Annotated in this window: 98 protein-coding genes and 1 pseudogene (1 of these 99 running past the window's edge); 21 read left to right on the forward strand and 78 right to left on the reverse strand. The window is 65.9% G+C overall.

Going from position 1 to position 115,343, the window contains the following annotated elements; translation table 11 throughout:
- Nucleotides 1–124: 124 nt before the first annotated feature.
- The 4 genes from ACVOMC_RS09660 to ACVOMC_RS09675 all read right to left on the reverse strand — a co-directional run bounded on the left by ACVOMC_RS09660 (nt 125) and on the right by ACVOMC_RS09675 (nt 5,240).
- The gene (locus ACVOMC_RS09660) at nt 125–895 is read right to left on the reverse strand and encodes an SDR family NAD(P)-dependent oxidoreductase (protein WP_481523768.1); all 771 of its coding nucleotides are present in this window, start codon (nt 893–895) and stop codon (nt 125–127) included.
- 63 nt (nt 896–958) lie between these two features.
- Nucleotides 959–3,511 (reverse strand): sensor domain-containing protein, encoded by a 2,553-nt coding sequence (locus ACVOMC_RS09665; protein ID WP_481523769.1) that lies wholly within the window; start codon nt 3,509–3,511, stop codon nt 959–961.
- The gene (locus tag ACVOMC_RS09670; protein WP_481523770.1) at nt 3,508–4,401 is read right to left on the reverse strand and encodes a hydroxymethylglutaryl-CoA lyase; all 894 of its coding nucleotides are present in this window, start codon (nt 4,399–4,401) and stop codon (nt 3,508–3,510) included. The genes ACVOMC_RS09665 and ACVOMC_RS09670 overlap by 4 nt, the downstream gene beginning before the upstream one ends.
- A 47-nt stretch (nt 4,402–4,448) precedes the next feature.
- Nucleotides 4,449–5,240 (reverse strand): enoyl-CoA hydratase-related protein, encoded by a 792-nt coding sequence (locus ACVOMC_RS09675; protein WP_057506509.1) that lies wholly within the window; start codon nt 5,238–5,240, stop codon nt 4,449–4,451.
- A 126-nt stretch (nt 5,241–5,366) separates the two neighbouring features.
- Between ACVOMC_RS09675 and ACVOMC_RS09680 the strand changes: the two genes are divergently transcribed.
- From ACVOMC_RS09680 to recJ, 9 genes are all read left to right on the forward strand, one after another.
- Nucleotides 5,367–5,639 (forward strand): FeoA family protein, encoded by a 273-nt coding sequence (locus ACVOMC_RS09680; protein WP_054656730.1) that lies wholly within the window; start codon nt 5,367–5,369, stop codon nt 5,637–5,639.
- The gene (gene feoB, locus ACVOMC_RS09685; RefSeq protein ID WP_481523771.1) at nt 5,636–7,498 is read left to right on the forward strand and encodes a ferrous iron transport protein B; all 1,863 of its coding nucleotides are present in this window, start codon (nt 5,636–5,638) and stop codon (nt 7,496–7,498) included. Before ACVOMC_RS09680 ends, feoB begins: the two co-directional genes overlap by 4 nt.
- A gap of 2 nt (nt 7,499–7,500) precedes the next feature.
- The gene (locus tag ACVOMC_RS09690) at nt 7,501–7,752 is read left to right on the forward strand and encodes a DUF6587 family protein (protein ID WP_481523772.1); all 252 of its coding nucleotides are present in this window, start codon (nt 7,501–7,503) and stop codon (nt 7,750–7,752) included.
- Between the two features lie 242 nt (nt 7,753–7,994).
- Complete coding sequence (dapB, locus tag ACVOMC_RS09695; protein ID WP_481523773.1) at nt 7,995–8,726, forward strand: 4-hydroxy-tetrahydrodipicolinate reductase; 732 nt, start codon at nt 7,995–7,997, stop codon at nt 8,724–8,726.
- A gap of 224 nt (nt 8,727–8,950) precedes the next feature.
- Nucleotides 8,951–10,075, forward strand: a complete 1,125-nt coding sequence (carA, locus tag ACVOMC_RS09700) for a glutamine-hydrolyzing carbamoyl-phosphate synthase small subunit (protein ID WP_481523774.1) — start codon at nt 8,951–8,953, stop codon at nt 10,073–10,075.
- A gap of 113 nt (nt 10,076–10,188) precedes the next feature.
- Nucleotides 10,189–13,431, forward strand: a complete 3,243-nt coding sequence (gene carB / locus ACVOMC_RS09705; RefSeq protein ID WP_481523775.1) for a carbamoyl-phosphate synthase large subunit — start codon at nt 10,189–10,191, stop codon at nt 13,429–13,431.
- Nucleotides 13,428–13,904: a transcription elongation factor GreA gene (greA, locus tag ACVOMC_RS09710; RefSeq protein ID WP_054656733.1), complete on the forward strand. Its 477-nt coding sequence runs from the start codon at nt 13,428–13,430 to the stop codon at nt 13,902–13,904. Before carB ends, greA begins: the two co-directional genes overlap by 4 nt.
- 2 nt (nt 13,905–13,906) lie before the next feature.
- Complete coding sequence (locus ACVOMC_RS09715; protein ID WP_481523776.1) at nt 13,907–14,830, forward strand: phosphoglycerate mutase; 924 nt, start codon at nt 13,907–13,909, stop codon at nt 14,828–14,830.
- Complete coding sequence (recJ, locus tag ACVOMC_RS09720; protein WP_481523777.1) at nt 14,823–16,550, forward strand: single-stranded-DNA-specific exonuclease RecJ; 1,728 nt, start codon at nt 14,823–14,825, stop codon at nt 16,548–16,550. Before ACVOMC_RS09715 ends, recJ begins: the two co-directional genes overlap by 8 nt.
- Nucleotides 16,551–16,623: 73 nt before the next feature.
- On the opposite strand, the gene ACVOMC_RS09725 is transcribed toward recJ, so the two are convergent.
- A complete protein-coding gene (locus tag ACVOMC_RS09725; protein WP_481523778.1) occupies nt 16,624–17,967 on the reverse strand; it encodes an ABC transporter substrate-binding protein in 1,344 nt (447 codons plus the stop codon).
- A 137-nt stretch (nt 17,968–18,104) separates the two neighbouring features.
- Nucleotides 18,105–19,286: an ABC transporter substrate-binding protein gene (locus ACVOMC_RS09730; protein WP_481523779.1), complete on the reverse strand. Its 1,182-nt coding sequence runs from the start codon at nt 19,284–19,286 to the stop codon at nt 18,105–18,107.
- A 164-nt stretch (nt 19,287–19,450) separates the two neighbouring features.
- Here ACVOMC_RS09730 and prfB point away from each other — a divergent pair.
- The 4 genes from prfB (at nt 19,451) to ACVOMC_RS09750 (ending at nt 25,698) form a co-directional block, all read left to right on the forward strand.
- Nucleotides 19,451–20,576 (forward strand): peptide chain release factor 2 gene (prfB, locus tag ACVOMC_RS09735; RefSeq protein WP_096144979.1). Its coding sequence is split into 2 segments (ribosomal slippage): nt 19,451–19,525 and nt 19,527–20,576, totalling 1,125 coding nucleotides; the frame shifts between segments, so codons are not numbered across the junction.
- 98 nt (nt 20,577–20,674) lie between these two features.
- Complete coding sequence (gene lysS, locus ACVOMC_RS09740) at nt 20,675–22,195, forward strand: lysine--tRNA ligase (protein ID WP_481523780.1); 1,521 nt, start codon at nt 20,675–20,677, stop codon at nt 22,193–22,195.
- 259 nt (nt 22,196–22,454) lie between these two features.
- On the forward strand, nt 22,455–23,516 hold the full coding sequence (gene rpfG / locus ACVOMC_RS09745) for a cyclic di-GMP phosphodiesterase response regulator RpfG (protein ID WP_425478280.1): 1,062 nt from the start codon (nt 22,455–22,457) through the stop codon (nt 23,514–23,516).
- Nucleotide 23,517: 1 nt separating this feature from the next.
- A complete protein-coding gene (locus ACVOMC_RS09750; protein WP_481523781.1) occupies nt 23,518–25,698 on the forward strand; it encodes a response regulator in 2,181 nt (726 codons plus the stop codon).
- Here the strand turns inward: ACVOMC_RS09750 and ACVOMC_RS09755 are convergent, their stop codons facing one another.
- Both ACVOMC_RS09755 and rpfB read right to left on the reverse strand, forming a co-directional pair.
- Entirely contained in the window at nt 25,699–26,565 is an 867-nt protein-coding gene (locus tag ACVOMC_RS09755; RefSeq protein ID WP_481523782.1) for a crotonase/enoyl-CoA hydratase family protein, read from the reverse strand.
- 154 nt (nt 26,566–26,719) lie between these two features.
- Entirely contained in the window at nt 26,720–28,402 is a 1,683-nt protein-coding gene (gene rpfB, locus ACVOMC_RS09760; protein ID WP_481523783.1) for a fatty acyl-CoA ligase RpfB, read from the reverse strand.
- A gap of 144 nt (nt 28,403–28,546) precedes the next feature.
- Here rpfB and ACVOMC_RS09765 point away from each other — a divergent pair, with 144 nt between their 5' ends.
- Nucleotides 28,547–28,966, forward strand: a complete 420-nt coding sequence (locus ACVOMC_RS09765) for a Cif family virulence factor (RefSeq protein ID WP_481523784.1) — start codon at nt 28,547–28,549, stop codon at nt 28,964–28,966.
- Nucleotides 28,967–29,045: 79 nt separating this feature from the next.
- Here ACVOMC_RS09765 and acnA read toward each other — a convergent pair whose 3' ends face one another.
- Entirely contained in the window at nt 29,046–31,811 is a 2,766-nt protein-coding gene (acnA, locus tag ACVOMC_RS09770; RefSeq protein ID WP_481523785.1) for an aconitate hydratase AcnA, read from the reverse strand.
- Between the two features lie 274 nt (nt 31,812–32,085).
- On the opposite strand from acnA, the gene ACVOMC_RS09775 reads away from it, so the two are divergent.
- Genes ACVOMC_RS09775 through acnB form a run of 3 tightly spaced genes read left to right on the forward strand, consistent with a single transcriptional unit; the run spans nt 32,086 to nt 35,343 of the window.
- On the forward strand, nt 32,086–32,319 hold the full coding sequence (locus ACVOMC_RS09775) for an AbrB/MazE/SpoVT family DNA-binding domain-containing protein (RefSeq protein WP_054656740.1): 234 nt from the start codon (nt 32,086–32,088) through the stop codon (nt 32,317–32,319).
- Nucleotides 32,316–32,714: a type II toxin-antitoxin system VapC family toxin gene (locus tag ACVOMC_RS09780; RefSeq protein WP_054656741.1), complete on the forward strand. Its 399-nt coding sequence runs from the start codon at nt 32,316–32,318 to the stop codon at nt 32,712–32,714. Before ACVOMC_RS09775 ends, ACVOMC_RS09780 begins: the two co-directional genes overlap by 4 nt.
- A gap of 37 nt (nt 32,715–32,751) precedes the next feature.
- A complete protein-coding gene (gene acnB, locus ACVOMC_RS09785) occupies nt 32,752–35,343 on the forward strand; it encodes a bifunctional aconitate hydratase 2/2-methylisocitrate dehydratase (RefSeq protein ID WP_481523786.1) in 2,592 nt (863 codons plus the stop codon).
- 78 nt (nt 35,344–35,421) lie between these two features.
- On the opposite strand, the gene ACVOMC_RS09790 is transcribed toward acnB, so the two are convergent.
- The 67 genes and pseudogenes from ACVOMC_RS09790 to ACVOMC_RS10120 all read right to left on the reverse strand — a co-directional run bounded on the left by ACVOMC_RS09790 (nt 35,422) and on the right by ACVOMC_RS10120 (nt 110,416).
- Entirely contained in the window at nt 35,422–37,647 is a 2,226-nt protein-coding gene (locus ACVOMC_RS09790; RefSeq protein WP_481523787.1) for a sensor domain-containing protein, read from the reverse strand.
- A 62-nt stretch (nt 37,648–37,709) separates the two neighbouring features.
- Nucleotides 37,710–38,771 (reverse strand): protein-glutamate methylesterase/protein-glutamine glutaminase, encoded by a 1,062-nt coding sequence (locus tag ACVOMC_RS09795; protein ID WP_481523788.1) that lies wholly within the window; start codon nt 38,769–38,771, stop codon nt 37,710–37,712.
- Entirely contained in the window at nt 38,768–39,373 is a 606-nt protein-coding gene (gene cheD, locus ACVOMC_RS09800; RefSeq protein ID WP_057506480.1) for a chemoreceptor glutamine deamidase CheD, read from the reverse strand. The genes ACVOMC_RS09795 and cheD overlap by 4 nt, the downstream gene beginning before the upstream one ends.
- A complete protein-coding gene (locus ACVOMC_RS09805; protein ID WP_481523789.1) occupies nt 39,370–40,221 on the reverse strand; it encodes a CheR family methyltransferase in 852 nt (283 codons plus the stop codon). The genes cheD and ACVOMC_RS09805 overlap by 4 nt, the downstream gene beginning before the upstream one ends.
- Before the next feature lie 9 nt (nt 40,222–40,230).
- Nucleotides 40,231–42,399: a methyl-accepting chemotaxis protein gene (locus tag ACVOMC_RS09810; RefSeq protein ID WP_481523790.1), complete on the reverse strand. Its 2,169-nt coding sequence runs from the start codon at nt 42,397–42,399 to the stop codon at nt 40,231–40,233.
- 116 nt (nt 42,400–42,515) lie between these two features.
- Nucleotides 42,516–44,894: a methyl-accepting chemotaxis protein gene (locus ACVOMC_RS09815; protein WP_481523791.1), complete on the reverse strand. Its 2,379-nt coding sequence runs from the start codon at nt 44,892–44,894 to the stop codon at nt 42,516–42,518.
- 88 nt (nt 44,895–44,982) lie between these two features.
- Nucleotides 44,983–45,369 (reverse strand): hypothetical protein, encoded by a 387-nt coding sequence (locus tag ACVOMC_RS09820; protein ID WP_481523792.1) that lies wholly within the window; start codon nt 45,367–45,369, stop codon nt 44,983–44,985.
- Nucleotides 45,370–45,485: 116 nt separating this feature from the next.
- On the reverse strand, nt 45,486–45,977 hold the full coding sequence (locus tag ACVOMC_RS09825) for a chemotaxis protein CheW (RefSeq protein ID WP_481523793.1): 492 nt from the start codon (nt 45,975–45,977) through the stop codon (nt 45,486–45,488).
- Nucleotides 45,978–46,066: 89 nt separating this feature from the next.
- Nucleotides 46,067–46,840 (reverse strand): flagellar brake protein, encoded by a 774-nt coding sequence (locus tag ACVOMC_RS09830; RefSeq protein WP_481523794.1) that lies wholly within the window; start codon nt 46,838–46,840, stop codon nt 46,067–46,069.
- 156 nt (nt 46,841–46,996) lie between these two features.
- Complete coding sequence (locus ACVOMC_RS09835; protein ID WP_481523795.1) at nt 46,997–49,501, reverse strand: methyl-accepting chemotaxis protein; 2,505 nt, start codon at nt 49,499–49,501, stop codon at nt 46,997–46,999.
- A 184-nt stretch (nt 49,502–49,685) separates the two neighbouring features.
- A complete protein-coding gene (locus ACVOMC_RS09840; protein ID WP_481523796.1) occupies nt 49,686–51,938 on the reverse strand; it encodes a methyl-accepting chemotaxis protein in 2,253 nt (750 codons plus the stop codon).
- Between the two features lie 255 nt (nt 51,939–52,193).
- On the reverse strand, nt 52,194–54,434 hold the full coding sequence (locus ACVOMC_RS09845; RefSeq protein ID WP_481523797.1) for a methyl-accepting chemotaxis protein: 2,241 nt from the start codon (nt 54,432–54,434) through the stop codon (nt 52,194–52,196).
- A 236-nt stretch (nt 54,435–54,670) separates the two neighbouring features.
- Complete coding sequence (locus ACVOMC_RS09850) at nt 54,671–55,843, reverse strand: OprO/OprP family phosphate-selective porin (RefSeq protein WP_481523798.1); 1,173 nt, start codon at nt 55,841–55,843, stop codon at nt 54,671–54,673.
- 91 nt (nt 55,844–55,934) lie between these two features.
- Nucleotides 55,935–57,902 carry a chemotaxis protein CheA gene (locus ACVOMC_RS09855; RefSeq protein WP_481523799.1) on the reverse strand — a complete coding sequence of 656 codons (1,968 nt, stop codon included), beginning with the start codon at nt 57,900–57,902 and terminating at the stop codon, nt 55,935–55,937.
- 33 nt (nt 57,903–57,935) lie between these two features.
- On the reverse strand, nt 57,936–58,301 hold the full coding sequence (locus ACVOMC_RS09860; protein ID WP_054656753.1) for a response regulator: 366 nt from the start codon (nt 58,299–58,301) through the stop codon (nt 57,936–57,938).
- On the reverse strand, nt 58,298–58,606 hold the full coding sequence (locus ACVOMC_RS09865) for an STAS domain-containing protein (protein WP_054656754.1): 309 nt from the start codon (nt 58,604–58,606) through the stop codon (nt 58,298–58,300). The genes ACVOMC_RS09860 and ACVOMC_RS09865 overlap by 4 nt, the downstream gene beginning before the upstream one ends.
- A gap of 102 nt (nt 58,607–58,708) precedes the next feature.
- Nucleotides 58,709–59,146: pseudogene (locus tag ACVOMC_RS09870) on the reverse strand (chemotaxis protein CheW); the annotation flags it as partial.
- Between the two features lie 329 nt (nt 59,147–59,475).
- Complete coding sequence (locus tag ACVOMC_RS09875; RefSeq protein ID WP_481523800.1) at nt 59,476–60,258, reverse strand: ParA family protein; 783 nt, start codon at nt 60,256–60,258, stop codon at nt 59,476–59,478.
- A complete protein-coding gene (gene motD, locus ACVOMC_RS09880; RefSeq protein ID WP_057506486.1) occupies nt 60,258–61,217 on the reverse strand; it encodes a flagellar motor protein MotD in 960 nt (319 codons plus the stop codon). Before motD ends, ACVOMC_RS09875 begins: the two co-directional genes overlap by 1 nt.
- Nucleotides 61,218–61,220: 3 nt before the next feature.
- A complete protein-coding gene (locus ACVOMC_RS09885; protein ID WP_057506487.1) occupies nt 61,221–61,961 on the reverse strand; it encodes a flagellar motor protein in 741 nt (246 codons plus the stop codon).
- A 44-nt stretch (nt 61,962–62,005) separates the two neighbouring features.
- Entirely contained in the window at nt 62,006–63,850 is a 1,845-nt protein-coding gene (locus ACVOMC_RS09890; RefSeq protein ID WP_481523801.1) for a chemotaxis protein CheA, read from the reverse strand.
- Between the two features lie 4 nt (nt 63,851–63,854).
- On the reverse strand, nt 63,855–64,475 hold the full coding sequence (locus ACVOMC_RS09895; protein ID WP_057506489.1) for a protein phosphatase CheZ: 621 nt from the start codon (nt 64,473–64,475) through the stop codon (nt 63,855–63,857).
- The gene (gene cheY, locus ACVOMC_RS09900) at nt 64,475–64,867 is read right to left on the reverse strand and encodes a chemotaxis response regulator CheY (RefSeq protein WP_054660041.1); all 393 of its coding nucleotides are present in this window, start codon (nt 64,865–64,867) and stop codon (nt 64,475–64,477) included. The genes ACVOMC_RS09895 and cheY overlap by 1 nt, the downstream gene beginning before the upstream one ends.
- A 13-nt stretch (nt 64,868–64,880) precedes the next feature.
- Nucleotides 64,881–65,627: an RNA polymerase sigma factor FliA gene (locus ACVOMC_RS09905; protein ID WP_054660043.1), complete on the reverse strand. Its 747-nt coding sequence runs from the start codon at nt 65,625–65,627 to the stop codon at nt 64,881–64,883.
- Nucleotides 65,624–66,508: a MinD/ParA family ATP-binding protein gene (locus ACVOMC_RS09910; RefSeq protein ID WP_054660045.1), complete on the reverse strand. Its 885-nt coding sequence runs from the start codon at nt 66,506–66,508 to the stop codon at nt 65,624–65,626. The genes ACVOMC_RS09905 and ACVOMC_RS09910 overlap by 4 nt, the downstream gene beginning before the upstream one ends.
- Nucleotides 66,495–68,165 (reverse strand): flagellar biosynthesis GTPase FlhF, encoded by a 1,671-nt coding sequence (gene flhF, locus ACVOMC_RS09915; RefSeq protein WP_481523802.1) that lies wholly within the window; start codon nt 68,163–68,165, stop codon nt 66,495–66,497. Before flhF ends, ACVOMC_RS09910 begins: the two co-directional genes overlap by 14 nt.
- A 150-nt stretch (nt 68,166–68,315) precedes the next feature.
- Entirely contained in the window at nt 68,316–70,418 is a 2,103-nt protein-coding gene (gene flhA, locus ACVOMC_RS09920) for a flagellar biosynthesis protein FlhA (RefSeq protein ID WP_481523803.1), read from the reverse strand.
- Nucleotides 70,415–71,545 (reverse strand): flagellar biosynthesis protein FlhB, encoded by a 1,131-nt coding sequence (flhB, locus tag ACVOMC_RS09925; protein ID WP_481523804.1) that lies wholly within the window; start codon nt 71,543–71,545, stop codon nt 70,415–70,417. The genes flhA and flhB overlap by 4 nt, the downstream gene beginning before the upstream one ends.
- A gap of 62 nt (nt 71,546–71,607) precedes the next feature.
- Nucleotides 71,608–73,716, reverse strand: coding sequence for a putative bifunctional diguanylate cyclase/phosphodiesterase (locus ACVOMC_RS09930; RefSeq protein ID WP_481523805.1), 2,109 nt, complete (start codon nt 73,714–73,716; stop codon nt 71,608–71,610).
- 166 nt (nt 73,717–73,882) lie between these two features.
- On the reverse strand, nt 73,883–74,674 hold the full coding sequence (gene fliR, locus ACVOMC_RS09935) for a flagellar biosynthetic protein FliR (RefSeq protein WP_057506492.1): 792 nt from the start codon (nt 74,672–74,674) through the stop codon (nt 73,883–73,885).
- Nucleotides 74,675–74,682: 8 nt separating this feature from the next.
- The gene (locus ACVOMC_RS09940) at nt 74,683–74,952 is read right to left on the reverse strand and encodes a flagellar biosynthetic protein FliQ (protein ID WP_054659996.1); all 270 of its coding nucleotides are present in this window, start codon (nt 74,950–74,952) and stop codon (nt 74,683–74,685) included.
- An 11-nt stretch (nt 74,953–74,963) separates the two neighbouring features.
- Nucleotides 74,964–75,746, reverse strand: coding sequence for a flagellar type III secretion system pore protein FliP (gene fliP / locus ACVOMC_RS09945; protein ID WP_481523806.1), 783 nt, complete (start codon nt 75,744–75,746; stop codon nt 74,964–74,966).
- Between the two features lie 3 nt (nt 75,747–75,749).
- Nucleotides 75,750–76,166 carry a flagellar biosynthetic protein FliO gene (gene fliO, locus ACVOMC_RS09950; protein WP_481523807.1) on the reverse strand — a complete coding sequence of 139 codons (417 nt, stop codon included), beginning with the start codon at nt 76,164–76,166 and terminating at the stop codon, nt 75,750–75,752.
- Nucleotides 76,163–76,507, reverse strand: coding sequence for a flagellar motor switch protein FliN (gene fliN / locus ACVOMC_RS09955; protein WP_057506493.1), 345 nt, complete (start codon nt 76,505–76,507; stop codon nt 76,163–76,165). The genes fliO and fliN overlap by 4 nt, the downstream gene beginning before the upstream one ends.
- Nucleotides 76,500–77,516 (reverse strand): flagellar motor switch protein FliM, encoded by a 1,017-nt coding sequence (fliM, locus tag ACVOMC_RS09960; protein ID WP_054659989.1) that lies wholly within the window; start codon nt 77,514–77,516, stop codon nt 76,500–76,502. Before fliM ends, fliN begins: the two co-directional genes overlap by 8 nt.
- Nucleotides 77,517–77,525: 9 nt before the next feature.
- A complete protein-coding gene (locus ACVOMC_RS09965) occupies nt 77,526–78,038 on the reverse strand; it encodes a flagellar basal body-associated FliL family protein (RefSeq protein ID WP_481523808.1) in 513 nt (170 codons plus the stop codon).
- 151 nt (nt 78,039–78,189) lie between these two features.
- On the reverse strand, nt 78,190–79,266 hold the full coding sequence (locus tag ACVOMC_RS09970) for a flagellar hook-length control protein FliK (protein WP_481523809.1): 1,077 nt from the start codon (nt 79,264–79,266) through the stop codon (nt 78,190–78,192).
- Nucleotides 79,263–79,715, reverse strand: coding sequence for a flagellar export protein FliJ (gene fliJ / locus ACVOMC_RS09975; protein ID WP_481523810.1), 453 nt, complete (start codon nt 79,713–79,715; stop codon nt 79,263–79,265). The genes ACVOMC_RS09970 and fliJ overlap by 4 nt, the downstream gene beginning before the upstream one ends.
- Nucleotides 79,712–81,091: a flagellar protein export ATPase FliI gene (fliI, locus tag ACVOMC_RS09980; RefSeq protein ID WP_481523811.1), complete on the reverse strand. Its 1,380-nt coding sequence runs from the start codon at nt 81,089–81,091 to the stop codon at nt 79,712–79,714. Before fliI ends, fliJ begins: the two co-directional genes overlap by 4 nt.
- On the reverse strand, nt 81,088–81,726 hold the full coding sequence (locus tag ACVOMC_RS09985) for a FliH/SctL family protein (RefSeq protein ID WP_481523812.1): 639 nt from the start codon (nt 81,724–81,726) through the stop codon (nt 81,088–81,090). The genes fliI and ACVOMC_RS09985 overlap by 4 nt, the downstream gene beginning before the upstream one ends.
- Nucleotides 81,723–82,709, reverse strand: a complete 987-nt coding sequence (gene fliG, locus ACVOMC_RS09990) for a flagellar motor switch protein FliG (protein WP_057506496.1) — start codon at nt 82,707–82,709, stop codon at nt 81,723–81,725. Before fliG ends, ACVOMC_RS09985 begins: the two co-directional genes overlap by 4 nt.
- Before the next feature lie 10 nt (nt 82,710–82,719).
- Nucleotides 82,720–84,363, reverse strand: coding sequence for a flagellar basal-body MS-ring/collar protein FliF (gene fliF, locus ACVOMC_RS09995; protein ID WP_481523813.1), 1,644 nt, complete (start codon nt 84,361–84,363; stop codon nt 82,720–82,722).
- Nucleotides 84,364–84,375: 12 nt separating this feature from the next.
- Entirely contained in the window at nt 84,376–84,732 is a 357-nt protein-coding gene (gene fliE, locus ACVOMC_RS10000; protein ID WP_054659227.1) for a flagellar hook-basal body complex protein FliE, read from the reverse strand.
- 213 nt (nt 84,733–84,945) lie between these two features.
- Nucleotides 84,946–86,418, reverse strand: a complete 1,473-nt coding sequence (locus ACVOMC_RS10005) for a sigma-54 dependent transcriptional regulator (protein ID WP_481523814.1) — start codon at nt 86,416–86,418, stop codon at nt 84,946–84,948.
- Nucleotides 86,411–86,794 carry a response regulator gene (locus ACVOMC_RS10010; RefSeq protein ID WP_481523815.1) on the reverse strand — a complete coding sequence of 128 codons (384 nt, stop codon included), beginning with the start codon at nt 86,792–86,794 and terminating at the stop codon, nt 86,411–86,413. Before ACVOMC_RS10010 ends, ACVOMC_RS10005 begins: the two co-directional genes overlap by 8 nt.
- Nucleotides 86,795–86,809: 15 nt before the next feature.
- Nucleotides 86,810–88,219 (reverse strand): RNA polymerase factor sigma-54, encoded by a 1,410-nt coding sequence (gene rpoN / locus ACVOMC_RS10015; protein ID WP_481523816.1) that lies wholly within the window; start codon nt 88,217–88,219, stop codon nt 86,810–86,812.
- A 256-nt stretch (nt 88,220–88,475) separates the two neighbouring features.
- The gene (locus tag ACVOMC_RS10020; protein WP_481523817.1) at nt 88,476–89,108 is read right to left on the reverse strand and encodes a response regulator; all 633 of its coding nucleotides are present in this window, start codon (nt 89,106–89,108) and stop codon (nt 88,476–88,478) included.
- A 68-nt stretch (nt 89,109–89,176) separates the two neighbouring features.
- Nucleotides 89,177–89,746 (reverse strand): PilZ domain-containing protein, encoded by a 570-nt coding sequence (locus ACVOMC_RS10025; protein ID WP_481523818.1) that lies wholly within the window; start codon nt 89,744–89,746, stop codon nt 89,177–89,179.
- Nucleotides 89,743–90,063 (reverse strand): hypothetical protein, encoded by a 321-nt coding sequence (locus tag ACVOMC_RS10030; RefSeq protein WP_481523819.1) that lies wholly within the window; start codon nt 90,061–90,063, stop codon nt 89,743–89,745. Before ACVOMC_RS10030 ends, ACVOMC_RS10025 begins: the two co-directional genes overlap by 4 nt.
- Nucleotides 90,056–90,475, reverse strand: a complete 420-nt coding sequence (gene fliS / locus ACVOMC_RS10035) for a flagellar export chaperone FliS (protein ID WP_054657808.1) — start codon at nt 90,473–90,475, stop codon at nt 90,056–90,058. The genes ACVOMC_RS10030 and fliS overlap by 8 nt, the downstream gene beginning before the upstream one ends.
- A 141-nt stretch (nt 90,476–90,616) precedes the next feature.
- Entirely contained in the window at nt 90,617–91,957 is a 1,341-nt protein-coding gene (gene fliD / locus ACVOMC_RS10040) for a flagellar filament capping protein FliD (protein WP_481523820.1), read from the reverse strand.
- Between the two features lie 287 nt (nt 91,958–92,244).
- A complete protein-coding gene (locus ACVOMC_RS10045; protein WP_481523821.1) occupies nt 92,245–93,459 on the reverse strand; it encodes a flagellin in 1,215 nt (404 codons plus the stop codon).
- A 372-nt stretch (nt 93,460–93,831) separates the two neighbouring features.
- Nucleotides 93,832–95,010 (reverse strand): flagellin, encoded by a 1,179-nt coding sequence (locus ACVOMC_RS10050; RefSeq protein WP_481523822.1) that lies wholly within the window; start codon nt 95,008–95,010, stop codon nt 93,832–93,834.
- Between the two features lie 352 nt (nt 95,011–95,362).
- Nucleotides 95,363–96,616, reverse strand: coding sequence for a flagellin (locus tag ACVOMC_RS10055; protein ID WP_481523823.1), 1,254 nt, complete (start codon nt 96,614–96,616; stop codon nt 95,363–95,365).
- 798 nt (nt 96,617–97,414) lie between these two features.
- Complete coding sequence (locus ACVOMC_RS10060; RefSeq protein ID WP_481523824.1) at nt 97,415–98,620, reverse strand: flagellin; 1,206 nt, start codon at nt 98,618–98,620, stop codon at nt 97,415–97,417.
- Between the two features lie 67 nt (nt 98,621–98,687).
- Nucleotides 98,688–99,890, reverse strand: a complete 1,203-nt coding sequence (flgL, locus tag ACVOMC_RS10065) for a flagellar hook-associated protein FlgL (protein ID WP_481523825.1) — start codon at nt 99,888–99,890, stop codon at nt 98,688–98,690.
- Nucleotides 99,887–101,767, reverse strand: a complete 1,881-nt coding sequence (gene flgK, locus ACVOMC_RS10070; protein WP_481523826.1) for a flagellar hook-associated protein FlgK — start codon at nt 101,765–101,767, stop codon at nt 99,887–99,889. The genes flgL and flgK overlap by 4 nt, the downstream gene beginning before the upstream one ends.
- A gap of 11 nt (nt 101,768–101,778) precedes the next feature.
- Nucleotides 101,779–102,966, reverse strand: a complete 1,188-nt coding sequence (gene flgJ / locus ACVOMC_RS10075) for a flagellar assembly peptidoglycan hydrolase FlgJ (protein ID WP_481523827.1) — start codon at nt 102,964–102,966, stop codon at nt 101,779–101,781.
- 1 nt (nt 102,967) lies between these two features.
- A complete protein-coding gene (locus ACVOMC_RS10080; protein WP_054656970.1) occupies nt 102,968–104,089 on the reverse strand; it encodes a flagellar basal body P-ring protein FlgI in 1,122 nt (373 codons plus the stop codon).
- A gap of 2 nt (nt 104,090–104,091) precedes the next feature.
- Nucleotides 104,092–104,784, reverse strand: coding sequence for a flagellar basal body L-ring protein FlgH (gene flgH, locus ACVOMC_RS10085; protein ID WP_481523828.1), 693 nt, complete (start codon nt 104,782–104,784; stop codon nt 104,092–104,094).
- 19 nt (nt 104,785–104,803) lie between these two features.
- Nucleotides 104,804–105,589: a flagellar basal-body rod protein FlgG gene (flgG, locus tag ACVOMC_RS10090; protein WP_054656975.1), complete on the reverse strand. Its 786-nt coding sequence runs from the start codon at nt 105,587–105,589 to the stop codon at nt 104,804–104,806.
- A gap of 252 nt (nt 105,590–105,841) precedes the next feature.
- Nucleotides 105,842–106,591, reverse strand: coding sequence for a flagellar basal body rod protein FlgF (locus tag ACVOMC_RS10095; protein WP_054656977.1), 750 nt, complete (start codon nt 106,589–106,591; stop codon nt 105,842–105,844).
- Nucleotides 106,592–106,625: 34 nt separating this feature from the next.
- Nucleotides 106,626–107,849, reverse strand: coding sequence for a flagellar hook protein FlgE (flgE, locus tag ACVOMC_RS10100; RefSeq protein ID WP_057506500.1), 1,224 nt, complete (start codon nt 107,847–107,849; stop codon nt 106,626–106,628).
- A 32-nt stretch (nt 107,850–107,881) separates the two neighbouring features.
- On the reverse strand, nt 107,882–108,550 hold the full coding sequence (locus tag ACVOMC_RS10105) for a flagellar hook capping FlgD N-terminal domain-containing protein (RefSeq protein WP_481523829.1): 669 nt from the start codon (nt 108,548–108,550) through the stop codon (nt 107,882–107,884).
- Between the two features lie 26 nt (nt 108,551–108,576).
- Nucleotides 108,577–108,984 carry a flagellar basal body rod protein FlgC gene (flgC, locus tag ACVOMC_RS10110; RefSeq protein ID WP_057506501.1) on the reverse strand — a complete coding sequence of 136 codons (408 nt, stop codon included), beginning with the start codon at nt 108,982–108,984 and terminating at the stop codon, nt 108,577–108,579.
- Nucleotides 108,985–108,995: 11 nt separating this feature from the next.
- Nucleotides 108,996–109,394, reverse strand: a complete 399-nt coding sequence (gene flgB / locus ACVOMC_RS10115) for a flagellar basal body rod protein FlgB (RefSeq protein WP_054656981.1) — start codon at nt 109,392–109,394, stop codon at nt 108,996–108,998.
- A gap of 77 nt (nt 109,395–109,471) precedes the next feature.
- Nucleotides 109,472–110,416: a chemotaxis protein gene (locus ACVOMC_RS10120; RefSeq protein ID WP_054656983.1), complete on the reverse strand. Its 945-nt coding sequence runs from the start codon at nt 110,414–110,416 to the stop codon at nt 109,472–109,474.
- 93 nt (nt 110,417–110,509) lie between these two features.
- Between ACVOMC_RS10120 and flgA the strand changes: the two genes are divergently transcribed.
- The 4 genes from flgA (at nt 110,510) to ACVOMC_RS10140 (ending at nt 113,170) form a co-directional block, all read left to right on the forward strand.
- Nucleotides 110,510–111,154 carry a flagellar basal body P-ring formation chaperone FlgA gene (gene flgA, locus ACVOMC_RS10125; RefSeq protein WP_481523830.1) on the forward strand — a complete coding sequence of 215 codons (645 nt, stop codon included), beginning with the start codon at nt 110,510–110,512 and terminating at the stop codon, nt 111,152–111,154.
- A gap of 64 nt (nt 111,155–111,218) precedes the next feature.
- Complete coding sequence (flgM, locus tag ACVOMC_RS10130; RefSeq protein ID WP_054656988.1) at nt 111,219–111,521, forward strand: flagellar biosynthesis anti-sigma factor FlgM; 303 nt, start codon at nt 111,219–111,221, stop codon at nt 111,519–111,521.
- Nucleotides 111,518–111,856, forward strand: coding sequence for a flagella protein (locus ACVOMC_RS10135; RefSeq protein ID WP_054656990.1), 339 nt, complete (start codon nt 111,518–111,520; stop codon nt 111,854–111,856). Before flgM ends, ACVOMC_RS10135 begins: the two co-directional genes overlap by 4 nt.
- A 162-nt stretch (nt 111,857–112,018) precedes the next feature.
- A complete protein-coding gene (locus tag ACVOMC_RS10140; RefSeq protein WP_083468360.1) occupies nt 112,019–113,170 on the forward strand; it encodes an ATP-binding protein in 1,152 nt (383 codons plus the stop codon).
- 9 nt (nt 113,171–113,179) lie between these two features.
- On the opposite strand, the gene ACVOMC_RS10145 is transcribed toward ACVOMC_RS10140, so the two are convergent.
- Together ACVOMC_RS10145 and ACVOMC_RS10150 are read right to left on the reverse strand one after the other, a co-directional pair.
- Nucleotides 113,180–114,907 (reverse strand): EAL domain-containing protein, encoded by a 1,728-nt coding sequence (locus ACVOMC_RS10145; protein ID WP_481523831.1) that lies wholly within the window; start codon nt 114,905–114,907, stop codon nt 113,180–113,182.
- 3 nt (nt 114,908–114,910) lie between these two features.
- A protein-coding gene (locus ACVOMC_RS10150; RefSeq protein WP_481523832.1) for a PAS domain-containing sensor histidine kinase crosses the window boundary here: on the reverse strand, nt 114,911–115,343 show its 3' end. 1,568 nt of this gene lie beyond the right edge of the window; 433 of the gene's 2,001 nt are visible here — the last part of the coding sequence; its start codon lies beyond the right edge, outside the window; it ends in the stop codon at nt 114,911–114,913.

Here is a 115,343-nt window from a genome sequence, read left to right on the forward strand (position 1 = left end):
CGGCGTTGTGTTCCCTCCCCGCGGGTGGCTTTTTTTTGGGGGGGGGGTCTCGTGGTGGGACGGGGGGGGGGGTGGGGGGCGGGGGCACCCGCCCGGGGGGGCGGTGTGGCCGCCCGCGGATGGATCATTTCGGTGCCAGACGCACGGCACCGTCAAGGCGGATGGTCTCACCGTTGAGGTAGGGATTGCCAATGATGTGGCCGACCAGGCCGGCGAAATCTTCCGGCTGGCCCAGGCGCGACGGGAACGGGATGGAGGCGGCCAGCGACTCCTGCACATTGGCCGGCATGCCATCGACCATCGGCGTCCAGAACACGCCCGGTGCGATGGTCATCACGCGGATGCCGAAGCGCGACAGTTCGCGGGCCATCGGCAGGGTCATGCCGACCACGCCGCCCTTGGAGGCGGAGTAGGCAGCCTGGCCGATCTGGCCTTCATAGGCGGCGACCGAGGCGGTATTGATGATCACCCCGCGCTCGCCGTCGGCGTTGGCCTCGTTGTGCTGCATCAGCTCGGCGGCGGCCTTGGCGACGTTGAAGCTGCCAACCAGGTTGACCATCACCGTGATCTGGAAGTTGGCCAGCGGCATGGCGGCCTCGCGGCCCAGCACGCGACCGGCACCGAGGATGCCGGCGCAGTTCATCACCACGTTCAGTCCGCCGAGGAACGCTTTGGCGGCACCCAGGTTGGCGGCCACACCGGCCTCGTCAGTGACATTGGTGGTGAAGTAGCGGGCATTGTCGGCGCCCAGCTCGGCGACGGCGGCAGCGCCTTTCTCGTCGTTGAGGTCGAACAGGGCGACCTTGCCGCCGTGGGCGACGAGGAAGCGGGCCACACCCAGGCCGAGGCCGGAGACACCACCGGTGATGACGGCACGAACGGAGGACAGCTGCATTGGAACGATCCTGCGGAAAAGAGCGCCGATTCTAGCCGATGGCCGACCGTGCGCCGAAACCGGTCAGCGCAGCCGGCGGGCGAACTCGCGTGGCGACAGGCCGGGGGCGAACAGGAAGCCCTGGCCGATCGGCACCCCCAGCTCGAGCAGGAACTGGCGCTGGGCTTCGGATTCCACCCCTTCGGCGACCAGGCCCAGGCCGAGGCTGCGGGCGATGCCGCAGACCGCCTCGCACACCGCAACATCCGAGCGGTTGCCGGGCACGCCATTGATGAACAGCTGGCTGAGCTTGAGGCCGTGGATGGGCAGATGGCGCAGGTAGTTCAGCGCGCTGTAGCCCTCGCCGAAATCGTCGATGGTCAGCATCACGCCCATCTCGCGCAGCTCGGCGAAGGTATGCAGCGTGGCCGGTGCGTCCTCGATCAGCACGCGTTCGGTGAATTCCAGCTCCAGCGCCGCACCGGGCAGCCGGTATTCGTCCAGTATCTCGCGCAGGCGACGGGCCAGGTTGTCGCCATTGAACTGGCGGTAGGAGACATTGATGGCGATGCGGACCAGCCCGAGCCCCTCGTCCATCCATTCGCGCACCTGCCGGCAGGCTTCGCGCAGCACCCAGTCGCCGATGCGCACGATGTCACCGGTGGTTTCGGCGTGGCTGATGAAGATGTCCGGGCGCAGCTCGCCCAGTTGACGGTTGCGCCAGCGGATCAGCGCCTCGGCACCGACGATGCGGCCGCCACGCAGATCCACCTGCGGCTGGTACACCAGTCGGAACTCGTTGCGCTCCAGTGCGCGGCGCAGGCGGCGCTCGATCTGCAGGCGGTCACGCTGCTCGCGCGCCAGTTCCGGCGTGAACACCTGCCAGCCATTGCGGCTGCGGCGCTTGCATTCGTACATGGCCCGGTCGGCGTTCTGGATCAGTTCCTGCGGGCTTTGCCCATCTTCCGGTGCGCGGGCGATGCCGATGCTGGTGGTGACCGCGAATTCGTCCTTGCCCAGCCGGAACAGCGGGGCGAAGGCATCGGTGATGGCCTGCGCCAGCAGTTGCGGATGCTCGGGCACCTCGCGGGCATCGCAGATCACCACGAATTCATCGCCGCCGAAACGCGCCAGCAATCCTTCGGTGCCGATGGCGTTGGCAATGCGGCGGGTCGCTTCGATCAGCAGTTCATCGCCGGCGTTGTGGCCGAGCACGTCGTTGACCGTCTTGAAGCGGTCCAGGTCGATGTACAGCACCGCGACCTGGGCGTGGGAAGGGTTGCCCAGCCGCGCCTTCAGGTCGGCCAGGGCCGCGTCGCGATTCATGATGCCGGTCAACGGATCGGTGCGGGCCTGGGTCTTGAGGGTTTCCTCGGCGTGTTTGCGCTCGGTGATGTCCTGCAGCGTGCCGGCGATGCGGCTGGAGGCCATGTCGCCGGCTTCGATCTCGCCGATCATGCGGATCCACACACTGTGGCCGTCGCCGCGCAGTCCCTGCAGATCCAGTTCGAAGCCGCGCTTGCGCTCGACCTCCCGGTCAAGGGTCTGTTGCAGGCGCAGCCGGTCATCGCTGCCCAGGCACTGCAGCAGCTGCTCCAGTGTGGCCGGCGGCGGCGTGTGGCCGAGAATGCGCTGCGCCTCGCCGGTCAGGTACAGCCGCTGCTGGCCGCGATCCCACTCCCAGCCGCCGATATGCGCCAGCGCCTGGGCGCGATCGAACAGCACATGGTCGCGTTTGAGCTCAGTGACGTCGCTGAACATCGAGAACACGTGGTCGGGCAGGTCGCGCCCGCAGGAAAATACCGGCACCGTGGTGATCGAGATCCAGATCATGCGCCCGCGCGGGCGGTGGTACAGGCCGACGATGGTGCTGGGGATCGTGTGACCATCGCGGAACGCGCGTGACACCGGCCATTGCTCCGTGCGCAGCCGGCGGCCGTGCTCGTCAACGGTGATCCACTCTTCGCCTTCCATCGGAATCTGCGTCGGCGGTTCGGCGCCGAGCCCGAGGATGCGATGGGCGGCCGGATTGGCCGAGATCACCTGGAAGTGCTGATCGAACAGCATCACGCCTTTGTCGATGGATTCGAGCAGCAGCCGGTAACGCGATTCGGCCTGCCAGCGGCGGCTCAGGTCGCGGGCCACGGCCACGATGCAGGGCTGGCCATCGTTCTGGAACGACGCCGAATGCACCTCCACCGGGAAACGGCTGCCATCGCCGCGCATGTTGGTGACTTCGATCACATAGGTCTGGCCGCGGTTGAGGGTGTCCCAGACCGGTTGCAGGTGATCCTCGGGCAGATCCGGATTCAGCAGTTCGATCGGTTGGCCGACGATCTCCCCGCGGCTGCGGCCGTAGGCCTGGACGCCGGCGGCGTTGACGTCCAGCACCGTGCCGCTGGCGCTGAGGATGCTGACCGGGTCCGGGAACGCATCGAACAGCGCCCGGTAGCGCTGCTGCGCAGACTGGCACTGGGCGGTGGCCTGCAGCAGGGCATCGCGCGCCGCCTCCAGTACCGGCTTCAGTCCGGCCGCCAGCGGCTGTTGCAGGGCGTGCTCCAGATCGGCCAGCGCATCGGCAGGGGCGGCGGGATGACCGCCGTCCTCGGGTGCGACGCGCTGGCCGGAGCTGCTCATGTGGCCGCCAATGCTTTTCCTGTCTTGCTGCCTGTATCCCGGCCCAGCCGTTCGCTGAGCCAGCGTCCCGTGGCGGCCAATGCCGGCAGGTCCACGCCGGTCACCATCCCCATTCCGTGCAACATATACACCACATCCTCGCTGGCGACATTGCCGCTGGCGCCCCTGGCGTAGGGACAGCCGCCGGTGCCGGCCACCGCCGCGTCGACCACACGCACGCCTTCTTCCAGGCAGCTGGCGATATTGGCCAGTGCCTGACCGTAGGTGTCGTGGAAGTGCACGGCCAGCGCGGCCATCGGTACCGCCGCGGCGACGGCGCGCAGCATCGCCGCGGCCTTGCGCGGGGTGCCGACGCCGATGGTGTCGCCCAGCGAGACCTCGTAACAGCCCATCGCGTGCAATTGGCGGGCGACACGGACCACTTCGGCTACTGGTACTTCGCCCTGGTAGGGGCAGCCCAGCACGGTGGAGACGTAGCCGCGGACCTTGATCCCATCGGCCTGGGCCCGGGTCAGGATCGGCGCGAAGCGGCGCAGGGACTCGTCGATGCCGGCATTGGTGTTCTTCAGGTTGAACCGCTCGGAGGCGGCGGTGAACACCGCCACTTCTTCCACGCCGACCGCCAGGGCGCGTTCGTAGCCCTGTTCATTGGGTACCAGCACCGGATAGCTGACCCCGGGGCGACGCTGGATACCGGTGAACACGTCGGCCGCGTCAGCCAGCTGCGGCACCCACTTGGGGCTGACGAAGCTGGTGGCCTCGATGCTGCGCAGGCCGGTGGCCGACAGGCGGTTGATCAACTCGATCTTGTCGGCGGTGGCGATGAGCTGTTTCTCGTTCTGCAGGCCATCGCGCGGGCCAACTTCGACAATGCGGACGAAATCGTTCACACGCACCCCGCAACGGTAGCGGGCAGGGAGATGCTGGAAAGCATGGTTCAGTCCTTCTGCGCCCAACGCGGCGCGCGTTTCTCGAGAAATGCCGATAGCCCTTCGCGACCCTCGTCGGAGGCGCGCAGGGCGGCGATCAGGCCGGCATTTGCGCGATCGAGTGCATCGCGGTCACCGCCGGCCGCGCAGACCTCGCGCACCAGTGACTTTGCCGACGCCGCGGCTGCCGGGCCGGCCTTGCGGAGCAGGTCCAGCTGCGCCTGCACGGCGGCATCAAGCCCGGCAGCGGGGACGACCTGGTGCACCAGGCCGATATCGCGGGCGGTGGTGGCATCGAAATGCTCGCCGGTGGCGAACCAGCGCCGCGCCTGGCGGGGGCCGATGGCGGCGATCACATACGGAGAAATGACGGCCGGCAGCAGTCCGAGACGGCTTTCAGTCAGGCCGAAGCGGACACCGTCCACGGCAATGGCGATATCGCAGCAGGCCACAAGGCCAACGCCGCCACCGAAGCTGGCGCCATGGACGCGGGCGATGGTGGGCTTGGGCAGCTCGTCGAGGGTGCGCATCAGGCGCGCCAGCGCCAGCGAGTCGGTCCGGTTTTCCTCCTGGCTGGCGCTGGCCATGGCGCGCATCCATTGCAGGTCGGCGCCGGCGGAAAACGACGCGCCACTGCCGGTGAGTACAACGGCGCGCACCTCCGGATCGGCGCCGACGCGCTCCAGCGCTGCGGTCAGGGTGGCGATTAGCCCGGCATCGAAGGCGTTGTGCAGTTCCGGGCGGTTCAGGCACAACGTCGCCACGCCGCGCTCATGCTGCACGAGCAGGGTATCGCTCATCGGGAAATCCATAGCTGACAGGTAATCCTGCGAATCATAGCGGTGTGCTGGCGGGACGCCATGACGCGCCGCGGCGATGCTAGAATTGATAACCATTCTTATCAACTCATTCATAGGCGCCCTTCAGTGACGTTGTCAGATTTGCCACTGCATGCCTCCGCGCAAGTGGAAAGCGTGCATGACCTGCATGCCAATGATGCGATTGCCCGCCGCCTGCGCGAACTGGGCTTCGTCAATGGAGAAGAAGTCCGCATGGTCGCCCGCGGCCCGGTGGGTGGCGAGCCGCTGCTGATCCAGGTGGGTTTCACTCGTTTCGCGCTGCGCCGTTCGGAGGCAAGCCGGGTCCAGCTCAGCGGCGTCGATGCGGCCTCGCAGACCTCTGAAGAGGTGCGCGCATGAGTTCCTCGGCAGCGGTGGCACGGCTGGCGCTGGTCGGCAACCCGAACAGCGGCAAGACCGCACTGTTCAACCAGCTCACCGGCAGTCGGCAGAAGGTGGCCAACTACACCGGCGTGACCGTGGAACGCAAGGAAGGCCGCATGCGCGGGCCGTCCGGACGTGAATACGCGGTGCTGGATCTGCCCGGCGCCTACAGCCTGCAACCGGCCAGCCTGGACGAGGCGATCACCCGGGACCTGTGCCGGGGGTTCTATCCGGGTGAGGCCGCGCCGGATGCGCTGGTATGCGTGATCGATGCGACCAATCTGCGCCTGCACCTGCGTTTTGCGCTGGAAGTGCGCGAGCTGGGCAAGCCGATGATCGTGGCGCTGAACATGGTCGATGCGGCGCGTCGGCGTGGTATCGGAATCGATGTGCCGGCGCTGGAAAAGGCGCTGGGCGTGCCCGTGGTGGAGACCGTGGCGGTCAAGCACAACGGCGCGCGCGCGCTGGTGGAGCGGATCGATACGCTGGTGCCGCAGCTGGCCTCGTTGCCGCCGCCACCTACGGAAGCCGGTATGGATTACCACGCGCAGGTGCGTTCCATCCTGGCTGCGGCGGTCAGCATGCCTGCGCGCACCGCCAAGGTGGACGACACCCTGGATCGCTGGCTGCTGCACCCGGTGTACGGGTTGCTGACCCTGGCCGCGGTGATGTTCCTGATCTTCCAGGCGGTCTATGCGTGGGCCACGCCGTTGATGGACGGGGTCGAGGCGTTTTTCGGCTGGCTCGGTCCGCTGGTGGCCGCCTCGCTGCCAGAGGGACCGCTGAGCAGCCTGCTGGTGGATGGCATCATCGCGGGTGTCGGTGGCGTGGTGGTGTTCCTGCCGCAGATCCTGATCCTGTTCGCTTTCATCCTGGCGCTGGAGGAATCCGGCTATCTGCCGCGCGCGGCCTTCCTGCTGGACCGCATGATGGCGGCGGCCGGGCTGTCGGGGCGTTCGTTCATCCCGTTGCTGTCCAGCTTCGCCTGTGCGGTACCGGGCATCATGTCCACCCGCTCGATCCAGGATCCGCGTGACCGCCTGGCGACGATTCTGGTCGCGCCACTGATGACCTGTTCGGCACGGCTGCCGGTGTACGCGCTGCTGATTGGTGCCTTCATCCCGGAAAAGACCGTGGGTGGCATCTTCAACCAGCAGGGGCTGGTGCTGTTCGCGCTGTATGTTGCCGGCATCCTCAGTGCGCTGGCGATGTCGTGGACGATGAAGAAGTTCCGCCGAGACAAGGGGGAACACCCGCTGCTGCTGGAACTGCCGTCCTACCGCGTGCCGCATCCGCGCGATCTGCTGGTCGGGCTGTATGAGCGCGGGATGATCTTCCTCAAGCGCGTCGGCGGCATCATCCTGGCGCTGACCATCCTGCTGTGGTTCCTGCTGTCGTTCCCGGGTGCGCCCGAGAACGCCACGATGCCGGCCATCGATTACAGCTTCGCCGGTCAGCTCGGCCACGCGATGGCGGTGATCTTCGCGCCACTGGGGTTCAACTGGCAGATATGCATCGCGCTGATTCCGGGCATGGGCGCCCGTGAAGTGGCGGTGTCCTCGCTGGCGACCATCTATGCGCTTTCCGCTGCGGACGATGACGCGGCGATCCAGGCGCTGACCCCGGTGATCAGCGATGGCTGGACCCTGGCTACCGGCCTGTCGCTGATGGTGTGGTTCATCTACGCGCCGATGTGCATTTCGACCCTGGCCACCATCAAGCGCGAGACCAATTCCTGGAAGCAGATGGCCTTCGCCACGGTGTACCTGTTTGCAGCGGCCTATCTGGCGGCGCTGGTGACCTACCAAGTGGCCAAGGCGCTCGGGGCCGGCTGAGCATGGACACCGGCCTGCTGTTGCAATACCTGGTCATCGCGCTGGCGGTGCTGGTCAGCGCGTGGGTGGTGCTGAAGAAGCAGTTTCCGGGGTTGTTGCGCAAGCTGCGCGGCGCGCTGGCGCTGTGGCTGGTCAAGCGGCACTCGCCCCGGTTGCAGGCGTGGGGCCGGCAATTGGCACCACCGCCCTCCAGTACGTCAGGTGCCTGCGGCGGTTGCGACGGTTGCGGTCCAGGAGAGCCCAAGCAGCATTGAAAAGAAACGCCGGGCCAGCCCGGCGTTTCTTTTGCTCCATCCGTTCCCAGCAGACCACCCTCCCTCCCGGACTGACGTGGAGGAAGGTTCGTTATCCGTGAGCGGACGGGTCGCGGTGGTGGTGGGCGTCTGCGAGCAGGGTGCTGGACACGCACAGTGCGGCGCTGGTGCACGCCGGGATGAATCACTGATGCACCGGCGGTGCTTGTCGGATCCGGCGCCAAGGCGTTAGTTTTCCTGCCATGAACAACACTCCGACTCGTTTGCTGATCCATGGTGCCTCCGGGCGGATGGGTCAGGCCCTGCTGCGTCTTGCGGCAGAAGATTCCCTGTTGCAGGTGGTGGCCGCCGTGGTGCGCAAGCCGCCGACGCAACGGGTGGTGGACGGCATTCCGCATTTTGCGGCCAGTGAGCTGGCCGGGGTGCCCGCGTTCGATGTGGCCATAGATTTCAGCCTGCCGGAGGGCTTTGATCCGGTTCTGGCGTTGTGTGCGGAGCGCGGCGCAGGCTTCGTATCCGGCACCACCGGCATCAGTGAGCGGCAGCAGGCCGCGCTGACCGCTGCTGCCACCCGCATTCCGCTGGTCTGGGCGACCAATTTCAGTCTGGGCGTGGCGGTGTTGGCCGAGCTGGTCGAGCGTGCGGCATTGGCATTGCCGGGATGGGATTGCGACATCGTCGAGTCCCATCATGTGCACAAGAAGGATGCGCCGTCCGGTACCGCGCTGACCCTGGGGGAGGCGGCACAGCATGGGGGCGCCGATCCGCGCTATGCCAGCCTGCGCGCTGGCGACATCATCGGCGAGCATTTCGTCCAGTTCACCGGGCTGGGCGAGCGGGTGGAGCTGGTGCATCGGGCAACCAATCGCGACATTTTTGCCCGGGGCGCGCTTCATGTGGCCGGGCAGCTGGTCCGGCGTGCGCCGGGGCAGTACCGGGTACGGGATCTGGTGGCGCCGCCGGCAAACGCCTGAATGGGGCGAGCGGCACGGGCGCCAGCGGTCCAGGGTCAGTCAAACATGACACGGCACCGGCGGGAGACTGGTGCTTGGGGCCCCTTGCCTTTACAATTCCCGCTCGCCGAAACACGTCAGCCGGACCGGTTCCAGACCGCCGTCCGCGCTTTTTTGCAACCGGTTTTTGCCGTGGACGCAGGCGTGGCTTCGGAGTCCCCCTCGGTAGCCAAAGTGAGATTCCCGTGACCCAAGCCGCAATTCTCGTGCTCGAAGACGGCACCGTATTCGAGGGCGAATCCGTAGGCGCGCCCGGCCTGTCCGTGGGTGAGGTGGTGTTCAATACCGCCATGACCGGTTATCAGGAAATGCTGACCGATCCGTCCTATGCGCGGCAGATGGTCACCCTGACATACCCGCATATCGGCAACACCGGCATGAACGACCAGGACGACGAGGCCAGCAAGGTCTGGGCCGCCGGTCTGATCGTGCGCGATGTGCCACGTCGTCCGAGCAGCTGGCGCAGCCAGGTGTCGCTGCAGGACTGGCTGCTCCAGCGCGGTGTGGTCGCCATCGCCGGGATTGATACCCGCAAGCTGACCCGCATCCTGCGTGAGCGGGGAGCACAGAATGGCGCGCTGATGGCCGGTGATATCGATGTGGAGAAGGCGCTGGAAGCCGCCCGCAAGTTCCCGGGCCTGAAGGGAATGGATCTGGCCAAGGTGGTGTCCACCGACACGCCGTACAGCTGGAGCGAAGGTCAGCTGGATCTGGACCGCAATGAATTCCAGCGCGCCACACCGAAGTTCAAGGTGGTGGCATACGACTTCGGCGTTAAGGCCAACATCCTGCGCATGCTGGCCGAGCGTGGTTGCGAGCTGACCGTGGTGCCGGCGCAGACGCCTGCGGCCGACGTGCTGGCGATGGAGCCGGACGGCGTTTTCCTGTCCAACGGCCCGGGTGATCCCGAACCGTGCGATTACGCCATCGCGGCGATCAAGGAGTTCGTGGCCAGAAAGGTTCCGACGTTCGGCATCTGCCTGGGCCACCAGCTGCTGGGTCTGGCCTGTGGTGCCAAGACCATGAAGATGGGCCACGGCCACCACGGCGTGAACCATCCGGTGCAGGATCTGGACAGCGGCAGGGTGATGATCACCTCGCAGAACCACGGCTTTGCCATCGATGAGAGCGTGCTGCCGGCCAATGTCCGTGTCACCCACCGCTCGCTGTTCGACCAGACCATCCAGGGCATCGCATTGACCGATGCGCCGGCGTTCTCCTTCCAGGGCCACCCGGAAGCCTCGCCAGGTCCGCAGGACGTCGCCCCGCTGTTCGACCGTTTCATCACCCTGATGGGTGAGGCCAAGTAATCGCATTGCCGGACCGGTCCGCCGTTCCGGCAATGCCGTAACGGCAGACGCGGCAATCCAGCGCACACGTTCACTCACTGCGGTCACACGCAGCCCCCAATTCGAGTACTGAAATGCCAAAGCGCACCGACCTAAAAACCATCCTGATCATCGGCGCCGGCCCGATCGTCATCGGCCAGGCCTGCGAGTTCGACTACTCCGGCGCGCAGGCGTGCAAGGCGCTGCGCGACGAGGGCTACCGCGTGGTGCTGGTCAACTCGAACCCGGCCACGATCATGACCGACCCGGAGATGGCTGACGCCGTCTACATCGAGCCGATCAACTGGCAGACCGTCGAGAAGATCATCGAGAAGGAGCGCCCCGATGCGCTGCTGCCGACCATGGGCGGACAGACCGCGCTGAACTGCGCGCTGGATTTGGCCGACCACGGCGTGCTGGAGAAGTACAACGTCGAGCTGATCGGCGCCAAGCGCGAAGCCATCCGCATGGCCGAGGACCGCGAACTGTTCCGCGTGGCGATGGGCGAGATCGGACTGGAATGCCCGAAGGCCGCGGTCGCCCACACGCTGGAGGAGGCGCTGGAGATCCAGGCCACGGTCGGCTATCCGACCATCATCCGCCCGTCCTTCACCCTGGGCGGCAGCGGTGGCGGTATCGCCTACAACCGCGAAGAGCTGATCGAGATCGTCGGCCGGGGTCTGGAGCTGTCGCCGACCAGTGAAGTGCTGGTGGAAGAGTCGGTGCTGGGCTGGAAGGAATTCGAGATGGAGGTGGTGCGCGACACCGCCGACAACTGCATCATCGTCTGCTCGATCGAGAACCTCGATCCGATGGGCGTGCACACCGGTGACTCGATCACCGTGGCCCCGGCACAGACCCTGACCGACAAGGAATACCAGCGCCTGCGCGATGCCTCCATCGCGGTGCTGCGCAAGATCGGCGTGGATACCGGCGGCTCCAACGTGCAGTTCGGCATCAGCCCGACTACCGGCCGCGTGGTGGTGATCGAGATGAACCCGCGCGTGTCGCGCTCCTCGGCACTGGCTTCCAAGGCCACCGGCTTCCCGATCGCCAAGGTCGCGGCCAAGCTGGCGGTGGGTTACACCCTGGATGAATTGAAGAACGAGATCACCGGCGGCCTGACCCCGGCCTCGTTCGAGCCATCCATCGACTATGTCGTCACCAAGATTCCGCGTTTTGCGTTTGAAAAGTTCCCGGCCGCCGACGCGCGCCTGACCACCCAGATGAAGTCGGTGGGCGAGGTGATGGCGATGGGCCGCACCTTCAAGGAATCGCTGCAGAAGGCCCTGCGCGGCCTGGAAACCGGCAAGATCGGCCTGGACCCGACCGGCCTGGATCTGGGCAACGCAGAGGACATCACCACGCTCAAGCGTGAGCTCAAGGCTCCGGGTCCGGAACGCCTGTTCTTTGTCGGCGACGCGTTCCGTGCCGGCTTCAGCGTCGAAGAAGTGTTCGCGTTGTCCTATATCGATCCCTGGTTCCTGGACCAGATCGAGGAGATCATCGCCGACGAAAAGCAGGTGCATGCCGAAGGTATCGATGCGCTCGACGCTGCGCGTCTGCGCAAGCTCAAGCGCGCCGGTTTCTCCGATGCGCGTCTGGCCGAGCTGACCGGTACCAACGAGGCGGCGATCCGTGCGCTGCGCCGTGCCCACAAGGTACGTCCGGTGTACAAGCGCGTGGACTCCTGTGCGGCCGAGTTCGCCACCAGCACCGCGTACCTGTATTCGACCTATGAGGACGAGTGCGAAGCGGCGCCGAGCAACCGCGACAAGATCATGATCCTGGGCGGTGGTCCGAACCGTATCGGCCAGGGCATCGAGTTCGACTACTGCTGCGTGCATGCCGCACTCGCCCTGCGCGAGGACGGTTATGAAACCATCATGGTCAACTGCAACCCGGAAACCGTCTCCACCGACTACGACACCTCCGACCGTCTGTACTTCGAGCCGCTGACGCTGGAAGACGTGCTGGAAATCGTCGAGCTGGAACAGCCCAAGGGCGTGATCGTGCAGTACGGCGGGCAGACCCCGCTGAAGCTGGCGCGTGCGCTGGAAGCCAATGGCGTGCCGGTGATCGGCACCTCGCCGGATTCCATCGATCTGGCCGAAGACCGTGAGCGTTTCCAGCAGCTGGTCGACAAGCTGGGGCTGAAGCAGCCGCCGAACCGCATTGCCCGCAATGCAGAAGATGCGCTGGTGCTGGCGCGCGAGATCGGCTACCCGCTGGTGGTGCGTCCCAGCTACGTGCTGGGCGGCCGGGCGATGGAAATCGTCTATGGCGAATCGGACCTGGCGCGCTATGTCCGCGACGCGGTGAAGGTCTCCAATGACTCGCCCGTGCTGCTGGACCACTTCCTTGATGCGGCGGTGGAAGCCGATGTGGACATCATCTGTGACAGGGACGGCAACGTCCTGATCGGTGGCGTGATGGAGCACATCGAAGAAGCGGGCGTGCACTCCGGTGACTCGTCCTGCTCGCTGCCGCCGTACTCGCTGTCGGCGCAAACCCAGGCCGAACTGCGTCGCCAGGTCACCGAGCTGGCCAAGGCGCTGAAGGTCGTGGGCCTGATGAACACCCAGTTCGCGATCCAGACCGACGCCGACGGCAACGATGTGATCTACCTGCTGGAGGTCAATCCGCGTGCCTCGCGCACCGTTCCGTTCGTGTCCAAGGCCACCGGCATGCCGCTGGCCAAGATCGCCGCCCGCTGCATGGCCGGCAAGACGCTGGCCGAGCAGGGCGCCATCAAGGAAATCGTGCCGGACTACTATTCGGTCAAGGAAGCCATTTTCCCGTTTGCCAAGTTCCAAGGCGTGGATCCGATCCTCGGGCCGGAAATGCGCTCGACCGGTGAAGTCATGGGTGTCGGTCGCAGCTTCAGCGCCGCCTTCGCGCGTGCGCAGGAAGCGGGCAGCATCAAGACCCCGCCGGTCGGCAAGGTGTTCATCTCGGTACGGGATGCCGACAAGCCGCGCGTGATGCCGGCGGTGCAGGGCCTGGTCGAGCGTGGCTACACGCTGGTTGCCACCCGCGGTACCGCGGCATGGCTGCAGCAGCAGGGCTATACCTGCGAGGTGGTCAACAAGGTGGTGGAAGGCCGTCCGCACATCGTGGACAGCATCAAGAACGGCGAGATCGTCTATATCGTCAACACCACCGAAGGCCGCGCGGCGATCACCGACTCGTTCTCGATCCGTCGCGAGGCGCTGCAGCATCGTGTCACGTATTCGACGACGGTTGCCGGTGCCAAGGCGCTGGTGCAATCACTGGAATTCCGCGGTACCGGCCCGGTCTGGTCGCTGCAGGAACTGCACAAGGAGTTGGAAGCATGAGAGCCCCGATCACCCTGAAAGGCGCGCAGCGTCTTCGCGATGAGCTCGATCATCTCAAGTCGGAGAAGCGCCCCAAGGTCATCGCCGCCATTGCCGAAGCCCGTGAGCACGGCGACCTGAAGGAAAATGCCGAGTATCACGCCGCGCGCGAGGAACAGAGCTTCATCGAAGGCCGCATCAAGCTGCTGGAAGGTGAGCTGTCGCACGCCGAAGTCATCGACATCACCAAGCTCAATGCTGGCTCCAAGGTGGTGTTCGGGGCGACGGTGACGCTGGCTGACGTGGAAACCGACGAGGAGAAGCGTTACCAGATCGTGGGCGACCTGGAGGCGGACATCAAACGGGGTCTGATCGCCATTTCCTCGCCGGTGGCGCGGGCAATGATAGGCAAGAACGAAGGCGATTCGATCGTCATCGACGCGCCGGCAGGCCAGCGCGAGTACGAAATCGTCAACGTCGAATACCTCGACTGACGATGGCCAAAGCCACGTTGCTGCTGCCTGCGCGCAGCCGTTTCCCGGCCGGTAAGCTGCCGGCACAGGTGGCTGCGGCATTGGGCCGTGCCGAGCGTTCGCCCGGCGCGGCCGGTGAGCTGGCGCAGCTGCGCCGGCATTTCAGTGCAATCCCGGTGGAGTGGTCGGCAGCGGCGCTGACCCGGGAGGTCGATGCGGGCGATGCTGCCGGTGGTTTCTGGTTGCGCGCCGATCCGGCCAATGTCGTGCCGGATATGCACGGCGCGCGGATGATGGCGGTGGCCGAGACGCTGCGACTGGAACAAGGCGACGTGGATGCTTTGCTGCCCGCGCTGCAGCCGTTGTTTGCCGGATTCGGTTTCCAGCTGGATGCGCCGTCGGCGTCACGCTGGTATCTGCGTCTGCCCGAGGACACGCCATTGCCCGCATTCGCCGCCCCCGAGGCGGTGCTGGGGGATGATCTGTTCGCGCACTTGCCCGACGGCGATCTTGGCCGGCGCTGGCGTGCCTTGCTGACCGAAGCGCAGGTGGTGCTGCACCAGCATCCGTGGAATGAAGCGCGGATCGCGCAGGGCAAACGGGCGGTCAACTCGCTGTGGTTCTGGGGCCCGGGGCGATTGCCCGATTCGGTGCGTACGTCGCACGCGCAGGTGCGCAGTCGCGACGCGTTGTTGCAGGGGCTGGCCAAGGCCGCCGGGGTGCGGCTTGGCGGCGAGCAGGCGGTGGATGCCTTGGTGGATCTGCGCCAGCTGCGCTCCCTGGAGCAGCTGGTCCGTGATGCGATCACTCCCTTGCTGGATGCGATGAAGCGCGGTGAACTGGGCGAGCTGCTGCTGGACTTTGAGGATGGCGTCCGCTATCGCCTGACACGAGGACAGCGCTGGCACTTCTGGAAGAAGCCGGTCGCGACGCTGGCCGATGAGTGATGTGTTGAAGATCGTCCGGCGTGATCCGGCCCAGGCCGGGCACTGGGGTGACGGCACTCTGCCGCTGTTGCAGCGGCTCTATTCCGCGCGTGGCGCACTGTCTGCCGAGCAGGCGCAGCCGCGTCTGGCCCAGCTGCACGCGCCGGACCTGCTGGGCGGCATGCACAAGGCGGTCGAGTTGCTGGCTGCCGCCATCAGTGGCGACAGGCGCATTCTGGTTGTCGGCGATTTTGATTGTGACGGCGCGACTGCCTGTGCGGTCGGTGTGCGCGGGTTGCGCATGCTCGGTGCGCGCGACGTGGTGCACGCCGTGCCCAATCGCATGCTGCACGGTTACGGGTTGTCGCCATCGCTGGTTGAGGAGCTCGTCGCGCTCAAGCCAGATCTGCTGGTGACCGTCGATCACGGTATCGCCTGTCATGCGGGTGTCCGTGCGGCCAAGGCGCTGGGCTGGCAGGTGCTGGTCACTGACCACCATCTGCCGGGCGAGCAGCTGCCGCCTGCCGATGCCATCGTCGATCCGAACGTGGACGGTGATGCATTCCCGAGCAAGGCATTGGCGGGGGTGGGCGTGATTTTCTATGTGTTGATGGCGCTGCGGCGGCATCTGCGCGAGGCCGGTGCGTTCAAGGCCCAGCCCGAACCGGATCTGTTGACCTTGCTGGATCTGGTCGCGGTGGGTACCGTCGCCGACCTGGTGGTGCTTGATGACAACAATCGTGCCCTGGTTGCCGCTGGCCTGCGTCGCCTGCGCGCCGGCAAGGGAAGTGTCGGCCTGCGTGCACTGATCGACGCCAGTGGCCGGGATCCGCAACGGCTGACCGCCAGCGACATCGGCTACGCCCTGGGGCCGCGCCTGAATGCGGCCGGCCGTCTGGAAGACATGGCACTTGGTATCGAGCTGTTGCTCACCGAAGACCCGGCGCAGGCCCGACAGATCGCCGCGATGCTGGAGGAGATCAACGCCGAGCGGCGCGCGGTGCAGCAGTTGATGACCGACGATGCCGAGCGTGCAGTGTCCAGGGCCCTGCTCGCGGACGATGGTCAGCGGCCGGTTGCGGCGTGCCTGTTCGATGCCGAGTGGCATCCGGGCGTGGTGGGGCTGGTCGCCTCGAAGATGAAAGACCGGCTGCACCGGCCGGTGGTCGCTTTTGCGCCTGCCGAGCCGGGGAGCGATGCCCTGCGGGGATCGGCGCGCTCGATCAGCGGCTTCCATATCCGGGATGCGCTGGCAGCGATCAATGCCCGTCATCCCGGCTTGATGGACAAGTTTGGCGGTCACGCCATGGCGGCAGGATTGAGTTTGCCGCTGGCCCATCTGGAGCCTTTCAAGCGCGCCTTCGCGCAGCAGGTGCAAACCACGCTGGACCCGGCCTTGCTGCAACAGCAGCTGCTCAGTGATGGCGAGCTGTCAACCGCGGAGCTGGATTTCGCCCATGCCGAAGCGCTGCGACTGGCCGGTCCCTGGGGGCAGGGCTTTCCTGAGCCCTTGTTTGATGGTGTGTTCGAGGTGCTGGAGTGGCGCGTGCTGAAGGAGCGCCATCTGAAGCTGGTACTGCGCCAGCCGGGTAGCCCGGTACGTCTGAACGCGATCCAGTTCGGCGGTTGGGCCGGCAATGCGCCAAGCCAGCATCTGCATGTCGCCTATCGCCTGGCAAGTGATGACTACCGTGGGGGTCAGGCCATCCAGTTGATGGTCGAGCATGCCCAGCCGGCATGAGTGCCGTGCGTCCCGGCAGGAGCGGAAAAGAAGCCGGCATTGCGCCGGCTTCTGTGTGAACCGCCCGGCCGCGTTACTTGCGCCGTACCAGCAGCCGGTATCCGCCGCTGGCGCGGGAGTCGAAGCTGTGGGCCAGCAGTACATAGCGGCCAGCATCCAGCTCGATCTCCAGTGACGGATCAAGACTGGTGTCGCTGTCATCCTGCTGCGCGACCTCCTCGCCGTCGCGCATCAGGGTGATCAGGCCATCCAGGCCTGAAGTGCCGGTCATGCTGATCACGTACGTGCCCTTGCGCGGAATTTCCAGTGTGTACAGGTCGCGGTTGCCCGGACGCAGCTGCCCCTGGGTTTCGCGGCCGATCGCCAGCTGCGGACGGATCGGACCGTCCGGTGCCGGCGCGGTGGAAGAGGCGAGCTGGAAAATGCCGCCGCGACCGTTCACCGAGCGGACCGAGACGGTGTACTCGCCCGGATCCAGTACCTGCGACAGGCGCGAGTTCACGCCGCCGCCGCCGTCATCGTCGCTCAGGGTGATATCGCCACCCTGCACTGTCAGCACGGTGTCCAGCTCGCGGCTGCTGGCATCGAATTGCACGCGGCGGCGATCGGCAAGGTTGAAAGTGAAGCTGCGGGTTTCGTCGGCGCTGACGAAACCGCTGGCCATGCCATCGACCGGCAACGCCGAGCCGTCGGCGAATACCAGACCTTCGGGGAAGTCGGCCCGTTCCACACCCAGATAGAGCGCGCCGGAGGCCTGCGAGAAGCCGCTGGCAGTCACCGTGTAGCGGCCCGGCTGCAGGGGGACCACCAGGCGGGAGTTGAGCTGGTTGCCGCCGTCGTCATCTTCCAGGTTGACGCCGTTGCCACTCAGTTCCATGCGGCTGTCGAACTCGCTGGATTCCAGGTCCAAGGTGTACAGCCCGGCCTGGTCGACTTCCAGGGTGTAGGTCTTGCTGCCGTTCTCCAGCCAGTCGGTGATGCGACGGCCGGCGGTCAACGGCTTGCCGTCATAGGCCACGATCGGTTCGGCCGAGAGCTGGAAGGGACCGAAAGCGCGCGAGTCGGCGCCACTGACGGCCACCAGATAGGGGCCGGCCTTGTCGGCGCGCACGCTCAGTGCTGCATTGCCGCGGTCGTCGGATTCGGAGCGCGCCACCAGCACATCGCGGTGGAACACCGACAGTGCACCGTTGAGAGCGCCCTGCAGCTTCAGCGAAACCGCCTGGCCGGCGCCCAGCTGCAGCGAAAACAGCTGGCTGCGGGTGCCATCGCTGTAGTTGATCGGACTGGTGGAAGTGATCTCGCCAGACACATCGCCCTTGCTGGCGAGCGGACGGGCGGAGGGGGCCGCGTGGACGGGGGAGCTCACGGCGGTGGCAATGGCCAGAGACAGCAATCCTGCTGCAAATCGCTTCACTTGGACTTCCTTATGGAGAACGTTGGGGAAACGGCGGTGTTCCAGCGGCATCGCACAGGAGCGCTGGCGGCGCCGGAAATTTTTGACGTGGAGCGGCGACAACCAGCCGGCAGCAGCGCCGGCGGGTCACTGAATCCTCAGTCCACTTCTACTGCGGCAGCCGCATCAGCGGCGGCTGCCGCAGCTTCGGTGGCGGCATCCTTGCGGTTGCTGTTGGCCGGAGTGGTCACATCAGACCCCAAGTCGGTGGTTTCCAGTTCGAAAACACCCTGCTGGTTGCCGAAGCCGGTGACCGCGACGGTGTAGCGACCCGGGCCCAGCGGCAGCGACAGACGGGCATTGGTGCCGTTGCCGCCGTCGTCGTCCTCGGCGTCCACGCCCGGGCCGGTGACATGCAGTACCGAGTCGAAGCCATCGGCGATTGCATCGAACTGGATGTGCCTGGCGCTGTCCAGATTCAGAATGAAGGTGCGGCGGCCGCGCGAATCCATCATCGACTGCGCGGTCTGGCCGACAGTCAGCGCGGTGCTGTCACGCGTGATCAGGCCCTGGTCGGTGGCCGTCATCGCCACGCCGAGCTTGAACGAGCCGGTGCTTCCGTTCAGCGAGGAGGCGGCGATGGTGTAGTCGCCCGGCTCCAGATAGGCGCGGATGCGGGCATTGAGCTGGCCGCCGTTGTCGTCATCCTCCACTTCCACATTGCGGCCGTTCAGGCGCAGGTAGGAGTCGAACGCGCTGGACTCCATGGTGACGGTGTACAGCCCGGCCTTGGCGACCGTGAGTTTGTATTCCTGCTTGTCGGTGCCGACCAGCCAGTCGGTGATGCGGCTGTCGGCGCCCAGCGGTTTGCCGTCATAGGGCACGACCGTGGCGGTCTTGAGCTTGAACGGGCCGAAGCTGCTGGAACTGGCACTGTTGACGGCGATCAGGTAGGTGCCGTCCTTGGGCGCGCGGAAGGCCAGGCCGACCGCGCCGGCGGAGTCTTCGCCTTCACCTTCGTAGCTGGCGGAGGCGCTGGCGATCATGTTCTGCCCGTCGAACACCGCCAGCTGGCCATTGAGTGCGCCGCCCAGTTCCAGTGCTACCGCCTCACCGTTTTTCAGGGTCATCCTGTAGCCCTGGTGCCGGCTGCCGTCGTTGTAATTCAGACGGCTGGAGGAAGTGATTTCACCGGAGGTCGCATCGCCTACCGCCAGGGTGGGGGCGCTGTCGGCAGCGGCGCCGATACCGAGTTTTTGACATGCGGCCAGGGCCAGCGTCAGGGCGATGGCGGCAAAAATACGGGTGGGGCGGGTTTTCAAGCTGGAGTCCTTGGTCATGCAGGCGGTGTCCGTTTCCCGCCGTTGGCGGGTCCATTCATGAATTCTAACGGCACCGCGTGCCGGATCCACGCAGCGCGTGAAACGGCGGGCGTGTCCGGCGCTGGCGAGGCCCCGCCGATGGTAGAATTCCCGCCTTGTCTGCCTGTTTGATAGACCGACCCATGATCGAACTTAATCCCATCCGCCAGCGAATCACCGATCTGACCGATCGCGTGGTCTCGCTCAGGGGGTATCTTTGACTACGACGTCAAGAAAGAGCGTCTTGAAGAAGTAACCCGCGAACTGGAAAACCCCGACATCTGGAACAATCCCGAGTACGCCCAGACCCTGGGCCGGGAGCGTTCGATGCTGGACAAGACCGTCAGCGGCATCGCCGCGGTGCTCGACGGCATGACCGATGCCACCGAGTTGCTGGAGCTTGCGGAAAGCGAGCAGGACGAGGACACCGCGCTGTCGGTGGTCGCCGACCTGGACAAGCATCAGGCCCACATCGAGAAGCTGGAGTTCCAGCGCATGTTCTCCGGGCAGATGGACAGCTGCAACGCGTTCGTCGACATCCAGGCGGGCGCCGGCGGTACCGAAGCCCAGGACTGGGCGGAAATCATGCTGCGCATGTACCTGCGCTGGTGCGAGTCGCGCGGTTGGAAGACCGAGCTGATGGAAGTGTCCGGCGGCGACGTGGCTGGCATCAAATCGGCCACGTTCCGGGTCGAAGGCGAGTTCGCCTACGGCTGGTTGAAGACCGAGATCGGCGTGCACCGGCTGGTGCGCAAGTCGCCGTTCGATTCGGACAACCGACGGCACACCAGTTTCACCTCGGTGTTCGTGTCGCCCGAAGTCGATGACAACATCGAAATCGACATCAACCCCGCCGATCTGCGTACCGACGTGTACCGCTCTTCCGGCGCGGGTGGCCAGCACGTCAACAAGACCGAGTCGGCGGTACGTATCACCCACATCCCGACCAATACGGTCGTCGCCTGCCAGACCGGTCGCAGCCAGCACCAGAACCGCGACACCGCGATGAAGATGCTGGCCGCCAAGCTCTATGAGCTGGAAGTGCAGAAACGCAACAGCGAGCGTGACGCACTGGAAGCGACCAAGTCCGACATCGGCTGGGGCAGCCAGATCCGCAATTACGTGCTCGACCAGAGCCGTATCAAGGATCTGCGTACCGGTATCGAGCGGACCGACACGCAGAAGGTGCTGGATGGCGACCTGGATGAGTTCATCGAGGCCAGTCTGAAGTCCGGCCTGGAAGCGGGCGCCAAACGCAACGACGCGTAATCCGGAGTGGCCCGGCATGGGCCCTCCATCGCTGTACAGTGCGGCGACACCCTCTGGTCGTCGCACTTTGTTCTCTCCCCCAAGTGAATACCAAAGCCATGAACGAACAGACTCCGGTAACGCCGCAGCCTCCCGTCGACGAGAACAGCCTCATCGCCGAGCGTCGCGCGAAACTCAAGGCGCTGCGCGGGCAGGGCATCGCGTACCCGAATGATTTCCGCCGCGAGGATTTCGCCGGCGCGCTGCAGGCCGAGTTTGCCGACGCCGAGGCCTGGACCTCCGAGGCGCTGGAAGCCTCCGGTCGCACGGTGAAGATGGCCGGTCGCCTGATGGCCAAGCGGGTGATGGGCAAGGCCAGCTTTGCCCAGATCCAGGACGAGAGCGGCCGCATCCAGTTGTTCCTGCAGTCCACCGCGCTGGGCGATGCCTACGCCGCCTTCAAGGGCTGGGACGTGGGCGACATTATTGCCGTGGAAGGCGGCCTGACCCGTACCAAGACCGGCGAGTTGTCGGTCAAGGCCAGCAGCATCCGCCTGCTGACAAAATCGCTGCGTCCGTTGCCTGACAAGTGGCATGGCCTGGCCGACGTAGAGCAGCGCTACCGTCAGCGCTACGTGGACCTGATCGTGACCCCGGAGTCGCGCGAGGTCTTCATCAAGCGCTCCAAGATCATCCGTGCGATGCGTGCCTGGCTGGACAGCCGTGACTTCCTGGAAGTCGAGACGCCGATGATGCATTACATCCCCGGCGGCGCCACGGCCAAGCCGTTCACCACCCATCACAATGCGCTGGATCTGGACCTGTATCTGCGTGTGGCACCGGAGCTGTACCTGAAGCGGCTGGTCGTTGGTGGCCTGGAGCGTGTGTACGAAATCAACCGCAACTTCCGCAACGAAGGCGTCAGCACCCGCCACAACCCGGAATTCACCATGATGGAGCTGTACGAGGCCTACGCCACGTACAACGAAGTGATGGACTTGACCGAAGGGGTGATCCGCGATGTCGCTCAGCAGGTGCTGGGCACCACCACCGTGGAGTGGGACGGAGCGAGCATCGATCTGGGCGCGCCGTTCCGTCGTTGGCGCATGGATGAGGCAGTGCGTCACCATAATCCTGAAATCAGCCTGGCCGATTGCACCGACCATGCGGCACTGCTGCGTCATTGCGAACGCCTCAAGCTCAAGGTCAAGCCGTCATATGGCTGGGGTCGGCTGTTGCTGGAGATCTTCGAGGCGACCGTCGAGCACACCCTGGTCCAACCGACCTTCATCACCGATCATCCGATCGAAGTCTCGCCGCTGGCCCGCGCCAGCGACACCCGCCCCGGCTATACCGACCGCTTCGAGTTGTTCATCAATGGCAAGGAGCTGGCCAACGGCTTCTCCGAATTGAACGATCCCGAGGACCAGGCGGCGCGTTTCCAGGCGCAGGTGGAGGCGAAGGAGGGGGGGGACGACGAGGCCATGCATTACGACTCGGACTATATCCGTGCGCTGGAGTACGGCATGGCGCCGACCGGCGGCCTAGGGATCGGTATCGACCGACTGGTGATGCTGCTGACCGGCCGCAGCTCCATCCGCGACGTGTTGCTGTTCCCCTACATGCGCCCGGAAAACTGAGGCATTCCGCGGCAGGCATGACGCCTGTCCATGGATATGGTCTAGTGTGACGGCCAGCGATAGCCGCTGGCCGTGCCGCTGGTGCGTATCTGTGATGTGGCATGTTGCACAGTGCGCGGGCCCGGTCGAATATGTTGCAGCGATCAGGCCGCACAGGGGCAGCGCGAAAATGGCGTGTGACATGCAGCAGGTAGCCCGCGATGCTTGCGAGGCTGCTCAACTTCCAGATCACAGCAGTTTCACCGGACACTACAACCACATGGGCTTGGATATCGTCATCGTCGATGACCAGACGTCTGCGCGGACCATGCTTCGGCATGTGATTGAGGACATCGCATCCGAACTGCGGGTGCATGATTTTGCAGACCCGCTCAAAGCGCTGGCCTGGTGTGACACCCATGAGGCCGATCTGCTGCTGCTGGACTACCGCATGCCGGAGCTGGATGGGCTGGAGTTCGCCAGGCGCTTGCGGCGGCTCCCGCACAATCGCGATATTCCCATCGTTTTGATTACGGTGGTGGGTGATGAGCCGCTGCGCCAAGCGGCGCTGGAAGCCGGGGTTATCGATTTTCTGGTCAAGCCGATCCGCCCCCGTGAACTGAGGGCGCGTTGCCACAACCTCCTGCAGCTGCGCCAGCAAGGGCAGAGCGTGAAGCAGCGGGCGCTGTCGCTGGAGCAGCGGTTGCTGGCCAGCATGAACGAGGTCGAAGAGCGCGAGCGCGAAACCCTGTCGCGGCTGGCGCGGGCCATCGAATACCGCGATGCCGGCACCAGCGCCTATCTGGAGCGGATGTCGCATGTTGCCGGGCTGATCGCCGAGCAGCTCGGGCTGCCGCCCGAAGAGGCACGCGCCATCGAGATGGCGGCGCCGTTGCATGACATGGGCAAGATCGCCATTCCCGATGCCATCCTGCTCAAGGCCGGCAAGTTGGACGAGGCCGAAATGGCGGTCATGCGACGTCATCCCCGCATCGGCTACGAGCTGCTCAGCGGCAGCAACAGCCGCTTCATCCAGCTGGGAGCCACGATCGCGCTGCGCCACCACGAGCGTTTTGATGGCAGCGGCTATCCTGATGGCCTGGTCGGAGAGGCGATTCCTCTGGAAGCGCGGATCGTGGCGGTGGCCGACGTGTTCGATGCACTGATCTCGCCGCGGCCATACAAGGAGGCGTGGACGATGGATGCAACCCTGGCGTATCTGTACGCCCAGCGTGGGCGTCTGTTCTGCCCGCGCTGTGTCGATGCGTTGCTGCGTGCGCGTGAAGAGCTGGAACAGGTCTGCGCGCAGTATTCGTCCGCGTTCCCGAGACCGGAAGCCTGAGATGCGTGCGGTGTTCGCCGGGCTGAAGCGGCGGCTTTCGCAGCGCACCGATAGTGAGCACGCACAGGCGTTCGTGCGTATCGTGTTGATCGCGCTGATCCTGGCTTATGTGCTGTTGTCATCCCCGAGCTGGGGCTTGCCAGCCGGGCAGCTGCGGCTGGTGGTGACATTGATCCTGATCGCCCAGGGCCTGTCGCTGGTGCTGATGGGCTGGTTGCTGTGGCGTCCGGCGCGTTCGGATCTGCGCCGCATTCTCGGCATGGTCGATGACTATGCGCTGATGTCCATCGCGATGAGTGCGATCGGCGAACCGATGGCCCCCATCTATGTCGTGGTGATGTGGGTCACTGTTGGCAACGGTATGCGCTATGGCAACCGCTATCTGTGGCTTGCAGTGGCCATGGCGACACTCAGTTTCGGGGTGACGCTCACGCTGAGCGACTACTGGCAGCGCAATCTGGGGCTGGGTGTGGGTCTGCTGGTGGGATTGGCGGCAATTCCGCTGTATTTCGCCAGTCTGTTGAAGCAGCTGACCGAGGCGATGGCGGAGGCCCGCCGCGCCAGTGATGCCAAAAGCCGGTTCCTGGCCAACATGAGCCATGAGTTCCGCACGCCGCTCAATGGCCTGTCGGGCATGACCGAACTGCTGGCCACCACGCGGCTGGATGATGAGCAGCGCGAGTGTCTGAACACGATCCAGGCATCGGCCAGCAGCCTGCTGGCGCTGGTGGAGGAGGTGCTGGATATCTCGGCGATCGAGGCCGGCAAGCTGCGCGTGGACGCGCGCGATTTCTCTTTGGCCGAGCTGATCCAGTCCATCGGCCTGATTCTCCAGCCTCAAGCGCGTGCCAAGCAGCTGGACTACCGGGTGTTCGTGGAAACCGGCGTACCCGACGGCCTGCACGGCGACGCTGCGCACCTGCGCCAGATCCTGCTCAATCTTGCTGGCAATGCGGTGAAGTTCACCGACAGCGGCAGGGTTGAAATCCGGGTGTCGATGCGGGCGGCAGCGGGCGATCATGCACTGCGGATCCGTTTCGATGTTCTGGATACGGGCATTGGCGTGGCCCCGTCATTGCGCCCGCGCCTGTTCGAGCCGTTCGAGCAGGCGGACGTGTCCCTGGCCCGGCGCTATGAAGGGACCGGGCTGGGAACGGCCATCGCCAAGGGATTGACGCAGACGTTGGGAGGTGAGATCGGCTACCAGGACAACCCGGGCGGCGGCAGCTGCTTCTGGGTGGAAGTGCCGCTTGTCCCGGCGCAGGCCGGGGGCGTCGCGCGTGCGCCGGTCGCGTTGGATAGCCCGGAGGCCATCGCCGAGGCGTTCCCCAATGTCATCTCGTTTTCCGACCCGTTCCGGCGCCATCGGGCACGGGTTCCCAGCCTGCAGGTGCTGGTGGCCGATGACCACGAGGCCAACCGGATGGTGCTGCAGCGCATGCTGCAGAAAGCCGGTCATCGCGTGCAGTGCGTCAACGGTGCCGAGGCGGTCCTTGATCTGCTCACCGAGTGTGAGTTCGATGTGGTGATTGTCGATCTGCACATGCCCGGCATGAGTGGTCTGGACATGCTCAGGCAGCTGCGTGTGATGCAGGCCGGTGGTGGACCGCGCACCCCGGTCGTGATCCTCAGTGCCGATGTGACCCCGGATGCGATCCAGCGCTGTACGCAGGCTGGTGCGCACACGTTCATGGCCAAGCCGGTGGTAGCGGCCAAACTGCTGGAAACCCTGGCAATCATCGCAGGCGAAGGTGACACGCGCAGCCCGGCGACCCGCACCGTCATCGAAGCGCCGGTGACCGGCGATGACGTGTTGAACCCGGATGTGCTGGATGAGCTGGCGGCGCTGGGCCTGGGCGAAGGCTTCGAGCGCGAGTTCATACGCCAGTGCATGACCGATCTTGTCACCTGCAGCGACGCGGTGGGGGCAGCCAGCGAGCAAGGTGACTGGGAGCGTATGCGCGAGCAGGCCCATGCGGTGAAAGGCGTGGCCGGCAATCTGGGCCTGACCCGGGTGGCAGCGCTGGGCGGCGAGCTGATGGCGATGGCCGACTGGCAGTTGCGCAGTGAAGGCGCACAGTGCCTGCCCCGTCTCCAGGCGGCGCTGCTGGAGGGGCGGCAGGCATTGGATGCGCGCGCGGCACGGCGCACGCACCCCCGGGGTGATGAAACCGCAGGCTGATCAGCGTGCGGTCTGCCCGCTGCGGCGGGTCTGTGCCTTGACCAGGCGGTCCATGGTGCGCAGCGACTTCTCGTCCAGCGCCAGCGCGGCCTCGACCCAGACCTTGGTGATGTCCAGCAATTCCTGGTAGCTGACCGCGTGGGAAATGCCGCGCACGGCATTCATTGCCAGACAGGAATGGGGGATGCGCTGCTGCTGGCGGATCAGGTCGTTGACCGCTTGCTCGCCTTGTCCGCGCGGTACCAGGATGTCGACCACGCCCATGGCGTGCATCTCTTCGGCCGTATAGACGCGGCCTTCCAGAATGATGCGCTCGGCCAGTTGCGGCGATACCCGGCGGCTGAGGAAGTTGTAGGCGCCCATGCCCGGGAACAGCCCGAACAGCACTTCCGGCAGGCCCATGCCGACACCTTCCTCGGCCACGATGGTGTGGCACGACAGGGCCATCTCCAGCCCGCCACCGAGCGCGTCACCCTGCAGCAGGGCGATGGTGCGGAAGTTGCCATTGAGGCCACGGTCGAAACGGTGGACGCCATCGATGCAGCTGCGGGCGTAGCGCAGCAGGCCCTCGGCATCACGGGCCCGGATCAAGGCTGAGAACACATCCAGATCGCCGCCGAGGTTGAAGGCATCGGCATCGGAAGCCAGTACCAGGTGCTGCAGCCGGCGCGGCTCCCCCGGCTGCTTGGCGCTGATGCTGTCCAGGAAGGCGTGCATGTCCGTCATCAGGGGCTTGCGGAAACACGGGCGTACGCCCGGTGCGGCATCGGCGTGCATGTGCAGCCAATGCACGCTGCGGGTGGCATCGCTGCGGGTGCGGACGGTGGCGTAGGAGGGGGTTGCAGGCAGCAGTTCGATCAGGCTCATGGCTTGGTCCTTTGCAAAGGCCCGCTGAAGGGGACGTGGGCGGCGGGCGAAACGCTGGCACGTGGCGATGCTACACGGGCTTTGACAACCGTAAATGCGAAGGGCCCCTCCGTTTCCGGAGAGGCCCTGTCCTGTTCGCTCGATTTCGCCTGGTTCAGGTGCTCGCTGGCGCATCCCGCAATTCGCGGCGCAGGATCTTGCCGACGTTGGTCTTGGGCAGCTCCTTGCGGAACTCGACGATGCGCGGATGCTTGTAGCCGGTCAGGTTGGCGCGGGCGAATTCCTTGACCTGTTCCTCGGTCAGGTTCGGGTCCTTCTTGACGATGACCACTTTCACCGCTTCGCCGGACTTCTCGTTGGGCACGCCGACTGCGGCAACCTCCAGCACACCGGGCATCATGGCGATCACGTCCTCGATCTCGTTCGGATACACGTTGAAGCCGGAGACCAGGATCATGTCCTTCTTGCGATCGACGATATAGAAGAAGCCCTTCTCGTCCATGCGCGCCATGTCACCGGTATGCAGCCAGCCATCGGCATCGATGGCCTGGTCGGTTTCATCCTGGCGATGCCAGTAGCCCTTCATCACCTGCGGGCCGCGAATGCACAGTTCGCCCACTTCGCCGACCGGAACCTGCTGGCCGTCGTCGTTCTTCACGCAGGCGTCGGTGGAGGGGATCGGCAGGCCGATCGAGCCGTTGTATTCCTTCAGATCCAGCGGGTTGATACAGGCGGCCGGCGAGGTCTCGGTCAGGCCGTAGGCCTCGATCAGCGTCACCCCGGTGGTCTTCTTCCAGCGTTCGGCGACCGAACGCTGCACGGCCATACCGCCGCCAAGCGTGACCTTCAGGCCGGAGAAGTCGACCTCGTCAAACCCGGGGGTGTTGAGCAGGCCGTTGAACAGCGTGTTGACGCCGGTGATGGCGGTGAAGCGGTTGTTCTTGAGCTCTTTGACGAAGCCCTTCATGTCGCGCGGGTTGGTGATCAGGTAGTTCAGCGCGCCGATCTTCATGAAAACCAGGCCGTTCGCCGTCAATGCGAAGATATGGTAGAGAGGCAGCGCGGTGATGATCACTTCCTTGCCCGGCTCCACGCCCGAGCCACTGATCCATGCCGAGGCCTGCTGCATGTTCGCCACCAGATTGCGGTGGGTGAGCATGGCGCCCTTGGCCACGCCCGTGGTGCCGCCGGTGTACTGCAGGAACGCGATGTCGTCGTGGTCGATGTCTACGGCCGGCAGCCGGTGGCGCTTGCCCAACGCGAGCGCCTCCTTGAAGCGGATCGCGCCGTGCAGGCGGTAATCCGGGACCATCTTTTTCACGTACTTCAGCACGAAGTTGACTATCGCGCCCTTCGGAAAGCCGAGCAGGTCGCCCAGCCCGGTGGTGATCACCTGCTTGACCGGTGTATCGGCGATCACCTGCTGCACGGTGTCGCCAAAATTGTCCACCACCACCAGCGCCACCACACCGGCGTCGACCAGCTGGTGCTTCAGTTCGCGGGGGGTGTAGAGCGGATTGACGTTCACCACGGTAAGGCCGGCGCGCAGGATGCCGAAAGTGGCAATCGGATACTGCAGGCAGTTGGGCATCATCACCGCGACGCGATCACCTTTCTTGAGCTGCAGCTCGCCCAGCAGATAGGCCGCGAACTGGCTGACCAGCGCATCGGTTTCGCCGTAGGTCAGCGTCTTGCCGAAGTTGGAGTAGGCAGGGCGATCACGGAACTTGGCCACAGACGTATCGAATACTGCTGCAACGGAGCGGAACTCGTTGACGTCGATCTCGGCCGGTACACCAGCCGGGTAACTTTGCAGCCAGGGACGTTCCTGATTCATCTTCCCCTCCAGGAAATGGATGTGGTCTAGTTGGACATCGACCGGCCGTCAGCGACACGGGCCGTTGTCGGCAGCATACCGTCCAGAATGGAAAAGGCGAAGGGAGATATGGCCCGAACGGCCCCGAATTACCTGCTTTGTGTCTTGATTTTGCTTTTACTGGCCGCCTGCAAGGCGGCGCCTCCCGAGCAGCGGCTGCGCCAGACGGTTGCCGCGATGCAGGAAGCGGTGGAGCGGGGGGCGCCTGCGGACTTCATGGCGTCCGTTTCGGCGGACTTCGTCGGCAACGAGGGTCTGGACCGCGCAGGGCTGGAGCGGCTGCTCAAGGCACAGCTGCTGCTGAACCACCGGGTGACGGTGCAGACCGGCCCGGTCACGGTGGCGATGGGCGAAGACATGCGCACGGCCACGGTGCGTTTCACGGTGCTGATGGTCGGTGGCAGCGGGCGGTTCCTACCCGAGCGCGGCGAAATGCAGGAGGTGGTCAGCGGCTGGCGCGATGAGGATGACCGCTGGCAGGTGTATAGCGCTTCGTGGAAGAGGGCAGGTGAGCCGGAGCTTTAAGCCGGGCAGCACCGTATCGCCCCAGGCCTCCTCAGCGCCTGGGCAGGAAGCGCCCTTGTCCGGGCGCTTCCTGCCAAGATCAGGCCGCTTTCTTCGCGGCCAGCTGGCGTAGCACGTATTGCAGCAGACCGCCGTTGCGGAAGTATTCCACCTCCTTGGGCGTCAACAGCAGCACGTTGGCAGTGAACGTGCTGGTACTGCCGTCGGCGCTGGTCGCGGTGACCGTCGCGGTCTTGGCCTTGCCGTCGTCCAGCCCGGTCACATCGAACACCTCCGAGCCATCCAGGCCCAGACTCTGGGCGTTCTGGCCATCACGGAACTGCAGCGGCAGCACGCCCATGCCGACCAGGTTGGAGCGGTGGATGCGCTCGAAGCTCTCGGCGATCACCGCCTTGACACCCAGCAGGTTGGTGCCCTTGGCCGCCCAGTCGCGCGAGGAGCCGGTGCCGTATTCCTTGCCGGCCAGCACCACCAGCGGCACGCCATCGGCTTTGTACTTCATCGCCGCATCGTAGATCGCCAGTTTCTCGCCGCTCTGGCTGCCCGGGGCGTAATACAGGGTGTTGCCGCCTTCCTCGCCGCCAAACATCAGGTTCTTGATGCGGATGTTGGCGAAGGTGCCGCGGACCATCACATCGTCGTTGCCGCGGCGGCTGCCGTAGCTGTTGAAGTCCACCGGCTGCACGCCGCGCGACTGCAGGAAGCGGCCGGCTGGCGAGTCCTTCTTGATGTTGCCGGCCGGGGAGATGTGGTCGGTGGTGATCGAATCGCCAAACAGTCCCAGCACGCGCGCGCCGTGGATGTCGGCGATGTTGCCGACCTGCATGGTCATGCCATCGAAGTAGGGCGGGTTCTTGATATAGGTGGAGTCCGAATTCCACTGATAGGCCTGGCCTTCCGGCGAGGCGATCTGCGCCCAGCGGCTGTCGCCCTTGAACACGTCGGCGTAGTTCTGCTTGAACATCTCAGGGCCGACGGTGGCGGCGATGGTGTCGCCGATTTCCTTGTTGCTGGGCCAGATGTCACGCAGGTACACATCCTTGCCGTCGCTGCCCTTGCCCAGTGGCTGGGTGGTCAGGTCGATGTTGACCGTGCCGGCGATGGCATAGGCGACCACCAGCGGCGGCGAGGCCAGATAGTTGGCCTTCACTTCCGGATGCACGCGGCCTTCAAAGTTGCGGTTGCCCGACAGCACCGAGGCCACCACCAGCTCGTTCTGGCCGATGCCCACGGATACCGCTTCGGGCAGTGGGCCGGAGTTGCCGATGCAGGTGGTGCAGCCATAGCCGACCACGTAGAAGCCGAGTTTCTCCAGATCGGCCAGGACGCCCGCCTTTTCAAGATAGTCGGTGACCACCCGCGAGCCGGGTCCGAGCGAGGTCTTCACCCATGGCTTGGCCTTCAGGCCCAGGCGCGCGGCATTGCGGGCCAGCAGCCCGGCACCGAGCATCACCGCCGGATTGGAGGTGTTGGTGCACGAGGTGATCGCGGCGATCACCACCGAGCCGTCGCACAGCTCGGCGTCCTCATCGTTGATGCGGATCTTCGAGATGGGTTTGGCAGCCAGGTGGGTGGCCTGCGGCTGGGCGCCGCCTTCCTCCTTGAAGTCTTCCACCGCGCAACCGACCCGGGGTTTGCGGTGGGCGATCAGGCCCTTCAGCGCTTCGGCGAAATTGCTGTGCACGTCCTCCAGCAGTACGCGATCCTGCGGACGCTTGGGCCCGGCCAGCGACGGCTTCACCTCGGCCATGTCCAGTTCCAAGGTGGCGCTGTACTGCGCAGGCGCGCTGCCGGTGTCATGCCACAGCCCCTGCGCTTTGGCGTAGGTCTCCACCAGGGCGATCTGTGCCTCGCTGCGGCCGGACAGGCGCAGGTAATTCAACGATTCGGCATCGATCGGGAAAATGCCGCAGGTGGCGCCGTACTCCGGGGCCATGTTGGCGATGGTGGCGCGATCGGCCAGCGGCAGGTGCTGCAGGCCGTCGCCGTAGAACTCGACGAACTTGCCGACCACGCCAAACTTGCGCAGCATCTGGGTAACGGTCAGCACCAGGTCGGTGGCGGTGGCGCCTTCGGGCAGTTTGCCGGTCAGTTTGAAGCCCACCACCTGCGGGATCAGCATCGAGGAGGGCTGGCCGAGCATCGCCGCCTCGGCTTCGATGCCGCCCACGCCCCAGCCCAGCACGCCGATGCCGTTGATCATGGTGGTGTGCGAATCGGTGCCGAACACGGTGTCCGGGAATGCCCAGCGGGTGCCGTCGATCTCGCGCTCCATCACCACGCGGGCCAGGTTCTCCAGATTCACCTGGTGGACGATGCCGGTGTTGGGGGGCACCACCTTGAAGTTCTCGAAGGCCTTCTGGCCCCAGCGCAGGAAGCTGTAGCGCTCGCGGTTGCGCTCGAATTCGATCTTGCCGTTGAGGTCCAGCGCATCCGGACGGCCGAACACGTCCACCTGTACCGAATGGTCGATGACCAGCTCGGAGGGGATCAGCGGGTTGATCTGCTCGGCGTTGCCGCCCAGCCGGGTCACCGCATCGCGCATGGCGGCAAGGTCGACCACGCATGGCACGCCGGTGAAGTCCTGCAGCACCACACGCGCCGGCATGAAGGCGATTTCGGTGTCCGGTTCCGCCGTCGGCTTCCATTTCGCCACCGCTTCGATGTGCTCCGGCCCTACGGTCTGGCCGCCGTCCTCGTGCCTGAGCAGGTTCTCCAGCAGGATCTTCATCGAATAGGGCAGGTGGGAGATGTCGAACTTCCGGCCGAGCGTGGGCAGGCTGCAGTAGGTGTAACGCTGACCGCCAACCTCCAGCTCGCTGCGGGTGGAGAATGAGTCGTTCATTGGGCTTGCTCCTTGTTGCATGCAGATGGCTTGCCGCGGCAGGGCCGCGCGGGCGTTCCGGGCCGGCGCCCGGTGATGTGAATGCGTACCCGAGTATGGCCGAAGCCGGATTGGGCGGGCGCTGCCAGCCGCCGCAGTCTAGGCAGGGCCATGTTGCGGCCATGTAACGGCGCCCAGCGCGACATCCGGCCGCAACGGACCGGGACGGTAGCGGGTCGATTGGGGTATGCCGGTCAAAGTATGTATAATTCATGCATACTTTGCTGGAGGTCCCATGGAAGCCACCGTAGCTGAACGCGGGCAGATCACCCTGCCCAAGGCGGTACGCGATGCACTGGGCCTGACCAAGGGCACCCAGTTGAAGGTCGAGCTGGACGGCAGCCGCATCATCCTGCGCAAAAGCGTGGACGACGCCATTTCCCGCGCGCGTGGCAAGTTCGCGCTGGACGGATTTGAATCGGCCGAGCAGGCGGTGCGCACCGTCCGCGACGAGACGGACGGCGCATGATCGCCGTCGACTCCCCGGTCCTGATCGAACTGCTCAGCGACGGCCCGCGTGCCGACGCGGTGGAGGCCTGCCTGCGGCAGGCGCTGGTCGGTGGCCGGGTGGTCATCTGCGGGACAACCCTCGCCGAGATCTGCGCCTCGTTGCGTGGCGGTGCCGAGGTGCAGGAAGCGCTGGAGGAAATGGGCGTCCATTTCAACGCGCTGGAAGCCAAATCCGCGCTGCGCGCCGGCGAGATGCACCGCCGCCACCGGCAGCGCAGCGGCGATACCCGCCGCATCGACGATTTCATGGTCGGTGCCCATGCCCTGTTGCAGTGCGACGGGCTGATCACCTGGAACGACACGTTTTACCGCGATTACTTCAAGGGCTTGAAGCTGATCGTGCCGCAAGCCTGATCCCATCCATTCTCAAACCGTACCCCCGGGAGTTGTCATGTTGGAAGCCTACCGCCACCACGTAGCCGAGCGCGCCGCGCTTGGCATCCCGCCGCTGCCGCTGACCGCACAGCAGACGGCCGACGTCATCGAGCTGCTGAAGAACCCGCCCGCCGGCGAGGCCGAGTTCCTGCTGGACCTGATCACCCACCGCGTGCCGGCCGGCGTCGATGATGCCGCCAAGGTCAAGGCCTCGTACCTGGCCGCCGTTGCCTTCGGCACCGAGACCAATGCGCTGATCAGCCGTGCGCGCGCCACCGAACTGCTGGGCACCATGCTTGGCGGTTACAACGTCGCCCCGTTGATCCAGCTGCTGGACGATGCCGAAGTCGGCGCCATTGCCGCCAATGCGCTCAAGCACACCCTGCTGGTGTTCGATGCGTTCCATGACGTGCAGGAAAAGGCCAAGGCAGGCAACGCCAACGCCCAGTCCGTGCTGCAGAGCTGGGCCGATGCCGAGTGGTTCACTTCCAAGCCGGAAGTGCCGCAGAGCCTGACCATCACCGTGTTCAAGGTGCCGGGCGAAACCAACACCGACGACCTGTCGCCGGCACCGGACGCCACCACCCGCCCGGACATCCCGCTGCACGCGCTGGCGATGCTGAAGAACAAGCGTCCCGACGCGCCGTTCGTGCCCGAGGAAGACGGCAAGCGCGGCCCGATCCAGGAAATCCTGTCGCTGAAGGAAAAGGGCAACCTGGTCGCCTACGTCGGTGACGTGGTCGGCACCGGCTCCAGCCGCAAGTCCGCCACCAACTCGGTGCTGTGGTTCACCGGCGAAGACATCCCCTTCATCCCGAACAAGCGCTTCGGCGGAGTGTGCCTGGGTTCGAAGATCGCCCCGATCTTCTACAACACCATGGAAGACGCCGGCGCGCTGCCGATCGAGCTGGACGTGTCGCAGATGAACCACGGCGATGTGGTCGAGCTGCGTCCGTACGACGGCAAGGCGCTGAAGAACGGCGAAGTCATCGCCGAGTTCCAGGTCAAGAGCGACGTGCTGTTCGACGAAGTGCGCGCCGGTGGCCGTATTCCGCTGATCATCGGCCGCGGCCTGACCGCCAAGGCGCGTGAAGCGCTGGGCCTGCCGGTCACCGACCTGTTCCGCCAGCCGACCGCACCGGTCGATACCGGCAAGGGCTTCAGCCTGGCGCAGAAGATGGTCGGCCGCGCCTGCGGTCTGCCGGAAGGCCAGGGCGTGCGTCCGGGTGCCTACTGCGAACCGAAGATGACCACCGTCGGCTCGCAGGACACCACCGGCCCGATGACCCGTGACGAACTGAAGGACCTGGCCTGCCTGGGCTTCTCGGCCGACCTGGTGATGCAGTCGTTCTGCCACACCGCCGCCTATCCGAAGCCGGTGGACGTGAAGACCCACCACACCCTGCCGGAGTTCATCTCCACCCGTGGCGGCGTCTCGCTGCGTCCGGGCGACGGCATCATCCACTCGTGGTTGAACCGCATGCTGCTGCCCGACACCGTCGGCACCGGTGGCGACTCGCACACCCGCTTCCCGATCGGCATCTCGTTCCCGGCCGGTTCCGGCCTGGTCGCGTTCGCCGCAGCCACCGGCGTGATGCCGCTGGACATGCCCGAGTCGGTGCTGGTCCGCTTCAAGGGCAAGATGCAGCCGGGCGTGACCTTGCGTGATCTGGTCCACGCGATCCCGCTGTATGCGATCAAGCAGGGCCTGCTGACCGTTGCCAAGCAGGGCAAGAAGAACATCTTCTCCGGCCGCATCCTGGAAATCGAAGGCCTGTCGGATCTGAAGATCGAGCAGGCGTTCGAGCTGGCTGACGCCTCGGCCGAGCGTTCGGCCGCCGGTTGCGCGGTCAAGCTGGACAAGGCCCCGATCATCGAATACCTGACCAGCAACATCACCCTGTTGAAGTGGATGATTGCCGAAGGTTATGCCGATGCCCGCACCCTGGCGCGCCGCATTGAGAAGATGGAAGCCTGGCTGGCCGACCCGCAGCTGCTGGAAGCCGATGCCGATGCCGAGTACGCCGCGGTCATCGAGATCGACCTGGCCGAAATCGTCGAGCCGATCGTCTGCTGCCCGAACGATCCGGACGATGCCAAGACCCTGTCGGACGTGGCCGGCGCGCAGATCGACGAAGTGTTCATTGGTTCGTGCATGACCAACATCGGCCACTTCCGTGCCGCGGCCAAGCTGTTGGAAGGCAAGCGCGACATCCCGACCCGTCTGTGGATCGCTCCGCCGACCAAGATGGATGCCGCCGAACTGACCAAGGAAGGCCACTACGGCACCTTCGGCGCCGCCGGTGCCCGCATGGAAATGCCGGGCTGCTCGCTGTGCATGGGCAACCAGGCGCAGATCCGTGAAGGCTCCACCGCGATGTCGACCTCGACCCGCAACTTCCCGAACCGCCTGGGTCGCAACACCAACGTGTACCTGGGTTCGGCCGAGCTGGCCGCGATCTGCTCGCGTCTGGGTCGCATCCCGACCCGTGAGGAGTACATGGAAGCGGCCGGTGTGCTGGCCGGTGCCGGCGATTCGATCTACCGCTACATGAACTTCGACCAGATCCAGGAATACCAGGACGTGGCCGACACCGTCACCGCCTGACACTGACGGTTGAGCAACAGAAGAAAGCCCGGCGATCGCCGGGCTTTCTTTGTTGTGGCTGCGCCGAAAGAGGCGGTATCAGGCCGTTGGCAGGGTGCCTCGGTGGTGTTCCAGCCACGACTCCAGTGCCGGTGCCGGCAGGGCGGGTGAGAACAGGAAGCCCTGCAGCAGGTCGCAACCGTGCGCGGCCAGGAACTGGCGCTGGCACTCGGTCTCCACCCCTTCGGCGACCACCAGTTTGTTCAGGTTCTCGCCGATGCGCAGGATTGACACGATCAGCGAGCGGGCGGTTTCACTGTGTTCGATGTCCTGCACGAAGCTGCGATCGAGCTTGAGCTCGCTGATTGGCAGGCGGTGCAGGTGGCTGAGGCTGGAATAGCCGGTACCGAAATCGTCCAGCGACAGGCAGAAACCCAGTGCGTGCAGCGCATCCAGGTTGCGCAGGACGCGCGCATGCGCCGAGAGCATCACGCTTTCGGTCATTTCCAGTACCAGGTCGCTCGCCCCCAGGTGGTATTCCTGCAGCAGTCCGCGCAGCTGGTCCGGCAGCGTGGCGTTGTCGAAATTGCTCGCCGACAGGTTCACCGAGATCCGTGGAACCGGTACGCCACGTTGTCGCCAGTGGCCCAGGTCATCGCAGGCCTGTCGCAGCACCCACAGGCTGAGCTCGTCCATCAGCCCGCATTCCTCGGCCATCGGAATGAACCGGGCCGGCGAGACACTGCCCATATGCGGATGTTCCCAGCGCAGCAGGGCTTCCACGCCGGAGAGCTGCTGGGTACGGCTGCACAGTTGCGGCTGGTAATGGAGCGTGAGCTGGTCACCGCGCAGGGCCTCGCGCAGGGCGGCCTCCATCACCACCCGTTCCTGTGCGACGCGGTTCATGTCCAGGCTGAAGAAACGGAAGCCCGAGCCGCCCTCGTCCTTGGCGCGATACATCGCCAGATCGGCGTGGCGGAGCAGGGTGTCGATGTCGCGACCATCCACCGGATACATCGCCACGCCGATGCTGGCACTGGCGTTGACGGTGATCTGGCCCACGTTCAGTGGCGCGGCGATGGCGCCGATCAGGCGCTCGCAGATGGCCGCGGTCTGCACCGCACTGCAGCCGGGTACCAGGAGCAGAAATTCATCACCGACCTGCCGGCCGAACAGGGCGGAGGGGCCGACGACGCCGGCCATGCGCTGGGCCACGTCCCGCAGCAGACCATCGCCTGCGGAATGGCCCTGGCTTTCGTTGATGCGCTTGAACCGGTCCAGACCGATGAACAGCGCTGCGACCTGTTGCCCGTTCTGTTCGCAACTGGCGAGCAATTGCTCGGCGCGGGCGGTGAACATCATCCGGTTGGGCAGGCCGGTCAGCGCATCGTAGAACGCCAGCTGGTGTACCCGCGCGCGGGTGTGTTCGCGTTCCAGCGCGAGCGCGCACAGATGCAGGCTCAGTTCGACCAGCGCGCGGTGCCAGGGAGCAGGCTCGCGCGCTTCAAGGTAGTGGAAAGCCAGCGTGCCCAGCACCTGCCCGCTGCTGGAACGGATCGGGTTGGCCCAACAGGCGCGCAAACCGGAGGACAGCAGTTCGCCGGCATGTGCGGCGCACAGGGGATCGGTGGCGATATCGGCGACGATGACCGGACGGTTGCGCCACGCCGCGACACCGCAGATGCCGCCGCCGACGCCGACCGGTTGCCCATTGAGATAGTCGACCAGCGCCGTGGGGAGGCTGGGTGCGGCGATGATCCGCAACATGTGGTTTGCATCGATCTGGCTGACCGAGGCCCGCAGATCGGGGGCCACACGTTCTATCTCGCGGCAGATCAGGCTCATCGTCTCGGCCAGCGAGACTTCGCGTACCAGCGCATCGAGCACTTTGTTCTGCAGCACTTCGTGGGTCTTGGCCGCGGTGATGTCGGTCAGGACATTGATGAAGCAATCGACCGTTCCATCGGCAGCCGGTACCGGTGTGGCGACCACCGACACCCACAGCGGGCTGCCATCACGGCGATAGCCCAGCACATCGGCACGATGCGGCTTTCCGGCAAGGTGATGTGCCCCCAGCTGGCGGATCGTCTCCGCATCGGTGTGTGTGCCCAACAGCAGATGCTGCGGCTGGCGGCCGCAAGCCTCTTCGCGGGTATAGCCGAACATGCGGAAGAAACCGTCGTTGCTGTACTGGATGACGGCATTGCGGTCACACAGCAGGATCGCATTGGCGCTGTGGTCCAGCGCCAGTGCCAGCTGGCGTGCATCCACGGTGGGCGTGGATGGAGCGTTTGAAGCAGGCGTCACTTCCCGCATTGCTGCCATGCGTTCTTCCGTAGGTTGAGTGGAGCTGCTGCGTTGCCGGCCATGGCGTAGGGTGGGGGCTGTCAGGACTGGGAAAGCGTGACCAGCCGGCTGGCGATCTGCTCCAGCGGCAGCATCTCCTCCGCTGCGCCCAGACGTACCGCGCTGCCGGGCATCCCCCAGACAACGCTGGTGGCCTCATCCTGCACGAGTGTGGGTGCGCCGGCCTGTTTCAGCTCCAGCAGCCCCCGCGCGCCATCGTCGCCCATCCCCGTAAGAATCGCGCCGATGGCATTGGCACCTGCGGCCAGCGCGACGGAGCGGAACAGGACATCGACTGCCGGTTTATGCCGGTTGACCGGAGCGGAATCATCGATCCGGCAGCGCCAGCGCGCACCGTCGCGGATGATGCGCAGATGCCGTCCGCCCGGAGGAAGATAGGCGTGGCCCGGCAGGATGGCTTCGCCGTCGGTCGCTTCGCGCACCGACATGGCCGAATGCCGGTCCAGGCGTTCGGCGAAGGCCCTGCTGAAACTGGCGGGAATATGCTGTGTTATCACTATCGCCGGTGCGTCGGCAGGCATGCCTTCAAGCACCACCCGCAGCGCTTCGGTTCCACCGGCCGAGGCGCCGATTGCGATCAGCCGGTCGGTGGTGCGAAAACGGGTGGGCGCCGGGACAGTGCTTTGTGCGGACAGGCGACGGTTTCCGGGGTGCGCACCGATTGCCCGCACGCGCGAATGCGCCGCCGCTCTTACCTTTTCGCACAGCTCGTCCGCGTAGCTTTCCAGTCCGCGCGCGACGTCGAGTTTGGGCTTGGCGATGAAATCCACGGCACCCAGCGCCAGCGCCTGCAGGGTGGTGTCGGCACCACGCTCGGTCAGCGAGGAAACCATCACCACCGGCAGTGGATGCAGCCGCATCAGGTTTTCGAGAAATGCCAGTCCATCCATGCGCGGCATTTCCACATCCAGGGTCAACACGTCCGGATTCAGGCGCTTGATCTTCTCGCGGGCGAGCAGCGGGTCGGCGGCGGTGCCGACCACTTCAATGCCAGGATCGCGTGCGAGGATTTCCGACAGGAGCTGGCGCACCAGCGCCGAGTCGTCGACGATCAACACGCGGCAGGGAGGTTGCAGCGTCATTCGAACAACTCCACACCACCACTGACCGGCGTGCGCGAGAGCTGCGCGCGGACGGCCGATTCGGTTGCGGCAACGGCGGCGGCATCATCATGGGCATGTGGCAGACGTTGCACCACCACCCGGCCGGTGATGGGAAAGAACCAGATCTTGCGCGGATGGATGCCGCACAGATCCTCGGCGATGACCGGAATCTTCTCGGCCAGCAGGTACTGGCGGACGAACTCGGCATTGCGGGTGCCCACCGGGTTGCTGGTGAATCCCTTGAGCACGTTGGCGCCGCCGAAGACCTTGGCTTCCAGCCGCTTGCGGTTGGCGCCGCGCTTGAGCAGATCGTTGATCAGCAGTTCCATCGCATAGCTGCCGTAGCGCGCAGGAGCTCCGTCGCTTACGGTGCCGTCGGGCAGCAGGAAGTGGTTCATGCCGCCAATACCGAGAATGGGATCGCGGATGCAGGCGGCCACGCACGAACCCAGCGTCGTCGTCAGTGCTGTGTCGTCATCGACCACCAGGTATTGGGTAGGCAGCAGTTTGGCGGCAATCGTCTGGAAACGACTGTCGCGGTAGCGCATCACGCCGTCGTCGTGGCGGGTGCTGGACTTCATGCACGGGTTCCTTTCGCGCGCCGGTACAGGGTGCGACCGCACGGCTGGATCAGATCCGCGGCGTGCAGGTAGTTCTCCGAGTGGCCGGTGTACAGCAATCCATCTTCGGCAAGATGCGGCACCAGTCGCGACAGGATCGCCCGCTGCGTCGGCTTGTCGAAATAGATCATCACGTTGCGACAGAACAGCGCCTCGAACGGTCCGCCCACGTCATAGCGCGGGGTCAGCAGATTCAGGGGGCGGAAATCGATCAGTGCGCGCAGCGCCGGCAACACCCGGCATTTGCCTTCATGGGGACCGGTGCCCCGCTGGAAGTAGCGCTTCTTCACTGCAGGCTCCAGCGCGGCGATACGCTCGATCGGATACACGCCCTGCGCGGCGGTCGCCAGCACCTGCGTGTCCACATCCGTTGCGAGGATGCGCACCGGCGGCGTCAGGCTGCCGAACGCCTCGCAGGCGGTGATGGCGATCGAATAGGGTTCCTCACCGGTGGACGCCGCACAGGACCAGATATTCAAGGGTGCGTGAGCGGCGCGTTCGCGCAGCTCGTCGTGCAAACGCTCGAAGTGATGCGGTTCGCGGAAGAACGAGGTGAGGTTGGTGGTCAGTGCGTTGGTGAACGCCTGCCACTCGTCGCCACCGTCCTGTTCGAGCTTGTCCAGATAGTCCTTGAAGTCCCGCAGGCCCAATACGCGCAGACGGCGGGACAGGCGGCCGTACACCATGTCGCGCTTTGCCGGTGCCAGCGCGATGCCGGCCCGCTGGTGGATCAGTTCGCACACGCGACGGAAATCCCGGTCGTCGAACTCGAAATCCCGGCCGGCGCTGGGGGAGTGAAGTGTCGTCATGATCCGGCGTCAGCTGGCCAGTGCGAGGGTGTGGGTGGCGTTCATCCGCGCGGACGGGCCGGCCTCTGCCGTCAAGCGGAATGCGGACACCGCCTCGTCCAGCAGCAGCGCCTGTTCCTCCATCGAGCGCGCGGCGGCGGTGGCTTCCTCCACCAGGGCGGCGTTCTGCTGGGTGGTTTCATCCATCTGCACCACGGTCTGGTTGACCTGCTCGATACCGGCGGACTGTTCCTGCGAGGCGGCGGAGATCTCGGCCATGATGTCGGTCACGCGCTGCACGCTGCTGACAATCTCGCCCATGGTGGCGCCGGCCTGGTGCACCAGCGTCGAGCCTTCGGACACCTTCTCGACGGAATCATCGATCAGCCCCTTGATCTCCTTGGCGGCACCGGCCGAGCGTTGTGCCAAGGTGCGCACTTCACTGGCGACCACGGCAAAACCCCGGCCCTGCTCGCCGGCCCGGGCCGCCTCCACCGCGGCGTTGAGCGCCAGGATGTTGGTCTGGAAGGCGATGCCGTCGATCACCGAGATGATGTCGGCGATGCGCCTGGAGGAGGCCTCGATCCCGCTCATCGTGGTCACCACCTGATGAACCACCTGGCCGCCCTGCGAGGCGACCGACGCGGCGCCGATGGCGAGCTGGTTGGCCTGGCGGGCGTGCTCGGCGTTCTGGCGCACGGTGGAGGTCAGTTCCTCCATCGAAGCGGCGGTTTCTTCTAGGTTGGCAGCCTGCTGCTCGGTGCGCTGCGACAGGTCCTGGTTGCCGGTGGCGATCTCCGAGGCGGCCAGGTTGATGCTGGACGCGGCGTTCTGGATGCGGCCGACAATGCCTGCGAGCTGGTCGACGGTGGCATTGGCATCGTCACGTATCCGGGCGAACACGCCATTGAACTGGCCGTCCATGCGTACGGTCAGGTCGCCCTGGGCGATGGCGCGCAGCAGATCCGATATCCGGGTCAGATTGTGGTCGCTGACCTGCATCATGGCGTTGAGGCTTTCCACCATTTCGCGGAAGTCATGTTCGAAGCGGCTTTCGTCGCCACGCTGGCTGAAGTCGCCGGCGGCGGCCGCGCTACCCAGGCGCTTGATCTCGCCATTGATGGCGGCCAGGTTCTGCTTGATCGTCGCCATGGTTTCGGTGATGACACGCTTCTCGCCCGGCAGCAGCGGCATGTCCGGACTCAGGTCGCCAATGGCGTAGCGCTGGGCGATGGCGATGACCTGCATGTTCACGTCGATATGGCTTGCGACCAGCGTGTTGGTCTCGGCCACCATCACCCCGTAGCTGCCCGGGAAGGCACTGGCGTCGATGCGGTGGCCGATGGCGCCGGCATCGTGCTGGCGGGCCATTTCATTCTGGGCATCGATCACCGCGCGCAACTGGTCCTGCATGCGCCGCATGCTGTCCAGCAGCTGGCCAGTCTCATCGCGGGTGGCTGCGGCAATGGGGTTGTCCATGCGGCCCTGGGCGATGGCGTTGGCAACAGCGGTGGCGTTGCGCAGCGGCAGCACGATACGGTTGCCGATGATCCAGCTCAGCGCCACGACCAGCAGCACCAGAAAACCACCCGCCACGGTCATGATCGCGGTGAACCTCAGTGCCTGCGACTGCACATCGTCCATGTACACACCGCTGGAAACGATCCAGTTCCACGGCTTGTACATGCCGGCATAGGCGAGTTTTTCCACCGGCTCTTCGTGACCGGGTTTGGCCCATGTGTAGCCGACATAGCCACCGCCGCGTTTGGCCGCCTCCACCTGTTCGAAGTAGACGGCCACCCCGTCCTCGCTGCGGAAGTCCTTCATCGGCTTGCCGAGCAGATCCTTGCGGAAAGGATGCATCAGGACCGTGTAATCGGTGGAATAGATGTTGAAGTAGTTGACGTCGCCATCCGAGCGCATGGCCTGCACTGCGGCGATGGCCTGCTCCTGCGCGTCGGCCAGTGGCACGCTGCCGTTCTCGGCGAGCTGGGCATAGTGGTCCAGCACGCCGTAGCTCAGCTCCACCTGCGTGCGCAGTGTGTCCTTGCGTGTTTCATACAGGTCCACGTACTGCATGCGTGCGGCGATCACCGACAGGGCAATGACGCCCAGTACGATCAGTACGGTGAGCAGGTTCAGCTTGCCGCGTACGGAGATGTTGCTGATGTAACTCGACCAGAGACGATAGATATTCATTGACAGGAGGTTGTGGGCAGCAGGGCGTAAGCGGGATACCTGTGTATCGGCGCTGTCAAGGAAAAGTTGAGCGTCATCAAAGCAAAACCCCGGCGTTTGCCGGGGTTTTGGGTGGATCAGAACTCCTGCCAGTCCGAGTCGGCCAGTTCGGCCACTGCGGTTCTGGGGCTGGCGCTGCGGCGCCGTGGCGTGGGTTCCGGGGCAGGAGCCGCCTTGCGCGGCACAGGTTGGGCAGCGGCGATGGTGGACGGCGCGCGGGTCTCCAGCTGGCTTTCCTCCAGCTGGAACACCGATACCACGTCGGCCAGGTGGCCGGCCTGTTCTTCCATCGAGCGTGCGGCGGCGGTGGCTTCCTCCACCAGGGCGGCGTTCTGCTGGGTGGTCTCGTCCATCTGCACCACGGTCTGGTTGACCTGTTCGATGCCGGCCGACTGCTCCTGCGAAGCGGCGGAGATCTCGGCCATGATATCGGTCACGCGCTGTACCGAGGCGACGATCTCGCCCATCGTGGAGCCGGCCTTGCGCACCAGGGCCGAGCCATCGGCCACCTTGCTGACCGAATCATCGATCAGTCCCTTGATCTCCTTGGCAGCGCCTGCCGAGCGCTGTGCCAGGGTGCGCACTTCCGAGGCCACCACGGCAAAGCCACGGCCCTGTTCACCGGCGCGAGCAGCCTCGACGGCGGCGTTGAGTGCCAGGATGTTGGTCTGGAAGGCGATGCCATCGATGACCGAGATGATCTCGGCGATCTTCTTCGACGAGGCTTCGATGCCAGTCATCGTGGTGACGACCTGGCTGACCACATCGCCCCCCTGCGAGGCCACCGAAGCGGCGCCGATGGCGAGCTGGTTGGCCTGGCGGGCCGACTCGGCGTTCTGGCGCACGGTGGAGGTCAGTTCCTCCATCGAGGCTGCGGTCTCCTCCAGGTTGGCCGCCTGCTGCTCGGTGCGGCGCGACAGATCGCTGTTGCCGCTGGCGATCTCGGTTGCAGCCGCATTGATCGACACCGAGGACTGCTTGATGCGGCTGACGATGCCGGTCAGCTGCTCGGCCGTGGCGTTGGCGTCGTCGCGCATGGTCGCGAACACGCCCTGGAAATCACCCTGCATACGCACGGTCAGGTCGCCACGCGACAGCGCCGACAGCAGATCGGAGATCTGCGCCAGGCTCGTCGCGTTGGCGTCGAGCAGGCTGTTGAGCTGGCTGGCCAGCGACAGGAAGAAGCCCTCCTTGCCCTGGGTGTCGATGCGGCCGCTCAGATCGCCCGCCGCGGCGGCTTCGATCACACCTGCCACTTCGCGCTCCACCAGTGCTTCGGTGGTGCGGTCGCGCCATTCCACGACATGGCCAACCGGCGTGCCGCTCTCATCACGGATCACCGAGATGGTCTGGGCGAACTCGGCCTGGCCGAAGCGCATGTCCCGCTTGAACACACCGGTCTTCTCCAGCACGTCGATCACGTGGCCGTCCACTTCGCCGTTGTGTTCCAGTGCGGTGACCGGCTGCCCGACCAGCGGCTTGCCGGCATCGTAGTGGCTCAGTTCGCCGGCGATGTCGTCGCTGTACTCCACCAGCGTATCGCGCAGCGCACGGTTGGCGTAGACGATTTCCAGGTCGGTGTTGGTCAGGTATACGCCCGTGGAAGAGTAGTCCAGCGCGGTACGGATGCGCAGGTTCTCCGCGGCGACGGCCGCATCGCGTTCGATCCGCTCACGCAGATCGCGCTGCATGCGCTGCATCGCGCGCAGCAGGTCGCCGACTTCATCGGCGCGCGAAACATCGATCGTGCCATCCAGGCGGCCGCTGGCCACATCATTGGCCACCGCTACGGCACCGCGCATCGAGCTGACCAGCGAGCGGGCGAACAGCCACACCAGCAGCAGGCCGGCGGCCGCGCCGATCAGGACCGCGATGACGGTGAGCACGGCCGAAGCGGAATAGGTTTCCTGCGCGCGCTCGCCTGCGGCCTGGGCCCGCGCATTGTCGTTGGCCGCCAGTTCCTGCAACGAGGCGTAGGCCTTGCGGTGCAGGGTGCGGGTTTCGCCGACGAAGGTGTCGATGGCGTCATCCGGCAGGTCCAGCTCCAGCATCTCGTTGACGGCGTCATAGGAGGCCAGTGCGGCAGTCCAGTCGCTTGCAAACGCGTCGAACAGTTTCTTCTGCCCGGCATCGTCGATCAGCTTCGGATAGTCGGCAATGATGGTGTCGATCTGTTTGCGCAGCGCGACGGAGCGCGCCTTGGCGTCCGCCTTGACCTCGGCACTGGCACGGATCAGGCCCTGATACTCGGTATTGCGATATTCGCTGACCAGTCCGCCCAGCTCGCCGGTGGTGCGCAGGCTGGGGGTGCGCTTTTCGGTCAGGTCGCTGGTGACGTTGTTCAGCGAGTGCAGGCCGCGGTAGGCAACGATGCCCTGCAGCAACATGAAAAACAGAACGACGCCGAAGGTCAGCAGCAGCTTCGGCTTGAGTTTCAGGGAGTGGATCCACTGCATTTGTGCAAGATCTCCGATGGCAAACCCCGCCAGCGCGGCAGGAGAACCATGCCGGCAGCCGCCGGCATGGTGACGGGCAGGTTGCTGCTTACTTGATGTTCGCCAGCTTCAGACCCGCCGGAGCGGTGACTTCGATTTCGGCGCGCGAGGAATCACGCTGGATCTTGCCGATCACGCAGACCGTCTTGCCTTCCAGCGACTCCAGCGGAAAACCGAACTTGCCGCGGTTGGCGCCGGCGATCCGTGCGGAGAACGTGTGGCGCGGGAAAGCGCCGCCCATGTGCAGGAAGGTCGGCTGGCCTTCGGAACCTTCTGCATAGCGGGCCTTCTCCACCTTCCCGCAGACCATCCCGTCCTTGCCGGCAAAGCGCGCGGCGTTCTCCGGCGGAATCATCTCCGCGGTGTCGGCAGCGGCATTGAACGAGGCGGTGGCCAGAACAGCAGCCGTGAGCAGCGGGGTCAGATGCTTGTACATCGGTATCTCCGGGATGGCGTGTTGGGGTTCCGCGGGGAGGCGGACATGATGTCGCTATCGGCCGCGAGAGCCGGTGCTTGAGGGGTGTGCTTGGAAATGCGATGCAATTCGCAGTTTCAGGCGGACGCTTCTTCCAGGGCGGTGGTCTGGCCGAGGTCGGTGATGTCCAGCAGGGTCTCGATATCCAGCAGGATCAGCATCTTGTCGTCGTGCGTACCGATGCCGGAAATGACCCGTGTGTCGACGGCAGCGCCGAACTCGGGGGTCGGGCGGATCTGGTCGCCGGTCAGCGGAATCACGTCCGAGACGCTGTCCACCACGATGCCGACCACCCGGTCTTCGACGTTGAGCACGATCATCACGGTGAAGGCGTCGTAGCGGGCCTCGTCCAGGCGCAGTTTCAGGCGCAGGTCGATCACCGGGACGATGGTGCCGCGCAGATTGATCACGCCTTTGATGTAGTCGGGGGCATCGGGCACGCGCGTGACCGAATCGTAGCCGCGGATTTCCTGCACTTTCAGGATATCCACGCCGTAGTGCTCGTTGCCGAGAGTGAAGCTGAGGTATTCACCGCCAGTGCTGGCGGCGAGCGTGCGGGTGTCGTTCATGGCGGTTCCTGGTCTTGGCGTCGAGCCGGTGCGGAGCTGGGTACAGCTCCGGTATCGGCGTTTGCCGCCAGGACTTTAGGTCCCGCGCCTCAGAAGTCGCCGTTCAGGCGGGCCTTGCGCTCGCGGTCCACGCGGAAGATGTAGCGCTGGATCATCGCGTCGGCGCCGCGCGGCAGGTCATCAAAGCGCAGTCCGACGCGTAGCTGCTCGCTGCCGTTGGGCTGTTTCTGCAGCCGCTGGTTGCAGACGATCAGTGTGACGGGAATGGGCGGCGTGTCGGGCAGCCGGAGTTCGCAGCCGCGATAGCGCTGCTGCAGTTGCAGTGGCACGGTGTCCGCGGGGAATAGCAGGGCGATGCCGCCGGCGCTGATATCGACCACCCGCCAGGCGCGTGGTTCCTCATCGCCGGTGATGGGCAGGGTGCAGTGTGGGGAATCGCCAATTGGCGTTTCCAGCCGATAGAAGTCGCGGCGCTGCAGGTGATGGATCTCGTCCGGTACCTCGACGCGGAACGCGGTCCGGCCGTGCTCCTCGATGCGTTCGAGCTGTGGCAGACGGAAGCGCACGGTGACCTTGTCCACCAGGGCGAAGCACAGCAGGTAGTCCGCATTGGCGGCATCGCGGTTGACTGCCGCCAGCGGGCTGCCGTCGAGCAGCAGGGTGTCGCCGTCCAGCTCCAGCACCGCGGTCGGGAATCCGTTCTCGCGTCCCTCCGGGTGGGCCGTCACCGTGGCGCGCTGGTCGATCAGGGCCTGCAGCAGGAGCTGGATCTGGCGCGGATTGCGGACGATGTATTTGTCGTCGGCATAGAGATTGCCGTCGAAGGAGGGAATGCTGGCGGTGGTCTGTACAAGCTCGGACATGATCGGTAAGCAAGTAGGCCAAGGGCTGCAGGAAACGCTATCTATAGCGCCAAACTGTGATATCGGCCACTTTTCCCATTGCTTTAGCCCGGTCCGTAACGCGTCCCGGGCCGATCTGCGGCCGTGGAGGTGCCGGGGCGCCTCCACGACGGTGCATCAGAACTGGCTCCAGTCCTGGCCGCTTGTGATCGCAGAACGAGGCGCTGATGGGGCTTTCTCGCGCAGCACCGGCCGTGCGTGTGCCGCATCGCTCGGTATTTTGCTCGCAACCTTGGCGACCTTTGCCACGGGAGCTGGCACGGTCGTTGACAGCTGGAACAGCGCAACGGCCTTGCTGAGTGCGTTGGCCTGATCTTCCATCGCGCGGGCGGCGGCGGTGGCTTCTTCCACCAGCGCGGCGTTCTGCTGGGTGGTCTCGTCCATCTGTACCACGGTCTGGTTGACCTGCTCGATGCCGGCTGACTGCTCCTGCGAGGCGGACGAGATCTCGGCCATGATGTCGGTCACACGCTGCACGCTGCCGACGATCTCGTCCATGGTGGCGCCGGCATGACGCACCAGTGCGGAGCCTTCGGATACCTTTTCCACGGAGTCGTCGATCAGGCTTTTTATCTCCTTGGCCGCTGCGGCCGAGCGCTGGGCCAGGCTACGTACTTCTGAGGCCACCACGGCAAAGCCGCGACCCTGTTCGCCCGCGCGCGCGGCTTCGACCGCAGCGTTCAGTGCCAGGATATTGGTCTGGAAGGCGATGCCATCGATGACCGAGATGATGTCGGCGATCCTCTTCGACGACTGTTCGATCGCCGTCATGGTGGTGACTACCTGGGTAACCACTTTGCCTCCCTGCGAGGCGACACCATGGGCGCCGATGGCCAACTGGTTGGCCTGACGTGCGTGATCGGCATTCTGGCGGACGGTGGAGGTCAGCTCCTCCATCGAGGCGGCGGTTTCTTCCAGATTGGCGGCCTGCTGCTCGGTGCGCTGCGACAGATCCTGGTTGCCGCTGGCGATTTCATGGGCGGCAAGATTGATGCCCGATGCTGCGCCCTGGATGTCGCCGATGATCGTGGTCAGCTGCGCGATGGTGGTGTTGGCATCGTCACGGATCTGCGCGAACACGCCATGGAAGTCGCCGTGCATGCGCTGGGTCAGATCGCCGGTGGACAACGCTGTCAGTACCCTCGAGACCTGGCCGATGCTGCCATTGAAGGTTTCCAGCAAGCCATTGAGCTGATCTGAAAGCTGCAGCAGGAACCCTTCCTTGCCTTCCAGTCCGATGCGTTTTGACAGGTCGCCGCGCGCGGCGGCTTCCACGATGTGGCTGACTTCCCGTTCGACCCGAACCTCCTCGGTCCGGTCGGCCCACTCCACGACAAAGCCGAGCAGGGTACCTTCGGCGTCGCGGACCGGGTTGATGATCTGCCGCAGCACATGGTCACCGAGCGAGATCTGTCCACGGTGGGTGCCGCGCAGCTCACCAAGTACGTGCCGTTGATGTGCTGGCTTCTTGTGGAAGCTGTCGATATTGGCGCCGATGAGTGTTGTGGTATTGAATGCAGGCAAGTCGCGGCGGATATCGTGTTCGGCCTTTTCCAGCATCTGGAACAGTGACCGGTTGGCGTAGAGGATGTTGAGGTCTGCATCGGAGATCATGATGTTGGTGGTGACATCATCCAGTGCGGTGCGGATGCGCAGGTTCTCGGTGGCCAACACCTGGTCGCGCTCATTGCGCGAGCGCAGCTGCACAACCATGTGGCCGATGTCGGCATGGATCCGCCCAATCTCGTCACACGCTTCAGGCAGGGGGCGCACTGAAAGATCGCCTTCGGCAACTGCGCGAACTGCCCTGGATGCGGCGGACAGCGGGCCAAGTATCGAGCGGGCGATATACAGGCACGGCAGCAGAGCGGAAAGCATGACCAGCGTGCAGGCAATAATCAGCGCACGGGTGAAGCTCCAGGCGCGGGCTTCAATATCATCGGTATATTCACCGCTGCCGATGATCCAGCCCCAGCGTTTGTGCAGGCCGACATAGGAGATTTTCTGCACAGCGGCATCGGTGCCGGGCTTCGGCCAGGTGTAATCGAGGAAGCCACCGCCGCTGACGCGGCCCAGACGGGCCATCTCAACGAAGATCTTTTTGCCATCGGCACTTGTCGAGTTGCTGAGGTCTGTGCCGTTCAGTGCCTTCTGGTGGGGGTGCATCAGCATGGTGGGGTGCAGGTCATTGACCCAGACGTAATCGCTGCCGTTGGCGCTGCGCAGCGATTCAAGTGCGGACAGGGCCAGCTGCTGCGCTTGGTCTTGACTCAGCTCGCCTGCTTCGGCGCGGTCAGCGTAACGGTTTGCCAACGCCAGCGCCGCTTCCACCCGGGTATGCAGCGTGTTGCGCTCATTCTGGATCAGCTCGGAGTGGTTGCGCTGTGCGGTGACCACGCACAGCGTGACGATGCCGACAGCCAGTACCGCGAGCATCAGCATGAACTTCTTTTTCAAAGGTAGATCGCGGAACGCACGGAGCAACAGACTTGACTTCATGGCGGATGCACTTGAGTCGAAAGAAGGGGTGGCTGGGACCGTGGGTTCCTCGCGAAACGCTCCCCAGCGCCCTGATATCGGCAGGGCGCCGGGTTTCTGCAGTGATATCCACCGTGCAGGCATTCTGTGCGCGGTTCTCAGCCACTTTCTTACGCGAGGTTCCTGTCCTGGCTGATCCGGTTGGAGCAGGGTTGGCTGTTGCGGTGTCAGTTCGTTGTTGGTTTCCCGATATCGGTTGCAACGAGGACCATCAAGCTCAGCAAAGACCCAGGCCCCAAGCCCCCGTCTGGCGGGGCTGCGGTGTCGTTCAGAACTCCTGCCAGTTGCCGGCGTCGATCATTGCCTGCTCTGCGCGCACGCTCTTGCGAAGTGCTGGCTTGATCGGAGCTGTGGTTGTCGCGCGGGATGCTTTTGCCGTCAGCTTGCTACGTGCTGGCGCTATTCCATTCGTGGCGTGACGGCTGTCGAGCCGGAACAGGGCGACCGTCTGGCTCAGGGCGCTGGCCTGTTCTTCCATCGCGCGGGCGGCGGCGGTGGCTTCTTCCACCAGCGCGGCGTTCTGCTGGGTGCTTTCATCCATCTGCATCACGGTCTGGCTGACCTGCTCGATGCCGGCCGACTGCTCCTGCGAGGCGGCGGAGATCTCGGCCATGATGTCGGTCACGCGTTGTACGCTGCCGACGATTTCGCCCATCGTGGTGCCGGCCTGGTGCACCAGCGCGGAGCCTTCTGACACTTTCTCCACCGAGTCATCGATCAGGGTCTTGATCTCCTTGGCGGCTGCGGCCGAACGCTGTGCCAAGGTGCGCACTTCCGAGGCGACCACGGCGAAGCCGCGGCCCTGTTCGCCGGCACGCGCCGCTTCCACCGCGGCGTTGAGCGCCAGGATGTTGGTCTGGAAGGCGATGCCGTCGATCACCGTGATGATGTCGGCGATCTTCTTCGACGACTGCTCGATCGCGGTCATGGTGGTGACCATCTGCAGGGCGACTTCGCCCCCCTGGGACGCGATGGTATGCGCGCCGATCGCCAGCTGGTTGGCCTGCCGGGCATGCTCGGCGTTCTGGCGGACGGTGGAGGTCAGTTCCTCCATCGAGGCGGCGGTTTCCTCCAGATTGGCGGCCTGCTGCTCGGTACGCTGCGACAGGTCCTGGTTGCCGGTGGCGATCTCGCTGGCGGCGAGGTTGATGCTGCCTGCGGCTCCCTGGATGCGGCTGACGATATCGGTCAGTTTTTCCACCGTGATGTTGGCGTCGTCGCGCATCTGCGCGAATACCCCTTGGAAATCCCCCTGCATGCGCTGGGTCAGGTCGCCTTCGGCAATGGCCTGCAGCAGCACCGACAGGGAGTGCAGGTTGGCATCGGAGCGGGCCATCAGCTGGTTCAGGTCCGACACCATGTCGCGGAAGCCGAACTGGAAGCGCGATTCGTCGCCGCGTGCGGAGAAATCGCCGCGCACCGCCGCCTGGCTCAAGGTGCCGATCTCGTTGCTGATGGCCAGCAGGTTGGCCTTGACCGTATCCATGGTCTGGGTGAGCACCGCCTTCTCGCCGGGCAAACGCAGGAAATTTTCGCTCAGGTCGCCAATGGCATAGCGCCCCATCAGCGCGCTGACCGCGTTGGCCGCATCGATATGACTGCCGACCAGGGCGTTGAGTTCGGCCACCATCAGCCCGTAGTCGCCGGGGAAACGGTTGTGGTCGATGCGGAAGCTGATCTGGCCCTCGTCGTGAAGTGTGGCCATCTCGCGCTGGGCGGTGATGACCGCGCGCAACTGGTTCTGCATCTCCTCCATGCTCTGCAGCAGCTGGCCGGATTCATCGCGGGCCTCAATCAGGATCCGGTTGTCGAGCTGGCCGCGGGCGATGGCGTGTGCGACCTGGCTGGCATTGCGCAGTGGACTGACGATGGAGCGGGCGATTGCCCAACCCAGCAGTACGGCCAGCAGCACCAGTGCCGTCATCACGACCAGCGTGACGATCACGGTGTTGCGATAGATGGCGCTGGTCTCATCGATCTGCTGGTTGAGATGCTTGATGTTGTAGTCCGACAGCTCCTTGACCGCACCGAACAGGGCGTAGCGCGCCGGATTCGACTCCGTGGTCGAGATCAGTTCCGCCGCATCATGGTCGCGCTCATCCAGGGCCGCAGCCAGACGTTCATGGGCGGCGAAATAGGCTACCCGTGCGGCGATGACGCGGTCGTAGATCGCACGCTCGTTGGTACTGGATTCGCTGGGAATCGCGTCGTACGCCTTCTCGGCGTTCTCGATGACGCTGCGGGCGCTGGCCAGCTGCGCGATGAAACGGTCGGCCTCCTGCGGATCATTCCTGCGGGCGATGCGGGCCAGCTCGAAGGTGCGGAACTCGCCCAGCGAGGCGCGCATTTCGCCCAGGTGTTCCACCGCCGGCATCCAGTTGTCGCGGATCGCCTCCAGCTGCGTGTTCAGTGCGGACAGGCGCATCAAAGACAACACGCCCAGGGCGATGGTCATCAGCGTCGTTACGGTGAATGCCACTGCCAGCTTTCGGGCAATGGGAAGGTCAAGGAACCACTTCATGGGAATCGGGTGCTCGTATCGGAACAGGGGAGGGGGCCGAGGCTGCTGGGGAGGCGGCTTCGTCGTTGCCTGGACTGATAGCGGCTTGGGACGGTGTCGCTTGAGTAAAAGACGCTTTTGGATGGTCTGAAATGTCTATGCAAAATAATCACTTGCGTGAATGCGCGGCGACATCAGGGGCCTGTTTCTAAAGTAAAAAGCCCCCGCCCGAAGGGGCGAGGGCTGCAAGCGCGACGAACACGGCTGCGGCGGGTTTCAGAACTCCTGCCAGCTGTCCTCGTTGCTGGAGGGAAGCGGGAGAGGACGTGCATTGGCGGTCATCGCGCGCGGCTGCCGTGCCGGTTTCAGTGCGGGAATCGCCGGGGCGCGGTGCACGTGTGCCATCGTCGCGGGGGCAGCGGTGGCATCCAAACGGAATACCGCCACAGCAGCGGCCAGCAACCGGGCCTGTTCTTCCATCGAGCGCGCGGCGGCGGTGGCTTCCTCCACCAGCGCGGCGTTCTGCTGGGTGGTTTCGTCCATCTGCATCACCGTCTGGTTGACCTGCTCGATGCCTGCGCTTTGCTCCTGCGAGGCGGCGGAAATCTCGGCCATGATGTCGGTCACGCGCTGCACCGAAGAGACGATCTCGCCCATGGTGGTGCCGGCCTGGCGGACCAGCTTGCTGCCGCCGGTGACATTCTGCACAGATGCATCGATCAGCTCCTTGATCTCCTTGGCAGCCGCGGCCGAGCGCTGGGCCAGGGTACGCACTTCACTGGCGACCACGGCGAAACCACGGCCCTGTTCGCCGGCGCGCGCCGCTTCCACCGCCGCGTTGAGCGCCAGAATGTTGGTCTGGAAGGCGATGCCGTCGATCACCGAAATGATGTCTGCGATCTTCTTCGATGAACCCTCGATGGCATCCATCGTGGCCACCACCTGACCGACCACTTTACCGCCCTGTGAGGCGACGGTGTGCGCGCCGATGGCCAGCTGGTTGGCCTGGCGGGCCGATTCGGCGTTCTGGCGCACGGTGGAGGTCAGCTCCTCCATCGAGGCGGCGGTTTCCTCCAGGTTGGCGGCCTGTTGCTCGGTCCGCTGCGACAGATCCTGGTTGCCGGTGGCGATCTCGCCGGCGGCCTGGTTGATGCTCGATGCCGCGTGCTGGATGCGGCCGACAATGCCGGTCAACTGCGAGACCGTGGCATTGGCGTCGTCGCGCATGGTGGCGAACACACCATGGAATTGGCCGTGCATCCGCGCGCTCAGGTCGCCACTGGCGATGGCCTGCAGCAGTCGGGAGACTTCCAGCAGGTTGTCATCGGTGGTTTCCATCAGGCTGTTCAGGCCGGCCACCATGTCACGGAAATCGTGCTGGTAGGCGTCCAGATCGCCGCGCTGTTTGAAGTCGCCGACGGCCGCGGCCGAGGCCAGGCGCTTGATCTCGCTGTTGATGGCGGCCAGGTTCTGCTTGATCGTCGCCATGGTGTCGGTGATGACACGCTTCTCGCCCGGCAACACCGGCATATCCGGCGTCAGGTCGCCGATGGCATAGCGCTGGACGATCCCGATGGCCTGCATTTTCACGTTGATATGGTTGGTGACCAGATTGTTGGTCTCGGCCACCATCACCCTGTAGTCGCCGGGGAAGGCATCGGCGTCGATGCGGTAGCTGATGCTGCCGCCATCGTGCTGGCGCGACATTTCAACCTGTGCATCGATCACCGCCCGCAGCTGGGCCTGCATGCGCTGCATCGCGCTGAGCAGCTTGCCCACTTCGTCCTGCCGCGAACTGTCGATGCTTCCTTCGAGTTTGCCGGCGGCCACATCGTTGGCGACGCGGACGGCATCACCCAGGGGCCGTACGATGGCACGCACAATCAGCACGCCCAATCCGGCTGACAACAGTGCCAGTGCAATGATCGACAGCACGATGGCCATGCTGCTACGGCTGTGGCTGCGGTTGGCGTTGGCGATCTGGCTGTCGAGGGTGGCGACGCTGTACTCGTTCAAGGCCTTCAAGGCATCGAACAGCACCCGGCGTTTTGGGCGGGACTGCTCGTCGGAGACCGCCTGCGCGCTGACCGGATCACCGCTGGCCAGGGCCTGTTCGATCAGGCGGTGCGCGGCGAAATAGTCTTCCAGCGTGGAAGCGACCTTGGCGTACAGGGCTTTTTCCTGGCTGTCGCTGTGGAGCGCTTCATAGCGGGTCTTGAGTTTGGCGACAGCATCTTCGATTTCGGCCATGCGGCGGTCGTAGTCGGCGACCGCCTCGGGCTCGTTCAGACGGGTGAGCTGGGCGATCTCGAAGGTGCGGTACTCGCCCAGCTGGGAGCGGATTTCGCCCATGTATTGCACCGACGGCATGTCGCGGTTGCTGACGGCTTGCAGCTGGTTGTTGGCGGCATCCAGTCGCAACAGGGCAAAACCGCCCAGCGCAATGGTGGTCAGTGTTGTCAGCGTGAATGCGATCGCAAGTTTCCGTGCGATCGTGAGGTTGCGAAAGAACTCCATTACAGACTCTCCGAATCGACTACAGGTAGGGCATGCCCGCCAGAAGCGCCAGATCGGGCACAACGGGGGAGAGAAAAGGTGTTCGAAAGCGCGTTCTTTGCCCGGTGGCAGCCGGGCTGATACGGGTAGCGGCGCGCGCGGAATTTCCTGAAGTGCGGCCGCGAAAGGGCGATGCGAAGGCGCCGGCTGCCGCCCAGGACCGCGCGATGGCGCGGCGGCCAGGGTTTTTGCGGTGGTCAGAAATGCAGCTGTGCGCGCAGGCTCAGCAGATGCGGGTCGACGTGGGACCCAGCCCGCCGGGCGTCGGCACGGACGTAGTTGCCCTGGAACTTCAGGTTCGGCCCCAGGTACCAATTGGCACCCAGCGTCCAGCTTCTGGCGCGACCGCCGGCGATGCCGGCGTCGTCCAGATCAAGGTGATCGCGGCGCAGCAGCAGTTCGACTGCGCCATGGCGATGGGCCGGTTTGGGGTTGCCGACATTGCCGGCGGAGTACGGGCGGGATTCCCCGGTCACCAGCCAGCTGGCGCTGGCATAGCCGCCATACCCGCGGTAGCCCGGAAGTCCGCTGCCGCGCCGGGCGGTCTGTTGCTGGTATTCGCCCTGCAGCGACCACGGCCCGTTGATCCACAGCGCTTCAATCCCCCGACGCTGCAATTGCTGGATGTCCCGCAGGGTGCCCGAGTCGACCAGCCGGTCGGTGGTCAGCGCTGAGCCGGCACGCGCCCGCCAACGGGCGGTGGGTGCGCGGTACTGGTCGCGTCCGTCGATTTCGCCTTCCGGGGATTCCTTCGAGGCGGACACGCCCAGGTGGAGAACGTTTCCCGATGCCTTCCAGGGTGTCCATGCCAACCGCGCCGCAGCGGTGTCGCCCCGGTTGTTGCCCTGCAGGTCGGAGCCGAAGTAGTACCCGGCGTTGACGATGTACAGAGGCTGCTCGTATGCCCAGTCCACACCGGTGCGGCGGCTTTCATAGAACGCCTGGGTCGGCAGCGAGGCCTCGATGTAGCTGCCGGCACGTGATGCGGTCGCCCCCTCGAATCCCACTGCCATCTTGCTCTGGCCCAGACGCAGTTTGCCCAGGTCCCGACCGAACAGTGCCTTGGTCTCCAGGCGCAGCGCCACATCCAGCCAGGTCTTTGACTGGAAGTCGTAGCCGACAGTGACGTCATAGCGGCCGGCGCGCTTGTAGCCGATGCCGAACTCCTTTCGGCGCCAACCGGTTTCGTCATGCAGCACGGCACCGGCATGTCCGCTTCCCGAGAAATCGGCGGCGTCGTAGGCGACGTTGCCGGTCAGCGTCAGCTCGTCGCCGCTTGCGGTTTTCAGCCGGGGGGGCCATGTCTGGGTCTGGGCCGCGGCGGGCAGGGTCACGCACAACAGCAGGCAGGGCAGGGCGATACGTTTCATGCGGATCCACGGCAGGGAAAATGCACAAGAAGAAGCGCCATGACCGGAAGATCATGGCGCTGCGGATGGAACGGGGATTATCAGCCGTGGCTCAGGCGGCTTGCTGCATGCGCAGCGAGCGGACCAGTCCGCCGATATCCACAATCAACGCCACGCGGCCATCGCCGAGGATGGTGGCGCCGGAGACGCCGGCGATGCGGCGATAGTTGTTCTCGATGTTCTTGACCACCACCTGTTGCTGGCCGACCAGTTCATCCACTTCCAGTGCGATCTTCTGCCCATCGCCCTCGACCACGACCACCAGCGGATCGGCATTGGTCCGGCCGCTGTAGCCATAGTGCTCACTCAGCGACAGGATCGGCAGGTACTCGCCCCGCACGCGCAGCACGCGGCCTTCGCCGGCCATGGTGCGGATGTCATCGGCCTGTGGCTGCAGCGCTTCAAGCACGTAGGCCAGTGGCAGGATCAGGGTTTCACCGGCCACCGACACGGTCATGCCGTCGAGGATGGCCAGGGTCAGCGGCAGCCGGATCAGCACACGGGTGCCGGCGCCGGTATTGCTTTCCAGCTGCACTTCGCCGCCCAGCGCCTGGATATTGCGGCGGACCACGTCCATGCCCACGCCGCGTCCGGACAGCTCGGTCACCGCATCGGCGGTGGAGAAGCCGGGCTGGAAGATCAGGTCCCAGACCTGCGAATCGGTCGGGTTGTCGGGTATGTTGAGGCCGCGCTCGTAGGCTTTTTCCAGAATCTTGGCGCGGTTCAGGCCGCGGCCGTCGTCGCTGACTTCGATCACGATATGGCCGCCCTGATGCGAGGCCGCCAGGGTGATCGTGCCGGTTTCGTCCTTGCCGGCGGCGCGACGCACGTCGGGCATTTCCAGACCATGGTCGATCGAGTTGCGCACCAGATGGACCAGCGGATCGGCGATCTTCTCGATCAGTCCCTTGTCCAGTTCGGTGCCTTCGCCGATCGTGCGCAGGCGGACCTGCTTGCCCAGTCGCGAGGACAGGTCACGGACCAGCCGCGGGAAGCGGCGGAACACGGCGTCCACCGGCAGCATACGCACGCTGATGACGGCTTCCTGCAGGTCGCGGGTGTTGCGTTCGAGCAGGTCCAGCCCGGCGAACAGCTGTTCGGCGTGGACCGGATCCAGGCCGCCGGACACCTGCTTGAGCATGGCCTGGGTGATGACCAGCTCGCCGACCAGGTTGATCAGCGCATCGACCTTGTCCACGCTGACACGGATCGAGCTTTCGGCTTCGTGGCTGTTGCCGCCGGGTGTGGCCGCGGCGGCCGGTGAGCGCGCCGGCTCGGCGACGGCGCTGTTCTCGGCAGCCGGCATCGCCAGACTCGGCGGTGCGGCCGGACGGATATCCAGCTCGCAGTCGTCCACCACCCAGGCGAAGGTGTCTTCGATCTTGCTGCGTGGCACCTCGCCGATCAGGCCCAGATCCCAGGCCAGGTAGGCTTCCAGCGGATCGAGCTGGTTGAAGCCGGGCAGGCGCTCCACGCGCGCGGCCACCTGCAACGAGCCCAGGGTCTCCAGTTCGCGGATGATGCGCAGCGGGTCGTTGCCGCTCATGAACAGTGACGGCGCCGGGGTGAAGCCGATCTGCCAGCCGTCCGGGGTTTCGTCTTCGGTTTTGGCGGCGGCCACCGGGGCGGCCTGGCCGGAAAGCACGGCCTGCAGACGGGCGGTCACGGCCTGCACGGCCTGCGGATCGGCCGGCTGGCCATGCTCCACTTCCCGCAGCAGCGCGCGCAGCACATCCACCGAGGTCAACATCGCATCGATGGCGGCCGGTTCCAGTGCCCGCTTGCCGGCACGCAGCTCGTCCAGCAGCGTTTCCAGCACATGGGTCAGATTGGCCATGGCGTCGAAGCCGAACGTCCCGGCGCCCCCTTTGATCGAGTGGGCGGCGCGGAACACCGAGTTAATGATCTCCGGATCCAGTTGCCCGCCTTCCAGCGCCAGCAGGCCAGCTTCCATTGCGTCCAGTCCTTCGCGGCTTTCTTCGAAGAAAGTGGCGTGGAAACGTTGCAGGTCCATGCTCATCAGCGGGTTCCGTGGTGGGGGCGGGGAGGGCGATCAGCCCAGGACTTTCTGGACGGTGGCGACGAGCTGTTCGGGGTTGAACGGCTTCACCAGCCAGCCGGTGGCACCGGCGGCCTTGCCTTCGGACTTCTTGTCGGCCGCCGATTCGGTGGTAAGCATCAGCATCGGGGTGAACTTGTAGTCGGCCAGCTGGCGCAACTCGCGGATCAGCGAGATGCCGTCCATGTTGGGCATGTTCACGTCGGTCACTACCGCGTTGAAGCGCTGGCCTTTGGCGCGGCCCAGGGCCACGGCGCCGTCTTCGGCCTCCTCGACGGAATAGCCGGCCGAAGTAAGGGCGAAAGAAACCATCTGGCGCATCGACGCCGAATCGTCCACCACCAAGATACGTGCGCTCATGCGGCGTTCTCCACAGATTTCAGTTGATCAGAGGTTGCTTCCAGCCCGAAGGTCTGGAGGACGCCGAGCAGTCGCGCGGCGTCGAGGAAGGTGTTGGTGCCGTTGTCGAAGACGGTGCTGTGGCCTGCCTGGCGGCGGGCGATCACAAAGGCGCACAGCACCTGCACGGCGGCGGTGTGGATGCGGCCGACCTGGCTGGCATCCACGCGCAGCTCGCCGGTCTGTTCCAGATAGGGGGCAAGCTGTTGTTTCAAATCGCTGCTGGTCTCGATGCCGAGATCCTGTGCCAGTGCCACTGTGCTCATCATTGCTCCGGACGAACGTTACTAGGGCAATTAGCGGCCGCTTCTGGCGCATCTTTAGCGCTGTCGCCGCGCCGGATGGCCGGCAGGGCAGCGGCGCCGGGGTCAGTGCAGCAGCTGCGCGGCATCCAGCAGGATCATCGGTTGCCGGCCAAGGCGGGCCACGCCACGGAACAGCGCGTTGGAAATCTGGCAGATGCGCGCGGTATCGGGTGGCTCGATCTGGGAGTCGGTCAGGTTGGCCACGTCCTCCACCGCCGACACGCGCAGTCCCAGGGTGTCGCCGTTCTCTTCCAGCACCACGATGCGGGTCTGGCTGTCCTCGATGATCGGTGCAAAGCCCAGGTGCAGGCCCAGATCGATCACCGGAACCACCTGGCCGCGCAGGTTCATGATGCCCAGCATCGAGGGCGCGGTGCCGCGCAGACCGAGCAGCGGCACCGGCAGGACCACTTCCTGGACCTTGAGCAGTTCCAGCGCATAGGTCTGGCCGCCGCAGCGCAACCGCAGCCAGCGCGAGGTGCGCTCGCTGGCACGGCGCTGGCGTGGCTGGTAGGCCTCGCGGGCCTGCGCCTGCAAGGTGGCCCAGGCATTGCCAGTCGCCGGGGCGGGCGGCATCGCCGCCGCCATGCGCGGCGGGGGGGCTGTCGCAGGCGCCGCATCGACGATGGGAGCCGGCTCGGATTCGGAAACCATTGTCGGCCCTGCCGCTGCGGGTTCTGGCAGTGGTTCAGACAGCGGTTCGGGTTCCGGTTCGGGCTCGGGTACAGCCGGCAGCGCCATGGCGATGGCCTCGACCGCTGCCGCAGGCGCGGCCGGGACTACGGTTTGCAGCAGTTCGCCCAGGTAGTCATCCAGCACGTCGGTGTTGCTCATGCCGCGTGCTCCAGCTGGCTGGCATCGGCGCCGCGCAGCCATTCCAGCGCCCGCCGGTAGGCCAGCAGCGCACGACCGGGATAGGCGTCGCCGATCGCCGGTACAGTCAGCGCGTTCGGGTTGGAGATGCTGGTGTCCACCGGGATCGCCTCTTCCCAGACGCGCGCGCCGTGCCGGTCCTGCATCTGCTTGAGGGTTTCGTTGCCGGTGCGGGTGCGGCGGTCGAACAAGGTCGGCAGGATCGAGATCGGCAGCGGACGCTGGCGCGAGCGCTCGACCATCTCGCCCGTGCGGACCATGCCGTCGAGCCCGTGCAGCGCCAGCGGCTCGGCCTGGGTGGGAATGATCAGACGATCGGCGGCGGCCAGCGCGTTGATCATCAGCAGGCCCAGCGTGGGCGCGCAGTCCAGCAGGATGTAGTCGTGCTGCCCGCCATGGCGGGTGAACGCCTGTTGCAGGGCGAGCCCCAGCCCGGGCTGGTTGGCGCTGCGGCGCTCCAGCGTGGCCAGTGCCGCCTGGGCGCACAGGTAATCCAGGCCGGGAATGCGGCTGGCATGGCTGAGCGTGCCGATGTCGGCCGGCGGCGTGGCGAACAGCTCCAGTACGCCGGTCGGTGCCGGTTCGAGCGGGACGCCGAACGCGCGGGTCAGCGAGGAGTGCGGATCCAGGTCGATCAGCAGGACCTTGTGGCCCAGCGCGGCCAGGCCGCGGCCCAGCGCCAGCGTGGTTGTGGTTTTGCCAACGCCACCTTTCTGGTTGGCAACGGCCCAGATACGCATCAATGCACTCCTTCAATAGCATCCGTCAGGACCGGGCTGGCGGCCCGGGCTGGCGGGGGGGCGCCGTCGCCGGCGCTGGCCGGCGCAGGGGCGTCGGCAGCCGCGGTGGTGATGCCGTCGGACAGCGCGTCCACGCTGGCGGCGGAATCGGCCAGGATGATCACCATCACCCGGCGGTTGCGGTTGCGGCCTTCGGCCAGCGTGTTGCTGTCGCGCGGGCGGAATTCGCCGTAGCCCACCATCGCCAGCCGGTCCGGCTGCACCCCGTGATCGGCGAACAGGTGCACCACGCTGGCCGCGCGCGCGGCCGACAGCTCCCAGTTGGACGGGAACTGCGCGGTGGCGATCGGCAGGTTGTCGGTATGGCCCTCCACGCGCACGCCATTGGGCGCGGCCTGCAGCACTTCGGCCAGTTTGGCCAGGGTCTGGCGGGCGTCGCGGTCCAGTGCCGCCGAGCCGGTGCCGAACAGGATGTCGCTGTTGATCTCGACCTCGATCCACAGCTCGGTGCGGCGCACGGTGATCACCCCTTGCTTGACCAGCGGGGCCAGGGCTTCGCTGAGCTGGTCGGCGATCTGGTTGAGCTGGCGCTCGGCCCGTTGCAGCTGCGCGTGGTCGCGCATCGATACGGGCATACGCATCTGCGAGGCCATCGCCGGCAAGCGGGTAGGGTCATTCATCGCGCCGCCGGTCATGCTTGGGGCGCGGATCACCGAGGGGCTGTCAAAACCGCCCCCCTGCAGCTGCTGGTTGCCCACCTGCACCTGGCTGACGGTACGCGGCGCGCCGCCGAAGGCGGTGGTCAACGCATCGGCCATCACCCGGTATTTGCCCTCGTTGACCGAGGAAATGGCATACATCACCACGAAAAAGGCGAGCAGCAGCGTCATCAGGTCGGCATACGGGATCGCCCATGCCTCGTGGTTGCCGTGTTCTTCGTGTGGTTTGCGACGGGCCATGGCTCAGTTCACGAAGCCGGCCAGGCTGGTTTCGATATTGCGCGGGTTCTCGCCCTGGGCAATGGCGATCAGCCCTTCGATGATCATCTCGTGCTCGCGGCTGTTGTGGGCGATCACGCCCTTGAGCTTGGCGGCCACGGGCAGGAACAGCAGGTTGGCCGAGGCGATGCCGTAGATGGTGGCGGTGAACGCCGCGGCGATGCCGTGACCGAGCTTGCTCGGATCGGCCAGGTTCTTCATGACCGCGATCAGGCCCAGCACCGCGCCGATGATGCCCAGGGTTGGGGCGTAGATGCCCATGCCCTCGAACACCTTGGTCGCGGCCAGGTCACGGTGTTCCTGGCTGCCCAGTTCGATCTCCATGATGTGGCGGATGGTTTCCGGCTCCACGCCATCGACCACCAGTTGCAGGCCTTTGCGTACGAACGGGTCGTCCTGCAGCTCCACCTGCGGTTCCAGTCCGAGCAGACCCTGGCGGCGGGCGATGTTGCTCCAGTCCACGATCTGCTGGATCAATGCCTGACGGTCACTTTCCGGCGGCCGCACCACCCAGCGCACGATCTTGAAGGCGTGCTTGAAGACGGCTGGCGAGGTGTGCAGCAGGATCGCCGCCGCCGTGCCGACGATGACGATCACAAACGCCGCCGGCGACCACAGCGACGACAGCCCGGCACCTTTCAGGATGCTGCCGCCGACCAGCGAGGCCAGCGCGAGAAAAAGTCCGATGATGCTGAGTCTGTCCATTTGAAAGATATCGGCCTTGAGTGGGGCTACTTGAACGGGAAGCGTCAGTCCTGCGGGTTGCGCAGGCCATCGACGTCGAGGATCAGCGCCATGCGGCCATCACCGATCAGGGTCGCGCCGGCGTAGCCCGGCAGACCGCGCAGCGCCTTGGGCAGGGGTTTGATCACCACTTCTTCGCGGCCACGCACCTGATCCACCACCAGGCCGAAGCGCGCTTCGCCGACCTGCAGCACGACAATGGTCAGCAGCTGCGAGGCCGCCGGGGTCACGTCCAGCCAGCGGCGCAGGTCCACCAGTGCCAGCGTGTGCGATTTGCGGTCCAGCACCGCGCGGCCGTCGAACCAGCCCAGCGCGGTGGCCGGGGCGTGCAGCACTTCCATCACGCGCGCCAGCGGCAGCGCGTAGACATCCTGACCGGCCTGCACCAGCAGCGTCGGCAGGATTGCCAGGGTCAACGGCACACGGATCAGGAAGCGGCTGCCGCGACCGAGTTCGGACTGGATCTGGATCTGGCCGCTGAGTTCGCGGATGCGCGACTGCACCACGTCCATGCCCACGCCGCGGCCGGAGATGTCGGTGACCTGCTGTTTGGTCGAAAAGCCGGGCAGGAACACCAGGTGCAGGCATTCCTCGCTGCTCAGGCGGGCGGCGGCTTCCGGATCGATCAGGCCCTTCTCGCGGGCCTTGGCGCGCAGGCGCTCGGGATCGATGCCGGCCCCGTCATCCTGGATCTCGATGGAGACGTAGTCGCCTTCCTGCTGCGCGGTCAGGCGGACCTGGCCCACGCGCGGTTTGCCCTGCGCTTCACGCAAGTCGGGCGCTTCCACGCCGTGGTCGATGGCGTTGCGCACCAGGTGCACCAGCGGATCGGCCAAGGCTTCGACCAGATTGCGGTCCAGCTCGGTGTCGGCGCCGATCAGCTCCAGGTCCACTTCCTTGTTCAACGAGCGCGCGACGTCACGGGCGACCTTGGGGAAGCGCGAGAACACCTTGCCGACCGGCTGCATGCGCGTGCGCATGACTGCCGATTGCAGGCGCGCGGTGGCGATATCCAGGGTGGACACGGCACGATCCAGTTCCTCGTCCTTCAACCGCGTGCGCAGGGTCTTGAGACGGTTGCGGGCCAGTACCAGCTCACCGATCAGGTTGACGATGGCATCCAGCCGCTTGGTGTCCACGCGTACCGTCTGCTCGGCTTCGGTCGCCTTGCCTGTGGCTTTGGGCGGCGGTGCCGGCCGGGACGCCGGGGCAGGAGGCGTTGCCGTTGCGGCGGGCGCTGGCGGCGCAGCGGCAGCAGATTGCGCGCCTGGGGCGGCGCCTCCATGCAGCTGGTCGAGCAACGCTTCAAACTCATCTTCGCTGATCAGGTCATCGCCCGCTTTGGCTGCGGGGGCCGCGCCGGGCGCGGTGGGGCCGTGCAGGGCGTCCAGCAGCGCTTCGAATTCGTCCTCGCTGATCAGGTCGCTGTCGGCGGCGGCCGGCGCGGTTTTCACCGGCGCAGCGACGGGCGCCGCGCCGATGTCGAACTGGGCGATCAGGCTGGCCGGGGCGTGAGCCGGGTCGGTGCCGGCGGACACCGCATCGAGCATCGACTGCAGCCAGTCCAGCGATTGCTGGGCGGCATCGAAATGATGGGCCAGCAATTGGGCCTTGCCAGACCGGGCCATGCCCAGGGTTTCTTCTGCCGCATGGCACAGCTCGACCATCGGCGTGATCGACAGGAAGCCGGCGCCGCCCTTGAGCGTGTGGAAACCGCGGAACACCACATTGAGCTGGTCGGCATCCTGCGGGGCCTGTTCCAGCGCCACCAGTTGCTCGCCGAGGCGATCGAGGATTTCCTGCGCTTCAAGGATGAAGTCGGCGGCGATGTCGTCGGCAAAAGCACTCATGTGTTTACAGCCCCAGATCCGAGAGCAGGTCGTCAGCGTCATGCTGGGAGACGGCGTGGCGGTCCAGGCCGCTGACCGCCGGGCCAGCCAGCCCGGCATTGCGTGCGTCTTCCTCCGGTGGCGGCAGCCCCAGCGCACCGAAGCCTTCGTGCACGCGGCGGACGATGCCGACCACGCGACGGATGATCTGCCCGGTCAGGTCCTGGTAGCTCTGGGTCAGCGCCACCTCGGTGAGGTTGTGGCGGATGCGGTCCAGGATCACGTCCTGTCCGGGATTCAGGCCTTCGGCGCGCAGCTGTTCGGTCAGCGTGCGGCATTCCTCGGCCAGGTCCAGCGTGCGATGGGTCGCTTTTTCGGTCATCTCGACCACGTGGTCCAGGCGCGCGCAGGCATCGTCCAGTTCGCCGGCATCGGTGGTGATGCTGGGCAGTTCGCCCAGCGCCTGGCCCAGTTCGCGGGCCAGCCGGCCCAGGCCGGCCATCATCGGCTGGGTGCGCAGCGCGGCCAGCGCGTCGATCTCGCGACGCCAGCCGGCTTCGTCACCGCTCTCCAATGCGGCCAGTGCATCCTGCAGGCGCTGGATCAGGGCGCTCTTGTCGCCCAGGGTTTCGCTGTGACCGGCCATCAGGCGCTCGCCGCCAGACGCTCGAAGATCTTGCCGAGCTTTTCTTCCAGGGTCTGCGCGGTGAACGGCTTGATGATGTAGCCGTTCACGCCGGCCTGGGCCGCTTCGATGATCTGTTCGCGCTTGGCCTCGGCGGTGACCATCAGCACCGGCAGGGTCTTGAGCCTGGCGTCGGCGCGGATCGCCTTGAGCAGCTCGATGCCGGTCATCACCGGCATGTTCCAGTCGGTGACAACGAAATCGAACGGCTGGCTCTGCAGCAGCGACAGCGCCGCATGCCCGTCCTCGGCTTCCGCGGTATTGGTGAAGCCCAGGTCGCCGAGCAGGTTCTTGACGATGCGGCGCATGGTCGAGAAGTCGTCGACGATCAGGATGCGCATGTTCTTGTTCAAAGGGCTTTCCTCTTCATGGTTCCTCGAGACCGGCGTCTGCCGCCTCGAATATCTTCAATCGGCCGCGCAGGCGCAGCGTGGCCTGGCCGTGGATCTGGCAGACACGCGATTCGCTGACACCCAGTACCGCGCCGATTTCCTTCAGGTTCAATTCCTGCTCGTAGTAGAGCGAGAGCACCAGCTGTTCGCGCTCGGGCAACTGGGCGATGGCCTTGCCCAGTTCGGCGCCGAACTGGCTGCGTTCGAGCATCTGCTGCGGGGTCGGGCCGCCGCTGGCCGGCGTGTCCAGCTCGCCCTGGTCCTCGATCCGCGATTCCAGGCTCAGCACCTGGCCACGCGAGGCGTCTTCGATCAGCCGCATGTACTCGGGCAGCGGGATGTCCATGGCCTCGGCCACCTCGGTAGCGCTGGCGGCACGGCCGCTGGCCTGCTCCAGCCGGCGGATGGTGCCGGCCGCTTCACGGGCACGCCGGTGCACCGAGCGTGGCACCCAGTCGCCGCGCCGGATCTCGTCGATCATCGAGCCGCGGATGCGGATCGAGGCATAGGTCTCGAACGATGCTCCCTGGTCGGCATCGTAGCTGCGCGATGCTTCCAGCAGACCCATCATGCCTGCCTGGATCAGATCGTCGATCTCCACGCTGGCCGGCAGGCGCGCGGCCATGTGATGGGCGATGCGGCGTACCAGGTCCGCGTGCTGGGCGATGCAGTCATTGCTGCTGGCGCGTTGCACTTCACGGTACTGGGCGGCGGGATTCATGCAGGCACCCCGCGCTGGATGATGCGTTCCAGGAAGAACTCGACGCCGCCGCGGGCTTCGGTCGGGGCTTCCCAGCGCGAGGTTCGCAGCGCGATTTCCTGGAGGGCCAGCGCGGCCGGCGAAGACGGATACGCCTTCACCACCGGCTGCTGGCGCTGCACCGACAGGCGCAGCCAGTCGTCCTGCGGCACGCAGCCCAGGTAATTCAGCGATACATCCGCCAGGAATTTGTCGCACACGCGCACCAGCTTCTCGTACAGCACACGGCCTTCGTTGGGGTCGCGCACCATGTTGGCCACGACCTGCATGCGGTCCACGCCGCGTTCGCGCGAGAGCACCTTGATCAGCGCATAGGCGTCGGTGATCGAGGCCGGTTCGTCGCAGACCACCACCACCGTGTCCTGCGCGGCCTGGCAGAAGGTCAGCACGCTGTCGGTGATGCCGGCAGCGGTGTCGATGATCATCACGTCCAGCTCGCGCTCGAGCTCGGAGAACACGTTGACCAGACCGACATGCTCGGCCGGCTGCAGCTCGGCCATGTGCCGTCGACCGGATGCGGCCGGCACCACCAGCACGCCGTTGGGGCCTTCGATGATCACCTCGTCCAGCGTGCAGCGCCCGGCGACCAGGTCGGCCAGGGTGTGCTTGGGCTGCAGGCCCAGGATCACGTCGATGTTGGCCAGGCCCAGGTCGGCGTCCAGCAGCAGGGTGCGTTTGCCCATGCCGGCCAGGGCGACGGCCATATTGGCCGAGACGTTGGTTTTACCCACGCCGCCCTTGCCGCCGGTGATCGCAATCGTGCGTACCGGACCGGCCGGCTCGCGACGCGTGGCCGAAAGCGGGAAGGTGTTGGTCAGTTGGGCGTACTCACGCGACGGCATTGTTGGACTCCAGGTTGCAGGGCATATCGGCCGCGCGGCGCAAATCTTCAAGGCGAAGTACAAGATTCGCCGCCGAGGCGCGATGCAGGTCCTCCGGCACGTCCTGGCCGTCGGTCACCCAGGTGATCGGCAGGTTGTGGTCCACCGCCACCGACAGCGCCGAACCGAACCGGCCGGTCTCATCGAGCTTGGTCAGCACCAGCCCCTGCGGATTGGCGGCGCCGAAGCGGCGTACCACCTCGTCCATGTCCTGGAAACTGGTATTGGCAGGCAGTACCAGCAAGGTGCGGATCTGGCCGGCGGCGCGCAGCCACTGCAGCTGGGCGGCCAGGGCGCGGTCGCGCTGGCCCAGGCCGGCGGTGTCGATCAGCACCAGCTTGTAGTCGGCCAGGCGCTCCAGCAGCTGGGTGAGATTGGTGCCGCTGTTGGCCTCGTGCACGGCCACGCCGAGCTGGCGGCCGAAGCCGTAGAGCTGCTCGCGGGCGCCGATGCGCTGGGTGTCGGTGGTGACCAGGGCCACGTCGCGGGCGGCGTGGGCTTCGGCGAAACGCGAGGCCAGCTTGGCGATGGTGGTGGTCTTGCCGGCGCCGGTGGGGCCGACCAGGGCGATGACGCCGCCGCTTTCGATCGGGTCGATCGGCGCGATCGGCAGCTTCTTCGAGACCAGCCCCAGCATCAGGCCACGGGCGCGGGCCGGATCGGTCTCCAGCGGAATCTGCATGACCACGTCCCGGGCCAGGCCGGCGTCGAAGCCGTATTCGTCCATCAGGTCCAGCGCGCTGGCCCGCACGGCGCTGCCGCGCAGGCGCTCATCGGTGAAGCGGTTCATCTCGCGCTCGATCAGCTGGCGCATGCCGGCCACTTCCTGGCGCAACTCGCGCATCTGCGCATCGTCGTGCGGGACCGGGCTGGCCACGGCGACCAGCGTCGGGGCGGCCGCCGCCGTGGAGATGGCAGGTGCCGCGGCCGGTTCCGGCAAGGCCGGCAGCTGTGGCGGGGTCCCCGGCGTGCTGGCAGCTTCCGCAGCGGGCGCCACTTCAAAGGTGGGCTCCGCCGCGGGTTCCAGCGGTGGATCGATCAGGAAATTGGCGCGGTTGAGCGCTGGCACGGGCGCGGCCTGCAGCGGCTGCGAGGCGGCAACGGCAACCGGCTGCCTGGCGCTGCCCGGCGCGAGGAAGGCCGGCACCACCGGCTCGTCATCACACGGCGGCAGTGTGGCGAACGTCTGCGGCGGCGGCACTGTCGCTGCCGGGGCGGGTTCCGGGCGCGGCTGCAGCATCGCGGCGAAACGGCCGCGGGCGGGCAGGTCGGTGCTGCTCTCGATGGAGCGGCCGGTGGCGCCCACGGCCGAGCGGGCCAGCGCGGCCACCGCCGAAGTGGTGGGAATGACGGCTTCCGGCTCCGGCGCCTTGCGGCGGGTCACGGCGGCCATGATCGCTTCGGCGGCGCTGCGCGGCTTGGGCGGCGCTGGCGGGGCCGGGCGGGCCGCTTCCAGTGCGCGCTGCACCACGGCTTCGTCGTAGCTGGCGGCCGCCACGATCTCGACACCTTCCTCGATCCGCCGGTTGGACAGGATCACGGCATCCGGGCCGTGCTCCTTGCGCACCAGGTTCATGGCCGTACGCATATCGGCGGCGACGAAACGTTTGATTTTCATGCTGTGGTACCGGGAATTGGAGTGCGGTTGCAAGGAAGGCGAGGGGGCGTTGGCAATGTCATGCATGGCGGGAGGTGCTCCTTCGTCCTTCATTGCTGCGGATAGGGTTCAGATGTCTGTTTTCCGTCGCGGGTGCCGGTTTCCAGTGCCTCAACTGATCGTGCCGACCAGTTTCAGGCGCTTGTCTTCCGGCACTTCGCTGTAGGCCAGCACCGACAGCGAGGGCACGCTGTGGCGGACCATCCGGGCGAGTGCGGCGCGGACCGGGCCTGGTACCAGCACCACCGCCGGCTCGTTGCGCGCCTCCTGCTTGCCCACACATTCGGCAAGACTCTGATGGAGGCGTTCGGCGAGACCCGGTTCCAGTGCGGCACCATTGCCTTGCGTGGATTCCTGCAAGACCCGTTCCAATTGCGGGTTGAGGGTGAACACCGGCAGCTCGGCCGACATTCCGGCGATCTCCTGCACGATGAAACGGCCCAGCGCGTTGCGCACGGCAGCGGTGAGGATGGCCGGGTCCTGGGTCTGCGGGGCGTTCTCCACCAGGGCTTCGGCGATCTTGCGCAGCTGCCGTACCGGGATGCGCTCGGTGAGCAGGTTCTGCAGCACGCGGGCGACCACGGAAATCGGCAGCGCCTTGGGGGTGAGATCTTCCACCAGCTTGGGCGCGCTCTTGGCCAGCGTGGCCAGCAGCTGCTGCACTTCCTCGTGGCCGAGCAGCTCGGGCGCGTGTTCGCGGATCAGGTGCGACAGGTGCGTGGCGACCACGGTGGCCGGGTCGACCACGGTGTAGCCCATCGACTCGGCATGGGCGCGCTGGTGTGGCTGGATCCAGGTAGCGTCCAGGCCGAACGCCGGGTCCTTGCCGGGAATACCGTCCAGCTGGCCCAGTGCGCTACCCGGATCCAGCGCCAGTTCGCGGTCGGGATGGATCTCGGCGCTGGCCACCGGCACCCCGTGGATCAGCAGCCGGTAGCCGGTCGCCGGCAGCTCCAGGTTGTCGCGGATATGCACCGAGGGAATCAGGAAACCGACATCCTGGGTGAGCTTGCGGCGTACGCCCTTGATGCGCGCCATCAACTCGCCGCCCTGGGCCTTGTCCACCAGCGGAATCAAACGGTAGCCGACTTCCAGACCCAGCGGATCGATCGGGCGCAGTTCGTCCCAGGTCAGCTCGGCGGTAGGGGCCGGCTGCGGCGGGGACAGGCCCGGGATGTCGCCGGGCGCGGTGGCCGGATCGGCGCCGCTGGCGGCCGCGGCGCCGTCACGTTTCCAGAACTTCCAGGCCAGGAAGCCGAGAATCGCCGCCAGCGTCAGGAAGGCGACGTTGGGCATGCCCGGCACCAGGCCGACCAGGCCGATGATGCCGGCGGCGATGGCCAGGGCACGGTACTGGCCGAACACCTGGCCCATCATCGCCTGGCTCATGTCCTGCTTGCGCGAGGCGCGGGTGACCAGCAGTGCGACCGCGCTGGACACCAGCAGCGCCGGCAGCTGCGCGACCAGACCGTCACCGATGGACAGCAGGGTGTAGGTGGCGGCCGCGTCGCCGAACGGCATGCCGTGCTGCAGCACGCCAACGGCCAGGCCGCCGAGCAGATTGATGAACAGGATCAGGATGCCGGCGATCGCATCACCGCGGATGAACTTGTTGGCGCCATCCATCGCACCGTAGAAATCGGCTTCCTCGCGGACTTCCTCGCGACGGATCTTGGCTTCCTCGCGCGTCAGCAAACCGGCGTTGAGGTCGGCATCGATGGCCATCTGCTTGCCGGGCATGGCATCGAGGGTGAAGCGTGCGGCCACTTCGGACACGCGTCCGGCGCCCTTGGTGATGACCACGAAGTTGATGATGGTCAGGATCGCGAACACCACGATGCCGACGGCATAGTTGCCGCCGATCACGAATTCGCCGAACGAGGCGATCACCTTGCCGGCCGCCTCGTGGCCATTCTGGCCATTGAGCAGGATCACCCGGGTGGAGGCCACGTTCAGTGCCAGCCGCAGCATCGTGGTGATCAGCAGCACGATCGGGAAGATGGTGAAATCCAGCGGCCGCTGCACATAGACCACCGCCAGCAGCACCATCAGCGAAATGGCGATGTTGAAGGTGAACAGTGCATCCAGCACCGGCGCGGCCAGTGGCATCACCACCATCGCCAGCAGCGCCAGCACGATCAACGGCGTTCCCAGCCCGTTGCGCATCATCTCCAGCACCCGGCGCACGCCAAATGGCATCGATTGCATGCTCATGGTGTGCCTGCCTTGCCGAACTCATCCACCTCGAACGGCGGTTGCGCGGGCATGGGTCCGGTGCGCCACTGGCGCAGCTGGTAGACGTAGGACAGGACCTGGGCAACAGCCGAATACAGTCTCACGGGAATTTCCTTGCCGAGTTGCCCTTCTCTATACAAGGCGCGTGCCAAAGGCGGAGCGGAGACGATGGCGACCTTGTTGCCGTCGGCCACCTGGCGGATGCGCAGGGCCAGCTCATCGACACCGCGGGCCACCACCGTCGGCGCGTTCATGCGGCCACCTTCGTACTTCAGCGCCACCGCGTAATGGGTCGGGTTGACCACGACGACGTCGGCGCCGGGTACTGCTTCCATCATCCGCCGCTGCGACAGCTGCATCTGCATCTGGCGGATGCGGCCCTTGATCTCGGGGCTGCCTTCGCTTTCCTTGAGCTCGCGCTTGAGCTCCTCGCGGGTCATCTTCAGCTTCCGCAGCCAGTTCCACTTCTGGTACGGCGCGTCGATGGCCGCCAGCAGGCACATCGCCCCGGCGGTGGCCAGCAGCAGCTGCAAGGTGAAGCCGAACCCGCTGCTTGCCGCGCTCTCCAGCGGCATGCGCAGCAGCCCGCGCAAGCGGTCCATGCCATGCCACATGCACAGCCCGGCGGCGGTGCCGACGAATACGATCCGCAACAGGGACTTGGCCAGTTCGGCCAGGGCTTCCGGACCGTACTGCCGCTTGAGCCCGCTCATCGGATTGAGCCGGTTGAAATCCGGCATCAGCGCCTTCTGCGAGACGCGCAGGCCACCCATCACCACCGGGGCCACAAAGCTGGCCAGCACGCACACCAGGATCAGCGGTGAAATGGCCACCATCAACTTCAACAGCAGCCAGCCGGCGTGCCCGAACAGCGCGTCAGGGTTGCGGAACAGCGCCGCCTCCGGGGTCAGGGCGCCCCGTAACCAGCTGCGGGTGCCGCTGCCGATGGTGCCGGCCATGGCGTAGATGGCCAGCACGCCCGCGCTGAACACCGCGGCGGTGGCCAGCTCGCGCGAACGCGGGATGTTGCCCTGTTCGCGGGCGTCGCGCAGGCGTTTTTCGGTGGGAAGTTCGGTCTTTTCGCCGGACTGGTCGTTCTCGGACATCACGCGGCACGGAAGGGGAGCTCACTGTCTCCGTGCAAGAAGCGTTCCGCTCGCCGCGGCGCTCAGGGTCCGCTGTGGTCCACCGCCGGAAGCGCCACGCCGCCATGCAGGCGCATGAAGCTTTCGGCACTGACCGGCTGGCCGAGCTGGTTGCCTTGCAGGTAGTCGCAGCCCAGACGCTCGATATAGGTACGCTGGCCCTGCGTTTCTATGCCCTCGGCGACGACGTCCATGTTCAGCGCATGGCCCAGCGCGATGATGGCCGAGATGATCACCACATCCTCGTCGCTCTCTTCCACCGCCAGGATGAAGGCCCGGTCGATCTTCAACTCGGTGGCGGGCAGGCGCTTGAGCTGCAGCAGGCTGGAGTAGCCGGTGCCGAAGTCGTCGATGGAAATGCCGATGCCCAGCGCCGCCAGCGCGCGCAACGAGGTGGAGGTGGTGTCGGCATCGTGCATCACCACGCTTTCGCTGATTTCAAGGATCAGGCGCGAGGGGTGCAGTCCGTTGTGCTCCAGGATCTGGCGGACCTGGCCCAGCAGCTGGCCCGAACCGAGCTGGCGGCTGGACAGGTTGACCGATATCCGCCAGTCCTGGTGACCGGCATCCTGCCAGCTGCGCATCTGCCGGCAGGCCTCGTTCAACACCCACTTGCCCAGCGGCTCCATCAGGTCGTGCTGTTCGGCCAGCCGGATCACCCGTTCGCACGGGATCAGGCCATGTTCGGGATGGCGCCAGCGCAGCAGCGCTTCGGCCCCGCCGACACGGCCGCTGTTGGCATGGATGCGAGGCTGGTAATGCAGCAGCAGTTGCGGCGTGCCGATGGCCGAGCGCAGGTCCGCGAGCAGGCGGATATCCTGCTCGACGCTGCCCTTCATCCACTCGGCATAGACCGCGTGGATGTTGCGCCCGGCCTGCTGCGCGTGGCGCATCGCGATCTCCGACAGCGATACCAGCGACTGGCCGGCCTCGGTGTCGGCGCTGAGCAGGGCCACGCCGATACTGCAGGTCACGCGCATGTCGCGGCCGCCCACGCGCAGGGTGTTGATCGCGGTGATGACGCGCTCGGCCAGTCGTCTGGCCGCTGGCTCGTCCTCAATCGGCGTGGCGATCACGAACTGGTCGCCACCGAGCCGGGCGACCAGATCCCGGGCGCACATCAGCTGCCTGAGGCGTTCGGACACGCCGACCAGGACGGTGTCTCCGACATGATGGCCGAAGGCGCCGTTGATCTGGCGCAACTCGTCCAGATCCAGCGAGAGCACGGCCAGACTGTGGCCGGCGTCGCGGGCGCTGGCTATCTGCTGGTCGATCCGTTCAAGCGCCCGCTGGCGGTTGGGCAGGCCGGTCAGCGGGTCGTGCAGGTTGGCGTGGAACAGCTCCTTGCGCGCGTCGTCCAGCGAGGCGGCCAGCATGGAGTTGCGCAGGTGCAGCAGCCGGCTCCGGGTACGTTGTTCCAGCAGCGAGACCAGCAGCGTCACGCCGATCACCGCGACCGATACCACCACCACGAAGGCGGCCAGCCATTCGGTTGGCAGCCCGCCCGTACCGGCCGCGGCGCAGACACTGCCCTCGGCAAAATGCGCCGCGGCCATGCCGGTGTAGTGCATGCCGACGATCGCCAGCCCCAGCACGACAGCGGCGGCCAGACGCGCCGGCAGCGGGTGGTCGCTGGCGCGCAGGCGGAAGGCGATGAGCAACGCGCTCCAGGAGGCGGCAACGGCGATCACGATGGACAGCGCGAACCAGAAACGGTCGTATTCGATCTGCGGATGCATGCGCAGGGCGGTCATGCCGAGGTAATGCATGCAGGCGATGCCTATTCCCATCAGCAGCGCGCCCAGCGCCAGCCACAGATGCGGCAGGGTCGGGCGCGAGACCAGCCACAGCGCGAACAGCGCGCTGGCGATGGCCACCAGCAGCGATTGCAGCGTCAGCCACAGGTCATAGCCCACCGGGATTGGCAGGCGGAAGGCGAGCATGCCGATGAAGTGCATCGACCAGATACCCGCACCCATCGCGCCGCTGCCGGCCAGCAGCCACAGCGCGGCGCTGCGGCGCGAATCGGCGACGGACACGCGGGCGGCCATGTCCAGCGCCGTGTATGACGCCAGAATGGCGACCAGAACTGAAAGCACGACGAACAACGGGTTATAGCTGCCGACGAGCATCAGGACCCCTCCGGAGATGGCGCACCGCACCGTCCCGGTGCGAGGTGGCAGGCAGCTCCGCTGTCACGGCAGTACCCGCGCGGCTCCCAGACTACCTACACCATGGGGGGGGGAAGCAAGAGGCGGGCGTATCGGCGCGGCAAAAAGGGCCTCAGCCGGTCGCGGATCAGCCGGTGACCTGGCGGGCGGTATCGAAGGCGGTGTCGAGCAGGCGTTGCACCGGCGGTCCCATTTCGCCGGCCAGCAGTGCCAGCAGCAGCATGCCCAGCAGCAGGGATACCGGCAGGCCCAGCTGGATCGGGTTCAAGGCCGGGGCCGCGCGGGCCAGCACGCCGAAGGCCAGATTGACCGCCAGCATGGCCACCGTCAGCGGCAGCGCTAGGGTCAGTGCGCCACGGAAGATCTGCAATGCGAGGGTTGGCGCCAGCGCCGCCATGGCGTGCGGATCGGGCAGGGCGGTGCCGATGGGCAGGGCCTTGTAGCTGTCCATCAACAGGGAAATCAGCGCCAGGTGGCCGTTGGCGGTGAAGAACAGCAGGCCGAACAGCAGGTAGAACCATTGCCCGATCACGCCGGAGCTGCCGCCGCGCATCGGATCGTTCATTTGCGCAAACGCCAGCCCGGTACCCTGCGCGACCATTTCGCCGGCCATCGCGCCGGCTTCGAAGATCAGCCGCAGCAGGAAGCCGATCGACACCCCGACCGCCAGCTCGCGGGCGATGGTCAGCACGGTGGCGGCATCGAAGCCGTTCCACACCGGTACCGGCGGCAGGATCGGAGCCAGTGCCACCGACAGGGCGACCGCCAGCATTGCCCGTACCCTTGCCGGCACCGCGCGGGTGCCGACCATCGGCATCGCCATCAGCATGGCGCCCACGCGCAGCATCATCCACAGCACGTTGCCGATCAGGGCGAATGCCTGCTGCCCGTCGATGGCCATCTGGGTTGCGCTGTCCACGTGGCGGCCTATCCGATCAGATGGGGAATGCGCTGGAACAGCAAGGTGGTGAATTCCACCAGATGGCCGATCAGCAGGCTGCCCAGCGCAAACAGCGCCACGGTCAGGCCGGCGGCCTTGGCGACGAAGGCGATGGTGGGTTCATTGAGCTGGGTCGCCGCCTGGATCACACCGACCACCACGCCGATCACCAGCACGGTGAGCAGCAACGGGCCGGCGACCCAGAGCGTGGCGACAAGGCCACCGCGCAGTTCGGTGAGGGCAAGTTCAGGGCTCAAGACATCGCTCCTCAGACGGCGTTGAAGCTGGCGGCAAGAGTGCCGACCACCAGTACCCAGCCATCGACCAGTACGAACAGCAGGATCTTGAAGGGGGCGGAAATGATCATCGGCGAAAGCATCATCATGCCCATCGACATCAGCACGCTGGCCACGACCAGGTCGATGATCAGGAACGGAATGAAGATCAGGAAGCCGATCTCGAAGGCGGTTTTCAACTCGCTGGTGACAAAGGAGGCCACCAGTACCGGGAACGGGATCGCATCCGGGCTGGCGTAGGTACCGTGACCGGCCAGGCCGGCGAAGGTCATCAGGTCGGTATCGCGCACCTGCGCCAGCATGAACGCCCGCAGCGGCTGGGTGGTCAGGGTCCACGCGGTCTGGAAGTCGATCTGACCGTCCAGATAGGGCGCCATGCCGGTGCTCCAGGATTTTTCCCAGACCGGCATCATCACCATCGCGGTCAGGAACAGCGCCAGCCCCAGCAGGATCTGGTTGGAGGGCGTCTGCCCGGTGCCCAGCGCCTGGCGCAGCAGGCCCAGCACGATGATGATGCGGGTGAAGGCGGTCAGCACCAGCAGCATTGATGGCAGCAGGGTGATGGCTGTCATCAGCAGCAGGGTCTGCAGCGGCAGGCTGACCGGCTGGCTGCCGATCTTGCCGACGTTCACATCCGGCAGCACCGGCATCTGCGGGGCTGCCGGGGTGGCCAGGGCCAGCACCGGAAAGGCGACCAGCGCCAGCAGCAACAGCCACTGCCAGCAGGAAAGGCGGGAAAGACGATGACCCGACATGATTCAGGGTTCCTTGCGCAGCTTCTGGGCAAGCAGCTGGGCGAAATTCGGTAGTTGTTTGAGATTGGGCAGCGCCGGTGGCGGCGTCTGCGGCAAGGGTTCGGGCAACTGGTGCAAGGTACTGATGCCGCCAGCGGTCACGCCCAGCAGCAGCTGCTGACCGTTGATGTCGACCACGACCACACGTTCCTTGGCACCGACGTTGAGGCTGGCCACCACCTTCATGCCTTCGGCGGGACGGAAACCGCCGCCGGGCAGGCGCTTGAGCAGCCAGCCCAGGCCGACGATCAGCGCCAGCACCATCAGCAGCGCCAGCACCGCACCGAACATGCCCGGAGCGGTGCTCGCATGCTGGCCGACCGTCGCCGGCTGGCCTTGGGCCATGGCGGCCGGTGCGGCAGTGGCAAGCAGTGCGATCAACGCAGTCTCCGGATGCGCTCGCTGGGGCTGACCACGTCGGTCAGGCGCACGCCGAAGCGGTCGTTGATCACCACCACTTCGCCATGGGCGATCAGGGTGCCGTTGACCAGGACGTCCAGCGATTCACCGGCGCCGCGCTCCAGCTCCACCACCGAGCCCTGGTTGAGCTGCAGCAGATTGCGGATCGGCACGCGCGCGCGTCCCACTTCCAGTGACAGGGTCACCGGCACATCCAGGATCACATCCAGATCCAGATCGGTGGTGGCGACGCCATCTGCCCGCAGATCGGCGAACTGGGCCGGGGTGGCCTGCGGGGTTGCGGGGGTTTCGATGTCAGTCATGGGATTTTTCCTGGATCGCCGGCAGCGTTTTGCGGGTGCCGGGCGGTTGGGTTGCAGTGATCTTGATGGCGTTGCGTTCGTTGGCCACACCGAACTCGCCAGTGAAGACAGGGATGCCTTCCACACACAGCGGGACTTCCTGGGGCAGGTCGATGGGCAGGATGTCGCCGATCTTCAGCTGGGTGAGTTCGCGCAGGCTCATGCGGCGCTTGGCCAGCACGCTGGAAAGCTCGACTTCGGCCGAATTGAGCTGCTCGCGCAGCATCACCGCCCAGCTTTCGTCGCGGTCGTTGCGGTCGCTCTGGATGCCCGCATCGAGCAGCTCGCGGATCGGCTCCAGCATCGAGTAAGGCAAGGTGATGTGGATGTCGCCACCGCCGCTCTCCAGCTCGACGTGGAAACGGCACACCACCACGTATTCGCGCGGACTGACGATGTTGGCGAAGTGGGGGTTGATCTCGGAGTTGATGTACTCGAAGTCGGTGTTCATCACCGGGCCCCAGGCTTCCTTGAGGTCGGCGAAGGCCTGCTTGAGCATCAGCTGGATCACCCGCATCTCGGTGGCGGTGAACTCGCGGCCCTCGATACGGGTGTGGTAACGGCCGTCACCACCGAAGAAGTTGTCCACCACCGCGAACACGAGGGTCGGTTCAAACACGATCAGGCCGGTGCCACGCAGCGGCTTGAAGCGGACCAGGTTGAGGTTGGTGGGCACATACAGCGAGTGCAGGTAGTCGCCGAACTTGATCAGCTCGATGCCGCGCACCGAGATTTCGGCCGAACGCCGGATCAGGTTGAACAGGCCGATACGCCACAGGCGCACGAAGCGTTCGTTGACCATTTCCAGGGTGGGCATGCGCCCGCGGATGATCCGGTCCTGGCTGGCGAAGTCGTAGGTGCGGGCTTCGCCGGGCGCCGGTTCCGGCTCGTCGGTCTCCACTTTGCCCGAATCCACGCCATGCAGCAGCGCGTCGATCTCGTCCTGTGACAGCAGGTCATTGATGCTCATCGCAGCGCCTTACTGGGTCACGAAACTGGTGAACAGCAGGTCATCGGCGCTTTTCTTGCCGGTTTCAGCGGTCATCAGTTTCTGTACTTCGGCCAGCGCCGACGCCTGCAGTTTCTCCTTGCCGGGACGGTCGGCGATCTGCTCCGGGCTGACCTGGGAAAACAGCATCAGCAATTTGGCGCGGATCGCCGGGGCGTGGGTTTCCAGCGCCTGCAGCGCGATCGGGTCGCGGGTCATCAGCTGGACTTCGACCTGCAGGTAGCGCGGGCCATCGATCGGACTGTTCATGTTGACCACGAACGCCGGGTCCAGGGCGTAGTACTGGGCCGGCGCCGGCTTGGCCGGGGCCGTGGATTTGGCGGGGGCCCCCTCCTTGGCCTGGGTGAAGTACCACACCGCGCCACCGGCAGCGCCAGCGGCCAGCAGCGCGATCAGGGCGGTGACCAGTACCGTGCGCTTGGGCTTGCCCGGGGCGTCCTTGGTGTCGGCGGATTTGCGGGATTTGTCGGCAGCTACGGCCACGATGTGCTCCTCAGGAATGCTCTCCAGTCAGATGCAAGTCATGTGCCGAACCGCGGGTGTGACGGGGAAAAGTGGGCTGCGTTACCGGGCGTCAGATGGGCGCCGGGGCCTTGCGTGGCGCCAGCGCGGAGGCGGCCGGAATGCGCCGCTCTCAGGCGTAGGCGTCAAGCAGCCCGCGCAGCCGCAGCGAATGGCCGCTCATGGCCGGCAAGGCGTCGTCGCTGGCGCCGTCGCGCACATCACTGCTGCCGCCGGCGTCCGTGCCCGCCGCATCGCGTTCCGGCGCATTCTGTTGCTGGCCGACATCGGCCTGGGCCAGCTGCAGCCCCTGTTCGCCCAGCATGTCGCGCAACCTTGGCAGGCTGCTTTCCAGCGCCTGGCGCACGTCGGCGTTGGCGCTGCTGAAGCTGGCATGCAGACGGTCGCCATCAAGCTGCAGCTTCACCTCGATCGGCCCCATCTCGTGCGGAGTGACGCGGATATGGGCATGGCCGATCTTCTGGTCGGCCAGCCAGCCGATGCGGGCACCGAAGGCGTCTTCAAACTCCGGACTGTTCACATCCGGGGTGACGCTTGTGGCGAGGACCACCGGTGCGGCCGTTGTGCGTGCTTCCGCGGTCGCCATGCTCTGCAGTATCTGCTGGAATGCCACTGGCGTGGGCGTTTCCTGCCGCTCTTCCACCTGCATGGGCGGGACATTGGCCGGCAATGCGATCTGTCCGGGCATGGTGTCGATGACGGCTTCGCTGGCGGGGGGAGCGGCCGCAGGCGCGATGGCCTGAAGTGCCTGCCCGGGCAGCGGTCCGGTGGCGGGAGCGGCCATGGCGGTCGCGGCAGGCGTCGCGGCCGCTGCCGGCGCAGCGGATGCCGCTGGCGGCGGTACCGGTTCCAGCGGCATCGGGATCAGGCCGGACAGCCCCAGCGGTGGCCAGGGGGCGTCCTGGCTGTCATCAGGCGCCGCCGGTGCCGGTTTTTCGACATTGGCACTGCCTGGCGCGTCTTCTTCCTGGATTTCGTCCTCGGATTCGGTGCTGGTGCCAGAATCCTGACGCGCTGCAGGGGTCTCGGCGGCGCTGGCGTTGTCGGCACCGGCCGGCGCGGGCGCAGCCGTCAGCAGTGCGTCGAAACCGCTCCCCGGTTTGCTGTCCGGGCGGCTGCCGGAGAGGGCGCCGGTCGTGTCCCTGGCGGAGGACGGGGCCGGTGCGCTGCTGATCGACAGCATGCTCATGCCGGTTCTCCGTCGTCGGTACGCTTTGCCAGGCGTGCGCGGCGTGCGCCCAGATCGTCCATCTCGCGCTGGTCGCGACGTTCGGCGACCTGCTTTTCCTGCGCGCGGTAGCTGGCGGCCAGCTGTTCGAGCACCTGCTTGTCGCGCGAGGCCAGCAGCAGGCGTGCGCGTTCGGCATCGACATGCTCGCGGTTGCTGTCCACGGTCTTGCTCTGTGTCTGTACCGCGTTGTCCAGCCGGTCCAGGAACGCGCGCCGGTTCATCAGTTGCGAGGCACTGGTCGCGGCCAGCTGCGCATTGGCATATTCATCGGCGTACTGGCGCAGTTCGGACAGGCGCGACTGGTGCATTTCCAGGGTTTTCTGGCGCTCGGCCAGTGCCTTGGCCACTTCATCTTCGCGGTCCTGCGCATGGCGCAGCAGCGGGTCGAGACGACGGGACGGACTCATGCGGATTTCTCGCTATCTACCAACTGTTGCAATGCATCCAGGCTGTGGCCCAGATCGGCGGCGTTGTGCACGTCCTGGCCGAGGAATTCCATGATCTCCGGCCAGCGTGCCAGCGCCTCGTCGGTGACCGGATCGTTGCCGCGCTGGTAGGCACCGATGGCGATCAGGTCGCGGTTGGCCGAATAGGCCGCCACCAGCTGCTTGAGCTTGCGGATGCGCGCCCGCCAGGTGTCATCGGCGATGTCCTGGACCACACGGCTGACCGAGGATTCGACATCGATGGCCGGATACAGACCGCTGTCGGCGACCCGCCGCGAAAGCAGGATGTGGCCGTCAAGGATGGCGCGGGCGGCATCGGCGATCGGATCCTGCGGATCGTCGCCTTCGGTCAGCACGGTGTAGAACGCGGTGATCGAACCGCGGCCCTTGGCGCCATTGCCGGCGCGCTCGACCAGCGCCGGCAGCTTGGCAAATACCGACGGCGGATAGCCGCGAGTGGTCGGCGGCTCGCCCACGGACAGGCCGATCTCGCGCTGGGCCTGGGCGAAGCGGGTCAGCGAATCCATCAGCAGCAATACATTCAAACCCTGGTCACGGAACCATTCGGCAATCGCGGTGGCACGGTAGGCGCCATGCAGGCGCGCCAGCGGTGGCCGGTCGGCCGGGCTGGCCACCACCACCGCGCGACGCAGACCCTCCTCGCCGAGGGTGGATTCGACGAAATCGCGTACTTCGCGACCACGCTCACCGATCAGGCCGACCACGATGACATCGGCCGCGGTGTAGCGGGTCATCATGCCCAGCAGGGTGGATTTGCCCACGCCCGAGCCGGCGAACAGGCCCACGCGCTGGCCGCGGCCGATCGGCAGCAGCGCGTTGATTGCACGCACGCCCACGTCCAGCGGCTGGGTGATGGGCTCGCGCGCCAGCGGGTTGATCGACACGCCGGCCATGCCGACGGTGCCTTCGGCGCGGATCGGGCCCTTGCCGTCCAGCGGGATGCCGTCCGAATCGATGACGCGGCCAAGCAGGCCTTCGCCGACTTCCACGCCGCCGCGGCGGAACGAGGGCACGACCCGGGCGTTGGGCAGCAGGCCATGCAGCTCGGCGCTGGGCATCAGATAGGTGCGGTCACCGGAGAACCCCACCACTTCGGCATCGACCCAGCCACCGTCGATGATTTCCACTTTGCAGCTGGCGCCCATCGGCGCTTCGCAGCCGACCGCTTCGAGGGTGAGGCCGACGGCGCGGCGCAGGACTCCTTCGCGGATCAGGCCACGGCCGTTGCCGGCCTCCAGCGCGATGCCTTCCAGGCGTGCGGCCAGGCGCAGATTGCGCGCGGCGGCCCACTCGGGCGGGGAGGGTGCGGCGCTCACTGGCCGGCTCCGGCGCGGCGCATGACGGTGCCCAGTACCGAGCGCAGACGCGCATCGAGGGTGCCATCGATACGGACCGCTTCGGCATGCACGCGCAGATCGCCACGGCTCAGGCCCAGGTCCGGCACCAGCCGTTGCCCCTCCGGCAGCGACAGCAGCGGTGCCAGCGCGGCGATATCGTCCGGATGCAGGCGCACCTCGACATCGCGGTGGTTGCTGCCGACGGTGCTCAAGGCTTCGTGCACCAGCGCCGAAAGCAGTGATGGATCGGTTTCATAGGCGCGGCCGACCAGGTTGCCGGCGATGCGGACCGAAAGGTCGCCCAGTGCGCCGACCACTTCATCCTCCAGACGCGACAGCGGCCGGGTGAAGTTGTCGAGGATGCCTTCGATCTGCGCGATCAGCCGGCGCACCTCGGCCTGGCCTTGTGCGTAGCCTTCGGCGTGACCTTCCTCGCGGCCGTCGTGACGCGCCGCATCCTGCATCGCCTCGATCTCCTCCAGTGTCGGCAGGTGCAGCGCCGGCGGCGCCGGGTCCTCGGGCAGCGGCTGCTCCGGAAACTCCTCGGACACGGTTTCGATGACGGCCGGAGCGGCCATCAGGTCCGGTGCATGCCAGCGGACGGCCGGACTCACAGCATCGCCTCGGCGCTGCCGCCCAGGGTGACCGTGCCCTCATCGGCCATGCGTTTGACGATAGCCAGGATCTCGCGTTGCGCCGTCTCCACATCCGACAGACGCACCGGACCGCGGGCCTCCATGTCTTCAAGCAGGATCTCGGCGGCACGCTGGGACATGTTGCGGGTGATCTTGTCGCGCACCTTGATGTCGGCGCCACGCAGGGCCAGACCCAGGCGCTCGCCGCTGACTTCGCGCAGTACCAGCTGCATTTCACGATCGTCCAGGTCCACCAGATCGTCGAACACGAACATCAGGTCCTGGATGCGGCCGCCGAGCGGGGCATCGATGCGGCCGATCTCGGTGAGGATGACCTGGTCCTGGCCACCGTCCATGAAGTTCAGGATGTTGGCTGCGCACTGCACGCCGCCGATGTTGGAGGACTTCAGGTTCTGGTTGCCGGCGAACTGGCGCTCCATGATCTCGTTCAACTCGTTCAGCGCGTTGGGCGGGATGCCATCGAGCGTGGCGATACGCAGCAGCACGTCGACCCGGGTGCGTTCGGGCAGCAGCTTGAGCGCCTCGGCGGCCTGGTCGGTTTCCAGGTGCGCCATGACGATGGCGATGATCTGCGGATGCTCGTTGCGTACCAGGTCGGCCACCGCGCGCGGATCCATCCACTTGAGCGCATCCAGACCGGTGGTGTTGCGACCCAGCAGGATGCGGTCGATCAGGTTGCCGGCCTTCTCGGTACCCAGCGCCTGCACCAGCATGTTGCGGATGTAGTCGTCCGAGCCGACCGACAGCGAGGTCTTGTTGCCCAGCGCGGCGCCGAACTCGTCCATCACCTGCTGCACCTGCTCGCGGGTGACATCGTTGAGCGTGGCCATGGCGATGCCGATCTTCTGCACCTCCTTGGGCTCCATGTGCTTGAGCACCTCGGCGGCATCCTGCTCGCCCAGCGAGAGCAGCAGCACGGCGGCGCGTTGCACGCCGGTCATCGGAATAATGTCAGTCATTGGCAACCCACCCCTTCACCACCTGCGCCACGCGCTTGGAATCGGCCTGTACCGCTTCGCGCGCCATCCGCAGGCGTTCTTCGTAGGCATCCACCGGCAATGCCAGCGGCGAGGGGGCATCCAGCTGCACACGGTCGGCAGCCAGTGCCGGCATCTCGGAATCGTCGTCCAGGATCTGCACATCGGCGCTGAGCGGATCGTCCTCGGCACCCGGCAAGGCCTTGGGCGGGCTGGACATCTGTCGCATGGCCGGGCGCAGCACACCAAACAGCAGGGCCAGCACCACGATCGCCCCCAGCACCAGACGCAGTGCATCGCGGATCTGCGGGTTCTCCCACCACTTCGGCGCTTCGACCGGCACCGGTTCACGCACGAACGGAGCGTTCATGACCGACACGGTATCGCCGCGCTCGGCGTTGAAACCGACCGCCTGCTTGACCAGCGCTTCCACGCGGGTGAGTTCGGCGGCGCTGAGCGGCTGATCGCTGAGCTTGCCGTTGGCACCGGCGCGCGGCACGTGATCGACCAGCACCGCCACCGACACGCGGTTGACGCGACCGGCCGGCTGGCGGGTGTGCTGCAGGGTGCGGTCCAGCTCGTAATTGCGGGTCGCGCTCTTGCTGCTTTCCGTGGCCGTGGCCGCGGTCGCCGCCGTGGCATCCGGACCGGGCGGGGTGTTGCTGGCAGCGCCGGGAATCCCCTGCGGGCCGGCACCGGCATTGGTGTTTTCGCTGATCTGCTCGCTGCGGACCTTCTGCGGCTCGGCGTTGTACAGCTCACGGGCTTCTTCGATGACCGAAAAATCCATGTCCACGCTGACTTCCGGATTGACCCGGCCGGCCCCGGTCATCGGCTCGAGCAGTTCGCGGATGCGCTGGTTGAACGAGGTTTCCAGGCGGCGCACCTGGTCGAACTGGGCGGCATTGAGCGCGGCGTCGCTGTTGGGATCGGCGATGGTGAGCATGCGTCCGCTCTGGTCGACCACGGTCACCCGCTCCGGAGCAAGGTCCGGAATGCTGGAGGCCACCATGTGCACGATCGCATCGACCTGGTTGCGTTCCAGTTGCTGGCCGCCGCGCAGCTCCAGTACCACCGAGGCGCTGGCCACGTCACGCTGGCGGGTGAACGCGCTGGGTTTGGGAATGGCCAGATGCACGCGCGCATCGCGTACCGGACGCAGGGCGGTGATGGTACGCACCAGCTCGGTTTCCAGCGCGTGCTGGTAACGGGCGTTCTCCACGAACTGGCTGACACCAAAACCGGGATCGCGCTCCATCAGCTCAAAGCCCAGCCGGCCGCTTTCCGTCAGACCGGAGCCGGCCAGCTTCAACCGCGCGTCATGCACGTTTTTTTCCGGCACGCTGATGGCGCCGGTGGTGGCATTGAGCTCGAACGGAATCTGCGCAGCGCGCAGCAGGTCGGTGGCCTCTGCCGTCGCCTTCTGGTCCAGCCCGGTGTACAGCGGCATCATCTGCGGCTTCTGCGCCCAGAAGAACACAAACAGGCCCGCCGCCACGGCGATGGCGATCATTGCCATCAAGCCCAGCCGCCGGGTGATCTGCAGACTCTGCAGGCGGTCGAACCATGCGCCGGCTTTTTCCGGATTGAGAGCGTCTCTGGAGAGCGCGAGTGCCATGCGGATCTATCCTTACAGCGGCATGTTCATCACGTCCTGGTAAGCCTGGACGAGACGGTTGCGGACTTCCACGGTGGCGCGGAAGGCGATCTGGGACTGTTGCGAAGCGACCATCACCTGGGCCAGGTCTGCACCGGGCTCACCGCGCTCGAACGCGGCGGCCAGGGCGCCGGATTTCTGCTGGGCATCATTCACGCCCTTGATCGCGCCTTGCAGGGTTTGGCTGAAGGAAGGCGCATTGATTGCATTGCCTTCGCCCAGTCCCTGGATGGCATTGCTGCGGGCGATGTCCCCGGTCGGCGCGGCTTGGCTGACCTGGGTCTGCAGGGTACGGATCTGGGAAAGAACAGAGGTGATCGAGTGGGACATCAGGCGGGATTCCGGAACGGGGTTGCTGCCTGTTCAACTGCAAGTCGCGTGCCTAAATTCGCGGTCCGGGGAATGGCTGCGGTGACGGGATGGGCCGTGTCGGGTGACGATTTCCCGTCGTCCGGTTTCTGGCGCTGCGCCAGGCCGGCGCTGGCCACAAAGACAAAGCGCCCCGGAGGGCGCTGTGTCGGTGGCCGCACTATGTCCGGTCGCTCAGCTGGTGGCGGCTTCCGCGGATTCGCGCTCGATGCCGTACTTGCGCAGCTTCTCCACCAGCGTGGTGCGGCGCAGGCCCAGCAGCTGCGCGGCATGGGCGACGACCCCGCTGGTACGTTCCAGCGCTTCGTTGATCAGCGACAGTTCGATGGTGGCCATGTGATCGCGCAGATCGATCCCGGTATTGGGAAGGTGGGTCGCGGCGGGAGTGCCGGCCCCGTTTGCCACCGGTGCCGCCGGAGTGGCTTCGGCCGGTGCGCCCAGGCCGATCAGCGGCCGCTCCTCATCCAGCGTGGCCGCTGGTGCCGGCGGATGATCGCCACGGTAGCGTGCAGGCAGGTCCTGCACCCGCACCATGCCGCCGGGATGCAGCACCGCCAGCCGTTCGACCAGATTGGTCAGTTCGCGCACATTGCCCGGCCACGGGTGGCGGGCCAGGGCTTCCAGCGCTTCGACGGTGAAGCGGACTTCGCCGCGACCGGTGCGCGCCAGCTGGCCGGCGATGGTTTCCACCAGCGCCGGGATATCGGCGGTGCGTTCGCGCAGCGCCGGCACATCGATCGGGAACACGTTGAGGCGGTAGAACAGGTCCTCGCGGAACTTGCCGTCGGTGATGCGCGACTCCAGGTCACGATGGGTCGCGGCGATCACGCGCACGTTGCAACGGATGGTCTGGTTGCCACCGACGCGCTCGAAGCTGCGTTCCTGCAGCACGCGCAGCAGCTTGACCTGCATCGGCAGGCTCATGTCGCCGATCTCGTCCAGCAGCAGGGTGCCGCCCTCGGCCATTTCGAAGCGGCCCTTGCGCGCGCTCAGGGCGCCGGTGAACGCGCCTTTTTCATGGCCGAACAGCTCGCTTTCCAGCAGGTCCGGCGGAATCGCGCCACAGTTGATCGCCACGAACGGACCGTCGCGGCGCGGCGAGCGCTGGTGGATCGCGCGGGAAACCACTTCCTTGCCGGTGCCCGATTCGCCCAGCACCAGCACCGTGGTGTCGAACGCGGCAACCTGGTCGATCAGCTGGCGCAGTTCCACCACTGCCGGACTGCTGCCGGTGGGGCCGCTTTCCTGCGCGGCGCCTTGTTGATGCTCGGTATCGAGCCGCTTGAGGCTGGCGCGGCGCAACAGCGCTTCCATCTGTGCGTGGCGCAGCGGCTGCTCCAGCGGCCACACATTGGCCTCATGCAGGCCGTAGTGGCGGGCGAAGGCCAGCGGATCGCCTTCGGCCAGCAGTACCGGGGGCGGCATCGAGGTCTGCGCCAGCCAGGCGAAGAATGGCGCAGCCCGGGCGCTGTCTTCCAGATGCCCGACCACGATCGCCATCCAGTCGTTGGCACGGTGGCGACGGGTGTCGATGTCGTCGGCGTCGGTCACCCAGCGCGGGGTGAAGTCCATGAACTCCAGCAGCGCTACGGTACGTTCGGCGCGGACGCCGTCGCCATCAATGACAAGGATGCGTGACTCACTCATTGCTGTCGTCCTGCTTGAGGCTCTCCAGGATCGGCATGACCTCCTGGATATAGGAAAGTTTGCTGACGAAATTGTCGGCGCCCGCACGCAGGGCGTGCTCGCGGTGTTCGACATCGTCGAAATGGCTGGCAATGACGATGTACGGGGCATCGTCCTGGGTCTTGATCAGCCGGGTGGCCTGCAGGCCGCCCATTTCCGGCATCGCCAGGTCCATCAGTACCACCTGCGGGCGCAGTGCTTCGGAGCGCTCGATCGCCTCCAGCCCGTTGGCGGCACTGCCGATGATCTGCACCCATTCCACTTTGCGGAAATGGCGCATCGCGGCGTTGATGAAGCCTTCATGGTCATCGACCAGCAGCACGGTGAGCTTGTTCATGGAGTTCCTTGGTTCTCAGCCCGCGCGGGCCAGTTGGGGCTTGGCGTTCTGCCGGCGACGTTCGCGGGCCGGAGCGATATCAAGCTGCTCGCGGTATTTTGCGACGGTTCGCCGCGCGATGTTCACCCCCTGGCGCGCCAGCAGCAGGGCGATGGCCTCATCGGCCAATGGCCGAGCGGGCGGTTCGGCGTCGATCAGGCGTTTGACCATGGCCTTGACCGCCTGGCCGGAGATGCTGGCGCCCTCCAGTCGCACCGCGAAGAAGTGCTTCAGTTCGAAGGTGCCGCGCGGGGTCTGCAGGTATTTTCCGGAGGTGATGCGCGAGACGGTGGACTCGTGCATGCCGATGGCGTCGGCCACTTCCTTCAGGGTCAACGGCGCCATGGCTTCTTCGCCGCGCATCAGGAAGGCGGCTTGGCGCTCGACCACCACCCGCGCGGTACGCAGCAGGGTGTCATAGCGCATGGACAGCCCGCGGGTCAGCCAGCGTGCCTCCTGCAGCTTTTCACGCATCGGCTGTGCAGCTTCGCCGGCACTGTCGATGACCGCCTGTTCGTAGGCCGGGTTGATGGCCAGGCGCGGTGCGGTGCCGTGGTTAAGCGCCACGCGCCACTGGGCGTCGGCATGCCAGACCACCACGTCGGGAATGATCCGGGTGTCGTCCTGCGGCATCAGGCTGTCGCCGGGACGCGGCTGCAGCGACAACACCAGCCGGAATGCCTCCAGCACATCCTCCAGCTCGGCATCCAGCTCACGGGCGATCGCGGCGTAGTCGTGCGAGGCCAGCCGCGCCAGGTCGCCGGCCAGCAGGCGGGTGGCCAGATGGCGGGCCGGCACGCAGCCGGGCAGGGTGGACAGCTGCACCTGCAGGCTTTCGCGCAGGTCCACCGCGGCCATGCCGCACGGGTCCCCGGTCAGCAGGCGTTGGCGGATGGATTCCACATGGGCGCCGTCACGGTCGAAGCGGGCGCTGGCCAGCAGGGTCAGCGAGGCGAGCGGCGCATCCAGATAGCCGGCGTCATCGCAGTGTTCGAGCCAGAACGCGGCGATTTCCAGATCGCCTTCATCCAGATCCAGCGCAAGCTGGCGCAGCAGGCGGACATGGGGGTCGCTGGATTCGCCGGCGGCGATGCGTGCGGTACGGTCGTCCTCACCCTCGTTCCAGCCACCGCCGGCGACATCCCACATCGAGCTCTCGGGCAGTTCATCGAAAGCGGCAGCTTCGACCTGTGCATCGGCAGCAGGCGGCAGGTCATCGGCCGTCGCGTGCTCTTCCACCATCTCCAGCAGCGGATTGTTCTCCAGAGCCAGACGCACTTCCTGTTCCAGCTGCATGCCATTGAGCTGCAGCAGACGGATGGATTGCAGCAGCGCCGGGGTGAGGTGGAGCTGTTGCCCGAGCTGGGCGGAAAGCGTGGTCTTCATGGGGCGACACCAACACGTGAAAAATACGTTATGGAACGCATCTTGCGTGGGCGGTGTCAGGGTTTGAATCGGTGCAAACCTGATGCCGGTAGTCGAATCACCGACGCCATGTCGGGGATTACCTTACGCCGGGACGTAATCCTGACGCGCCGGAAAGCCGCAACCCCTTGTATTGCGGTGTTCTGGGGGGCGCGGGGGAGGGCGGGTGACGGAATTCCGGAACTGTGACGTCATGCCACAACCGCGCCCGCCGGTTTTACGCCAGCTCCTGCTGATGGCGCGCGGCGAACAGCAGCAGGTCATTGGCACGGCGGCAGCCCAGCGCTTCCATCATCCGCGCCCGGTGGGTTTCCACGGTTTTGACGCTGATACCCAGGTCGGCGGCGATCTCTTTGGTGCTCTGACCGTTGCCAAGCTGGCGCAGGATCTGGCGTTGCCGCGGCGAGAGCGCCGCGACGCCGGTCGGACGCTCCCGGCTGAGCATCGGTGCCAGCATCTTTGCCGAGATCTGTGGACTGAGGAACAGCTGCCCGGAATAGGCCGCCCGCAGCGCCAGCTCCAGTTCCTGCGGGGCGGCATCCTTGACAATGAAGCCGACCGCGCCGCGGTCCAGTGCATCACGCACATGCGCGGTGTCATCGTGCATGGACATCATCACGATGCGCGCGTCGGGAACCTTTGATCGGATGTCCGACAGCGCTTCCAGGCCGCTGCGACCGGGCATCGACAGATCCATCAACACCAGTTCGGGCTGATGGAATACCGCCATTTCCACTGCCTCATCGGCGCTGCTGGCTTCCGCGATCACCTGGATGCCGGCAAAGCTCTGCAGCAGCCGGCACAGACCGGCGCGCACCAGGGTGTGGTCATCGACGATAAGAACGCGCACTGGGGCAGGTATCGGTAGTGGGTAGGCGGTCACAGTAGCCGAGTGGCTGCCGCAGCGCCAACCGGCGGTCAGCGCACGCGCCGGGTGCCGGCGATCTGACGCCGATGCAGGCGGAACAGGTGGCGTTCCACGGCCGCCGTCAGCGCGTCGCTGGCCGGATGCAGGCGCAGCCACAGGTGATGGACGCCATCGGTTTGCTGTTCCGCAACCAGTTGCACCGGCAGCTCGATATGGTCGGGCAGCCAGTCGGCCGGCTGCAGCCGGATCACCCCGGCGCTCCCGGGGGCCGCGCCGCTGCTGTGTGGCGACGCCAGTCGCAGACCCAGCCGGGACCACTTCAGATTGCAGGTCGGCAGGGGCGCCGTGGATTGCTGCAACAGGCGTCCCAGCAACACCAGCGCCAGATCCAGGCGCGCTTCCAGGCGCTGCAGCTGGGCACTGCCCTCAAAACGCTCCTCGCCGTCATCGGCACCGCGCGAGTCCTCCACCAGTGCGACGCTGCGCAACAGCATTTCCGCGTTGCCGGGGCGGCGTACCTGGGCGCCGGCCTCGAATTCGGCCGGCACCGCAAGATCGCAGCTGAGCGTGTCGGCAAACAGCTCGGTTTCAGCGGCGGACGGCGAGGTGGGGGCGTTCATGCCAGCGATTCTGCCTGATGATAGGCCTGCACGGCGCGTACCGACTGGTGGCCGGCACGCAGCTGGGCTGCGGCGGCATCACGGCGGTCAGTCATATCGGCGGTCAACGACTGCTGCATTTCCAGCAGTGAGCGCAATGCACCGGCCTGCGCCTCGCCACCGCTGGCGGCGATGTACTCGCGTACCTGCAGATCGTGATGGGCGACGATGCGCTGCGCCAGCTCGTGGTCTTCTTCGCCCAGCGCGATGCGCAGGGATTCCAGGCTGCTGTAAAGCGCCTCCAGCCCGGCGTCGTTGGTCATGGTGGACTCAGGCATGGGAAGCAGCCGGACGCTGGCGCTGGGCGAGGGGGATCGCGTTCCAGGCCGATTCGATTTCGCCCAGCAGGCGCAGCGTTTCGTGCAACGCGGAGGGATCGTTGTGCAGATTGGCTTCGGTCAGGCGCTGGGCGATGTAGTCATACAGCGCGGACAGGTTGCCAGCCATTTCTCCGCCGGCTTCGTGGTCCAAGGTGCCGTTGAGGTGGCCGACGATGGCGCAGGCTTCGCCAATGGCTTTGCCCTTGCGGGCCTGGTCGCCCTGCAGCAGGCAGGCCTCGGCCTGTCGGATGCGTTCACAGGCGCCGCTCAGCAGCAGCGCCACCAGCTTGTGCGGATCGGCGTCGGAGACGCTGCTCGTCACTCCCACCTTGCGATATTGCTCTGCGAACTGGCGGCTGGAACCGTACATGGGTCGGAATCTCCTTTATGCCCGCCCCGCGCTCATGGATGGGCGACGGGTGGCGCCAACAGGCGCCGGGGCGATGCGATGCGGTGTGTCGCTTTTTCTATCGGCCCGGTTGGCCCGGGCTTGAGGGCGGTGCGGGGATGTTTACTTGGACTTGGGCGCCAGTGCGGCCAGCTGCTGGGTCAGGTAGTCGCTGGTGCTCTGCATCTTCGCGACCATGGTGTCCATTGCGGTGAACTGCTTGGTGTAGCGGTCGGAGACCTTCTCCATGCGTGCATCCAGGTTGTCCAGGTCGCTCTCCAGCTTCTTGATCTGCTTGTTCAAGCCTTCGGTGCGCAGGCTCAGGGAGCCGTGGGTGGCATCAAGCTGACTCTTGAGGAGCGTTTTCATGCTGGTTGCCAGGCTGCCTTTTTCACCCAGCAACGCATCGGCGGCCGTGGGGTTGGCGGCCATCGCCTTGTCGAATTCGCCGGCATCCAGGCTCAGCGTGCCTTCCTTGGAAATGCTGATGCCCAGTGCCTTGAGCTGTGTGACATTGCCGCCGACCAGGTTGCGCATCTGTTGCTGCAGGCCGCGCACCATCGCATCGCCGGTCAGGGCCGATGCGGTGTTGCTGGTGGCGTTGTAGCTGCTGCTGGACTTGAGCACGCCCATGGTCGCGTTGTAGGCGGCCACAAACCCCTGCAGGTTGGCCTTCAGGGGCGCGTTGTCCTGGCTGACGGTGAGCGTCTTGATCACGCCGACGTCAGCCTTGCTCAGGCTCAGCGTCACGCCGGGGATGATGTCGGTGATGCTGTTGCTGCTGGAGGTGCGCTCGAAGCCGTCTACGCGGACCACCGCATCGGTGGCGGCCTGGGTCTGCGACAACCCGCCGGCGCTGCCATTCCAGGTCAGCGCGGCCAGTCCACCATCGCCACCGGTGTTGGACAGTTTCAGTGCGCCCGCGGTGCCCGGATCGGTCGCGTTCAATACCAGGTGCTGGCCGTCGTCGGCGGTGATGACGCTGGCACTGACGCCCTTGCCACCGGCAGCCTTGTTGATGGCCGCGGCGATATCGGACAGGGTGCTGCCTTCGGTGATCTCCACGTCCAGCGCGTTCTCGCCCCAGGTGATGGAGAGCGTTCCGTCACCGACGGCCGCGTCCTTGGCGAACGCGCCGGAGGTCAGCTTCTGCGCCTGGGCCAAGCTGGCCACCTCGATGCTGTAGCTGCCGGCGACCGCGCCGGTGCCGATGCTGGCGGAGAATCCTGCGCCTTCGGCCACGCTCGACTTGAACGCCGTGCTGGTGGCGCTCTTGCCTAGGGCTTCCAGCGCGGTTTGCAGGTTGCTCAACCCGCTTTTGATATTGCCCAGCGCCGACAGCTTGGCGGTGGCGGCGGTGCCGGCACTGTTGATGCGGTTGGCGGTCGGCGCACGCTCGGCGGCGACCAGCTGCGCGACGATGGTGGGGATATCGAGGCCGGAGCCGATTGTATTCAGAGCCATGGTTTTCCTTGCGGGCCAGATGGCCGTCGTGGTGGCCAGGCAGGCCTGTGTGGTCTATCGGCCAATCGCCGGCAGACTTGAGGGCACTGCCGGCATGACGGCGTGACGAGTCCCCAGCACACATGCAAATTCTGTGCCGCACCCGCGGACGCGGACGACGTAGCCGCGGCGGCAGGATGGTCGCCGCCGTGTGCCGGTGCTACGCCGTCTGACGTTTTCCCCGATAAAGAAAAGGCCCCTCCGGAGAGGGGCCTTGGGTGTTGCCTGAAACGTGGTGTCTGGCGGGATCAGCCCAGCAGGCTCAGCACGTTCTGGGTGGAGCTGTTGGCCTGGGCCAGCATGGCGGTACCGGCCTGCTGCAGGATCTGCGTGCGGGTCAGTTCGGCCGTTTCCTTGGCGTAGTCGGTGTCGCGGATACGGCTGCGCGAGGCCGACAGGTTTTCCGAGGTGGTGTTCAGGTTGGCGATGGTCGAGGTGAAGCGGTTCTGGATCGCACCCATGTCGGCGCGTGAGGAGTTCACCGAGGTCAGCGCCTTGTCAACGATTGACAGCGCACGCTGCGAGCCGAGCACGGAGCTGATGTCGACGCTGCCGACATTGCTGCCGGCGGCGGCCAGCGCGGTTTCTGCACCTGCGGCCAGATCCAAACCATCGGCGGCTGCGGTCATTGCCTCGGTGAATTCCGGATCGGTGCCATCGGTGGCGCCATAAGAGAAGGTCTGATCGGCCTTTACCGAGCTCAGCGTGATCGTCTTGTCGGCGTTGACCTTGGCGTAGACGCCGGTCGCATCCATCTTCTCGTTGATCGCAGCGGCGATGGCGGCGCTCTGAGACTCGCCCTTGGCGATCTTGATGTCACCCAACGAAATGTTGGTCGAGTTGCCGTCCGCGTCATACGCGCTGACGCCAAGACCCTTCACCGTGGTGTCGTCGGCGGCATCATCGGCGGCAAACGCGGCGATGGTTGCATCGGCCGAGAACTGCGCCTTGCCCAGAGCGCTGACGCTGGCATTGACGATGGAGTTGATGCCGATGGTCTGGCCGGCGTCGGCACCGATCTGGAACAGGGCGCCGGAGAAGGTGCCGTCCAGCAGGCTGGTGCCGTTGAAGTTGGTCTGGCGCGAGACGCGGTCGATTTCCGAGACCAGCTGGGTCACTTCGGCCTGCAGGGCGTCACGATCGGACTGCGAGTTGGTGGCGTTGGCCGACTGCACCGACAGCTCGCGGATGCGCTGCAGGTTGTTGCCGATCTCGACCATCGCGCCTTCGGCGGTCTGGGCCAGCGAGATGCCGTCGTTGGCATTGCGCACGGCCACGTCCAGACCACGGATCTGGGTGGTGAAGCGCTCGGAGATGGCCAGGCCGGCGGCGTCGTCCTTGGCGCTGTTGATGCGCATGCCCGAGGACAGGCGCTGGATGCTGGTTGCCAGGCTGTTGCCGCTGGTGGTCAGGTTGCGCTGTGCGTTCAGCGACATCACGTTGGTATTGATTACTTGCGCCATGGTGGCAATTCCTCTTTGGTGTCTGATCCGGCACAGCTGCCAGGCCGGTGTTGTGCAGTGTGGTAAAGCCGGAAGGCATTGCCGCTGCTGTAATCAATAACGGCACTCGACGCGCGGGCTTTAGTGCAGCAACGAGAAAATTGCGGCTTTCCCGCTGTGTAGCCGTTTCAACAGCGTGGATGATGTGCGCACGGAAGCGTTGCTCAGGCGCTGTTTGTGGCCGCCATGAACGGCGCTCCACATGCTTCGTGTCGGCACTGTGTCTATCTGAGTCGGTAAACCGTGGCTTCGCGCGTTTTTCAGATTGCGGATAAGAAAAGGCCCCTCCGGAGAGGGGCCTTCGCTGTCACGTGAAGTGCTTGGCTTGCCGGATCAGCCCAGCAGGCTCAGCACGTTCTGGGTGGAGCTGTTGGCTTGGGCCAGCATGGCGGTACCGGCCTGCTGCAGGATCTGCGTGCGGGTCAGTTCGGCCGTTTCCTTGGCGTAATCGGTGTCGCGGATACGGCTGCGCGAGGCCGACAGGTTTTCCGAGGTGGTGTTCAGGTTGGCGATGGTCGAGGTGAAGCGGTTCTGGATCGCACCCATGTCCGCCCGCGAGGAGTTCACCGAGGTCAGCGCTTCGTCGATGATCGACAGGGCCTTCTGGGCACCTTCGACGGAGTCGATCGATACGTCCTTCACCGTGGCAGCAGCGCCGGCGGCAGCGGTGCCGGCGGTCAGGCCCGCCAGATTACCGCCGGTGATGCCGGTCGCGGTGTTCTGGGTCGCGCCGGTCAGGGTCAGGTCCTTGCCGGCGATCAGCGAGTGCAGCGACAGCTTGCCGTCCGTCTCGACCTTGGCGTAGACGCCGGTCTGGTCCATCTTCTCGTTGATGGCGGCGGCCAGTTTCTTGCCCACGGCCTCGCCGGTGTCGCCGATGGCGATGTCAACGGTGGCGATGTCCTGGCCGTTTACCTTCATGCCGGAAACCGAGCCGGCGGCCGTGGCCGTACCGGCCACAGCGGCGGTGGAGGTTGTGGTCGCGGCGTAGTTGGCCTTGCCAAGCGAGTTGACGCTGGCATTGACGATGGTGTTGATGCCGATGGTCTGGCCGGCGTCGGCGCCGATCTGGAACAGGGCGCCGGAGAAGCTGCCGTCCAGCAGGCTGGTGCCGTTGAAGTTGGTCTGGCGCGAGACGCGGTCGATTTCCGAGACCAGCTGGGTCACTTCGGCCTGCAGGGCGTCGCGGTCGGACTGCGAGTTGGTGGCGTTGGCCGACTGCACGGCCAGTTCACGCACGCGCTGCAGGTTGTTGCCGATTTCGACCATCGCGCCTTCGGCGGTCTGGGCCAGCGAGATGCCGTCGTTGGCGTTGCGCACGGCCACGTCCAGACCACGGATCTGGGTGGTGAAGCGCTCGGAGATGGCCAGGCCGGCGGCGTCGTCCTTGGCGCTGTTGATGCGCATGCCCGAGGACAGGCGCTGGATGCTGGTGGCCAGGCTGTTGCCGCTGGTGGTCAGGTTGCGCTGTGCGTTCAGCGACATCACGTTGGTATTGATTACTTGGGCCATGGCGGCGATTCCTCTTTGGTGTCTGATCCGGCACAGCAGTACGGCCGGTGGTGTGCAGTGCGGTAAAACCGGAAGGTGTTGCCGCTGCTGGAATCAATAACGGCACTTCACGCGCGGGCTTTAGCGCGGAATCGCGAAAACTGCGGGCTTTCCCGCCGGCTTCTGGCCGGCCGACTCAGTGCCGAGCAGCGTGCCCGGGCTGATGCCCCCCCCAGCATGGCGCCCCGAATGCAACCTGTACGCCCGGTTTCAATACAGGCGTTTCTACTGATTGCCGGCTGCCGAAAAGACGAAAAAAGGCCCCTCCGGAGAGGGGCCTTGGGTGTTGCCTGAAACGTGGTGTCTGGCGAGATCAGCCCAGCAGGCTCAACACGTTCTGGGTGGAGCTGTTGGCCTGGGCCAGCATGGCGGTACCGGCCTGCTGCAGGATCTGCGTGCGGGTCAGTTCGGCCGTTTCCTTGGCGTAGTCGGTGTCGCGGATACGGCTGCGCGAGGCCGACAGGTTTTCCGAGGTGGTGTTCAGGTTGGCGATGGTGGAGGTGAAGCGGTTCTGGATCGCACCCATGTCCGCCCGCGAGGAGTTCACTGAGGTCAGCGCCTTGTCGGCCAGCGACAGTGCCTGCTGGGCGCCGGCCACCGTGGAGATGTCCAGATCGCTGATGTTCTTCAGCTTGCCGGCCACCGTGGCGGCCACCGAGGCGTCGGTAATGGTGAACGTCGGCGCGGTTGTCGCGGTGGGGGTCGATGCGGTATCGGTCCAGGTGCCAACGGTCACGTTGAACGCCTTGAAGGCGCCGGCGCTGTCGACGCTTTCCTTGACCGAGGTCAGATTGATCTTGGTCGCATCAGCGGAGTCGATTTCAGCGTACACGCCGGTCTGATCCATCTTTTCGTTGATGGCGGCGGCGACGGCCTTGGCGGCGGCACCCTGCATGTCGGCGGCGGTGGTGCCGGTGGCGGCGACATTGATCGTTGCCAGATCGATGGCCTTGCCGTCGGAGCCGGCGACCTTCATTCCGGTGATCTTCATGCCTTCGCCGGCAGTCACTGCCGCGGCGGCGACGGTCAGCGAGTTGCTGTCGAAGTGGGACTTGCCGAGCGAATTGACGCTGGCATTGACGATGGAGTTGATGCCGATGGTCTGGCCGGCATCCGCACCGATCTGGAACAGGGCGCCGGAGAAGGTGCCGTCCAGCAGGCTGGTGCCGTTGAAGTTGGTCTGGCGCGAGACGCGGTCGATTTCCGAGACCAGCTGGGTCACTTCGGCCTGCAGGGCGTCACGATCGGACTGCGAGTTGGTGGCGTTGGCCGACTGCACCGACAGCTCGCGGATGCGCTGCAGGTTGTTGCCGATCTCGACCATCGCGCCTTCGGCGGTCTGGGCCAGCGAGATGCCGTCGTTGGCATTGCGCACGGCCACGTCCAGACCACGGATCTGGGTGGTGAAGCGCTCGGAGATGGCCAGGCCGGCGGCGTCGTCCTTGGCGCTGTTGATGCGCATGCCCGAGGACAGGCGCTGGATGCTGGTGGCCAGGCTGTTGCCGCTGGTGGTCAGGTTGCGCTGTGCGTTCAGCGACATCACGTTGGTATTGATTACTTGGGCCATGGCGGCGATTCCTCTTTGGTGTCTGATCCGGCACAGCAGTACGGCCGGTGGTGTGCAGTGCGGTAAAACCGGAAGGTGTTGCCGCTGCTGGAATCAATAACGGCGCTTGACGCGCGGGCTTTAGTCGGAATCCAAGAAATGTCAGCACGCAGGGCGAGCATCTGCGCGAAAGCAAGCCATGGTGGTGAAGTTCCCTACATCCACTGCAGCCCCTGGGTACGTTTTCACGACAATTGAGCAGAAATCAGTCGGCGTCGAACGAAAATCACGCGACTGCGCCCGGAAATCGTTCGTATATGGCCAGCAAATAGTCGGCGTCGACCAGGAATAGGTCGTTAACCCGCAGAAATCCGTCGACGTCCGGAAAAAAGTGGTCACCACCGGCCAAAAAATGGTCGTGCGCGAGCGAAAAACGGTCGCAGCAGGGTGAAAACCGGGTGTGGCGGGCCGAGCAGCGGCATAGGGAGGTGCGGCCTGGGCATCTGGGCGGGCAGATGCTCAGGCAAAGAGAGCTGCCGTTTCCGGGTCCGGGGCTGTTTCTGAATCGAGAATCGGCGCGACGCAGCCAGCTGGCGGAGCAGCGCCGAATCCGGGCGGGTCAGGCGAGGGCGTCGATAGCGAGGCGCCATCCGGTGGCCGCTCCCAGTCCTGGTGTCGCAGCATCTTGGGGTCTCGCCGCCATAGGGACGGGGGCTGCCTGCACTGCGATTCGGGTGCCCTGAGGAGGTAGAGCCGCATCGGAAACGAAAAGGGCCCCTCTGAGAGGGGCCCTGGATGGTGCGGGTGCGGCGCTCCTGCTTACTGCTGCAGCAGGCTCAGCACATTCTGGGTGGAGGTGTTGGCCTGGGCCAGCATGGCGGTGCCGGCCTGCTGCAGGATCTGCGTGCGGGTCAGCTCCGCGGTTTCCTTGGCGTAGTCGGTATCGCGGATACGGCTGCGCGAGGCCGACAGGTTCTCCGAGGTGGTCTGCAGGTTGGCGATGGTGGAGGTGAAACGGTTCTGGATCGCACCCATCTCGGCGCGGGCCGAGCTGACTGCGGTCAGGGCGGTGTCGATCACGTCGATGGCGCGCTGCGCGCCGACGAAGTCGTTGACGTCCAGATCCTTGGCGGCGGTGGCGGTGGTGGACAGAACGCCGCCGCCGCCCGGGGCGGCATCTTCCACCAGCCCGTATTCGGCCAGGGTGTTGGTGCCACCGGCGACGGTGAAGGTCTGCCCGCCCTTGAGCGAGGACAGGGTCAGCACGCCGTCTTTATCAGCCTCGGCGTAGATGCCGGTCTGGTCGAGCTTGGCGTTGATCGCCTGGGCGATGGCGTTGCCCATCTCCTTGGCGGTCGCGCCCATGGCGTAATCCACATCTCCGATCGCAACCGGAGTGGCATTGCCCTCATTGGTCACGGTGATGGTCAGCCCGGTCAACGTGCCTGCGGCAGCCGCCGGCGACAGCGTGCTGGCCGCATCACCGACGTAATTGCCGGCGAAGAAGCTGGTCCCCAGTGCGTCGGCGTTGGCATCGACCAGGGCGTTGATGCCGATGGTCTGGCCGGCGTCGGCGCCCACCTGGAACAGCGCACCGGCGAAGGTGCCGTCCAGCAGGGTGGTGCCGTTGAAGTTGGTCTGGCGGGCGACGCGGTCGATTTCGGCCACCAGCTGCTTGACCTCGGCGTCCAGCGCCTTGCGGTCGGAGCTGGAGTTGGTGGCGTTGGACGACTGCACGGCCAGCTCGCGGATGCGCTGCAGGTTGCTGCCGATCTCGACCATCGCGCCTTCGGCAGTCTGGGCCAGCGAGATGCCGTCGTTGGCGTTGCGCACCGCCACGTCCAGGCCGCGGATCTGCGTGGTGAAGCGCTCGGAGATCGCCAGACCCGCCGCATCGTCCTTGGCACTGTTGATGCGCAGGCCCGAGGACAGGCGCTGGATCGAGGTGGCCAGCGACGCGCCGCTGGTGTTCAAGTTGCGCTGTGCGTTCAGCGACATGATGTTGGTGTTGATGACTTGGGACATGGCGTTTCTCCGTTGTGGTCGTGCGCTTGCGTCGTGTGAGGTAGCGGGTGCTATACGGGTAGAGGAATCAGCGGATCATGTTGAACAGCGACATCGACTGCATCTGGGTGAAGATGGTCTGGGCCGCCTGTAGTGCCGCGCCTTCGAGCTTGTATTGCCCGATGGCTTCGGCGTAATCGAGGTCGCGCAACTGCGACAGCGAGGTTTGCAACGTCACCGAATTGGCCTCGCGCAGGGCGGCGGCGTCATCGATGGACTTGAGCTGGGCGCCACCGGCGGCGCGGGCGTCGATCAATGCTTCCGAGGCGCGCGAGACATCACGGATGCTGGCCTGCAGCGCGTTCTGCTGCGCGGTGCGGCCGGCCAGCGTGGAGGTGTCCATTTCCAGGGTCTGCACCAGTTTGTCCAGCGTGCTGAACACATCGCGGGTGCCGGCCGGACCGGCGTTGAATTCATCGCCGGCAACCGGCGCGCCTTCGATGCGCACCCGCAGGCCTTCGAAAACGATGTCTTCGCCGCTGGCGTAGTTGCCGGTGCCGACGACGGTGTTGCTGGCATCGACCACCTCGTAGGTATCGGCGGCGGTGAAACGCAGGGTGTAGCTGGAGCCATCCCAGCTGCCCGAGCCGTCACGGCTGACATCGGTCAGCACCGCCTGCCCGGCGTTGCCGGCCACCGCGCCGCCGTCCACCGTGCCGTCGCCGGTGCGGATACGCAGGAAGATCTCGCTGCCCGGCAGGGTGTCCTTGATGAACGTGCCCGGCGCCACTTCCACCATGCGCTGGTTCTGGTCGCCGTTGTAGATCACGCTGCCATTGCTCAGGGTGAACGGCGCGGCGCCGTCGGCGGCACCGCCGAACAGGTAGCGGCCACTGCCGTCGCTGCTGTTGGACAGCGCCAGCATCTGCTCCTTGATCGACTTGAGCTCGTTGGCGACGGCTTTGCGGTCATCCACCGACAGCGCCGCGTTGTTGGCCTGGATCGAAAGGTCGGACACGCGCTGCAGCAGCTCGCCAGCCTGGGCCAGGGCGTTTTCCTGCAGCCCCAGGCGGTTCTGCGCGCTGCCGGCATTGGCACCGAGCTGCTTGAGCTCGGCCAGGATCCGGTCCATGCCGACGGCGGCACCGGAGGCGACCGGGTCGTCCTTGGCGGTGACGATCTTCTTGCCGGTGGCCAGCTGCTGTTCCAGATGCGAGAGCTTGCTCTGCTTGGACATCATCAGGAACACCGACTGGTCATACATCATGCTGCTGGAGATACGGTTGTTCATCGGCGCACCGCGGAAAGGATGGTCTGGAACATGGTGTCGGCGGTGGAGATCAGCTGCGAAGCGGCCTGGTAGGCCTGCTGCAGCCGGAGCATGTCCGCCGCTTCCTCGTCGAGGTTCACGCCGGAGATCGCGTCGCGGCTGGCCTGCGCGTTCTGGTTGATCACCTGCTGCGCCTGCAGCGAGTACTCGGCTGCGCGGGCGGCCGAGCCGATCTGCGTGGTCAGCCCGCCGAGCGCGCCGTTGAGGGTGATCGTGCCGCCATTGAAGGCCTTGGCGTCTTCCACGCCGGCCAGACGCGCGGCGTTGCCGTTGTCGCTGGAACCCGGCGCGGTCTTGCCGATGGTGAAGGTGTCACCGGCGGCCGGCTTGCCGTCGAGCACGAGACTCCAGCCATTGGCGCTGATCGTCTGGCCCGGCGTGTACGGGAACGGGCCGGCGCCATCGATCATGTACTGGTTGGCATCGAGGAATTCGATGCTGGCCGGGTTGAGCAGGGCCGGATTGGCGACATCGAGGATGTCCAGCTTGCCGAGCACGCCGGTGCCGCTGTTGGCCAGGTCCGAGGCCGCCTTCACCGGGTCAGCGGCGGCGATACGCGAAGGATCGGTGATCGCCACCGACAGGCCGTTGGTGGCCGTGGCCGTGGGCTGCAGCAGGAAGCGGTCGTTGGCCGCCGGGGTGCCGCCGACCACGAACTCCACACCGTTGACCACGAACGGATCGGCCGCGGTGCCGGCACCGGTCATCGGCACACTGACGCCGGTATCGGCGCGCGAGGCCTGCCAGCCCGTGCCGTCGAAGCGCAGCATCAGGTTCTGGCCGTCCAGTGCGGTGGTGTCGCCATAGCTGCCGGTCAGCGTGGCGCTGCCGGTGTTGCCGCTATGGTTGGTGATTTTGGGCGGGGCCAGATTGAAGAAGTCCGTGCCCATGTCGCCATACAGATCCATGCCTTCGCGGTGGCTCTGGTTGAACGACAGGGCCATGCCCACCGCGATGCGGCCCAGCTCGCCCTGGGCCGGTGCCAGCACGCTGTCACGGAATTCCAGCAGGCCGCCAAGCTGGCCGCCCAGTGACTTGTTGCCCAGGTTCACCGTCATGCCCTGGGTCTTGATCGCCAGCTGCAGGCGCTCGGGCTGCAGCGGATCGGTCACCGTGGTGACCTTCGAGGCGGTGGTGCCCACCACCAGCGCATGACCGCCGGCGGAGAACACGTTCATGATGCCGCCGTCCTGGATCACCGCGGTGCCGCCGGTGTAACCGATCAGCTGCGAGATCAGCTGGTCACGGCGATCGAGCAGGTCCGGTGCGGCCGCCGCGGCGTTGCCGCCGATGGTGCCGTTGATCTGGGCGATCTCCGCCGCCAGCCGGTTGACCTCCTCGGCGCCGGCGATCAGGCCGTTGTTGACCTCGTTGCCCAGCGTGTCCAGGTTGGCGCTGAGCTGCTTGAAGCGCGTCACCAGGGTGGAGGCGCTTTCGAGCAGGCTGCGGCGGTCGGTGGTGCCCGAGGCGTTGGCCGACAGTCCGCTGACCGAATCGAAGAAGTTGGACCACACCCCGGCGACGTTGGTGGCCGAATCGGAGAACAGTGCGTCCACCCGGTCGGCCATCGACGAGAGCTGCTTCAGCCGCGCCAGTTCACCGCTGCTGTCGAGCAGCCGCGAGATCGCCAGCTGGTCGGCGACGCGGCGGATATCGGTGATTTTCGTGCCGTTGCCCACGTCGCCATAGCCGACGTTGGAGGGATCGCGCGTGGCGAAATCCACCTTCTGCCGGCTGTAGCCGTCGGTCTTGATATTGGCCACGTTGTGGCTGACGGTAGCCAGCGCCCGCTGGAAGGCGATAAGCGCACTGGTACCGGTGGAAAGAACATTGGACATGGACGTCTATCTCAACGACGGGTGATGCCGGACAACCCGGCGTTGCTGGCAAAGGTCCGGCCCATGCGGGCGCCGGCATCGCCGATGGCGGCGACGGCACGTTCGATGGTCGGGCCGTTGGCGATGGCGGTGATCTTTGCGGCGTAGGCCGGATCGGTGGCGTACCCACCCCGTTGCAAGCCCTGTGCAAAACCGTGCACATCGCTGCCGGCGCCCAGTGCGGCCTGGTAGCGCGGGTTGCTCTTCAGCAGGCGCACGTAGTCGCCAAAGCTCTCGGCCATCGAGCCGTAGGCGCGGAAACTGGCCACTTCGGTGCGGCGTTGGCCGTTGACATACTCGTGGGTACCGGTGGTGGCACGCTCGCCGCTCCAGCCGGTGGCCTTGATGCCGAACAGGTTGTGGCTGCTGCTGCCGTTGTCGCGGGCGATGTGGCGCTTGCCCCAGCCGGTTTCCAGCGCGGCCTGGGCGACGAGCGCGCGCGGGTCCACGCCCAGTTCTCGAGCGGCGCGTTGGGCGTGCGGCCAGATGCTGGCGACGAAGCCTTCCGGCGTGTGCGTGCCCAGCGCGCGCGCGGCCAGATCGGCACTGGCGCTGTCCACGGCATCGCCACGGGTGGCGGCGGTGACCTTGCTCCAGCGGTCGTTGCCCGTCGACCAGTCGGGTGCGGCGAGGGCATCGTTCTGGGTATAGGGATCGCTGCTGCCGAGCGAGGCGTGCAGGGCACGGGTATCGCGACCGGCGATCAGATCCAGCGTCTGCGCCTGTGGCGTCAGGTCGGCCGACGGCCCGATGACGCCGGGCGCAGCCAGTGGATCGTCCTGCAGTGGAGCGGTGTTCTGCAACGGCAGTCCAGCGGCGGCCGGAGCGGCCAGCTGGTAGGCGCGTGCTGCGGCAGCCGGGGTGACGCTGGTGTCCAGCGCCGGCTTGTTGGCGGCCTCGCCACCGAGTTGACGGGCGATCACCGCCGACAGGCCCAGACCACGGCCGCGCGTCATCTGCTCGGCGATGCGCTGGTCGTACATCTCGCGGAACATCTGGTTCTCGCCCGGGAACAGCGAGTCGCCGAAGCTGGCCGCCCGCATGCTCTTGATCAGCATCTGGGCGAACTGGCCTTCCAGCTGCCGTGCGACTTTGTCGATCTTGGCCGGGTCATGGGCGAGCGCCGGATTGAGCTCCAGCGGCGAGGCGTTGATACGCATGTCAGATCACCTCGAGCTCGGCGCTCAGCGCACCGGCCTGCTTGAGGGCTTCCAGGATCGCGATCAGATCGCCCGGTGCCGCGCCCACTTCGTTGACCGCGCGCACGATCTCATCGAGCGTGGCACCACCGTCGAAACGGAACATGCGGCTGCCCTCGTTGCTGGCGGTGATGGTCGACTGCGGCACGGCCACGGTCTGGCCGCCGCCGAAGGCGTTGGGCTGGCTGATCTGTGCCGATTCGCTGACGGTCACCGTCAAGGAGCCGTGCGCGATCGCCGCCGGGCTGACCCGTACCTGGGAGCCGATCACCACCGTGCCGGTACGTGAATTGACCACGATGCGCGCCGGAGCGCTGCCCGGTGACAGCTCGACATTCTCGATCCGCGCCAGCATGCCGATCCGTGCGCCGGCATCGGTGGGGGCCTGCACCGCCACGGTGACGCCGTCCACCGCGCGTGCCGCGCCTTCGCCGAAGGTCGCGTTCAAGGCGTTGACCATCCGCGAAACGGTGGTGAAATCGTTCTGGTGCAGGTTCAAGGTGATCTCACCGCTGGCCCCGAACACATCGGGCACCGCGCGTTCGACGGTGGCGCCGTTGGGAATGCGACCGACGCTGGGAATATTCACCGACATGCGCGAGCCATCCTTGCCCTGCGCACCGAAGCCGCCGACCACCAGATTGCCCTGGGCGATGGCGTAGACCTGGCCATCGGCGCCTTTGAGCGGCGCCATCAACAGCGAGCCGCCGCGCAGTGACACCGCGTTGCCGATCGAGGAGACGGTGATGTCGATGGTCTGGCCGGGCTTGGAGAACGGCGGCAGTTCGGCGTGGATCGCCACGGCGGCCACATTCTTCAGCTGCGGGTTGACGTTGGCCGGGACGTTGACGCCCAGCTCGCCGAGCAGGTTCTTCAGGCTCTGCACGGTAAACGGCGCTTGGCTGGTGCGGTCACCGCTGCCATCCAGACCGACCACCAGGCCGTAGCCGACCAGCGCATTGCCGCGCACCCCGCCGACCTGGGCCAGGTCTTTGATGCGTTCGGCCTGGGCGGGCAGGGCAACGCCCAGTACCAGCAGGCACAGCGCGGCGCGGCGAAGAAGGGGAGAGAGATTCATGGCCATGCTCAGAACGGCGCCAGCGCCGAGTTGAAGAAGCGTCCCAGCCAGCCGATCGCATTGGACTGCGCCACGGCGCCGCGACCGCCGTAGACGATGCGCGCATCGGCCACCCGGCTGGAGGAGATGGTGTTGTCCGGGGTGATATCCGCCGAGCGCACCACGCCCTGGATCTGCACCAGCTCATCGCCCTGGTTGAGCCGCAGGTTCTTCTGCCCCTGCACGACCAGGTTGCCGTTGGGCAGGCGCTGGATCACGGTGACGGTGACATTGCCCTGCAGACGGTTGCTCTGCGCGCTGTTGCCCTTGCCGCCGAAGTCGCGCTCGGCCGCGGCCGAGGCCCCGAGGATGTCCTTGCCGCGCAGCGTGACCGGCGCGCCGAACAGGGTCGGCGTGCCGATATCCACGTTGGACTGCTTGCTGATCGCGGTGCTGGCGGTGGTGGTGGCGGTGGTGTTCTCGATCAGGGTGATGGTGAGCAGGTCGCCGACATCACGCGCCCGGCGATCACCGTAGAGATTCAGTCCCGGGCCGGCGGCATAGATCGCGCCGGCGGTGGGTTCGGCCGACGGTGCGATGACCGGCTGGATCGGCGCCATCGGTGCGTACGGGCGCACGTCGCCGGCCAGCGTGCAGCCACCCAGCAGGGTGGTGGCGACGAGGGCGACGGAAAGATGACGCGTCAAGGCGATGCGGTTCATGGCAGGATTCCTGGGCGGCTCAGACGTTGTTGTTGAGGTAGCCGAGCATCGAGTCGGTGGTGGATATCGCCTTGGCGTTCATCTCGTAGGCGCGCTGGGTCTCGATCATCGACACCAGCTCCTCGACCACGTTGACGTTGCTGCCTTCCAGCGCGCCCTGGACCACGCTGCCCAGGCCGTTGAGACCGGGCGTACCGTTCTGGGCCGGGCCGGAGGCGGTGGTTTCCAGATACAGGTTCTCGCCCTTGGACTGCAGGCCGGCCGGATTGATGAAGTCGGTCAGGGTCAGCGAACCGATCTCGACCGAGGCCGCTTCGCCGGCCATCTGCACGCTGATGGTGCCGTCGCTGCCGATGGTCATCGACTGCGCGCCTTCAGGAATCTGGATACCCGGCTGCACGGCATAGCCGCTGTTGGTGACCAGCTCGCCCTGGGCGTTGACCTGGAAGCTGCCATCGCGGGTATAGGCCGAGGTGCCATCGGGCATCATCACTTCGAAGAAGCCGCGGCCATTGACCATCACATCCATCGCGCGGCCGGTCTGCTGCTGGCTGCCCTGTTCGAAGTGCTTGGAGGTGGACACCACGCGCACGCCGGTACCCAGCTGCAGGCCTGTCGGCAGCTGCGTCTGCGCCGAGGAAGCGCCGCCGGGCTGACGCACCTGTTGGTACAGCAGGTCCTCGAAGCTGGCGCGGTCGCGCTTGAATCCGGTGGTATTGGTGTTGGCCAGATTGTTCGAGACAACGGACATGCGCGTCTGCTGCGCGTCCAGGCCGGTCTTGGCGACCCACAATGCCTGATTCATGGTGCGATTCCTCTGCTGGTTCTGTTGGCCGGGTTGGCCCTTGCCCAGAGTCAATGCACGGCGCGTGCCAGAAACGGTGCCGGAATGCCGGCGGCAGCTATGTAGGAGCGACGTCAGTCGCGACCGGAGCCTCCCCGTGGTGCTGTCGCGACCGACGTCGCTCCTACAGGGGCTTTCCAGATCACGCGCAATAAAAAATCCGCGGGTCACCGGGGCCCGCGGATTTCGGATTCACGGCAGGGGAGCGGGCGTTCAGCCGTTCAGGCGCAGCAGGCTGTTGGCACTGCGTGCGTTCTCGTCACCGTGCTTGATCACCTTGACCTGCATTTCGAACTGGCGCTGCAGCTGGATCATCTGCACCAGCGCTCCGGCCGCATCGACGTTGCTGGCTTCGAGCATGCCGCTGTCCACGGCTTTTCCCGTGGCGGCGGTGAAGGGCTGCTGCGGGTCGGTATTGCGCATCAGGCCGTCCAGCCCGCGCGTCAGCCGGTCGTCGGCGGCGTTGACCACCCGCAGCCGGCCGATCATCGCCATCGTCTGCGGGCCTTCACCCTGCGGAATGATCGACAGCGTGCCGTCATTGCCGATTTCGATGGCCTGGTAGGGCGGTATCGCCAGCGGATTGCCGTTGTCATCGAGCACCGCATTGCCTTCGGCGGTGACCAGCTGGCCGTTGGGCGTCAGCGACAGTGCGCCGGCGCGGGTATAGGCCTCGCTGCCATCGCCGGCCTGCACCGCCAGCCAGTTGCCCGGCTGCAGTGACAGATCCAGCGCGTTGCCGGTGACCTGCTGGGCGCCAACGCGGCGGTTGAAGCCGGCGTCGACGTGCAGCGCATCGATCCGCGATGGATGCCCGGGCCCCTGGATGCGGAAGGCCTCGGTGTTGGCCAGCGCCTCCTTGAAGCCGGGTGTGTCGGCATTGGCCAGGTTGTGGGACACCGTGCCCTGCGCCTGCAGTGAAGCGCGGGCGCCGGTCATGGCAACGTAGAGTGCCTTGTCCATCAGTGGAGTTCCGTCTGCGGGTCAGGGGTGGGCATCAACGGATGTTGATCATGGCCTGGGTGATCTGGTCCTGGGTGGAAAGCATCTGCGAGTTGGCCTGGAAGTTGCGCTGCGCGGTGATCATGTTGACCAGCTGCTCGGTCAGATCGACCGTGGAGGCTTCCAGCGAGCCGGCCTGGATCTGGCCGAAGTCCGAGCTGTCCGGGGCCCCTGTGCGCGGCGTGCCCGAGGTGTAGGTCTCGGTCCATAGATTGTTGCCGTCGCTCTTCAGGCCCTGCGGATTGTTGAAGTTGGTCAGGGCCACCTGGCCCAGGCCGACGTCCACACCGTTGGAGTAGCGCGCATAGACCACGCCCTCTTCGGAGATGCTCACCTCGTTGAGCTTGCCGGAGGCATAGCCGTCCTGGGCGGTGTTGCGCAGCGAGAACTTCTCGCCGTACTGGGTGGAGCCGGTGATATCCAGCGACATGTTCAACGAACCGGCGCCGGTGCTGGGGATGAACGGATCCATGACGATCTTGCCGTCGGCGGGCGTGGTCAGCAGGCCGCTATCGGAGAATCCCAGCGTGGTCGGCGCGCCGGCAGCCACCCCGTCAACGTAGTTGTAGACCTGCCATTCGTTCGGATTGGCGGTTTTGACGAAGTACGAGGTCTGGGTATGGCTAACGCCCAGCGAGTCGTACACGGTGACGCCGCCGCTGGACTGGCTGTAGCTGTTGGAATCGGCCGGATCGAACGGGGTCACCGTCGGCGGCGTGGCATTGGCCGGCAGGGTGAAGGCCAGTTCCACGTTGCTGGTCGGGCGCGGCGGGCTGTCGGTGGCCAGCAGGCGCAGGTCGGTCAGCTGCCCGGCCTCGAAGCCGGTGCCGGCGGCGTTGGGAGCGAACACCTGCAGCCGTGCGCCCTGCGGGTTCACCACGTAGCCGCTGGCATCGGTCTGGAAATTGCCGGCGCGCGAGTACACGCGGTTGCCGTTCATCGACAGGGTGAAGAAGCCTTCGCCGGCGACCGCCAGATCCAGGCTGCGGCCGGTGGTGTCGATGTTGCCCTGCGAGAACTGCTGGGCGACGTTGGTCAAGCGGGCGCCCGAGCCCACTGCCGTGGACGACAGACCGTAGCTGGTGGAATTGAACAGGTCGGCGAACTCGGCGCGCGATTCCTTGAAGCCGGTGGTGTTGACGTTGGCGATGTTGTTCGCCGTCACGTTCAGGTTGGCGTTGGCGGCATTGATACCGGACAGCGAGATGTTGAAGCTCATCGGAATTTTCCTTCTGAAGTCGTTGGGCCGGCTCAGCTGACGCGGAGCACGTAATCGAGCGGGGCGGTGCCCAGTCCCTTGAGGTTGAGGTACAGCCCGTCGGAGCCGACGGTGACGCTCTCCACCTCGGCCTGCACATAGGTGCTCAGCTTGGATTGCACGCCGCCGGCGTCGGTGTGGTTGGCGACGATGCTGTAGCTGCCCGGGGGCATGCGCTTGCCGTCGGCATCCAGCCCGTCCCATTGGAAAGACACCTCGCCCGCGGCATTGGCCGGCACAGTGAGCTGGTTCACCTTCACGCCGTTGGCGTCGGTGATATCCACGGTGACGGTACCGGGGCCCGGCGCGGCGACCGTGCCGCTGACCATGCCGTCGGTTTCCAGTGCCAGCTGGGTGGAGGGCACCAGCACCTCGTGACCGACCAGCGCCGCACCCTTCAGGATCTGGTCGCTGGAAAGCTGCTGCTGGAAGCCGTTGACCGAGGTGTTGAGGTCGTTGATGCCCTGCACGGTGGACAGCTGCGCCATCTGCGCGACCATCTGGCTGTTGTCCATCGGCTTGAGCGGGTCCTGATGCTGCAGCTGGGTGGTCATCAGGCGCATGAAGTCGGCCTGGTCCAGTGCATCATTCTTTTTCTTGGCCTGCGGGGTGTTGGCGGTGAGGCCAAGGGCGCCGTACAGGTCGGTGTTGACGGTACTCATGGGTAATGTGTCCTGGAGGCGGCGCGTCAGCGGCCCATGGTCAAGGTGGCCAATGCCAGTTCCTTGGCGGTGTTGAGCATTTCCACGCCGGCCTGGTAATTGCGCGAGGTCGAAATGAGGTTGACCATCTGCGCCACCGGATCGATATCCGGCGCGTAGACATAGCCTTCGCCATCGGCCAGCGGGTGGTTGGGCTCGTAGCGCTTGATCGGCGCGGCCTGGCTTTGTGTCACTTCCTTGACCTGCACGCCGGTGAGGTTGCGGTCCTCACGGCTGGTCACGGCCTGGAAGATCGGCTCCAGCGGCTTGTAGACCGCTTCGGGCGAGCCGGCGACCGAGTCGGCGTTGGACAGGTTCGAGGCGATGGTGCTCATGCGCACCGACTGCGCCTGCAGCGCGGAGCCGGCGATATCGAAAATCGGCAGGTTGCTCATGGCGATACTCCTTATTGACCGGTGATCGCAGTGAGCATGGAGCGCACCTTGGATTCGACGAAGCTCAGCGAGGCGCGGTATTCCAGCGCGGCGCGGCCATAGGCGGCGCGTTCGGCATCCGGGTCCACGGTGTTGCCGTCGAGACTGGGCTGATTGGCTTCGCGCAGGATCTGGAAAGGATTCAGGCCGTCGCCACCGATCCGGTAGTGTTGCTCGGCGGTGGTGGTCAGCAGGCCGTTGCCGGTACCGCCCTGGGCGTGGCGCAGGGCGGCATCAAAATCGAGATCGCGGGCCTTGTAGCCCGGCGTGTCGGCATTGGCCAGATTGCCGGCGATCAGTTTCATGCGCTGCTCGCGCAACGGCATGGCCTGGGCGTGAACTCCCAGGTAGTTGGAAATCAGGTTGGGCATGACAAGCCTCCCGCGGACGATGTGCGGGAAGCTGCAAGTGGTGTGCCAGACAGGGCGCGATGGCGCCTGGGGCGGCCTCAGGCCGCAGCGGCCACCTGGCGCAGGCGGTGCAGGACGAAGTCGGCCAGCTCGTGCGGGCTGTACTTGGCCACGAAGGCGTTGGCGCCGACCCGTTCGACCATGGCGTTGTTGAACACGCCCGACAGGGAGGTGTGCAGCAGCACGTAGAGCCCGGCCAGGCCCGGGTGGCGGCGGATTTCCGTCGTCAGGGTGTAGCCGTCCATGGCGGGCATCTCGATGTCGGAGATCACCATGGCGTAGCGTTCGGCCGGGTTCTCGCCCCCGGCATGGATCTGCAGCAGGTGGTCCAGCGCCTGCTTGCCATCGGAGAGCAGGGTGGCGGTGACGCCGAGCTGGTCGAGCACATTGCGGATCTGCTGGCGTGCCACCCGCGAGTCGTCGACCACCAGGACCTGCATCGGCGGCGCGCCGGCGGGCAGGGCCATGGACGGGTCCAGCACCGCCTCGTCGCGGATCTGGGCGATATCGGCCAGCACGCTTTCCACGTCGATGACCTGGATCAGCTCGCCCTGGAAGCGGGTGACCGCGGTCAGGTAGCTGGATTCGGCGCCCAGCTCGGGCGGCGGCTGGATGTCCTCCACCGCGATATTGACGATCCGTTCGACCCCGCTGACCAGGAAGCCCTGCACCGAGCGGTTGAATTCGGTGACCACCAGATAGCCCGGCGAGGTGTCGGCCTCGGGTTCACGCTCGGGATGGCCGATGGCCAGTCCCAGATCCAGCACCGGTACCGAGCGGCCACGCACGTCGGCGACACCGGCAAACTGGGCCGGCAGCCCGGGGACTTGGAACAGCGCCGGGCGCCGCAACACTTCCTGGACCTTGAATACGTTCACGCCAAAAAGCTGACGGCCGCCAAGGCGGAACAGCAACAGTGCGAGCCGGTTGTGGCCGGCCAGGCGCGTGCGTTGGTCGATGCGATTGAGCAGATCATGTGACATGCAAGCGGTATCGGCGCCTGCGTGGAGGACTTGAGAGGGGGTTTTGGCACGCCGCTTGCAGCGATGTGGGCACTATCTGTTGCCGGAGGTTGCATGCGTCTGTCTGTCTTGCTGGGCCTGGTCCTGGCCATGCCGGTGGTGGCGGCCGATTTCCAGCCGGTGACCTCGATCAGGACGGCGGCCCTGTCCACGCTGGACCCGGCCACCGAGGGCGAGGCGATCGTCGATGCCGGGCTGCGCCTGCCGGCGTGCCCGCAGAGCCTGCAGGCACGGGCCACCGGTACCAGCACCGTGGAGGTGAGCTGTCCGCAGGCCGGCGGCTGGCGCCTGTTCGTCCCGGTAAAGATCCGGCGCGAGCAGGATGTGCTGGTGCTCGGGCGTGGGGTGGCCGCTGGAGAAACCCTGTCGGCAGCCGATATCACCACTGTGCGCCGCGACACCGCGCGGATCGCCGGCGCGGTGATCTCCGATCCGCAGCTGGCGGTGGGACGGGTGGCGCGGCGCACGCTGGCTGCCGGCAGCCTGCTCTCGGCCAGTGATCTGGTCGCGCATCGGCTGGTCCGTCGTGGCGACAGTGTCGCGCTGGTCTCCCGCCGGGGCGGCATCGAAGTGCGGATGGCCGGACGGGCGCTGGGCGATGCCGGCGAACAGGAGCGGGTGTCGGTGGAGAACCTGTCCTCACGCAAAATAATACAAGGTGTGGTGGGCCCCGGCGGCGACGTTGTGGTTTCGCGATAAATTTCCTAAAGAAGACCGGCCCGACGCCGTTAACGTATTCGAACCGAATCAGGATCATCGTCACATGAGCCAGAAAATCGACGGCGGTATTGCAGCAAGCGCCCAGCTGCGCCCAGTCACCGTTCTTGCCAAAGCCGCCCCGGCCGGCGACACCGCCGCGCGCCCGGTTGAAGCGGTCGACAGCCTGCGCTTGACCGGCGAGGCCACCAATCTGCAGGCCATGCAGCGCGAACTGTCGACTGCCCCGGCGATCGACAGCGGCCGCGTACAGGCCGTGCGTGAGGCATTGGAAAACGGCAGCTACCGGATCAATCCCGAGGCCATTGCCCAGCGCATGCTGGACATGGACCAGCAGCTGCGCGGATGAAGCTGGCAATGGGCAATCCGCTGCAGCAGCTGAGCGACGCGCTCGATGGCGAACGCCAGGCGCTGGTTGACCACGATGTGCCGGCACTGATCGCCGCTACCGGTCGCAAACTCGAGGCCCTGCGTGTGCTGGAAGCCCAGCCGCCGCTGGAACATGCCGCGCTGCTGCAGGAACTTGCGGAGCGCAACCGGGCCAATGGGGCTCTGCTGGCCCGGCGCCGGCGTGAGGTCAACTGGGCCCTGCGCCAGCTCGGCCGCAGTGAAACCGCCTCGGCCTACGATGCGAAGGGGCAGTCCCAGCTGCTGCACACCCGCAAGCCGCTGGCGGTGGCCTGAGGCCTGTCCGCGCCCGTTCAGCGGGCGCGCCTGAACCGGTACCGGGCAAACGTATATATTGATCAGCCGTTTCCCCTGATCCTGCGGCCCGTGTCCACTCCCGATTTCGCTTCGCTGTTCCCGTTGCCCTCCGCCGATGTGCTGCGCGCCCTGGGCGAACGCATGCGTGAAGGTCTGCTCCTGTTCGACGGCAAGGGCAATACCTCGCTGGTCAACCGTGCCGCGCGCCAGATGCTGGACGCCGAGCAGAGCCCGGTCCTGGCGCTCGGCGCGAAACTCGCGCGTTTCCTGCCGCCGGCCGCCATGCCGCAGGCCAAGGAGAGCGGCAGCTGGAGTGGCAGTCTGCCGCTTGGCGAGCGGGTGGTGATCCTCCAGCTCTACCATCAGCCGGGCGAAGGACGCGACGTCTACCTGGCGCTGTTCCGCAATCTCGAAGGGCAGGAAGACTACGAGCGTGAGCTGCAGCAGCGCCACGCCGAGTTGCGCCAGGCCTACCTGCGACTGAATGGGACCCAGGAAAAGCTCCTGCAGTCGGAAAAGATGGCGTCCATCGGCCAGTTGGCCGCCGGTGTCGCCCACGAGATCAACAATCCCATCGGCTATGTCCACTCCAACCTGGGCAGCCTGCAGGAATACCTGCGCAGCCTGTTCACGGTCATCGAGGCCTATGAGCGCGCCCTGCGCGCCCCGGACCCGAAGGCTTCGATCCCGGAGATCGACGATATCCGCAGCCGGCTGGATATCGACTTCATCAGTCGCGACCTGCCGCAGCTGATGGCCGAATCACGCGAGGGCATCGAGCGCGTGACCCGCATCGTGCGTGATCTGAAGGACTTCTCCTATTCCGGGCGCGACGAGTCCTGGAAGCTGGCCGACCTGCACGCCGGGCTCGAATCGACGATCAACATCATCTGGAACGAACTCAAGTACAAGGTCACGCTCGAGCGCCAGTACGGCGAACTGCCGATGGTGGAATGCCTGCCCTCGGAGTTGAACCAGGTCTACATGAACATGCTGCTCAATGCCGGACATGCGGTGGCCGAACGCGGCCATATCGTGGTCAGCAGCGGCGTGAGCGGTGATGAAGTGTGGGTGGAGTTCAAGGACAACGGCGCCGGTATTTCCCCCGAGCTGCGCCAGCGCATTTTCGATCCGTTCTTCACCACCAAGCCGGTCGGCAGTGGCACCGGGCTGGGGCTGTCGATTTCCTACGGCATCATCAACAAGCATCACGGCCGCATCGACCTGGACAGCACCGTCGGTGAAGGTTCGCGCTTCCGCATCATCCTGCCGATCCGTCAGCCCAAGGGCTGACGGCGGCACTCACAGCGGGACGCCGCCGCGTTTTTCATCGTGGGTACGGAACGCCTGGCGGATGTGCTCGCGCAGCTCGTCGTCATCCCACGGTTTGGTCAGGAAACGGTAGATCGCGCCACGGTTGATCGCATCGGTCACGGTGGCCAGATCGGTGTAGCCGGAGAGCACCAGGCGGATGGTGTCCGGGTAGAGCATCTTCACCCGGCCCAGGAACTCGGTGCCGCTCATGTCGGACATGCGCTGGTCGGACAGGATCACCTGCACATCGTTGATCGCCAGCAGGTCGAAGGCATCACGCACGTTGCCGGCGGCCAGGATGCGGTAACCGTCGCGGCGGAACAGGCGCACCAGTGAGCGCAGCACGTTCTCCTCGTCATCCAGCAACAGCAGGGTGCGATCCGGGCGTGTTTCGGCAAAGGCTTCCGGGCGCAGGTAGCGCCGGCGCAAAGTCATGCCGGCGGCATCGGCCGACATCGGCTCGCCAAACAGGTAGCCCTGGAACACGTCGCAGTCGTTGCGCCGCAGGAAGCCCAGCTGCGCCTGTGATTCGACGCCATTGGCGATCACGGTCATGCCCAGCTGGTGGCCCATCGCGATGATCGCGCGACTGATCGCCGCTTCGCGATTGGCCGCCGGCGCGCTCTTGATGAAGCTGCGGTCGATCTTCAGCTTGTCGACCGGGTAGCGGACCAGCGCGCTGAGGCTGGAGTCGCCGGTGCCGAAGTTGTCCAGGCTCAGGCTGATGCCTTCGTTGCGCAGGTTGGCCAGCGTCTCATGGACGAAGTTCACATTGTTGGTCAGCGCGCTTTCGTTGATTTCCAGGGTCAGCATGCGCGGCGGCACGCCGGTGGTCTGCAGCATCCCCATGACTTCGGCGAAAAAGTTGGGGCGCAACAGTTGCAGGGTGGAGACGTTGATCGCCACGCTGAAATCGTCGAATCCCTGGTCCCGCCAGACCCGTGCCTGGCGCAGCGCGACCTCCAGCACCCACGAGCCGATCTGGACGATGATGCCCAGACGCTCGGCGGTACGCATGAAGCGTTCGGGGACGAGCATTCCCAGCGTCGGCGATTGCCAGCGCAGCAGTGCCTCCATGCCGACCACATGGCCATCGCGGGCACTGACCAGCGGCTGGTAGCGCAGGCGCAATTCGCCGTTGTCGATCGCATCGACCAGTTGCCTTGAGATGATGCTTTCGCTGTGCGCGCTGCTGGGCTTGTGCAGCACGTACAGGTGCACCGAGTTGCCACCTTCGCGACCGGCCTGATGCAGTGCGTCCTCGGCCAGATCCAGCAGTCTGCTGGGCCGTGTGGCGTGCTCCGGGCACAGGCTAACGCCGATCTTCGCGGTCAGAAACAGCGTGTAAGGCAGCACCGACAGCGGCAGCTCCATCTGCTGGCGCAGCGATTCGGCCATCTCCTCGGGAAGCGGTTCACCCGGCAGGCGCGGAATCGCGATCAGGAACTCGTCGCTGCCATGGCGCCACAGCCGGCCTCGCCCCTGCAGATGCGTGCGCAGGCGCTCGGCGATCAATTCCAGCGCCTGGTCGCCGACTTCCGCACTCATGTTCTCGTTTACCGAGGCGAAATGATCGATATCCAGGTGCATCACCACCAGCGGTGTGCCACCGCTGGCGGCCTCGTTGACCAGCGCGGCGAACTCCGGATTGCCTGCGCCAAGCCGGGCGGTCTGCGTTTCCGTAAAAGGCGGCGTGGAGAGGGGGGAAGGCCACATGGTTCAGAGTCCAGCTGCCGCTTCGAGCGGTTGCGATGCGCGGATGGGGAGGTACAGGTCGATGCACGTGCCTTCGCCCGGTGCGGTGATGATCTCCAGCTTGCCGCCGGCGCTCTGCGCGCGCTCGCGCATCACGATCAGGCCCAGGCCGCGCGGACCGTCGGGATCGAAACCCTCGCCATCATCGATAACCCGCAGATGCAGCTGGCCGTTGTCGGCCTCGTTCAATCGCAGCTGGACCTGGCTTGCCTGCGCATGACGCAAGGCATTGGTCAGGCTTTCCTGCGCGATGCGGAAGCAGGCCTGCTCGATCGCATTGTCCGGGCGCTGGGACAGTTCGCCGATCTCCATCTGCAGCTCCACCGGCGAGGCCCGGAAAAGCTGCCCTGCCTGCCAGCGCACCGCGGCCTGCAGGCCCAGCGCGTCAAGTTGCGGG

Source organism: Stenotrophomonas sp. STEN014 (genome assembly GCF_056760315.1).

Excerpts from the sequence above, each read along its gene's own strand:
- ACVOMC_RS09660 (WP_481523768.1), bottom strand. The coding sequence starts at position 895 with ATGCAGCTGTCCTCCGTTCGTGCCGTCATCACCGGTGGTGTCTCCGGC.
- ACVOMC_RS09665 (WP_481523769.1), bottom strand. The coding sequence starts at position 3,511 with ATGAGCAGCTCCGGCCAGCGCGTCGCACCCGAGGACGGCGGTCATCCC.
- ACVOMC_RS09675 (WP_057506509.1), bottom strand. The coding sequence starts at position 5,240 with ATGAGCGATACCCTGCTCGTGCAGCATGAGCGCGGCGTGGCGACGTTG.
- feoB (WP_481523771.1), top strand. The coding sequence starts at position 5,636 with ATGAGTTCCTCGGCAGCGGTGGCACGGCTGGCGCTGGTCGGCAACCCG.
- ACVOMC_RS09690 (WP_481523772.1), top strand. The coding sequence starts at position 7,501 with ATGGACACCGGCCTGCTGTTGCAATACCTGGTCATCGCGCTGGCGGTG.
- dapB (WP_481523773.1), top strand. The coding sequence starts at position 7,995 with ATGAACAACACTCCGACTCGTTTGCTGATCCATGGTGCCTCCGGGCGG.
- carB (WP_481523775.1), top strand. The coding sequence starts at position 10,189 with ATGCCAAAGCGCACCGACCTAAAAACCATCCTGATCATCGGCGCCGGC.
- greA (WP_054656733.1), top strand. The coding sequence starts at position 13,428 with ATGAGAGCCCCGATCACCCTGAAAGGCGCGCAGCGTCTTCGCGATGAG.
- ACVOMC_RS09715 (WP_481523776.1), top strand. The coding sequence starts at position 13,907 with ATGGCCAAAGCCACGTTGCTGCTGCCTGCGCGCAGCCGTTTCCCGGCC.
- recJ (WP_481523777.1), top strand. The coding sequence starts at position 14,823 with ATGAGTGATGTGTTGAAGATCGTCCGGCGTGATCCGGCCCAGGCCGGG.
- ACVOMC_RS09730 (WP_481523779.1), bottom strand. The coding sequence starts at position 19,286 with ATGACCAAGGACTCCAGCTTGAAAACCCGCCCCACCCGTATTTTTGCC.
- lysS (WP_481523780.1), top strand. The coding sequence starts at position 20,675 with ATGAACGAACAGACTCCGGTAACGCCGCAGCCTCCCGTCGACGAGAAC.
- rpfG (WP_425478280.1), top strand. The coding sequence starts at position 22,455 with ATGGGCTTGGATATCGTCATCGTCGATGACCAGACGTCTGCGCGGACC.
- ACVOMC_RS09750 (WP_481523781.1), top strand. The coding sequence starts at position 23,518 with ATGCGTGCGGTGTTCGCCGGGCTGAAGCGGCGGCTTTCGCAGCGCACC.
- ACVOMC_RS09755 (WP_481523782.1), bottom strand. The coding sequence starts at position 26,565 with ATGAGCCTGATCGAACTGCTGCCTGCAACCCCCTCCTACGCCACCGTC.
- rpfB (WP_481523783.1), bottom strand. The coding sequence starts at position 28,402 with ATGAATCAGGAACGTCCCTGGCTGCAAAGTTACCCGGCTGGTGTACCG.
- acnA (WP_481523785.1), bottom strand. The coding sequence starts at position 31,811 with ATGAACGACTCATTCTCCACCCGCAGCGAGCTGGAGGTTGGCGGTCAG.
- ACVOMC_RS09775 (WP_054656740.1), top strand. The coding sequence starts at position 32,086 with ATGGAAGCCACCGTAGCTGAACGCGGGCAGATCACCCTGCCCAAGGCG.
- ACVOMC_RS09780 (WP_054656741.1), top strand. The coding sequence starts at position 32,316 with ATGATCGCCGTCGACTCCCCGGTCCTGATCGAACTGCTCAGCGACGGC.
- acnB (WP_481523786.1), top strand. The coding sequence starts at position 32,752 with ATGTTGGAAGCCTACCGCCACCACGTAGCCGAGCGCGCCGCGCTTGGC.
- ACVOMC_RS09790 (WP_481523787.1), bottom strand. The coding sequence starts at position 37,647 with ATGGCAGCAATGCGGGAAGTGACGCCTGCTTCAAACGCTCCATCCACG.
- ACVOMC_RS09795 (WP_481523788.1), bottom strand. The coding sequence starts at position 38,771 with ATGACGCTGCAACCTCCCTGCCGCGTGTTGATCGTCGACGACTCGGCG.
- cheD (WP_057506480.1), bottom strand. The coding sequence starts at position 39,373 with ATGAAGTCCAGCACCCGCCACGACGACGGCGTGATGCGCTACCGCGAC.
- ACVOMC_RS09805 (WP_481523789.1), bottom strand. The coding sequence starts at position 40,221 with ATGACGACACTTCACTCCCCCAGCGCCGGCCGGGATTTCGAGTTCGAC.
- ACVOMC_RS09810 (WP_481523790.1), bottom strand. The coding sequence starts at position 42,399 with ATGAATATCTATCGTCTCTGGTCGAGTTACATCAGCAACATCTCCGTA.
- ACVOMC_RS09815 (WP_481523791.1), bottom strand. The coding sequence starts at position 44,894 with ATGCAGTGGATCCACTCCCTGAAACTCAAGCCGAAGCTGCTGCTGACC.
- ACVOMC_RS09820 (WP_481523792.1), bottom strand. The coding sequence starts at position 45,369 with ATGTACAAGCATCTGACCCCGCTGCTCACGGCTGCTGTTCTGGCCACC.
- ACVOMC_RS09825 (WP_481523793.1), bottom strand. The coding sequence starts at position 45,977 with ATGAACGACACCCGCACGCTCGCCGCCAGCACTGGCGGTGAATACCTC.
- ACVOMC_RS09830 (WP_481523794.1), bottom strand. The coding sequence starts at position 46,840 with ATGTCCGAGCTTGTACAGACCACCGCCAGCATTCCCTCCTTCGACGGC.
- ACVOMC_RS09835 (WP_481523795.1), bottom strand. The coding sequence starts at position 49,501 with ATGCCTGCACGGTGGATATCACTGCAGAAACCCGGCGCCCTGCCGATA.
- ACVOMC_RS09840 (WP_481523796.1), bottom strand. The coding sequence starts at position 51,938 with ATGAAGTGGTTCCTTGACCTTCCCATTGCCCGAAAGCTGGCAGTGGCA.
- ACVOMC_RS09845 (WP_481523797.1), bottom strand. The coding sequence starts at position 54,434 with ATGGAGTTCTTTCGCAACCTCACGATCGCACGGAAACTTGCGATCGCA.
- ACVOMC_RS09850 (WP_481523798.1), bottom strand. The coding sequence starts at position 55,843 with ATGAAACGTATCGCCCTGCCCTGCCTGCTGTTGTGCGTGACCCTGCCC.
- ACVOMC_RS09855 (WP_481523799.1), bottom strand. The coding sequence starts at position 57,902 with ATGAGCATGGACCTGCAACGTTTCCACGCCACTTTCTTCGAAGAAAGC.
- ACVOMC_RS09860 (WP_054656753.1), bottom strand. The coding sequence starts at position 58,301 with ATGAGCGCACGTATCTTGGTGGTGGACGATTCGGCGTCGATGCGCCAG.
- ACVOMC_RS09865 (WP_054656754.1), bottom strand. The coding sequence starts at position 58,606 with ATGAGCACAGTGGCACTGGCACAGGATCTCGGCATCGAGACCAGCAGC.
- ACVOMC_RS09875 (WP_481523800.1), bottom strand. The coding sequence starts at position 60,258 with ATGCGTATCTGGGCCGTTGCCAACCAGAAAGGTGGCGTTGGCAAAACC.
- motD (WP_057506486.1), bottom strand. The coding sequence starts at position 61,217 with ATGGCCCGTCGCAAACCACACGAAGAACACGGCAACCACGAGGCATGG.
- ACVOMC_RS09885 (WP_057506487.1), bottom strand. The coding sequence starts at position 61,961 with ATGGACAGACTCAGCATCATCGGACTTTTTCTCGCGCTGGCCTCGCTG.
- ACVOMC_RS09890 (WP_481523801.1), bottom strand. The coding sequence starts at position 63,850 with ATGAGTGCTTTTGCCGACGACATCGCCGCCGACTTCATCCTTGAAGCG.
- ACVOMC_RS09895 (WP_057506489.1), bottom strand. The coding sequence starts at position 64,475 with ATGGCCGGTCACAGCGAAACCCTGGGCGACAAGAGCGCCCTGATCCAG.
- ACVOMC_RS09905 (WP_054660043.1), bottom strand. The coding sequence starts at position 65,627 with ATGAATCCCGCCGCCCAGTACCGTGAAGTGCAACGCGCCAGCAGCAAT.
- ACVOMC_RS09910 (WP_054660045.1), bottom strand. The coding sequence starts at position 66,508 with ATGCCGTCGCGTGAGTACGCCCAACTGACCAACACCTTCCCGCTTTCG.
- flhF (WP_481523802.1), bottom strand. The coding sequence starts at position 68,165 with ATGAAAATCAAACGTTTCGTCGCCGCCGATATGCGTACGGCCATGAAC.
- flhA (WP_481523803.1), bottom strand. The coding sequence starts at position 70,418 with ATGAGCATGCAATCGATGCCATTTGGCGTGCGCCGGGTGCTGGAGATG.
- flhB (WP_481523804.1), bottom strand. The coding sequence starts at position 71,545 with ATGTCCGAGAACGACCAGTCCGGCGAAAAGACCGAACTTCCCACCGAA.
- ACVOMC_RS09930 (WP_481523805.1), bottom strand. The coding sequence starts at position 73,716 with ATGCTCGTCGGCAGCTATAACCCGTTGTTCGTCGTGCTTTCAGTTCTG.
- fliP (WP_481523806.1), bottom strand. The coding sequence starts at position 75,746 with ATGTCGGGTCATCGTCTTTCCCGCCTTTCCTGCTGGCAGTGGCTGTTG.
- fliN (WP_057506493.1), bottom strand. The coding sequence starts at position 76,507 with ATGACTGACATCGAAACCCCCGCAACCCCGCAGGCCACCCCGGCCCAG.
- fliM (WP_054659989.1), bottom strand. The coding sequence starts at position 77,516 with ATGAGCATCAATGACCTGCTGTCACAGGACGAGATCGACGCGCTGCTG.
- ACVOMC_RS09970 (WP_481523809.1), bottom strand. The coding sequence starts at position 79,266 with ATGAGCATGCTGTCGATCAGCAGCGCACCGGCCCCGTCCTCCGCCAGG.
- fliJ (WP_481523810.1), bottom strand. The coding sequence starts at position 79,715 with ATGAGTCCGTCCCGTCGTCTCGACCCGCTGCTGCGCCATGCGCAGGAC.
- fliG (WP_057506496.1), bottom strand. The coding sequence starts at position 82,709 with ATGACCGGCGTGCAACGCGCCGCCGTGCTGCTGCTCTCGCTGGGCGAG.
- fliF (WP_481523813.1), bottom strand. The coding sequence starts at position 84,363 with ATGGCACTCGCGCTCTCCAGAGACGCTCTCAATCCGGAAAAAGCCGGC.
- fliE (WP_054659227.1), bottom strand. The coding sequence starts at position 84,732 with ATGTCCCACTCGATCACCTCTGTTCTTTCCCAGATCCGTACCCTGCAG.
- ACVOMC_RS10005 (WP_481523814.1), bottom strand. The coding sequence starts at position 86,418 with ATGAGTGAGTCACGCATCCTTGTCATTGATGGCGACGGCGTCCGCGCC.
- ACVOMC_RS10010 (WP_481523815.1), bottom strand. The coding sequence starts at position 86,794 with ATGAACAAGCTCACCGTGCTGCTGGTCGATGACCATGAAGGCTTCATC.
- rpoN (WP_481523816.1), bottom strand. The coding sequence starts at position 88,219 with ATGAAGACCACGCTTTCCGCCCAGCTCGGGCAACAGCTCCACCTCACC.
- ACVOMC_RS10025 (WP_481523818.1), bottom strand. The coding sequence starts at position 89,746 with ATGAACGCCCCCACCTCGCCGTCCGCCGCTGAAACCGAGCTGTTTGCC.
- ACVOMC_RS10030 (WP_481523819.1), bottom strand. The coding sequence starts at position 90,063 with ATGCCTGAGTCCACCATGACCAACGACGCCGGGCTGGAGGCGCTTTAC.
- fliS (WP_054657808.1), bottom strand. The coding sequence starts at position 90,475 with ATGTACGGTTCCAGCCGCCAGTTCGCAGAGCAATATCGCAAGGTGGGA.
- fliD (WP_481523820.1), bottom strand. The coding sequence starts at position 91,957 with ATGGCTCTGAATACAATCGGCTCCGGCCTCGATATCCCCACCATCGTC.
- ACVOMC_RS10045 (WP_481523821.1), bottom strand. The coding sequence starts at position 93,459 with ATGGCGCAAGTAATCAATACCAACGTGATGTCGCTGAACGCACAGCGC.
- ACVOMC_RS10050 (WP_481523822.1), bottom strand. The coding sequence starts at position 95,010 with ATGGCCCAAGTAATCAATACCAACGTGATGTCGCTGAACGCACAGCGC.
- ACVOMC_RS10055 (WP_481523823.1), bottom strand. The coding sequence starts at position 96,616 with ATGGCCCAAGTAATCAATACCAACGTGATGTCGCTGAACGCACAGCGC.
- ACVOMC_RS10060 (WP_481523824.1), bottom strand. The coding sequence starts at position 98,620 with ATGTCCCAAGTCATCAACACCAACATCATGTCGCTGAACGCACAGCGC.
- flgL (WP_481523825.1), bottom strand. The coding sequence starts at position 99,890 with ATGAACAACCGTATCTCCAGCAGCATGATGTATGACCAGTCGGTGTTC.
- flgK (WP_481523826.1), bottom strand. The coding sequence starts at position 101,767 with ATGTCCAATGTTCTTTCCACCGGTACCAGTGCGCTTATCGCCTTCCAG.
- flgJ (WP_481523827.1), bottom strand. The coding sequence starts at position 102,966 with ATGCGTATCAACGCCTCGCCGCTGGAGCTCAATCCGGCGCTCGCCCAT.
- ACVOMC_RS10080 (WP_054656970.1), bottom strand. The coding sequence starts at position 104,089 with ATGGCCATGAATCTCTCTCCCCTTCTTCGCCGCGCCGCGCTGTGCCTG.
- flgH (WP_481523828.1), bottom strand. The coding sequence starts at position 104,784 with ATGAACCGCATCGCCTTGACGCGTCATCTTTCCGTCGCCCTCGTCGCC.
- flgG (WP_054656975.1), bottom strand. The coding sequence starts at position 105,589 with ATGAATCAGGCATTGTGGGTCGCCAAGACCGGCCTGGACGCGCAGCAG.
- ACVOMC_RS10095 (WP_054656977.1), bottom strand. The coding sequence starts at position 106,591 with ATGGACAAGGCACTCTACGTTGCCATGACCGGCGCCCGCGCTTCACTG.
- flgE (WP_057506500.1), bottom strand. The coding sequence starts at position 107,849 with ATGAGCTTCAACATCTCGCTGTCCGGTATCAATGCCGCCAACGCCAAC.
- ACVOMC_RS10105 (WP_481523829.1), bottom strand. The coding sequence starts at position 108,550 with ATGAGTACCGTCAACACCGACCTGTACGGCGCCCTTGGCCTCACCGCC.
- flgC (WP_057506501.1), bottom strand. The coding sequence starts at position 108,984 with ATGAGCAACCTGCCGATTTTCGATATCGCCGGCTCCGCGCTGCAGGCG.
- flgB (WP_054656981.1), bottom strand. The coding sequence starts at position 109,394 with ATGCCCAACCTGATTTCCAACTACCTGGGAGTTCACGCCCAGGCCATG.
- ACVOMC_RS10120 (WP_054656983.1), bottom strand. The coding sequence starts at position 110,416 with ATGTCACATGATCTGCTCAATCGCATCGACCAACGCACGCGCCTGGCC.
- flgA (WP_481523830.1), top strand. The coding sequence starts at position 110,510 with ATGCGTCTGTCTGTCTTGCTGGGCCTGGTCCTGGCCATGCCGGTGGTG.
- flgM (WP_054656988.1), top strand. The coding sequence starts at position 111,219 with ATGAGCCAGAAAATCGACGGCGGTATTGCAGCAAGCGCCCAGCTGCGC.
- ACVOMC_RS10135 (WP_054656990.1), top strand. The coding sequence starts at position 111,518 with ATGAAGCTGGCAATGGGCAATCCGCTGCAGCAGCTGAGCGACGCGCTC.
- ACVOMC_RS10140 (WP_083468360.1), top strand. The coding sequence starts at position 112,019 with ATGCGTGAAGGTCTGCTCCTGTTCGACGGCAAGGGCAATACCTCGCTG.
- ACVOMC_RS10145 (WP_481523831.1), bottom strand. The coding sequence starts at position 114,907 with ATGTGGCCTTCCCCCCTCTCCACGCCGCCTTTTACGGAAACGCAGACC.